The following is a 112,300-nucleotide window of genomic DNA, read 5'->3' as shown; positions in this document are numbered from 1 at the left end:
AGACAGTACAGATAGTCTTCGGCGGCGCGCTCGATCGGCGTGTCGGCGTTCTTGCCGATGTTCAGCCCGAGCGTGCCGCGATAGCGCGCGGCCTGGACGTTCTTCACGAACTGGTCGACGCCCGCGTTGTTAAACCCCATCCGGTTGATGATGCCGCCCGCCTCCGGCAGACGGAACATGCGCGGACGCGGGTTGCCCGGCTGCGCGCGCGGCGTAACGGTGCCGACTTCGATAAAGCCGAAGCCGAGCGCAGCCAGCCCGTCGATGCAGGCGCCGTCCTTATCGAGGCCCGCGGCGAGCCCGACCGGATTGCGGAACGTCAGCCCCATCACGGTACGCGGCGAATCCGGCACGCGCGGCGCGAACGCGCCTGCGAGGCCGGTACGGCCGGCGGCGCCGAGCATACGCAAGGTGAGGTGATGAGCGTCTTCCGCGTCCATGCGAAAGAGTTGGGCGCGTACGAGCGGGTAGAGGGAACTGAACACGGGACGAAGCCGGGCGGCCGAAAAATGGGAACCCGCCATTTTACCGGCTTTGGCGCGGTAATGAGACAGAGTGGATCGGAGGGGTGGATTTGGCGGGGGCGGTGGAGGCGGGCTGGCTGTCCGGAGCGACGAAAAGGGGCAGCTAGAACCTCGAGTAAGACGCTTTCTACCGGCAGCGACCGGAAACCATCGCTGCCCGAACCTACCGCCCCTAAGGCTTAAGCGGCCCCCGCCGTCCATGAATCGCCAGATCGACCGGAGGCAACTCCACTCCAGCCGGGTCCAGCACCTGCCAGTCGCCGTCGATCAAGCCCTCCAGCGGCCGGAAATTCGCCTTATAGGCCATCTTCGGACTCTCGCGAATCCAGTAGCCGAGATAGACGTACGGCAATTTCAGGCTGCGCGCCTGCTCGATCTGCCAGTAGATGTTGTAAGTGCCGAAGCTGGTATGGGCCAATCCAGGCTCGAAGAACGTGTACACCGACGACAAGCCGTCGCCGAGAATATCGATCATGCTGATCATGCGCAGAATGCCCGGCACATCCGGCCGGTCAGGCAGCGGCTCGCGGAATTCGACCAGCCGCGAATTGATCCGGCTTTGCAGCAGGAACTGCTCGTACTGATCGCGGCTGTCGCGGTCCATGCCGCCCCCCGCGTGCCGCGCCGACTGATAGCGCATATACAGCGCGTAATGTTCCTCGTCGTAATGAAGCGGCGCGACCGTGGCGATCATCTCGCCATGCTTTTTCCAGACCCGGCGCTGTGTACGGTTCGGCTCGAACTGGTCGACCGGCACGCGCACCGGCACGCACGCGCGACAGCCGTCGCAATACGGGCGGTACGTGAAGACACCCGAGCGCCGGAAGCCGGCCTTGACGAGATCGGTATAGACGTCGGAGTTGATCAGGTGACTGGGTGTGGCGACCTGAGAGCGCGCGATACGCCCGTCCAGATAACTGCAGGGATAAGGCGCCGTTGCATAAAATTGCAGCGCTGAAAGCGGGGAAAGAGGCAGCTCGTTAGGATGAGTCACGTTGGCAGCTCTCGAAGCGTCTCTGGTAATGCAAACCCGGCGCCTTGCGATCTGAAACTCGCGGCTCGTGACCCGCGGCCCGGTAGACGGCGGATCCGGATTCGGCCTGATTCTTCCTACGCCGCCCGCGTGACGACGTCGAGCAACGCGGTCTTGTCGAAGCGCCAGGGAATGGCCGGTGCGCCGACAGACGCGCGAACATGCGCGACGAACGTCTTGCGCGCTATCTCGCGACCGCCTAGCGACGCCAGATGCGACGTGTTCTGCTGGCAGTCTATCATTTCTATTTTGTGACGTCGCAAGTGTCCGACAAGCGCGGCCAGCGCCATTTTCGACGCATCGGTGACCTCCGCGAACATCGATTCGCCGAAGAACATCCGGCCGAACGACACCCCATATAAACCGCCCACGCGCCTGCCTTCGAACCAGGTCTCGATGCTGTGCGCATCGCCCACCCGATGCAGCGACGAATACGCTTCGATCACGTCGGCGGTGATCCACGTACCGCGCTGGCCACGACGCGGCGCCTGTGCGCACGCGAGCATCACGCCGGCAAAGTCGTGGTCGACGCGGATTTCCCATGCGTCGTCGCGCAGCACGCGCTTGAGCGTTTTGCGCAGGGACGGCGACAGTTTGAAGTCGTCGGGGCGCAGGATCATGCGCGGATCGGGGCTCCACCACAACACGGGTTGGCCGTCCGAATACCAGGGGAAAATGCCGCGCCGGTAGGCGTCGATCAGGCGTGACGGCAGCAGGTCGGCGCTGGCCGCGAGCAGGCCGGGTGCGCCGCTGGCCGCGCCAAGTGCGCGTTCGACAGGGGGGAACGGATCGTCAGCGCCGAGCCAGGGAACCATGCGCGCCGCTCAACCTTCGCGCAGCGAGCGGAAGATGTCGCCCGTGTGCAGGCCGAAGCTGCCGGCGGAGCGGTCGGCGAAGAAGAAACGCAGGGTCTGGCCGACCGTTGGGAACGCGATTTCGTCCCACGGAATTTCGTGTTCCTCGAAAAGCTTCACTTCGAGGCTTTCCTCGCCGGCGGCAATGTCGAGATCGAGCAGTCGCGCCATATAAAACAGATGCACCTGATGCACGTGCGGCACGTTCAGCAGCGAAAACAGGCTCTGTACCTCGACGCGCGCGCCGGCTTCCTCCAGCGTTTCGCGCGAGGCTGCCTCAGCGGTCGTTTCACCCATTTCCATGAAGCCTGCGGGGAGCGTCCAGTAGCCATAGCGCGGTTCGATCGCGCGACGGCACAGCAGCACCTTGTCGTCCCACACCGGGACGGTACCGACCACGTTGCGCGGATTCTGGTAATGCACGGTGCCGCAACTGCCGCAGACGAAGCGCTCGCGGTTGTCGCCCGGTGGAATGCTCAGACTGACTCCGTGACCGCAGACAGAACAGAATTTCATAGGAGGGGGACTGGAAAGAGTGTTAGGAGTTTATCACCGGGCTGAGCTTTTTCTGAGCTTGGGTGCAAGATCCTGCGGGACATGCGGATTGGGAGTGCGCGGGTGCGAAAGTGCTTGGATAGAAGGGTTTTCTATTCGTAGTCCGGATATTTTGCGTGCATGCGGATGACGCGAAAGGCCGCGCGAGTTGATTCGAAAGCTCGAGTCCGACGATGCGCGTGGCCGCGCGAACGAGGTGGTTTTGCGATTGCGGAGGAGGGGGGCGAGAGGCGCATGAAGAACGGAACTGACTCGCGCATGGCAAATGCATTTAGCCATCATCGACTGACGACGGCGCAAACAAAAAAGGCCTGCCGAATTGGCAAGCCTTGAATGTTTTTTCGACGTCTCGAACCAGTGAGTGTTACTTGGTTGCGGGGGTAGGATTTGAACCTACGACCTTCGGGTTATGAGCCCGACGAGCTGCCAGACTGCTCCACCCCGCGTCCGTCGAAGAAAAGAGTATAGCGTACCGCGTATGCCAACGCAATAGCTATTTAAGAAATGGCTTCAATCGACTCGCCGGCCGACTGCCGCGCGGCGATTGCGTAGCGTCACGATGTGACTCCGGAGAAGCCGCCGCTCCTATTAGCACGTGTCGAGAGCGCACAGGGCCGTGCCATACGCTGCGCTAGAATCCAGATTCCCTTCGCGGCTCGCCACGCATGCAGGCATTCATGCTCACAGGCATGACGGCGAGCGCCTGAACTCCTACCTTGCTCTGAATTCCATGGATATCGCACACGATCTGCAGGTTATTGCCGCTCAGGAACGCACCCTGGTGTTCCCTCAATTCGACGCCGACCGCGCGTGGCAAATCGGCGCTTATCTGCACGAAGTCGCCAAGGCGCGCGGCATCGCGGCGGCCATCGACGTGCGTACCTTCGGGCAGCCGCTGTTTTTCAGTTCGCTCGACGGCGCGACGCCCGACAACGTCGACTGGGCTCGCCGTAAAAGCAACACGGTTGCGCATTTCCGCCGCAGTTCGTACGCGATCGGTTTGAAGATGCAGCAAGCTGGCAGCACGCTCGCCGACAAGCATGGCCTGGCCGCTACGGAATACGCATCGCATGGCGGCGCGTTTCCGTTGACGGTCGCAAACGCGGGCGTGATCGGTTCGATCACCGTGTCGGGTCTGCCGCAACGCGCCGATCACGAACTGGTGGTCGAGGCGCTATGCGCGCATCTCGGCCACGACTACAGCAAGCTCGCGCTCGCGAAGGCCTGACGCGATGCGGGTGCCTCCTTATGCATTGCTCGGGATCGCCATCGTCGCCGAAGTGATCGCGACATCCGCGATGCGCGCCTCCGACGGGTTTTCGCGGCTGTGGCCGTCGACGGTCGTGGTGATCGGCTACGGCATCGCGTTTTACTGCCTGTCGCTGACGCTCAGAAGTATTCCGGTCGGCATCGTGTATGCGGTGTGGTCCGGTGCGGGCATCGTGCTGATCACGCTGGTCGCGTTACTGCTGTACCGGCAGGTGCCGGACTTGCCCGCGATCATCGGGCTCGGGCTCATCATTGCGGGCGTCGCCGTGCTGAACATCTTTTCGAAGATGCAGGCGCATTGACGCCTTCGAACAGGCGCAAGCTCACGGCTTGCGCTCGCCTTGCGCTTATTTGCAACGCACGATCATCGAGCGGTTTTTGACGTTGGCCGACACGACGTTGGTGATGCTGCCGCCCGTCACGCCGCTTTCGTCGTCTTTCGACACGATGTCGTAGCCGGTCGCGCCGCACACCTTGCCGGCCTGCACGTAACAGGACGCCCAGCTGGAATTGGCGTCTGCGCCGCTGCAATTCACCGCGAAACCGGTCTGGCCGTTCGGCAGATTGATCAGAGAAGTCGTGTTCGACGACGCACAGCCCGCCAAGCCCGCGCCCATCAGAATGACGGCGGGCAGTGCGGCCGACAGCGATGCACGACGAACGAGAGCAAGCGCGACGCCTGGCTGGATACGACGGAATAGGCCGGTGCGGCGCGGTTGCGTCATGAATTGCATTGTGATGTTCCTTTCAGATTGAAATTCGGGCTTGCCGCTTCTGCTCAGGACGTGAGCCCCGAGTCACGGCGTTTCGATCGTGATGCCCGCTGCGCTGACCAGCCGGCGGCTTTCAGCGCCGTCTTCGGAGGCCGCGTCTTCCCAGATGCTGATGGCTTTCGGAATGTCGATGCCGTGGCTTTCGGCGTACGCAAACCATTTGTTTGCCGCATCGGGCTCGGGCAATTCGCGGTTCTGCAGAAAATATTTTCCCATATTGCGCTCGCTAGTCTCGAAAAGGCGGGTTGCACTCAGCACGGATCGTGCCGCCGACCATTCGACCCGCGCGGGCGCAACAAGTGCGATCCGATGGCCAGCGCTTGCCGGTTGCACCGAACTTATTGGTCGTCGGCGCGCCTTACTTATCGATATTTGTCGTTACTGGCTCATTGAGAGAAGAGGCGCGCGGGTGTGGCGTGCGCTTTGCAGGTTCGGATGCGGATGCCGTGTTGTCTGAGCGTAGGGCGAGAGTCGCACGCACTGCCGGGCGATGACCGACGCGGCATCCGTCCATCAATTGCAACGAGGAGAACGAATATGGCTGAACGGGTAAGTGGTCCCTATCGCGGCTATTACATCAGCGCCGCCGCGCGTCTCGTGCCGGCGGTCGGAACGCCGGCGGCGGGTGACAGCGCGAAAGCCGGCACGTATGTCGGATCGGTGAGCCTTGCCGAACAGGGCCCGGACGATCCGCACCGGATGGAGACGTTGCTCGAGCTTGGCGACGAGCAACGATTCGGCTGCGAAGAGGAAGCGCTGGTTTTCGTCGAGCAGGCGGCGCGCGATTATGTCGACCGTCTGTTGGGAGGCGCTTGATGGCGGTACGCAATTCAGAGCAGGGTGGTGCTGGAAACGAAATTCACGACGTATTCGACGAAGGATCCGGTAGCGCAGTTCAGGAAACCGATGCCCGCGTGCGCGGGAACGTCCACGAGAATTCCCGCGTGAAGATGGTTCTTTCCGTCGAAAAACGTGCTCTTCAAAACGCTGACAAAAGCCCGTCGGCAGGCTGGACCGCCGTCCGGGGCCGCGAGTACCATAGCGGGGTCGGCGGCGGCCGGCGGTTTGTCGCGGGCGCCGCTCTCCTGCCGGAACCTTCTGATGAGGCGACCATGGAAATTCGGTTTCCCGCGGACGCGCCTGCTTACCGCGGCGCCAATCTGACCGTTGTCTTTCCCGCGCTGGTGGACGGCGAACCGGTGCCGTGCGCGATCTCGGTCGAAGCACTCGAAGATCACTTCGGCGCCTATTCCGAAGACCTCGAAGGCTGGATGCGCGCCTTCGACGCCGGCCGTCCCCGCATCGAGGCGGTGGCGCGCGAACATCTTCAGATCAGCAACGGCACTCCGGTTCTGCTCAAGAGCGGCCACTTTCCGCCTGGAAACGTGGCGGATTAGCCCGGCGCACTCTCGCGAATTCATACGTCGGCGGTGGTTTGCAGCGGTTATCGAACGATTCCTGACAGGCGGCCTGCCAATGTGTCCTGATCGTTCATCGCACGTCCCGGCACAGCTTAACGAAGCGTTCCGCTACGCCGCGTGGCCCGCCGACGCGGCGGCGCGGGCGGCATCGAACGAACGCCGGATTCCCTCCTCGTACGAAGTCTTCGCGATCGGGCCGATCAGGCTCGTCAACGCCGAATCGTCCAGCACGAGCGGTTCGGTCATCAGATAGTTCATCTCCACCAGTTCACGCATGAGCGGATTGAAGAGGCCGAGCACGCGCAGCATGGTCTTGCCCGCGACCGTCAGCCTGGTTTCGCGGCCCGCCAGCGCGTACGCCTGCCGCGCGACTTCGCGCTGCGTAATCGTGCCCGTGCCCGCCAGATGCCACCAGCGCCCATAAGCCCCGGGCGTGCGCGTGAGCGTTTCGACCACCGGTCCGATATCCGGCAGATAGATGAACTCGTGCGGCATATCCACCGGGCCGAGCACCTGCGCGCGCTTGCCGGTCGCGGCGCCGTCGAACACGCCGTTCAGCAGGCTGCGCTCGATACCTGGGCCGTAGAAATCCGGCAGACGCAACACCAGAGTCGACAGCCCGTTCTGCCCGTGCGCGGCCAGCACCAGGTTCTCCTGCGCGAGCCGCATCTGCCCTTTGAACGTATGCGGTTCCCGTGGATGCCCCTCGCTCACCGGATTGGCGCGGGCCCGGCCATACGGATACACGGTGCCGATCAGAATGAAGCGTTCGACGCCCGCCGCCTTGACGCCGGCCAGCGTTCTCTCCATTAGCGGCGGATGTTTGGCGAACTGGTCGTACGGTACGCCGACGAGATAGATCACGGTCTGCAAACCGGCTGCGGCGGCGCGGATCGAAGCGGGGTCGTCGGGATTCCACGTGACGATCTCCGCGTGCGGGTCGTGGCCGAAGGCCGAGTCGAGTGGCTCCCGCGAGCGGCCGACCACGCGGTAGTCGCGTCCCGCCGCACTCAGCGCCGCCGCGATGCTTTGTCCCGCCGCGCCCGCTGCGCCGAATAAACCGATCTTTCCCGTGACTTGCATGACAACTCCTCAAGAAGGCGCCGTATCGCGCGCAGATGCATTCGACTGTCGATTGAAAAGTTACTGAACACCGTTCAATAAACGGTGTTCAGTTTAATTTGACTTTTCAGTTTGTCAAATCGAAAATGGCTGCCATGGGAATCGCTGAAAGAAAAAATCGCCAGAAACAGGCACTGCGCGAACGCATCCTCGACGCCGCGCGGCGCATCGTCATGCGCGAGGGCTTTGCCGCGCTGTCCATGCGCAAGATTGCCGACGCCATCGAATATTCGCCCGCCACGCTGTATCTGCATTTCGCGAGCCGCGACGAGATCGCCCACGCGTTGTGCGAAGAGGGCTTTGCACAATTGCTGAAGACGTTTGAGCCGCTCGCGGCCATCGTCGATCCGGCGGAGCGGCTCAAGGCGTTCGGGCGGGCTTATGTCGCGTTCGGAGTCGCGCATCCCGAAACGTACCGGCTGATCTTCATGGAGGATCCGAGCTATACGGGCGCGGCATTTGGTGGCGCGGCGAAGGCGAGGGCGGTTGACGTGTCCGGGAGCGGAGCGGGAGGCGTGCCGTCGGCGCAAACGGCTGACGGTGATTTACAGGATCAGACCGCCGACGCGTCGCACGCAAATAGTGATGACCCCGGCGCTGAAGCGCTTCACATCATGATCGCCGCGCTCGAAGAACTCAAAGCGACCGGGCGGCTGCCGGCATCGACGGATGCCGCCGTGTGGGCCGAGGCGTTCTGGGCGACCATGCACGGGATCGTCGCGCTGAACCTCACGTGTCCGGTGTTTCCGGGCGCGCCGCTCGAGACGGTGGTGGACGTGGCACTGAACGCCTGGTTGGGAGCCGCACACAAGACGCCGCAGCCTGCGCTTCCTGTCACGGGATAACCGCGAGAAAAGCCAGCAGAAAACCCTCGAAAATTGCGCAGCCTCGCGGAAATAACCTCTCCGCCCGGCCCCAACCGCAAATCCGCCCCCGCGTGATAACGTTCAGTTCCACCTTATTTCGCGCCGTCGCGCCTAGCTCTCCATGTCCATTTCCGCCTCGCCCGCTGTCAGCGACGAAGTCGTGACGCACGTAGCCAACCGTATCGGTTTCATCGAACTGGAGAGGCCCAAGGCGCTCAACGCGCTGTCGACCGGCATGATCCGCGCGATTCACGCGGCGCTCGACGAGTGGCGCGAGAATCCCGACGTGCAGGCGGTCGTGATCCGCAGCCAGCACCCGCGCGCGTTCTGCGCAGGCGGCGATATCCGCTTTCTGTACGAGTCGGCGCAACGTGGCGAACATGACGCGCGCGATACGTTTTTCACCGAGGAATATCGCCTCAATCACGCGATCTTCACGTATCCGAAGCCGTATATCGCGCTGATGAACGGCGTGGTGATGGGCGGCGGCATGGGGATTTCGCAGGGCGCGCATCGAACCGGCGGCCTGCGCGTCGTGACACAGTCGACGAAAATGGCGATGCCCGAAACGCGTATCGGCCTGTTTCCCGACGTCGGCGCGAGCTGGTTTCTGGCTCGGACGCCTGGCGCGATCGGCCGCTATCTGGCGGTGACCGGCGAGACGATCGGCGCGGCGGATGCGCTCTACGCCGGTCTCGCCGACGTCTATATCGATGAAGACGCGTTGCCTGCGCTAATCGAAACCTTGCGCAGCGAACCGTTCGAGCGGGGCGCGGACGTGGTGGCCTGTGTCGAGCGCGAGGCGCTCGCGTATCAGGTAACGCCGAGTCCCGAAACTTCGCCGCTCGCGAATGCGCGTGCGTTGATCGACCGGCATTTCTCGCTGCCGGATGTCGCGCGAATTCTTGCGTCGCTCGAAAAGGAGCGCGCCCGCGACGGCGATGCCGCCGGATGGGCCGAGCAGACCATCGGCGTGTTGCGCGAACGTTCGCCGCTGTCGATGGCGGTGTCGCTGGAAGTGGTGACGCGTGCCGAAGGCTCGATGGCCGAGGTGCTGCGCGGCGATCTCGATCTGACGCGTTCCAGTTTTCTCGCGGGCGATTCGGTCGAAGGCATTCGCGCGCGGATCATCGACAAGGACAATGCGCCGCGCTGGCGTTTCGCGCGCATCGAAGACGTGAGCGCCACCGATGTCGAGAAGATGTTCGAAAGCCCGTGGCCGGCCGCCGAACATCCGCTGCGCGATCTGCGGGGTTAAAAAAAAGCGGGCGGCAATTGAATTGCCGCCCGCTTTTACCTTGTCATCTGTCAGCCGCAGAACCGTCCGCCGCAACATCGTTCTGAGGCGAATCATGGCACGGCGTTATTCCTCGTCCTCGCTCGCCATGAACGCGCGCATGAACACCAGCGCGCCCCAGCCCCACATCGCGTTCGCCGCGAAACCTACCGCGAGGCGCGGCAGCATATTGCCGCTCGGCCAGATACCGCGCAACGGATCGACCACGAACACGCTCGCCGCCGTCAGCACGATCCCGCCGAACACGAAGGCCGGCACCCACGGCGCACGATGATGCGGCGCGACGCGCAGCAGCCACGCCATCAGCACCGCCCAGAACGCGCTCCAGATAGCGTTGGCAATGAACTCGGGCAAGCCGAGCGGCAAAAACGGCGCAGTGGAAAATCCGGTTGGGTCGATCAGGCCGGCTGCGTGCATCAGCGCCAGCGTCGATTCATGGAAGAACAGCGAAGCCAGAAAACCGGCAACAAAAGGCAGAATGAGTTTTTGCATGCATTGCACCGCCAGGGCACAGGCGGCGTGGTTCGCGGCCTGTACCGGGTTATTGGAAAACGAGCGCCATTATATATAGGGGTCCCTTGTTTTCCGCGTGCTTAAAGCGCAACACCCGTATGCTTTAGCGTCGGGCTAATCACGAAAGTGGAAAACCTAAGCTAAAAAAAATCGTTCAAAAGCCGCGGCACGATCCATAGACTGCTTCTTCATACAGACGGCAATTGTTGCCGTCGTTCGTTGAGTCGAGCGCGTGACGCGCACGTTTGGTCGAGGGAAGCCGTTGTGATGTCCTGCCTGATGCCGATCTTCATCCGCCATACCTGCCTCATTGGCCGTAGCGGCCGCACGCGTTGTACCCCGCGTACGGAACGTGAGTGCCGCGGCTCGCACAGTCGCCGGTAAGCCGGTTCCACACCGCTCAGATTCTTGTCCTTTTTTGCGCAGCATCGCCCGGCCAGGGCTTGAAGCAGGCCGGCTGGATGCGCGCGGCCGGCGTGTGCGAGAGGCGCTTCGCGCACCGTCTCCATTCAATCCAGTTTCGAATCAGCAGGAGCAGCAAATGAATGTGTTCTGGTTCATTCCGACTCACGGCGACAGCCGCTATCTCGGCACGTCCCGCGGCGCACGCGCAGCCGATAGCGACTACTTCAACCAGATCGCCGTCGCCGCCGACACGCTCGGCTACGACGGTGTTCTGCTGCCCACCGGCCGTTCGTGCGAAGACGCATGGGTGGTCGCGTCGAGTCTGATTGCCGCGACCAAACGTCTGAAGTTCCTGGTGGCGGTTCGGCCGGGTCTGTCGTCGCCGGGGCTGGCCGCGCGGATGGCGTCGACCTTCGACCGTCTGTCGAACGGACGTCTGCTGATCAACGTGGTGACGGGCGGCGATACGGTCGAACTGGAAGGCGACGGTCTGTTCGTCGATCACGACACGCGCTACGAAATCACCGACGAATTCCTGCACATCTGGCGCAAGCTGCTGACGGCATCGCACAAGAAGGAGTCGATCGACTTCGAAGGCAAGCATCTGGTGTCGAAGGGCGGCAAGGTGCTGTATCCGCCGGTGCAGGATCCGCATCCGCCGCTGTGGTTCGGCGGGTCGTCGCCGGCTGCGCACGACCTGGCGGGCGAGCATATCGACACATATCTGACGTGGGGCGAGCCGCCCGAAGCGGTCGCGGCGAAGATCGCCGACGTTCGCGCCCGCGCGGCCGCCCATGGCCGCGAGATCAAGTTCGGCATCCGCTTTCACGTGATCGTCCGCGAAACGGAAGAAGAAGCGTGGGCTGCGGCCGACAAGCTGATCAGCCGTCTCACCGACGAAACCGTCGCGCGGGCGCAAACCTCGTTCTCGAAGATGGACTCCGAAGGACAGCGCCGCATGGCCGCGCTGCACGGCGGCAAGATCGGCAGCCGCGAGGAACTCGAGGTCTATCCGAACGTGTGGGCGGGCGTGGGTCTCGTGCGCGGCGGCGCGGGCACGGCGCTGGTCGGCAGCCCCGAGCAGGTCGTGGAGCGGATGAACGAATACGCGGCGCTCGGCGTGGATACCTTCATTCTGTCCGGCTACCCGCATCTCGAAGAGTCGTATCGCTTCGCCGAACTCGTGTTCCCGTTGCTCGACCGCAAGGTCAAAGTGTCGAACGGACCGCTGTCGGGGCCGTTCGGCGAAATCATCGGCAATCACCATGTGCCGGAAGCGGTCAGCGCGAGCTGAACGCATGGCGCTGAAAATCTCCGCGAGTCCGAACGGACTCCGCTGATTGTCGGCAAGCAATGAGGAACGCAATCATGGCTTCATCGAGTGTGACCGCGCAGCGGGTTTCGGGCGCCAGTGCGCTGCGCCGTTTCGGCGCACATCTGGCGCCGTGGCTCGCGCCGCTCGCCATTCTGCTGGCGTGGGAATTCGCCGCGCGCAGCGGCGTGCTGTCCACCCGCGTGCTGCCCGAACCGCTCGCGGTCGTGAAGGCCGCATGGTCGCTGATCCAGTCCGGCGAGATGTGGGCGGACGTGAAGGTCAGCACGTGGCGCGCGGTGTCGGGCTTCGTGATCGGCGGCGGGATTGGGCTCGTGCTCGGACTCGCGACGGGCCTGTTCAAGCCGATCGAAATCGCGCTCGACTCGACCGTGCAGATGGTCCGCAACATCCCCGCGCTGGCGATGATTCCCCTCGTGATCCTGTGGTTCGGCATAGAGGAAGAAGCGAAGGTGCTGCTCGTCGCGCTGGGCGTGTTTTTCCCGATCTACGTGAACACGTTTCACGGAATCCGTTCGGTCGACGCCAACCTGATCGAGATGGCGCGCAGTTACGGCGTGAAGGGTTTCGCGCTGTACCGGCATGTGATTCTGCCCGGCGCGTTGCCGTCGATTCTGGTCGGCGTGCGTTTCGCGTTCGGACTGATGTGGGTCACGCTGATCGTCGCCGAGACTATTTCCGCGCAATCGGGCATCGGCTACATGACGATGAACGCGCGCGAATTCCTGCAAACCGATGTGGTGGTGGTCGGCATTCTGCTGTACGCGGCGCTCGGCAAACTCGCCGACGTGCTCGCGAAGGGGCTGGAGCGCGTGTCGCTGCGCTGGCATCCGGCTTATCAAACAGGAGCGAAATGATGAGCGCGACAACATGGTCGACGTCGTTCGGCGGGATCGCGGGCCGCGACCTCGAAGCCGAGTTGGCGCAGCCCCGCATCGCCGGTCATGAAGCGGCTCAGGCGGCCGATCGCAAGTACGCCGATCAGACGCATGCACAAACGCTTTCGCAGACGGAGGAGCGCCCGCAGGCTGGGGCGAGTCAACCGGCCGGTGCACTGACCCGTGAAGACGCGCGTAACGACGCCCGCAGCCCCGCCGACTACGCGGTCCAACTGCGCGGAGTCGGCAAGCGCTACGGCGAGCGCTCGGTGTTGGAGGATTTCGATCTGTCGATCGAGCGGGGCAGTTTCGTGGCGATCGTGGGCCGCAGCGGTTGCGGCAAATCGACGTTGCTGCGACTGGTGGCGGAGCTTGAAAAGAGCACGTCCGGTGTACTCGAAAAGCGCGCCGCCGATGGTGGTCCGCTCGACACCCGCATCATGTTTCAGGACGCGCGTCTGCTGCCGTGGAAGAGCGTGCTGCAGAACGTGATGCTCGGCCTCGGCCGCGGTGCGCGCGAAGATGCGCGCGCCGTACTCGCCGAAGTCGGCCTGCTCGAACGCGCGAACGACTGGCCTGCGCAGTTGTCCGGCGGGCAGCGTCAACGGGTCGCGCTGGCGCGGGCGCTGGTGCATCGTCCGCAGTTGCTGTTGCTCGACGAGCCGCTCGGCGCGCTCGACGCGTTGACGCGGATCGAAATGCACGCGCTGATAGAACGCCTGTGGCGTACTCACCAGTTCACCGCCTTGCTGGTCACGCACGACGTGCATGAAGCCGTCGCGCTCGGCGACCGGATTCTTCTGATCGAAGAAGGGCGTATCGCGCTCGATCAGCCGGTGGCGCTGGCGCGTCCGCGCGCACGGGCGTCGGCGGGATTTGCCGCGCTCGAAGAACACGTGCTGCAACGTGTGCTGAAAACCGCGCCGAACGACGATGCGTTGTCACAACGCATCTACGACGCGCGTGACGAAGGCCGCTCCATCAAGCCAACCGACGTCCGCTGGGCCGTCTGACTTTCGCTGTCATTAATCGCTTTACTGGAGCCACTCGCTATGAGCATTTCCGCTATCAACGTACGTAATCAGTTCAAAGGCAAGATCAAGGAAATCATCCGGGGATCGGTGGTGTCCGAGGTCGATGTGGAAACGCCGTTCGGCATCGTCACGTCGGTGATCACTACGCGCTCGGTCGACGAACTCGAACTGAAGGTCGGTTCGGAAGTCGTCGCGCTGGTGAAGTCGACCGAGGTGTCGATCGCGCGGCTTTGACTGGCAGACGACGGCGCATCGGTGCGCATTGGTGCCCGTCGGGCCGCCGCGCCGTAAAGCCCGTGTTATTTCGCATTCGCGCCGCTCGCGGGCGGCGGACGGCTCATCTTGTCGTTGGTCGGCTTGTCCGGGCGCTTGATCGGCATGTTGTCGGGGTTGGTGGCGCTGGGCGCGCTATCGGCGCCATTCTGGCCATTGACGCCGGCCGCCGCGTCGGGCGGTTTGACCATCGGCGACTGGGTGCCACGCGGCGCGGGCGGGGGATTGGACTGGGCGATTTTGTCGACCTGAATTTTATCCACCTGAGCCGCTTGGGCGGCGCGTACGACGTCGATCGTCTGTGCAAGCGCCGGCGCACTGACGGTGCCGATCCAGGTTAGCGCGACGCCTGCGCTCAGCAGGGTCCATTTGCTTCGCTTCATTTCGCCCTCCGTTCGCGATGCGGCACGCCGGGTATTGAGCATGGCGGGATCGCGTTTTCCGATGGACATCTGGCAGCGGCCGCACGTTGCACGTGTCGTGCTCGTGTCGCGCTTGTGTCACTTTACGCCGATGCAATCGCGCATCTGCGATTCGTCGCCTCAAGCCAGGTTTCCTCTCGCTACGACGCAATGCGCGTGCCTCGACGCGCCCGTGCGCACGCGCATGCAACGCGCATATACAACCGTCCCCGAAACTTGCTAGGATAAATTGATCATTCCGACGGAGACGGCCATGTCGAAGTCATTGAGTCCCGAAGCGGTCGAAGCCTTGCGGCGTCTGAACGACATTGGCGTCGGCCTGCGGGCGCCGGAACTGGCGCCGTCCGTGAAAGCGGAGTTGCTGGCGAGCGGCCTCGCGGCCGAAGCGGGTAGCGGCGAGATCGAGATAACCTGCAACGGCCGGCAATATCTTTCCGGCGATTGCGATTGACCGGCGAGATTGATCGGCGGAACCACGGAGGCGAACATGAAGCCGAAAGGTATCGACATGGGCGACTACGAAGAGCGCTATCAGGACTACGACATCGAAGTCGCGGTCGAACAGGTGCTGACCGGCGTCAACGCGCATTTTCGGGTGCTGCGCGACGGCGCCCCGGTGGTCGACTGGCGGCTGGTGCACATCGACAGCCTGTGGCCCACCGAGCATACGGCGGCCGAGGCGGCGCTACGGGCCGCGCGCGAATTGATCGACGCGGGCTTGCCGACGTAACCGCGATTCCACGCTGATTCTTTTTCTGATTTCCCCATTTCCAACTGGCTGGAGACCTTTGTGCATCTTGCACGCGCGATCCCGATCATCCGTATTTTTTCCGAAGACAAAGCGCAGGAGTTTTACGTCGACTTTCTAGGCTTTACCGTCGAATGGGAGCACCGTTTCGAGGACAATTTCCCGCTCTACATGCAGGTGCGGCGCTCCGATCTGATCCTGCACCTGAGCGAGCATCACGGCGACGCAACGCCGGGATCGGCGATTTTGGTACCGATGCAGGACATCGACGCGTTCCACGACGAGCTGCATACGAAAGACTACAAATATGGAAAGCCCGGCATCGACGTATTGCCGTGGGGCAAGGTGCTGGAGACGACCGATCCGTTCGGCAACCGGATCCGCTTCTGCGAGCCGCCGAAAGAGGAATAACGCTGAGGCAGCAAGTGACCAGACTGCTCACGCGGGCTGTTGTGAAGCCGCGTAAACGCAACTGGGCGCCGGCATCAATACTGCATGCGCGGCGCCCAGTTGATCCACCGCCCTGAACTGACAGGCGGCGGGATCGGCTACGAGTGCTTAGTGGCCGAAGAAAACCGATTGCGGGCCCGAAGCCGGAGCACGCGTACCCGATTGCGACGACACGTTGTTCACGCCGCCGTATGCATTCGATTCAGCGTTAGCGCGTTCAGCAGCAACGGTTTGCGAATTCTGGCCTTGTTGCGAAGCCGGTGCGCCAACCGCAGGACGGTAGAACGGTGCCGGGCCGTAGCCGCTAGCGAATGCGGGAGCAGCGATCGAGGCGGAAACAGCAACCAGCAGGGCGGCGATGAACTTGGTCTTCATGGTAAGACTCCGATAACGTTTCGACTTCATGTGTCAGGAAGGCGTCGCAGGGCCTGGAAGGTTTTGTCTGCAACGTCGATGGAAGGCAGTGTATACCCCTACTATCGAAACTTTGTGCCGATAATACGAATTTACTGTTCTCCATCCTGAAATAATCCGTCAGACGTAGAGACGACAAGGCTGAGCCGTGGTCCGACCCCGTAGACCAAGCGTTTTTGACGGGAAAGACCTGACTGCCGGAGAGGGTATCGGAGCGCTGGAAGTGGCGAAATCGACTGCTGGGAGCCACTGCGGGCGATGATTCCAACCGCTTGGCCAAAACAAAAACGGCGTTGTGATTTCTCACAACGCCGTTTGCAAAACTCTTTACTGCTCGAATTCTTTGGGGTGGCTGATGGGGCTCGAACCCACGACAACAGGAATCACAATCCTGGACTCTACCAACTGAGCTACAGCCACCACTGACATCTGCCAACCTTCAGCAGCCGGGCATTGTACACAATGCGGTAAAATCTGTGTTTTGAATTTTGCAGTCCGCCCTCCATGTCTTCATCGCACACTCCCAGCCCGCGCCGCGTCTCCGTTGCGCCCATGATGGACTGGACCGATCGTCACTGCCGTTCGCTGCATCGCGTTATCTCTCGCCATACCTGGCTTTACACGGAAATGGTGACGACTGGCGCGCTGCTGCATGGCGACGTCCCGCGTCATCTCGCGTTTACGCCCGACGAAGCGCCGGTCGCGTTGCAACTCGGCGGCAGCGAACCGGCCGATCTCGCGCGATCGGCGAAACTTGGCGAGCAGTGGGGCTATGACGAGATCAATCTCAACTGTGGTTGTCCGTCGGAGCGCGTGCAGCGCGGCGCATTCGGCGCGTGTCTGATGAACGAGCCGCAGCTCGTCGCCGATTGCGTCAAGGCGATGCGCGATGTTGTCTCGGTGCCGGTCACCGTCAAGCACCGTATCGGCGTCGACGCGGTTGAAGAATACGGCTTCGTGCGCGATTTCGTCGGCACGGTCGCGGATGCTGGCTGCAACGTGTTCATCGTCCACGCGCGCAATGCAATTCTCAAGGGTTTGAGCCCGAAGGAGAATCGCGAGATTCCGCCGCTGAAATACGAATACGCGTATCAGTTGAAGCGCGAATTTCCGGAGTTGGAGATCATCATCAATGGCGGCATCAAGACGCTCGATGAAGTTGAAACCCATCTTCAACATGTCGACGGTGTGATGCTCGGGCGTGAGGCTTATCACAATCCCTATGTGCTGGCCGACGTCGACGCGCGCTTTTACGGTTCGACGGAAACGCCGCTGACCCGCGAGCAGGTCGAAGCGAAGCTGATCGAATATTGCGCGGCAGAAATGGCGCGCGGCACGTATCTTGGTGCCATCACGCGTCACGCGCTGGGTTTGTATCGCGGGGAAGCGGGTGCTCGTGGATGGCGTCGCGTGTTGTCCGATAGCAAGCGCCTTGCTGCGCGCGATCTGACCATTTTCGACGAAGCAAGACAGCATCTGCGCGAGCCGGTCGAAATTTTTGAATAAAGGGCTAGGCAAACGGATTTCTAGTTGGCATAATCTCGTTTCTTCACTGACTTGCAGAGTTTCTTGGCAACGAGAGGCAAGCAAGTTAAGCAGATGTCAGTGGTGGCTGTAGCTCAGTTGGTAGAGTCCAGGATTGTGATTCCTGTTGTCGTGGGTTCGAGCCCCATCAGCCACCCCAAAGAATTCGAGCAGTAAAGAGTTTTGCAAACGGCGTTGTGAGAAATCACAACGCCGTTTTTGTTTTGGCGCGGGTTCTTTGTGCGATTTCAATGAGCTTCAATGCGCACCTGCAATTCGTCAGCTAATCAGGTTCGTGCACCTCACGCGCACTCTTCGCCGCCGACGAATCAATGTCCATGGCCGCCGCCATGACTGCCACCGCTGCTCCACGAACTGCCGCCGTGCGAGCCGCCATATCCTCCGTATCCGCCGCCGTGCCATCCACCGTGCCATCCACCGTGGCCGCCGCCCCGGCCATGCCAGTAACCATGGCCGCCATGGTAGTAACAGCAGCCGCCACCCCAGCCGCCGTAAATACCCACCGCGCCATACACCGGCCCATACGGATAGCCGTAGCCATAACCGGGGTAATAAGGATACGGCTGCCCGTACGCATAGTCATAACCTGGTGCGACCGCGCATCCGGTGAGTACGGCCGCCGCCGTCAACAACGCGATTGATGCAATGAGCCTGCTCACGATTTTCTCCTTCACGTAAGAGTCAGAAAAATCGCCTGCGATGGAGTTCAGCGGCATTTGTGTCCGCGCACTACTACTGGTACGCGCCAATCCACGTCGCGGATTCATCCGCGCGAATCGAGCGCCATGACAGCGAGGCATCGCGCCAGTCTTCCGGTCTCTTACCAAATCAGCCTGCTGTAACAGTTAGTTAAATATTCGAAAAGGAACTGTAGGGCGGCGCTGCTAACTTCCGGTCAGACAATTGGCTTTGAATCCGGCTCGATACGCGTGTTGTACGTCGCGAAGAATATCGGTGCCCCTTATGTTGCACCCAGGTGCATTCAGGCGCGCTGAGGCCGGACGAAAAGATCGCCCCCGCCACATTCAGGACCGCTTCACGCGACGCCTGCAAACCACCAGCCGTCAATGACGAAAGATCCACAGCCGGCTACCGCATCCGAATGGCGCAGCGAAGGTGACGCACACGTTGCACGCAATGAACTCGATGCCGCGCTGCACTGTTTCGACACAGCCCGCACGCTCGATCCCGCCGATGCAGTCCACTACGAGCGGCTCGCCACCACACTCACCGCGCTAAGCCGCCATGCCGAAGCGGCCGACCAGTATCGCGAGGCGATCGCGCGCAATCCAGACAACGCGGATCTGCATCACGGGCTCGGTTGGGCGCTCGAACTCACGCATCGACTTGAAGAAGCAATCGACGCATATCGCGAGGCGGTGCGTCACAATCCGCGCGCGGACGGTTCGAGCAACAACATGGGCAACTGCCTGCAAGCGCTCGGCCGTTTCGACGAAGCGCACGAAGCGTATCGCCGCGCGATAACCGGCGCGCCACGGGTGCCGCTGTATTACCGCAATTTCGTGCAGACCAAGCGTCTCACGGTCGACGATCCCGTGTTCGAGTCGCTGCGGCAACTGATTGCCGATAGCGCCTCGCTGAGCGTCGCCGATCAGGCCGAAGCTCACTTCGCCTATGGCCAGGCGCTCGCGGACGTGGGCCGCAATGACGATTCGTTCGATCATCAACTGAAAGGCAACGCACTGCATCGCGCCGGCGTGCGCTATAACGAAGCGGATTCGCTAGGCCTGTTCGCCCATATGCCGGCCATGATGAACGCGGACGTGCTCGCCGCCGCGCGCGGTCTGGGCGATTCGTCGGCCGCGCCGGTTTTTATCATCGGCATGCCGCGCTCCGGTTCGACGCTGATCGAGCAGATTCTGGCGAGCCACCCGCAGGTGTTCGGCGCGGGCGAGCGTACCGAATTCGGCGAGGCGCTGGTGAAGAGCATCTGTCGTCCGGTTGACGATCCGTTGAGGATCGGCATCGAGTCGATGCAGGGAGTCGGCGCCGCGCAATTGCGTACGCTAGGCGGCGACTATCTGCGTCTCATGCAGCGGGCGCTGCCCGACATGCAACGCGAAAGCAGCGGCGATACACCTCGCTACACGCGCTTCACCGACAAATATCCGTTCAATTTCATCAACGTCGGGCTGATTCACCTGGCGCTGCCGAACGCGCGCTTTATCCATAGCAGCAGGTCGCCGTTGCAAACCTGTCTGTCGATTTTTTCGCGGATCTTCCACGACGTGCCGTTCGGTTATGACCTCGGCGAACTCGGCCGCTACTATCGTGCGTATGATAGGTTGATGTCGTACTGGCACAGCGTGCTGCCCGAGGGCGTGATGATCGAAGTGAAATACGAAAATCTGGTCGAGGATTTTGAAGGCAATGTGCGGCGGATGCTCGCGCATTGCGGACTCGACTGGGATGAGCGCTGCCTCGCGTTCCATCAGACAACCAGGCAGGTGAATACCGCCAGCTCGGCTCAGGTGCGTCAGCCGATCTACAAGACTTCGGTGCGGCGCTGGCAGCCGCGGGCCGAGTTGCTTGAGCCGCTGTTCGACGGCTTGGGTGCGGAGCTGGCGTCGGCTGACGACATTGTCCGAAGGGATTCTGCCGTCACGGATCGGCAGGCGGCCGTAAGCGCGGGGCAAACATCATGAGCGGGCCGCGTGGTGCTGTTATCTGGATGACGGGCTTGTCCGGCGCGGGCAAGTCGACGCTGGCCGACGCGCTGCACCGGCGTCTCACGGAACGGGGATGCGCGTCGATCGTGCTCGACGGCGACGTACTGCGACGCGGGCTGAACGCCGACCTCGGTTTTTCCACCGAAGATCGCAGCGAGAACCTGCGCCGCGTCGCGCACGTCGCGGCGCTTTTCATGCAGCAGGGTTTCGTTGCGATTGCCGCGGTGATTTCGCCGGAGCATCTGCATCGACGCACGGCACGTGAAATCGTCGGTAACGGTTTCGTCGAGGTGTTCGTGAATGCGCCTCTGCAAGTGTGCGAAGCGCGCGATGTCAAAGGGCTTTACGCACGCGCGAGGCGCGGCGAGATTCCGCTTTTCACCGGTATTTCAGGAGTGTTCGATGTGCCAGTCGCGCCGGATGTCGTGATCGACACCGCTCATGTGTCGGTCGACCAGGCGGTGGACCGGTTGCTTGACCAATTGATGCGGATGGAGCGTTTGCAATGACTTCCGGGCGCGCGAGCGGCATAACGCGAAACGTCGCCGATCAATGCATCAACACAGCCGAATGATGCAACGCAGGGTACACGCCGACGATAAACGCCGCATAAATCGCGGCCATCGTCACACCGGCGGCAGTGCCCCAGATATCGCGCGACGCTGCACCCTGGCGGAAATGCACGGGTAGCCCCACAACCAGATAACCGATCAGGAAAAACGCGATGACCGCGCGCACGGGCGACAGGTCGTGACCGATAAATTCGAGCAGGGCGGGCAGGTTAAAAGCGGGCATGGACCAGCGGCAAGATGACTGACGAACGGTTGCGCGGTGAGTGTTTCGTTGCGCAACGGCCTATGCCGATTTAAGTCCACTCACGCGTGTCGCGCAAGAAAAAGTCTGTATGAATTTGTACAAGCCTACATTGCTTGCACGTGGCCTTCGCTGCAACTTTCAAGTGGCTTCGTTGCGCTTCGGCAGGCTTTCATTTTGCGGTATTTTATTCGCGTTTCAGTAAGATCAACGCTTGCGCAAAGGTTCGAGCAGCGGCTTCAAACCGTTGTGATCGATCTCCTGCATCAACGCGAGTAGCCGGCCAATTTCGCCGGGCGGAAAGCCCTGGCTCGCGAACCAGTTCAGATAGTGGCCGGGCAGGTCCGCAATCACGCGACCCTTGTATTTGCCGTAGGGCATTTCGCGTGTGACCAGCAGTTCGAGATGTTCGGGATTCATGGCAGGTGAGGGCGAGAAGGGCGACGCAAAGCAGTTGAGCGCGACATAGCGGGCGAGGTTTCGATACAAGGCTGAACCGTGGTCCGATGGAAAGCGAGCCGAAGCGAACTTCATCGTTCCGGCATTCTAGCGTCGCTGCAGGCATGGCGCGGGCGTGGTAACTTCAGCGTTTCCAGTTCACACATTCAACAGGACGATTAGATGGAATACCGCAGACTTGGCGACTCCGATGTGCAGGTTAGCCTGATCGGTCTCGGCACCATGACTTGGGGCGAGCAGAACAGCGAACAGGAAGCGCACGCGCAGATCGATTACGCGCTCGATCACGGTGTCAACCTGATCGATACCGCAGAAATGTACCCGGTGCCCCCGCGCGCCGAGACGCAGGGTTCGACCGAGCGTTACATCGGCACGTGGCTCGCGCAGCATCGCAGCGCGCGCGAAAAAATCGTGCTTGCCACCAAGATCGCGGGCCCGGCGCGTCAGCCGCACAATCCGCGCCATATTCGCGGCGAAGGCAACCAGTTCGACCGCAAGAATCTCGAAGAGGCGCTCAACGACAGCCTCAAGCGTCTGCAAACGGATTACGTCGATCTGTATCAACTGCACTGGCCGGATCGCAGCACGATGACGTTCGGCCGTCCGTCGTATCCGTGGGTCGACGACGCTTATACGGTGCCGATCGAAGAAACGTTGTCGGTGCTCGCCGAGTTCGTCAAGGCGGGCAAGGTGCGTCACATCGGGGTGTCGAACGAAACGCCGTGGGGCGTCGCGCAGTTTCTGCGCGCAGCCGAAAAGCTGGGCTTGCCGCGTATCGTCAGCATTCAGAACCCGTATAGCCTGCTGAACCGCACGTACGAAGTGGGTCTGTCCGAGTACGCGCATCGTGACAATATCGGTTTGCTCGCGTATTCGCCGCTGGCGTTCGGCTGGCTGTCGGGCAAGTACGAAGGCGGCGCGCGGCCGGCCGGTGCGCGCATCTCGCTGTTCGAGCGCTTTGCCCGTTACAGCAAGCCGCAAGCCATCGAGGCGACTACCCGTTACGTGGAACTGGCGAAGCGTCACGGCATGTCGCCCGCGCAATTCGCGCTCGCGTTCGTCAATAGCCGTCCGTTCGTGACGAGCAATCTGATCGGCGCGACATCGCTCGACCAGCTGAAGGAAAACATTGTCAGCGCGGACGTGAAGCTGTCGGCGGACGTGCTCGCGGAAATCGACAAGCTGCACGAGTTGCAGCCGAATCCGGCACCTTGATGCGTTAGTGTTCTGGATTGCCGCCCCGGCGTGGTGCCGGGGCGGGTTGCTTTCGATGTTGCTGTTTCAGTCTTGCTTTCTCTTCGGGTTCTCGACCTTTTTTCGGCGCGCACAACACGCGCGGGCTGATCGCCCAGCAGCCGAACATCAAATAAATGTAGAGGCGCAAGCCTGCTCCCATCGCGCTCGATGTATCGCCGCGCACCAGTCTCGCACGCCGCCAACACGCAATCAGCCACGACACCCTCGTGCCGATGCCGTCACTCCGCACGGCGCAAATGTCCCTGCTGGAACGCGAATCACGACCTACACTGTGGTGGACGGTCGGCCTGGCGAGGCGGCCTGAGCGGCTGGCCATGCTGCAACGCACACCAGTGGTAGGATTCAGCCCGAAAAATGGAGCGCGGCGCAGTCTACGCCGCGTGACGTGCACAACAGAGCGATAGGACTCAGGACATCGAATGGCGCAACAAAAAACAAACCCAAAACTTGAGCAGGCGCTGACGCGCGGGGATCTTGCAATCCGTCAGGCGAACTCGGCACGCGCCACCGCGCTGCTGCGCGCGTTGGGCAAGATGATCGTGGATGCGTCGGCGACCATCGGCGTGGAAGCCTTCACGCTGATTCCCGATGGCGACAAGATTTACGATCCCGCCGATGGCCTGTGGCCGCAAGAATTGCAGATTTCGCTCGACGGTCCTGTCGAAGATTCCGATCCGGACGAGGTTCGCACGGTACGCCTGATTTCCGACGATCCAGGCACGGTGTTCCGGGTTGAATGGCAGCGCGCCGACGGCAAGATCGGTCGTCAGGACGGCGGCCCGTTCGCGACGGTCGCATTTATTTCCGACGTCGATATTCCGTGGACGGACGACGAGGACTGATCCCGTTCGATCATCGTGAACCTGCCGCAGGCGACGCATTTCGATGCCTGCGGCTCGCGGCGATTCAAGCCTATTTCATCATCCTGCGACGGAACAGAATCGCGGAAACGATGAACCCGCCGACAGCATAAGCGGCCAGCACGGCCAGATGCAAAACCGCGTTGTCGACCGGCCGCCCGAGCATCGCGGGCCGGATCAGATCGACCGCGTGCGCCAGCGGCAACACGCTGGTCGCGATCTGCGCGGCGGCGGGCAACTGTGAAGACGGAAAGATCACGCCGGAAAGCAACAGCATCGGCGTCAATACCAGCGTCTGATAAAACATAAAGAAGTCGTAGGACGGCGCGAGTGCCGTCACCACCATCGCGACCGACGCAAACGCGAGACCGGTCAACACGATAACCGGCAAAGCCAGCAGCATCGACGGAAAATTCGCGTAGCCGAGCGAGCCTGCGACCAGCATGATCGCCGCGCCGGACAGCATCGACTTGCTGCCCGCCCACACGACCTCGCCGAGCACGATGTCGCCGAGCGTGAGGGGCGTATGCATGATCGCCTCCCACGTGCGCTGCACGTGCATCCGCGAAAAGCCCGAATACATCGACTCGAAACTCGCCGACATCATCACGCTCGACGCCACCGTGCCCGCCGCCAGGAACGAGATGTACGACACGCCGTCGACGTGCCCGACCATCAGGCCAAGCCCGAAACCGAGGCCGAACAGATAGATCATCGGGTCTGCGAGGTTGCCGAACATCGACGCAAGCGCGAGCTTTTTCCACACAAGATAGTTGCGGCGCCATACCGCGATCCAGTTCACTGCATTGGCAGGGAAGGCCGCGAAGGATTCCTGTTTCGACGGCGTATCGCCCGGTGGTTCGTAGATGCGTGCGTCCATTGCTCGGTGTCTCGTGCTGTGTCGTTATAGCTTTAGCGGATCGCGGCCGATGTGGGTTCCAAGTCGCGATTGGTGCATCTCAATCCTGCATTTCGCGCCCCGTAAGCCGCAAAAACACGTCTTCCAGATTGGCTGGCCGATGCAGATAGCGTAGGTCAGCGCGCTGCTTGAGCCGCGCATGCACCGGCTGAGCATCGTTCACGTAACAGAACAGCGTTTCTCCGCTGATCTCGGTGCGCTCGACCAGCGGCGCGAGTTCGTCGCGCAATGCAAGCGGATCGGGACCGAAAATCTCGATCACATCACAGCCGATCTCGTTGGCAATCAATTCACGCGGCGCACCTTCGGCGATCTTGCGGCCTTCTTCGATCACGCATAGCCGATGACACAGGCGCTCGGCTTCTTCCATGAAGTGGGTGGTGAGCAGAATGGTCTTGCCGCGCGCCAGCAACGAGCGCAGCCGTTCCCAGATCAGATGCCGAGCCTGCGGATCGAGACCGGTGGTCGGCTCGTCCATGATCAACACGTCGGGATCGTTGACGAGCGCCCGCGCCAGCGTAAGCCGCCGTTTCATGCCGCCCGACAGTTCACTCACGCGTGCGTCCGCCTTGCTTTCGAGCCGCGCGAATTCGAGTAGCGACGGTACGACCGCGCGGCATTGCGCGGCGCTCAGGCCGAAGTAGCGGCCGAACACCAGCAGGTTCTCACGCACCGTGAAATCGGGGTCGAGATTGTCGAACTGCGGCACCACGCCGACGCGCGCCCGCGCCACTCGCGCGCGGCCGGGAATCGGCTCGCCGCACAGATGGATCGCGCCCGAGTCGGGTGACGCGATGCCGAGCAGCATGCGCAACGTGGTGGTCTTGCCCGCACCGTTGGGGCCGAGCAGGCCGAAACATTCGCCCGCGTTGACGTGGAACGACAGACCGTCGACGACGGTTTTTTCGCCGTAGCTTTTCTTGACCTGGTGAAACTCGATGGCGGCTTCAGACATAAATCGGTCGATGCTCCGGGAAGAACGCGAATGGCCGGGGAAGCCGCTTATTCTAGGGCATCGGCGGACGGAAGTTCGGCGTAGACAATGGGTCTGATACTGCGGATTGCGGTGCCGCAATTGCGCCGCGAATCCCCGTGATGGTGCGCCAACCTGCCTCCCGCAGACCTTTAGGCGGAATTGACCGCTAGTTAGCGTTTTCCATCCCTTGCAACCTGAATTGCGGCGCACCATGATTCATTCACACCGTGCGTTCCGCGCGAGGGGAGAAAATCATGGCGAGCTACCAGAAAATCCTGTTGTGCTACGACGGCTCGCGAGAAGGCCGCAAGGCACTGCGCTGCGGCGCCGATCTGGCGTTGGATCTGAAGGCGGAAACGCATTTGCTGTCGGTCGTGGATATGCGATCGAGCATTGCGCAGAGCGCCGGCCTGCTCACCGACGTGGCCTGCGGCAGTTTCGAAAAGACCGCTCGCGATATTCTTCAGGAAGGGGTGAACTGGCTCACGGAGCGCGGCGTCAGCGCGCAGGGGCATTTCGCGTTCGGCCATCCCATTGACGAAATCGCGAATCTCGCCAATGAGTTGAATGTCGACCTTGTGGTGGTGGGGCACCGCTGCCGGACGGGCTTGTCCAGATGGTGGATGGGCGCAGGTAATACGCCGCTGCTCGACCGGGTTTCGTGCAGCATTCTGGTGGCCTGCTCGTCCGCGCAGGAGCAGCAGCAAGCCGCTGCGGCTTGATGTCTGGGAAAGGGGCGGCGTGACGGTTTCGCTTTGATAAAAGGCGAAACCGTCTGATGCGGCTGCGATGTTCCGTGCAACGTTGAAGCATGTCGACGCGGTTGATGGCGTCGACATGCGCTAACCGCGCACGTCCCTGACAATAAAACGGAGGCTGGCGTGAGTTTCAGGCCAGCGGATCACTCGTTCAGATTGATCGCCGTGAGCTTCCAGGTGAACAAACCTTCGCGCTGAAAAATTGCCGAATAATTTGCGTCACCTTCGCCACGTCGGTAAGTCACGACAAACTCGTTGATGCCGCGATAACCTGCCGTAGTCTCCCGCGCTGGCGGTTGCGTAGCGCTGGCTGTGTCTCCAGTCGGAGCGGAGGTTGCCGCATCTGCTGCGGGTGCATTGCTGGCATCAGGCGGCGCGGGTGGCCGCTCGCCCGGATTGCCACGCGGCGGCATGCCATTCAGCAATGCCGCGACGCCGTCCGGTGTCGCATAGGAATCCACCAGCGGTCCGATCAACGTGACGCCGATCATTGCGCCGATGGTGGCCATTTTGCTGTCGGCATCGGCGTCCAGCCGACGTGTCAGCATGCCCGTTATCTGCTGCTTCAGGCTGTCGCGTAGAGCGGGAAAATCGACGTATTGATTGACGGTTTGCGCGTCACGCGCATCGGCTGCACGTTTGAGGTTTCTCAGCGCGATATACGGTGATGCGTAGGCGAATCCCAGCGCGGCGATCACCACGATCACGATCAACGTGATGATCAGCGGGCGGGTTGCGCTACCCTCGCTGCCCTTCATGCGTGTGGGAACTGTCATCGAATGGAACTCCGATCAGGTTGGATGTCAATGTGGACCACTGCCCCGCAAGAACAATCCCATTCTATGCAAATATCTGAGTGGCAGCCCCGAAAAGCACATGCAGCAATTGGCTGGTTATGTGCGATGTGCGGTGTGATCGCGTGGCGCAATCACATGCATAACTGCGTAAGACAGCCGTCTTACAAAGCCGCTTGCTAACTCAAGGCTGGTTCACGGTTCGCACGGAAAACCCGCACGCGCTCCGCTTACCCCTCGAACACCACACCATGAACATTCGCTTCTTCTGCAATGCAGTGATCGATCATCCGGCATACCGCGTCGACCGTGCCGACCATGATGAGCCGCGACGGCCCGTGATAAACACGCACCGGCGCGCGCCGTGCAGGCTCCGTCATATTCAGGCTTGAATTCAACGACACGCGAGCAAAAGCCGGCAACGACGAGGGCAAGCTGGATGCGCTTTCCGATGAGTCGAACAGCGATGGAGTGCTCGCCACCGGCGCCTCAAATGACGAACTTGAGCAAGGCACAAGCTTGCGCAGATGGCGCAGACGACCGAACTGGCGAAAAGGCAGCAGGCGGGCAAGGCGTTCCATGAGTCTCTCCAGGCGATGCAGCAATGATGCAGCGTTGGTTAGGCGAACCGGCGCAAGCGAAACAACGGTGACGCGTGCACGAACTAAGCGCGGGCGCTTAGAACTCGCCAGGACGAATCAACCCAACGGCGATTCCTTCCAGCGCGAATTCCGCACTGCCGGTCTCGACGAAGATGTTTTCGTAATCGGGGTTTTCCGCGATCAGCTCGAGGCCGTTCGGTCGGCGCTTCAGGCGCTTGACCGTAACGTCGTCGCCGAGTCGCGCGATGATGATCTGGCCGTCTTTGGCCTCGCTCTTCTTTTGCACCGCAAGCAGGTCGCCGTCGAAGATGCCTGCGTCGCGCATGGACAGCCCGCGCACCTTCAGCAGGTAGTCGGGCTTGCTCGAGAACAGCGCCGGGTCGCATGCGAAATGCTGCGAAATATGTTCCTGCGCGAGGATCGGACTACCGGCAGCCACGCGGCCGATGAGCGGCAGCGACAGCTGCATGATGCTCGGATGCGGCAGGGTGAACTGATGCGGTGCGTCGTCCGGACCGGGCAACAGGCGGATGCCGCGCGATGCGCCGGCCGCGAGTTCGATCACGCCCTTGCGAGCAAGCGCGCGCAGATGCTCTTCTGCCGAATTGGCTGAGCTGAAGCCCAGCTCGGCGGCGATTTCCGCGCGGGTGGGCGGAAAACCGGAGCGTTCGATCGCCCGGCGGATCAGATCGAAAACCTGCTGCTGTCGTGCGGTGAGTTTTGTCATGGCCACTGTATGTATGAACAGGTAGCTGTATTTTTATACAGTATTCGGCGCATTTCAAGCTTTACTTTAAGTTCGTCACGAACGGGGCCGCTCCAGCGTCGACATAGGACGCTGAAACACCCGTTTTCGTGCCGCAACGCCTTATCCCGCTGTCGTTACCACTTTTACGTATTAAAGAATGAATAAACATTATTTTTAATGATGAAAGCCCTTCGATAGACTGGCCTCCGAGTTGGCGCTCATGTGCACGTGACCGCGACGCAAAACAACATCACACGCTGTTTTCAGCGGACCACACGCGGAGAAAGTTGGCATGAACCATCGGAACACGGGACTGGCGGGTAAAACGAAGCAACTGATCGCGGCGCTTGCGTTCGGCGCGGCGAGCGTCGTCGGCGGAATCACGCAGGCGCATGCCGACACGACGCTGCTGAACGTTTCCTACGATCCGACGCGCGAGCTGTATCAGGACGTCAATCAGGCATTCGGCAAGGAATGGAAGGCGAAGACCGGCGAGACCATCACCTTCAAGCAGTCGCACGGCGGCTCGGGTGCGCAGGCTCGCTCGGTGCTCGACGGCCTGCAGGCCGACGTCGTCACGCTTGCGCTGGCTTATGACATCGATGCGCTCGCCAACAAGGGCATCGTCGACAAGGGCTGGCAGAAGCGCCTGCCGGACAACGCGTCGCCGTACACGTCGACCATCGTGTTCCTGGTGCGTAAGGGCAACCCGAAGCACATCAAGGACTGGGACGATCTGATCAAGCCGGGTGTGTCGATCGTCACGCCGAATCCGAAGACCTCGGGCGGCGCGCGCTGGAACTACCTCGCAGCATGGGCGTATGCCGAACATCAGCCGGGCGGCAACGACCAGAAGGCGAAGGAATTCGTCGGCAAGCTCTACAAGAATGCCGGCGTGCTGGATTCGGGCGCGCGTGGCGCGACCACCAGCTTCGTGCAGCGCGGTATCGGCGACGTGCTGATCGCGTGGGAAAACGAAGCGTTCCTGTCGTTGAAGGAATTCGGTCCGGACAAGTTTGAAATCGTCGTGCCGTCGGTCAGTATTCTGGCCGAGCCGCCGGTGGCAGTGGTGGACAAGGTGGTCGACAGGCACGGCACGCGCAAGCTCGCCGAGGCTTATCTGAACTTCCTGTATAGCGAGGAAGGTCAGGAGATCGCGGCGAAGAACTTCTACCGTCCTCGTTCGAACAAGGTGCCGGCCGAGCTGACCGCCAAGTTTCCGAAGCTGAAGCTGTACACGGTGGACGATTCGTTCGGCGGCTGGACCAATGCGCAGAAAACGCACTTTGCCGATGGCGGCGTGTTCGATTCGATCTACCAGCCTCAGTAATTCCGCCGATGCCTGTCGAGGCAGAGGCAAAAAGCGGCGCGGCAACGCGCCACTTCCGAGCGCGCCCAGTGGGCGCGCTTTTGGCTAACCGGCGTACGGTGGCCGCAAGCGTCGAGCGAAGCCAGTGTTCGAAAACACAAGCATCAACCTGAAAGAGTATCCAGCATGACGACGTTCACCTTCCGGAAGCCGAGCGCGTTGCCCGGCTTTGGCCTGACTCTCGGCATCACGGTGGCTTATCTGAGCCTCGTGGTGCTGATTCCGCTTGCGGCGACCTTCCTGAAAACCGCCACGCTCGACTGGAGCCAGTTCGTGCGCGCGGTTACTTCGCCACGCGTGCTCGCGTCGTACCGGCTGACGTTTTTTTCCGCGCTCGGCGGCGCGCTGATCAACGCCGTGTTCGGCTTTCTGGTCGCGTGGGTGCTGGTGCGTTACACCTTCCCGTTCAAGCGCATTGTCGATGCCGTGGTCGATCTGCCGTTCGCGCTGCCTACTTCCGTGGCCGGTATTTCGCTGGCGGCGGTCTATTCGGGCAACGGCTGGATCGGGCAGTTTCTCGAACCGCTCGGCATCAAGATTGCGTTTACGCCCGCGGGCGTGCTGGTTGCGCTGACCTTCATCGGCTTGCCGTTCGTCGTTCGTACGGTGCAGCCGGTGCTCGAAGAGTTCGAGCGCGAACAGGAAGAGGCCGCCGCGTGCCTGGGCGCGACGCGCTGGCTGACGTTTCGCCGGGTGGTGTTGCCCGCCGTTTTCCCGGCTTTGTTGACGGGTTTCGCGCTCGCGTTCGCGCGTGCGCTCGGCGAATACGGCTCGGTAATTTTCATTGCCGGCAATGTGCCGATGAAGTCGGAAATCACATCGCTGCTGATCATCACGAAGCTCGAGCAGTACGACTACGCGGGCGCGACCGCGCTGGCCGTGGTGATGCTGGTGGTGTCGTTCCTGATGCTGTTGCTGATCAACACGTTGCAATGGTTTTTGCAGCGTCGGACGAAGCGCGGTAGCGCGGGGCCGGCGCCGGGTTCGAGCGTGCCGAGTGTCGCGGCAATCGGCGGAGGTGTGCAATGAGCCGCCGTTCCGTGAATGAAGCGCAGGGCGCGCATGACGCAAGCGCAGCCGCCGTAGCGCCGCGTGCGCCGCTGAACGTCGCGCGCCGGCCCGATCCCGTCACCGAGCGTCCTGTCGTGCGCTGGATTCTGATTGGCATCGCGCTGCTGTTCCTCGCGCTGTTCCTCGTCGTGCCGCTGGTTTCCGTGTTCTATCAGGCGTTCAGCAAAGGCATCGGCTTCTATTTCGAATCGCTCGCCGATCCGGACGCGCTGTCCGCGATCAAGCTGACCGTGATCACCGCCGCGATTGCGGTGCCGCTGAACCTCGTGTTCGGTCTGGTGGCGTCGTGGTGTATCGCCAAGTTCGAGTTCCGCGGCAAGGCGCTGCTCACGACGCTGATCGATCTGCCGTTCTCGGTGTCGCCGGTTATCTCGGGCTTGATCTACGTGTTGATGTTCGGCGCGCAAGGCTGGTTCGGCCCGTGGCTCGAAGACCACAACGTGCAGATCATCTTCGCGGTGCCGGGCATCGTGCTCGCGACGATCTTCGTCACGTTCCCGTTCGTCGCACGCGAACTGATTCCGCTGATGCAGGCGCAAGGCAACGACGAAGAAGAAGCCGCGCATGTGCTCGGCGCGTCGGGCTGGCAGATTTTCCGCCGCGTCACGCTGCCCAATATCAAATGGGGCCTGCTGTACGGCGTGATTCTGTGTAACGCGCGCGCAATGGGCGAGTTCGGCGCGGTCTCGGTGGTGTCCGGCCACATTCGCGGACAGACCGACACGATGCCGCTGCACGTCGAAATTCTCTACAACGAATACAACTTCTCGGCGGCGTTCGCCGTGGCGTCGGTGCTGGCTCTGCTCGCACTCGTGACGCTCGGCCTGAAGCTGCTGGCCGAGCGTCATATGTCGGCGGAACTGTCGGACGCGCGCGACGTGCCCGCGTACGCAGGTCCGATCGCGCAGGCCGCGCAAACGTCGCCGCGCGCTTCCGCCTCTATCAACACCACGCATGCACCGCAGCAACACCCGCTTAAGCAAGGAGAGCTGTAATGGGTATCACCGTTCGTAACCTGCAAAAGCGCTTCGGCGATTTCGTCGCGCTCGATAATGTCTCACTCGACTTTCCGCCGGGTGAACTGGTTGCGCTGCTCGGGCCGTCGGGTTGTGGCAAGACCACGTTGTTGCGCGTGATCGCCGGTCTCGAATACGCGGACGGCGGCCAGGTCGTGCTGCAAGGGCAGGACGTCGCGACGGTCGGCGCGCGTGAGCGTGAAGTGGGCTTCGTGTTCCAGCATTACGCGCTGTTCCGTCATATGACGGTGTTCGAGAACGTCGCGTTCGGACTGCGTGTGAAGCCGCGCAAGGAGCGTCCGTCGGAAGCGGTGATTCGAGAGAAGGTGCATGAACTGCTGAAGCTCGTGCAACTCGACTGGCTGGCACAGCGCTATCCGTCGGAATTGTCGGGCGGTCAGCGGCAACGGATTGCGCTGGCGCGCGCGCTGGCGGTCGAGCCGAAGGTACTGCTGCTCGACGAACCGTTCGGCGCGCTCGATGCAAAGGTGCGCAAGGAATTGCGTAGCTGGCTGCGTCGTCTGCATGACGATCTGCATATCTCGACGATTTTCGTCACGCACGATCAGGAAGAAGCGCTCGAAGTGGCCGACCGTATCGTCGTGCTGAATCGCGGGCATGTGGAGCAGGTGGGTAGTCCGCAGGACGTGTACGACCATCCGCAAACCTCGTTCGTCTACGAGTTTCTCGGCGCGGCGAACCGTCTGCACGGCAACGTCGATGCAAGCGGTTTCGTCGTCGACGGCGCGGCGCTGCCGGTGTCGGTCACGGCCGGCTTCAGCGGCCCGGCATTCGCGTATGTGCGGCCGCACGACCTGCAGTTGTATCCGCAGGCAGCGGGGCACCGCGAAGGCATCGTCGTCGATGTGCGGCGCGTGGTCACGCTCGGCGGCTCGGTGCGGGTTGAACTCGCGGGCCGCGAAGGCAATCTGCTCGAAGCCGAACTCGACCGCGAATCGTGGCGCGAACTGCAACTGTCGGTTGGCGACGGCGTGACGGCAGTGCCGCGTGCGCTGCGCGTTTTTCCTGCGCAGTGAGCGTGACGATCGCGCAAGCACAAAGACGGTAATGCAACAGAAACTGGCGTTTTAGCCGAATCCAAGAACTCAAATAACTTAACTCTGGCTGAACCGGAGAGACAACGATGAATTTCCAGCAATTGCGCTTCGTGCGCGAAGCCGTGCGTCAGAACATGAATCTGACCGAAGTGGCGAACGTGTTGTACACGTCGCAGTCGGGCGTGTCGAAACAGATCAAGGATCTGGAGGACGAACTCGGCGTCGACATTTTCATTCGACGCGGCAAACGTCTGACGGGCCTGACCGAGCCGGGCAAGGCGGTGCATCAACTGATCGAGCGGATGCTGCTCGACGCGGAAAATCTGCGCCGCGTCGCGCGTCAGTTCGCCGATCAGGATAGCGGTCACCTCGTCGTGGCGACCACCCACACGCAGGCGCGTTACGCGCTGCCGAAGGTGATCCGCCAGTTCACCGAGGTGTTCCCGAAGGTGCATCTGGCGCTGCGCCAGGGCAGCCCGCAACAGATCGCGCAGATGATCATCAACGGTGAAGCGGATATCGGCATCTCGACTGAAGCGCTCGACCGTTTCCCGGACATCGTCACGTTCGCGTGCTATTCGTGGCATCACATCGTGGTCGTGCCGAAGGGACACCCGCTGGTGGGCCGCGAAAACCTGACGCTCGACGAGATCGCCGAATTCCCGATCGTCACGTACGACCAGGACTTCACGGGCCGCTCGCACATCGACCAGGCGTTCGCCAAAGCGGGCGCGTTGCCCGACGTCGTGCTGACCGCGATCGATGCCGACGTGATCAAGACGTACGTCGAACTCGGCATGGGGATCGGTGTGGTCGCGGCCATGGCCTACGATCCGAAGCGCGACACCGAACTCGTCGCGCTCGACACGCAGCATCTGTTCGAAGCGAGCACCACGCGGATCGGCCTGCGCAAAGGCGCGTTCCTGCGCGCGTACGCGTACCGGCTGATCGAGATGTTTGCGCCGCAGTTGAAAGAGGCGGAGATCGCCGCGCAATTGCGCGAAGCGGTTTAACGCACGATTACGCACGATAGCGCGCGTGCCAGGCGTTCGACGTCTGGCACGCATGTCGAGCCGCTCCGAATCGAACGGCCATCCGTTTTTTCTCGCGGGGCGGCGGGCGGCGCATCGCTTACAATCGCCGCCATGAATACTTTGACCTCTTCTTCCGCGACGCCTTCGGGCGACGGCGCGACCTCAGCGTTGCCGCGCATCGCCGTGCTGGCAACCGGCGGCACGATTGCCGGGGCGGCCGCGGACGCCACCAACACGTCCGGCTATCAGGCCGGTGTGGTCGGCGTCGATCAGTTGCTGGCGGTGGTGCCGGCGTTGTCCACGGTGGCGCGAATCGCGCCCGAGCAGATTGCCAGCGTCGACAGTAAAGACATGGCGATGCCGCTGTGGACCACGCTCGCGCAACGCATCAACACACTGCTGGCTTCTGACGATATCGATGGCGTGGTCGTCACGCATGGCACCGACACGCTCGAAGAAACCGCCTACCTGCTGCATCTGACGATCAAATCGGCCAAGCCGGTCGTGCTGACGGCGGCAATGCGTCCGGCGTCGGCGCTGTCCGCCGATGGTCCGCTGAATCTGCTGAACGCGGTGACGGTGGCGGCGCACGCGGGTTCGCGCGGGCAGGGCGTGCTGGTTGCGTTCAACAACAAGATTCACAGCGCACGCGACGTGGTCAAGACGAGCACGTATGCGGTGGATGCATTCCAGTCGCCGGAAATCGGTGCACTCGGTTGGGTGCAGGACGGCCGGGTCGAATTCCAGCGCAGCGTGGTTCGGCCGCATACGCTCGCGACCGAATTCGTGATCGGCACGACCTGGCCGCACGTGGAAGTCGTGGCGAGCTACGCGGGCGTGTCGCGCATCGCCGTGGATGCACTGGTTGCCGCGGGCGTGCGCGGTATCGTCGTCGCGGGTACGGGCAACGGCTCGATTCACGTATCGATGCAGCAGGCGCTCGCCGATGCCGCGTCGCAAGGCGTGGCGGTAGTGCGCGCGTCGCGGGTGGGTTCGGGGCATGTGATGCGCAATGGCGCAGCCGCTGACGACGCGCTCGGCTTCATCAGTGCGGGATCGCTGAATCCGTTCAAGGCGCGCGTGCTGTTGATGCTGGCGCTGGCCGCAGGCGGCACGGGACCGGTTGCGTTGCAGAAGGCATTCGACACGTATTGATCGGCATTGACGATTAGCGTTTCAACAAGTTCGCTCAATGAAAAAACGCGGCTTCGGGATGATCAGTCCCGAAGCCGCGTTGTTGTTTCTCCCTGCACTTTAATGCTTGCTGCAAGACATTAAACTGTCAAACCTCACACCGGCGGAATAACCAGCACCTGACCCGGATAAATCTTGTCCGGGCTTTTCAGCATCGGCGTATTCGCCTGAAAAATCACGTCGTTCTTTGCGCCGCTGCCATAGTATTTTTCCGCGATCTTCCACAGATTGTCACCGGCCACGACTGTGTGAAACTGCGTCGGCGCGGCGGCGGGCGTGGTGACGGTAAGTTGATCGTCGACCTTGTCGACGTTCTGCACGTTGCCGGCAGCGACCAGGATCTTGTCTTTGGTCGGCTGATCGGCAGCTTCGCCCGATACTGTGACTGCATGGCTCGTGCCGTCGTACGCGACTTGCAGATTGGTGGCGTCCAGACCCTGGCTGCGGATATAGGTAGCGATGGCGTCGCCAGCGGTTTTATTGAGCGCGGCAAGGTCGGGCGCGGTGGGAGCGGCTGCGGCTTGAGCGGGCGCGGAACCGGCGCTGAACAGTTTTTCGCCGGCTTCCTTGATAAAACTGAGAATACCCATCGATCACACTCCTGACATTGGGGGCGCAAAAACAGATTGCGCACGTGGTTGGGGCACTGATTGCCATGCAAACGGATGACGTGGAAAACGCGTTGCAGTACGCGCGATGCGAGGTGCTGGAAATACGCGAATGATGTGCACATGAGCGCAACACCTGGCGCAAATAACGTCTTGCAAACGCAGGCAACCAGACTCAACGAGTGTAGGAGAAAAGCGCGGGACGATGTGTCAAAAAAAGTGAGCCGCCAGGCGCGGAGTTGCAAGCAAATGCAAACGCGCGTGCACGCCGGCGGCGTGCATGCTTGCATCGTGTTGCGAGAGATTGGCGGATAAAGCAGAACGATGAATCCGACAGCCGGACACCCGACGACGACGTCTGACCGACCAAGGCTTCCCCGGCGTCGCCGGGTGCCGCTGCGGACCCCACTTGCCGCTCTCAGCCCAGAGCGGCACGATTTGCCCGTTCCACCGCGCAAGCTGCACGCGATGAACGGACGCCCCACCTGCGATTGCGATGACGTTCAATAACGTCTGACGGTCAGCGCAATCTGTATGACTGTGTGATGTATTTTTTATGTCTCGTGAAACAGGCTCGCCGCGCGCTGCCTGCTTATCTGAGTGCACGCGCTGTCGAGCGTTTCTCGCATTCAACTACGTTCGGTGAGGCTGCCGCGCGCGGTGCGCGAGTTTCATGCGCGTCATAAATATCGCGCGGCAGCATCTACAACGGCCCTCTCAATCGATTTTTTTTAAGCTGCCTTCGCTTCGCTATCCGGTGCTTGTGCGACTTCGTGGTTCGCCATGATTTCCAGCGCGCGCACCATCGCCGAGTGGTCCCATGCCTTGCCGCCATTCGCCGCGCACACGCTGAACAGTTGCTGCGCACTAGCCGTATGCGGCAGGGCGATGCCCAGCTTGCGCGCGCCATCGAGTGCGAGGTTCAGGTCCTTCTGATGCAGTTCGATACGGAAGCCCGGATTGAACGTACGCTTCGTCATGCGCTCGCCATGCACTTCGAGAATCCGCGACGACGCGAAGCCGCCCATCAATGCCTTGCGCACGCGCTCGGGATCGGCGCCGGAGCGCGAAGCGAACAGCAGCGCTTCTGCCACGGCTTCAATATTCAGCGCAACGATGATCTGGTTCGCGACCTTGCACGTTTGACCCGCGCCGTTGTCGCCGATCAGCGAGATGTTCTTGCCCATCAACTCGAACAGCGGCTTCGCCTGCGCGAAGGCTTTTTCCGGACCGCCGACCATGATCGTCAGCGATGCTTCACGCGCACCGACTTCGCCGCCGGACACCGGTGCATCGAGATAGTCGACGCCGAGCGCGTTGATCTTTTTCGCGAACGCCTGGGTGTCGAGCGGGGAGATCGAGCTCATGTCGATCACCAGCTTGCCCTTTGTGAGACCGGCGGCGACGCCGTCGTCGGCGAACAGGACGTTGGCGACGTCAGGCGTATCCGGCACCATGATGATGACGATATCGGCGGCCTGCGCGACGGCGGTCGAACTGGCGACCACGCTGGTGGTTTTCGCGAGGTCTTCCGGTACCGGGTACGCGCCGTTCACGAACAGCGAGTGACCGCCCTTGATGAGGTTGCGCGCCATATGCGCGCCCATGATGCCGAGGCCGATGAAACCGATCTTTGCCATGTGTCTGAATCTCCAGTGTTGTTTGATGCGTCCCGCGTGCGGATCGACTTCGGGACGTAATGCGTTTGGGTGGATCGCTCAGGCCGCCGCGTGCGCCGCGCCGCGCGTTTGTCCTGCGACGCTCTGGACCCAGCCGAGGCCTGCGGCCGTAGTCGTACGCGGTTTGTATTCGCAACCGACATAGCCGTCGTAACCGAGCGAGTCGAGCAGCGAGAACAGATACGGATAGTTGATTTCGCCCGTGCCCGGTTCGTTGCGGCCGGGGTTGTCGGCGAGTTGAATGTGCGCGATCTGCGGCAGATTCTTTTTGATCGTTGCCGCGAGTTCGCCCTCCATCCGCTGCATGTGATAGATGTCGTATTGCAGGAACAGGTTGTCCGAACCGACCGCGCGAATCACATCGAGACCTTCGCCCGAACGGTTCAGCGCGAAGCCGGGGATGTCGTACGAATTGCACGGTTCGACCAGTAGTTTTATGCCGGCCTTTTTCAATTCGCCCGCTGCAAAACGCAGGTTGTCGACGATGGTCGAGCGTGCCTTGTCAGCATCGACGTCCGCTGTCGGAATGCCGACGAGGCAGTTCAATTGCGGCACTTTCAGTGCGCGTGCATATTCGATCGCACGGCCCACACCTTCCTGGAATTCGCCTACGCGGTCGGGCAGGCACGCGATGCCGCGTTCACCTGCTTCCCAGTTGCCCGCAGGCAGGTTGTGCAGCACGAGCTTCAACCGGTTTTGCTGCAGACGCTCGCTCAGTTCCGCGATCTGGTACGGATACGGAAACAGGAATTCGACGGCGTGAAAGCCCGCGTCCGCTGCAGCTGAAAAGCGCTCGAGAAAAGGGACTTCGTTGAACAGCATGGTGAGATTCGCTGCGAATTTCGGCATGGTGCGTGTGTCTCTCTGGTCGGTCAGTGGAATGATTTTGTGAAGACGACGCGCGGCTTGCAGACGCTACGTTGCGCGTCGCCTTCACATGAGTGATGCAGTTCAGTCGAGCATGCTGATCGCGGTCGGCGCGTCTTCACGCTTCGCGGCCAGTTCCTCGAACTCGTTGATCGCGTCGATCTCGGTGCCCATCGAAATGTTCGTCACGCGTTCGAGAATCACTTCGACGATCACCGGCACGTTGAACTCGGCGAGCATCGACTGCGCTTTTTGCAGAGCGGGCTTCAACTCCTCGGGCTTGAATACGCGGATCGCCTTGCATCCCAAACCTTCAGCGACGGCCACGTGATCCACGCCGTAACCGTTCATCTCCGGCGCGTTGATGTTCTCGAAACCGAGCTGCACGCAGAAGTCCATATCGAACGCGCGCTGTGCCTGACGGATCAAGCCGAGGTACGAGTTGTTCACGACCACATGCACGTACGGCAGCTTGAATTGCGCACCGGCCGCGAGTTCTTCGATCATGAACTGGAAGTCGTAGTCGCCGGAGAGCGCGACGATCGGACGTTGCGGGTCGGCTGCGCGCACGCCGAGCGCAGCCGGAATGGTCCAGCCGAGCGGGCCGGCCTGACCGCAGTTGATCCAGTTGCGCGCCTTGTACACGTGCAGGAACTGCGCACCCGCAATCTGCGACAGACCGATCGTGCTCACGTAGCAGGTATCGCGGCCGAACACCTGGTTCATCTCTTCGTACACGCGCTGCGGCTTCATCGGCACGTTGTCGAAGTGCGTCTTGCGCTGCAGGGTCTGCTTGCGCTGCTGGCAATCGGCGACCCAGGCGCTGCGGTCCTTCAGCTTGCCCGCCGCCTTCCATTCCTTCGCGACTTCGACGAACAGTTCGAGCGCCGCCTTCGCGTCCGACACGATGCCGAGGTCGGGACCGAACACGCGGCCGATCTGGGTCGGTTCGATGTCGACGTGAACGAACTTGCGGCCCTTCGTATAGACCTCGACGCTGCCCGTGTGACGGTTCGCCCAGCGATTGCCGATGCCGAGCACGAAGTCGGATGCGAGCATCGTCGCGTTGCCGTAGCGGTGCGAGGTTTGCAGGCCGACCATGCCGGCCATCAGCGGATGGTCATCGGGAATCGCGCCCCACGACATCAGCGTCGGGATGACCGGCACGCCGACGGTTTCGGCGAACTCCACGAGCAGGTCTTCAGCGGCTGCGTTCAGCACGCCGCCGCCCGACACGATCAGCGGCCTGTCGGCGTCGTTCAGCAGATTCAGCGCAGCCTCGATCTGCTTGCGGGTCGCTTTCGGCTTGTAGACCGGCAGCGGTTCGTACGTGTCGATATCGAACTCGATCTCGGCGAGTTGCACGTCGATCGGCAGGTCGACCAGCACCGGACCCGGACGGCCCGAGCGCATCAGGTGAAAAGCCTGCTGGAACACGCGCGGCACCAGCGCCGGTTCGCGCACGGTCACGGCCCACTTGGTGACGGGTTTGGCGATCGATTCGATGTCGACGGCCTGGAAGTCTTCCTTGTACAGACGCGCGCGGGGTGCCTGTCCTGTGATAGCCAGAATAGGAATCGAGTCGGCCTGAGCGGAGTACAAACCGGTGATCATGTCGGTGCCGGCGGGGCCCGACGTGCCGATGCACACGCCGATATTGCCCGGCTGCGCCCGCGTATAGCCTTCGGCCATGTGCGATGCGCCCTCGACGTGACGCGCCAGCACATGGCTGATGTTGCCGGCCTTGCGCATCGCCGAATAGAACGGGTTGATCGCGGCGCCCGGCACGCCGAACGCGGTATCGATGCCTTCTTTTTCGAGCACCAGAACGGCTGCGTCGACGGCTCTCATCTTGGCCATGAATGTCTCCTGAATGTCTTTGAAATCGGGCGAATCAAGGGGGTTGAGAGCACTTTAGGGCTGACCCAAAGGTTTGATAAGATCAGTTGGGGTCGCTTATTTCGAAACAAAAAGTATGGAATGGCGCGAGGCTGGACTTCCGGCCCGGCCCGAGCCGACCCTAAGCCGACGTGATGCGGCCCGCAGGAGACAACAATGGATCGCTTCAAACAGATCGAAACTTTCGTACGCGTCGCGGACGCGGGCAGCCTCGCGTCCGCCGCGCTGGAAGAGGGCGTGTCGCCGGTGATTCTCGGCCGGCGCATCGACGCGCTGGAAAAGCGCCTCGGCGTGAAACTCATGTATCGCTCGACCCGGCGGCTGGTGGTGAGCGAAGAGGGCGCCGCGTTTCTGGAGCGCTGTCGGGGTTTGCTGACCGACTGGGATCAGGCGGAAAACGAACTGAGCGCCGGGCGGCGCGCGGTGAACGGTCACCTGATCGTGTCGGCGCCCGCTGCGTTCGGGCGCAAGCACGTTGCGCCGCTCGCCCCCGCTTTCCTCGTCGACAAGCCCGAATTGCAACTGTCGTTCAACCTGACCGACCGGGTGGTCGACCTGGTGCGCGAAGGGTACGACCTGTCGATCAGGATCGGCGGCGCAGTCGATCCGAACTTTGTCGCGGTGAAACTGGCGACCAACCGGCGCGTGGTGTGCGGCACGCCCGATTATTTCCGTCGGCACGGCAAGCCGAAAACGCTCGAAGATCTGCCACAGCACAACTGTCTCGCGTTCAATCTGCAGGGTGGCCAAAACCGTGGCTGGTATTTCCGCCGCAATGGCAAGCTGGCGACCGTGCGGGTGGGCGGCTCGCTCGATTGCAACGACGGCGAGCTGCTGCATCGGTGGGTATCGGAGGGATTGGGGCTGGGCTGGCGTTCCACGTGGGAAATCCAGCAGCAACTGGCGCGCGGCGAGCTGGAAACCGTGCTCGACGAATTTGCGTTGCCCGACTACGACATCCTCGCCGTGTATCCGCAGCAGCGCTATGTGCCGGCGAGGGTGCGGTATTTCATCGATTATCTGAAAGAGGTGTATGCGAGCGACGGGTATTGGAATCGGCCGGGGTATTGATGAGCGGTGTTGGGAACGGGCGGAGGGGGGAATTGGCCGGCTGCCGCCACTCTTTTTCGCCAATCCTCCACGCCAGCGGGAATAAACTCGGCAGACGACCGGTTATGCAATGAAAGGCAGTCACGACGAGCCGCACCGCATAGCCGCAATGCCCTGGAGGGCCGAGGTGGTCCAGACCGAAACAGACGCCCGCGAGCGAGGCGATACCGAAGCAGCGAGGAGCCGCCGTTTCCAGCAGCTCGCGCTGCCGCATCTCGACGCCGCGTACAACCTCGCGCGCTGGTTATGCGGCAACGCGAACGATGCCGACGACGTTGTCCAGGAAGCGTTCATGCGCGCTTTCCGCTTCTTCGACACGTTTCGCGGCGACACTGCGCGGCCGTGGCTGCTGGCGATCGTGCGTCGTACCTGGTACACGGAGTGGCGTCGGCGCGGGCCGTCGCACGACATGCTCGAATTCGACGACACGATGGACGATGCGACGTTCGACGGATGGAGCGCGGGCGGCGACGATCCTCAGACGCTGCTGATCCGCGACGAAGATACGAAGCTCATACACGAAGCGCTCGCGCAGTTGCCGGTGGAGTACAGGGAGGTGCTGATCCTGCGCGAACTGGAAGAGATGGGGTATCGGGAGATCGCCGTGGTGGCGGATTTGCCGATCGGCACGGTGATGTCGAGGCTTGCGCGAGGGCGCCGGAAGCTGGCGGCAGTGCTGATGGAGAAACAGGGCTCGAAGCCTCCGCGCACGGGGGCTTCGGGCTGCAACACGCGGATGCCGGCAGACGGAACGTCGACCCAGCCAGGGCGCCAGCAGGGTTCCGGCTCGCAGGAGGCGGCGAAGCGTTCGGCTGCTCGTGCGGAACACACAACGCCTTCGCCGGATTCGTCCGCCAGTGCTCGTACAGATGCCGGTAACCGGCCGACGCCGGATGGTAATGAAGGGTATCCCCCGGAAGCGCATCCCCCGGAAACGCCCGCCGCCGGCAAGTTTGGCACGGCAACAGTTACACCGCTCCGGGCGTCCGCAAACGGCCGGCCACTCAACCCACCCGGCGCAGGCGCGCCGGGCTCCGCTCAGGAGACGCCAGATGGACTGTAAAGAAGCCCGGCCGCTCCTCGATGCGAACGCCGATCATGAGTTGCCCGCACCGGAAGCCCGGCGCATCCAGCAACATATCGAGAGTTGCGACGCGTGCCGTCGCGAGAGCGACAACTTGCGGACATTGAGTGGTGCGCTGCGGACGACGCCTTATCATCGCGCGCCGCAGTCGCTGAGGGCGCGGATCATCGCCGGTTTGCCGGCGATTGAAGAAGGGCTGGCTGCGACAGCGGCGGATATCCGTTCTGACACTGACGCTTATGCAACCGGAGAATCCGCGACGAATAACGGGCGGAGCGGCGTCAATCAACCGGGCGGCGCGCAAGGTACACCCGGCGACGCAGCACCGAAGTCGCGCCCGCGTCAGCGGCGCCGGTCCTTCCTGGCTGGATTACTCGATGGCTTGCGCGGTCAGTCAGGCGGCTTTGGCGGGCCGGTCGCCACGGGTGGCGCAAACCGGCTGTTTGCTTCGGGGTGGCTCGCCGCGCTGGTTATCGCGCTGGGCGCTGGGGCGGCGGGTGTGGCGTTGACCCTGCACCGTTCCGCAGATATTTCCCCATTCGCCGACGAACTGGTTGAGAGCCACGTGAGGGCGCAGGTGTCGGGCCGCGACATCGACGTGATTTCGACCGACCGGCACACGGTCAAGCCCTGGTTCAACGGCCGGCTGGACTATTCGCCGCCGGTCGAGGATCTTGCCGCCAGCGGTTTCCCGTTGCAGGGTGGACGGCTCGACTACCTCGCGCATCAGCGGGTGGGGGTGCTGGTGTACCGGTACGGCAAGCACGTAATCGACGTGTACGTCTTTCCGCAGGCGGCATCGGGCGGCGCAGGCCGGAACGTGGGGAGCGCCGCGCCGTCGATAGTGGGGCGGGAGGGCTACTCGATCGCCCACTGGAATGCTGAAGGCATGACCTGGTGGGCGATTTCGGACGCCGCGCCCGATGCGCTGACAGGGCTGGAGGCCGCGCTGAAGGCGCGTCTGCAAAGCGGCAGCGAGCGTACCGAAGGCGGCTCCTAGCTTCAAAGTCTTGCTTATGCGGCAAGGCTCTGAGCGGGCTGAGGCCGCGTTGCCTTGATGATCTGCAGGCAAATAGCGGCCGGCAGCATTCATGTTTCTACAGCGTCCTCGGCGGCCGTAAAGCGACGCCCAGACTGCGCGAGCGACCCCGGGGAGTGGTCGCGGAAATTGACCAGAGCTTGCCGTTCCGATATGTCTGCGCCCAAAACGTCTCGCGGCGATCGGGCCAGCCTGTCCCTAAACCTTTGAAAACACTCCCGATTCACGCGTTGAATCGACGGGATATCTTGCAACCCGGCCCTATTCGGGTTACACTCTTTGGCTTCTCACTTGCCACACCGGTTCCGACGCCCGGGTGGCTTTTATCCATAAGTCAGCACAAGGAGTGAATATGCGTCATTACGAAATCGTATTTATCGTGCACCCGGATCAAAGCGAGCAAGTGCCCGCAATGATCGAGCGTTACAAGTCCACGATCACCTCGCACGGTGGCCAGATCCACCGTATCGAAGACTGGGGCCGTCGCCAACTGGCCTACATGATCGAGAAACTCGCCAAGGCTCACTACGTCTGCATGAACATCGAATGCGACCAAACCACGCTCGACGAGCTGGAACACGCATTCAAGTTCAACGACGCTGTTCTGCGTCACCTCATCGTCAAGCTGAAGAAGGCCGAAACGGCCCCGTCGCCGATGATGAAGGAAGTGCAGCGCGAAGAAGCCAAGAAGTCGGCTGCTACGCAACCGTCCGAAGCGCAGGCTTAAGACACACTATTTAAGCTACCAGAACAGGCGTTGTTCTCGCCCAAGGCTACATGAACCGGTTGCAACTTACGGCCAGCGTCGTCGAACGCGAACCGGTGCGGTACACCCCCGCCGGCGTTCCGATTGCAGGTTGCACGTTGCACCACCGCACGGAAGTCGTCGAAGCCGGCATTGCCCGGCAAGTCGAACTGACCATGCAGGCGGTAGCGGCAGGCGAGGCGAGCGGTAGGCTGGAAAGCTGTCCGATGGGCGTGGAAACGCTCTTCACAGGCTTCCTGGCAAAAAAGCACCGCAACGCACGAACTCTGGTATTTCACATCACAGAATTGCAGGACATTGGAAAGGACTGAACATGCCCCGCCCGACTGGTAAGAAATTCGACAAGCGTCGTCAGCAACAAAATCCGCTCTTCAAGCGCAAGAAGTTCTGCCGTTTCACGGCCGCTGGCGTCGATCACATCGACTACAAGGACCTCGAAACGCTGAAGGACTTCATCGGCGAAAACGGCAAGATCACGCCGGCGCGTCTCACGGGTACGAAGTCGCACTATCAACGCCAGCTGGATACGGCAATCAAGCGCGCACGTTTCCTCGCGCTGGTGCCGTACACCGACCAGCACAAGGCCTAACCCGACGACGCGATAAGGAGCATCTGAATGCAAATCATTCTTCTGGAAAAAGTCGTCAATCTGGGCAACCTGGGCGATATCGTTAAGGTCAAGGACGGTTACGCACGTAACTTCCTGATCCCGAACAAGCAAGCTCGCCGTGCAACGAAGGACGCTTTGGCTGAATTCGAAGTCCGCCGTGCAGAACTCGAAAAGATCGCAGCTGAAAAGCTGGCAGCCGCTACGGCCCAAGGCGAAAAGCTGGCAGGCTCGACGGTTCAGATCGGTCAGAAAGCTGGCGTCGACGGCCGTCTGTTCGGCTCGGTGACCAACGCTGACATCGCTGAAGCGATCACGAAGCAAGGCTTCGCAGTGGAAAAGGCGCAAGTGCGTCTGCCGGAAGGCCCGCTGAAGATCGTCGGCGATCACGCTGTTCAAGTGTCGCTGCACACCGACGTCGTCGTCGAAGTGACGGTGGCTGTGATCGGCGAACACGTCTAAGCATCACGTAGTATTTGCCAGGATTTAGCTGGCGAAAGGCAGGGGCCGGGTAACCGGCCCCTGCTTTTTTTATGCCTGTTTTTTTAGTTTTTGCGCTCGCCGCCGCCGCCCGATTACCCGATAATTCTTCCCCATGAACGCACCGTCCAAAGATCCCCAACTCGAGTCGCTGAAAGTCCCGCCGCATTCGATCGAGGCCGAGCAATCGGTGCTGGGCGGCTTGCTGCTCGACAACGCGGCCTGGGACCGCATCGCCGACTTCCTGTCGCAGAGCGATTTTTACCGCTACGACCACCGCATCATCTTCGAACACATCGGCAAGCTGATCGCGGCCACGCGTCCGGCCGACGTGATTACCGTGTACGAGGCGCTCGGCACCTCGGGCAAGGCGGAAGAGGTCGGCGGTCTCGCGTATCTGAATGCGCTTGCGCAGAACACGCCGAGCGCAGCCAATATTCGTCGTTATGCGGAAATCGTGCGCGATCGCGCGGTGCTGCGTCGTCTGGTTTCAGTGGCCGACGAAATTTCGGCTGACGCGTTCAATCCGCAAGGCAAGGAAGTCAGGCAGTTGCTGGACGAAGCGGAATCGAAAGTGTTCTCGATCGCGGAAGACGGCGCGCGCGGCACTCAAGGCTTCCTGGAAATCGGGCCATTGCTGACTCAGGTCGTCGAGCGGATCGACACGCTGTACCACACCGCCAATCCGAGTGACGTGACGGGCACGCCAACCGGTTTTGTCGACCTGGACCGCATGACCTCGGGCATGCACGGCGGCGAATTGATCATCGTCGCGGGACGTCCGTCGATGGGTAAAACGGCGTTTTCGATGAATATCGGCGAATACGTGGCGGTCGAGTACGGGTTGCCGGTGGCCGTGTTCTCGATGGAAATGCCGGGTTCGCAACTCACCATGCGTATGCTTGGCTCCGTTGGCCGACTCGATCAGCACCGTATGCGTACCGGCCGCCTGACCGACGAAGACTGGCCGAAGCTCACGCACGCAGTGCAGAAAATGAGCGAGGCGCAGATTTTCATCGACGAAACCGGCGGTTTGAACCCGATGGAACTGCGTTCGCGGGCACGACGCCTATCGCGCCAGTGCGGCAAGCTCGGACTGATCATCATCGATTATTTGCAGCTGATGAGCGGTTCGTCATCGGGCGAAAACCGTGCGACTGAAATTTCCGAAATTTCTCGCTCGCTAAAGAGTTTGGCGAAAGAACTCGACGTGCCGGTGATCGCGCTGTCGCAGCTTAACCGTGGCCTCGAACAACGCCCCAACAAGCGGCCGATCATGTCGGATCTGCGTGAATCGGGTGCTATCGAGCAGGATGCCGACGTGATCCTGTTCATTTACCGTGACGAAGTCTACAACCCGGACAGCCCGGATAAAGGCACGGCGGAGATCATCATCGGCAAGCAGCGGAATGGTCCGATCGGACCTGTTCGGCTCACGTTCCATGGGCAATTCACGAAGTTCGACAATTTTGCCGGCGCGCAGAATTTCTACAGCGACTAAGTGGATAAGTGAAGCGATAACTGGGGCGCCGTTGTAACGGCGCTTTCGAAAGTGCGATATCTATCTCGCAACGGTACAATGTGGCGGTTTTATGTCAGCCATAATGTGACCAATTTTCGGGATCCCAATGTTCGGTCGTTTCATGCCCACCGAGGGCAAGTTTTTTGAAATTTTCAATGCACACGCCACGTGCATCGTCTCGGCGAGCCGCGAACTCGAGCTGCTGATCGACAATCTGCAAGACGCGGAAACCCACAAGCAAAACGTGCAAAAGGCCGAGAAGGCCGCTGACAAGCTCACGCACGAAACCATCGACCTGCTGCACAAGACGTTCATCACGCCGCTCGACCGTGATGAAATCCACAAGCTGATCACGACGATGGACGACATCCTCGACCTGATGGAAGACGTCGCCACCGCCATTTCGCTGTACGACGTGCAGGCCGTGACGTCGGAAGCGAGCCAGCTCGCGCACATTTGCACGGCGACCTCCGAGCGCGTGCAGTTCGCTGTGAGCCTGCTGTCGGACATGAAGCAGGCCGGCCAGATCCTGAAGGCCTGCGAGGAAATCGACCGTCTGGAGTCAGAAGCCGACCGCGTGCTGCGTTCGGCCATGTCGAAGCTGTTCCGCGAAGAAGACAACGTCAAGACCCTGATCAAGCTGAAGGCAATTTACGAATTGCTCGAAACGATCACGGACAAGTGTGAGGATGTAGCGAACATCATCGAAGGCATCGTGCTGGAAAACGCATAATGCAATCGATACAACTCGCTATCTGGGTCGTCGCCGGCCTGGTCGCCGTCGCGCTGATTTTCGACTTCATGAACGGCTTTCACGACGCGGCGAACTCCATCGCCACCGTCGTTTCCACGGGCGTTCTGAAGCCGCAGCAGGCGGTGGCCTTTGCGGCGGCGTTCAACGTCATCGCGTATTTCGTGTTTCACCTGAAGGTCGCGGCGACGGTCGGCAAGGGCACGATCGACCCTGACATCGTTGACCATTACGTGATTTTTGGCGCGCTGGTCGGCGCGATCGGCTGGAACATCATCACCTGGCACTACGGTATTCCGTCCAGCTCGTCGCACGCGCTGATCGGCGGCCTGGTCGGCGCGGCGCTCGCCAAGTCGGGCTGGGGCTCGCTGAACATGGACGGCCTGCTGAAAACGGTCGCCTTCATCTTTATTTCGCCGCTGCTCGGCTTCGTGCTCGGTTCGTTCTTCATGCTCGCGGTGTCGTGGATCTACTTCCGTACGCCGCCCAGCAAGGTCGACCGGCGGTTCCGGCGGTTGCAGCTGGTTTCGGCGGGGCTGTATAGCCTTGGGCACGGCGGTAATGACGCGCAGAAAACCATCGGCATTATCTGGATGCTGCTGATCGCGACCGGCTATGCGTCGTCGTTCGCCGATGCGCCGCCGCTGTGGGTGATCGGCGGCTGCTATCTGTCAATGGGATTGGGTACCTTGTTCGGCGGCTGGCGCATCGTCCGAACGATGGGGCAGAAGATTACCAAGCTGAAACCGGTTGGCGGTTTTTGCGCGGAGTCGGGCGGGGCGATTACGTTGTTCACCGCTTCGGCGCTCGGCATTCCGGTGTCCACCACGCACACGATTACCGGCGCGATCGTCGGTGTCGGCGCAACGCAAAAGCTGAGTGCGGTGCGTTGGGGAGTGGCCGGCAATATCGTCTGGGCGTGGATTTTGACGATTCCTGCGTCGGCCGTGCTGTCGGCGGCGGGCTGGTGGTTTGGCCATCGCTTTTTGTGAGCGCGACGGTCGCGTGCTTTGGCACAGGGCGGCACGGTAAATCGGCAATTTCACGCTGAATACACGTGCCGCTGACCAGAAGGGTTTATTGCCGTAGCAGTTTCAGTTTCGAATAAGCCCGCGCGCGGAAGATTCTTAAATCAACGGGTCGTCGCGCAGGCGCCTTCCGCAGGACTTTGGGCTTTCTTCCTATAGCGTCATGGCGCCTGACATCAGTCCCCAGATAACTACCAGCAATTGCGCCGTTTAGATCAACGGCGCACTGCCTCCATCCATCGGGACAATCGCTCCCGTCACATAACTCGCGCGGCGGCTCGCCAGAAATAGCGCGACGTCAGCGATTTCCTCCGGCTTTGCATAGCGTCCGAGCGGCACTTTCGCCTGTCCGCGCGCCAATGCGTCCGCGCTCTCGATTCCTTGCTGCGCCGCTTCCAGCTTGACCGCCTCCTCGACGCGCTCCGTCAACGTCGAGCCGGGATTGATGGCGTTGATGCGAATGCCATAGCGCGCGTAATAGTGGGCGAGGCCAACGGTGGCGAGCATCAGCGCGGCATTGGCGGCGCCCCCGGCGATGTGGATGTCGCTGGCGACCTTGCCACCCATTCCGATGATATTGACGATCGTGCCGGGCGCGGCCCCGTTGCCGGCTTTCGCCCGGTCAGCCATGCGCCGCAACACTTCCTGCTGCGGATAGATGTAGGGGAAATATTTCGCTTCCATCGTTGCCCGGAATGCGTCGGCGTCGAGCGTTTCCGGATCGTAGCGGCGGGCCGCACCTGCGCTGTTGATCAAAACATCGATCGGACCGACGGCGGTGCTGACCTCTTCGACGATATCGGCGGCGCTGTGCGGTTCATGCAGATCGGCGCGCGTCCGGTGCACATGCAGACCTTCCTGTTTCAGCTGCTCGTAAGCGCGCGCGAGATTGGCGGGGTCGCGCGAAACGATCGCGACTTTCGCGCCTTCGAGTGCAAACGCCCGTGCACAGGCGAGCCCGATTCCTTTGCTGCCACCGGTGATCAGTACCACCTTGTCTTTCAGCCCGAGATCCATTGTCACCACCCGCTGTCGGAAGAATATCGATGACGATAGCAGATCGTCGGCGTCGCCGGGATGAGCGACCTTTGACGCGGCACGGGAAGCGGAGTGGTTAGGCGGTGTTCTGGAACCGCGCGCAGGAAGCGCTGCCGGAGAATAGGGCCGATGACGAATGTTTTGTCACGGCTGAGGGCGTTTACGTGTCAGGCAGAAGGCTTGCCGTGGTCTGCGGAGGGCAGCACGCGGTTATCGTTAGCGAAATTCTGATGACGCTGTGCAGCGTTACGGCCGCTTTGCGCGACACGACCTGGAAGTGATCGCAGAGCAACGTTCGACTGCTAAAACGTTCAGTTTCCTTCGACCTTTCCGGCTTTTACCCGCAGCGGAAAATCAAAAGTTGCCGTTGGCAAAGCGCGCAATCGGATCGTCGTTGGTTTGTGTCGGCGCGGGCATGCTGCGTGAGCCCGTCGACGCGCGCATGATCTGCACACTGCCGTTTTCTTCAACTTGCTGAGCCTGCTGTGCCTGCCGGACGGCCACCGAAGCGGGGGGCGGCGGTTCAAAGGCATCGGCGGCGGCATCGATTGCGTCCGGTTCGCGACCCGCCGAAGCTTGTGGGACGGAACGTGCGGTTATCGCTGGTTGTGTAGAAGAAGCGCCGTTAGCGGCGTCATACGCGCGAGCTTGAGCTGTCGAAGCCGTTGCGGGAGATACCGCACCTGCGGCGCGCGCCTGCATTTGCGCGGCGCTCAAGCCCGGCGGCGGGGGCTCGAACTGATCCGCCGGAGCCGCCCGAGCTGTAGTCGCCGTCTGATCGGGAGCCGCAACTAAAGGCGCATGAGCCTCAGTGACGCGAGCTTGTTGGATCTGTCGATTCTGTGACGACTGTGGCTCCGCAACATAAACCGGTGATTGCGCCGCAGCCCTTGTCACCGGTGGTGCGACATTACCTGCCGTCCCCGCCGCGGCGCCCGCTCCTGCAACCTGTGCATCACGCTCCGACTGCGGCGCGGCGGCCTGATAACTCGGCGTATCAAACGGCGCTGGCGTCGCAGCCGGCCCAGCCACGCGCCTGATCCCATCGAAACGCTTGGCCCAGTACGGATTGGTCAGGTAGTCGAGCCGCACGGTGCCACCGGTCGACGGCGCGTTGACGAAGCGCAGCTTGCCGACATAAATCCCGACGTGCGAATGCGCGCGCCCGGTCGTGTTGAAGAAAATCAGATCCCCAGGCGCGACCTGGTCGGGTTCGATGGATTCACCGCGTCCGCTCATATCGGCGGTCGTTCGCGGCAGATTCACCGACGCCGCGCGCAATACGACATAGCGAACCAGGCCGCTGCAATCGAAGCCGCTGTCGGGCGTATTGCCGCCCCAACGGTACGGAACGCCGACGAGACTCATCGCCTGAATCGAGATTTCTTCGCGGCCGATGCTGTGATCGACGAAATTCGGGAAGCCCGGCGGCGGCGCGTGATAAGCGCCGTTTGCCACGATCACGGAACTGCCGGACCCGCGCGACGTTTTCTGCGGCGCGCCGGCACACGCGGCGAGCAACAGGACGGTCAGCAGGGAAAACGCGAGTCGGCGCATGAAAACAGGGGAGCGTTAAGCGCTCGTTTACTGACGGACGATTTCGGGATGGTAGCCCGCAGAACGCGGGTGCGGCAAGAATTCTTGATAAATTACTTGAAGTTTGTGCGCTAAGTGTTGCCCGAATGACGTTTTCAGTTCCATGAAGGCGATAAAAAAGCCGCGTCTGGAGCAACTCCAGACGCGGCTTTGTAAAAGTCTAACTAGTTGAAACTTAAAGGATTTCCGATGCGTAGTCCGCCAGGCGCGAACGCTCGCCGCGCGCCAGCGTCACGTGCCCGCTGTGCGCCCAACCCTTGAAGCGGTCGACCACATACGTCAGCCCCGAACTGCCTTCGGTCAGGTATGGCGTATCGATCTGCGCGATATTGCCCAGACAGATGATCTTCGTGCCCGGACCCGCGCGCGTGACCAGCGTTTTCATCTGTTTCGGCGTCAGGTTCTGCGCTTCGTCGATGATCAGGTATTTGTCGACGAACGTGCGGCCACGCATGAAGTTCATGCTCTTGACCTTCAGACGCGAGCGGATCAACTCCTGAGTCGCAGCGCGGCCCCATTCACCGGCGGCGTCGTCGGTTTTCTGCAGGACTTCGAGGTTGTCGTCGAATGCACCCATCCACGGCTGCATTTTTTCCTCTTCGGTACCCGGCAGGAAGCCGATGTCTTCGCCGACCGGCACGGTGGCCCGCGTGACGATGATCTCGTTGTAGCGCTTGTCGTCGAGCACCTGCGCGAGGCCGGCCGCGAGCGCGACCAGCGTCTTGCCCGTACCTGCCTGACCCAGCAGCGTGACGAAGTCGATCTCCGGGTTCATCAGCAGATTCAGCGCGAAGTTCTGCTCGCGATTGCGCGCCGTGATGCCCCACACGTTGTTCTTGTGGTGGCCGTAGTCGCGCAGCGTCTGCAACAACGCCGTCTTGCCGTTCAACTCGCGCACCAGCGCATGAAATGCCGGCTCGCCGTTTTGCGGCTCGAGATAGACGAACTCGTTGACCAGCATCGACGGACACAGCGGACCGGTCACACGGTAATACGTAGTGCCGGTTTTGGTGTCCTGCCAGCTCTCCATGCCCTTCGCGTGCTTGGTCCAGAAGTCCTGCGGCAGCGCGCGGATGCCGGAGTACAGCAGATCGCTGTCTTCGAGCACCTGGTCATTGAAGTAGTCTTCGGCGGGCAGGCCGAGCGCATGCGCCTTGATGCGCATGTTGATGTCTTTCGACACCAGCACGACCTGGCGGTCCGCCCGGTCACGCTGCAATGCGCGTACGACGCCGAGAATCTGGTTGTCGGCCTTGCCTTCCGGCAGACCTTCGACCGGTTCGATTGCGGTCAGCTTGGTCTGGAAGTACAGACGCCCGGACGCCTCGCGGCTGCCCAGACGCGCCAGCGAAATGCCGTCTGACATGTTGCCGGCGTTCGCGACCAGCGCGTCGAGCGTGCGGCTCACCTGGCGAGCGTTACGCGCGACTTCCGACATGCCTTTCTTGTGGTTGTCGAGTTCTTCCAACGTCATCATCGGCAGATAGACGTCGTGTTCCTCGAAACGGAACAGGCAGCTCGGATCGTGCATCAGCACGTTCGTGTCGAGCACGAACAGCTTCTGCATTTCGACCGGTTCAGTGGCTGCGCCGCGTTTCTTGCTGGTGCCGCGTGTAGCCGGCGCGGCAGCCGCGGGCGTGCTCGCCGCAGGCTGTTTCGCGCTTGGCGTGCGGGCGACGACCGGTTGCGGCTCAGCTACCGGCGCAGCGGGTTCGGCTTGCGGACGTGCAGCCGGAACCGGTTGCAACAACGCAGCGGTCTGCTTCGATTTGCGGCCGGACGCGGTGCTGCGCGCCGGGGCGGTTTGCCCAGCGGATTCGGCCGTAGCGGAAGATGCCGACGACGCCGGCACAGTGCGCAGCGTGGTCGCTGCATTGGCGGCGTGCGCCATCGGCGTGGCGACGTTCGCGCGGCCGTAGTCGGCCGATTCAGTGGACTCCCCAACGCCAGCCTGTTTCTTCGCGGCGGAGCGCGCCGGGGTGGCGGCTTTGGCCTTGTATTCGTCAGGCGGCAGGAGATTGCCGAGCTTGCTGGGGGGGGTAGGCAAAGGCATGGTTTCCCTCGAATTTATCGGGTCACATATCGTGCGCCGCCTGTCGCATTCTGCCGGTGCCAGTGGATGCGCACGCAGTTTGCGCCCGGAGGCGCGCATTCGGTCTAGAGATGCCGGTTCGCCTGGTCTTCGATCGGCTCCTTAACGGAAGCACGCGACCGTGTGAACGAACGGCGGCGCGCAATTAAAAAAGCCGCCGCCCCAGCGTGTGGAGCAAGCGGCTCGCCTACAGTGCTCGCGTTGCACCTCACGACTCCGACGGTACCGGCATTAGCAACAAAACCGGTAAAACGACCGTCGAGTCTGGCGCAGCTGCGGGAAATTTGGGATGGACAGGCACTCATTGGAACCCAATATATCGCGCCTCAAAGCGCTTGTACAGCCTCCAGAATATCGTCGACGTGGCCTGGTACTTTTACGCCACGCCACTCCTGGCGCAGTACTCCTTCGGCGTCGATGAGGAACGTGGAGCGCTCAATTCCCCGTACTTCTTTGCCATACATTTTCTTCATTTTGATGACGCTGAAGAGCGCGCACAAATTTTCTTCCGGGTCGGAAATCAGCGGGAAGGGCAATTCGAGCTTCGCCTTGAAATTGTCATGCGAACGCAGGCTGTCGCGCGACACGCCGAGAATTTCCGCGCCGGCCTTCTTGAACTTCGGATACAGGTCGCGGAATTGCAGACCTTCGGTCGTGCAGCCCGGCGTGTTGTCCTTCGGGTAGAAATACAGCACCACCTTCTTGCCCCGCAGTTTGGACAGCGTGATCTCGCCGCCGGTAGCGGGGGCGGTGAAGTCGGGGATGGGTTGGTCGACTGCGATGGACACGAGGTTCTCCGGTTGTTATGGCCGGCGCCGCCCGGTGTTGCTGCGGTGGCGTCGGCCTGGCATCGAGGCTTGGGGGAGGTCGGCCTGGCGCGGCATACTCTCGCGCGAGACCGGGTCGTCAGGGTGTGCGGCGGGTTGGCCCGTCAGGGCTGGACAATCAGTTCGCCGGAGCGCCCTGGAATTTCGCCCCACGTAACAGGGTACGATGGCAGCGAGCTGCGGTCTAGCGTGGCGTAGTAATCGCCCATGGTCGCGAACGTGTGACCTTGCGCGCGCCAGCCTTCAAGCAGCTGTTCGAAAATGGGCGCGAGCTTTTGCCCTTCGAGTTCCGCGTGCAGCGTGAACACCTGGTCGTGCGGGTTGTTCTCGGTACGCTTCAACATCCAGTCGGCGACGTTGTGCAGATCGACACCGTCCACGCCGAGCACTTCGTCGAGCGTGGGCAGCGTGGTCGGCATTTGCACATGCGCGAGCGTCTTGCCGTCTACAACCGGAAGATACGGCGAATGGCCCCGGCCGTCGGACGCATAGTGCATGCCCCACGCGTCGATCTGCTCGAACGCATAGCCGTTCATCTGCCAGCCGGCCGCCCCGTGCGTCACCGGCGGGCCGCCGAAAATGTCGGCGAAACGGTCGTGGCTTTTCTGCATTTGCGCAGCCGTCCACGCACGATCTTTCGAGCGCACGTTGTCCTGCCAGTACACGTGATCCCACGTATGAATGCCGCATTCGAAGCCGGCTTCATGAATCGCGCGCATTTCCGCCGATGTCTTCGCGCCGATGTCCGGCCCCGGCAGCAGCACGCCGTACATCAACTGCTTGATGCCGTAGTGTTCGACCACCGAAGTACGCGACACCTTTTTCAGAAACCCCGGCCGTAAAACGCGGCGCATCGCCCAACCGGTGTGGTCGGGCCCAAGGCTGAAGAGGAAAGTGGCGCGCGCCTTGAAACGGTCGAAGATGCGCGCGAGATTCGGCACGCCTTCGCGGGTGCCGCGCAGCGTGTCGACGTCGATCTTCAGGACGATACGGGCCAAGGATCAGCCCTTATTGCTGTTCGACGAGCGCGCGCGCTTCGCCGACATGGCCGCGATACGCTTCGAAAATCTTGCGCAGCGCTTCGTCGAAGGTCGACTTCGGCGCCCAGCCGAGTTCCTGCATCGTGTTGTCGATCTTCGGCACGCGGTTCTGCACGTCCTGGTAGCCCGAGCCGTAGTACGCGCCCGACGACGTTTCGACCAGCTGAACCTGCTTGGCCATGTCCGCGTATTCGGGGAATTCGGCGGCCAGCGTCAGCATCTTGTGCGCGAGTTCACGCACCGAGAAATTGTTGGTCGGGTTGCCGATGTTGTAGATCTTGCCCGTCGCGACGCCGTCCTTGTTCTCGATGATCTTCATCAGCGCGCCGATGCCGTCGTCGATATCCGTGAACGCACGCTTTTGCGCGCCGCCGTCGACGAGGCTGATGTTTTCGCCGCGCACGATGTGGCCGAGGAACTGCGTGACCACACGCGAGCTGCCTTCCTTCGGCGTGTAGATCGAATCGAGGCCCGGGCCGATCCAGTTGAACGGACGGAACAGCGTGAAGTTCAGGCCTTCCATGCCGTAGCCCCAGATCACGCGGTCCATCAACTGCTTCGAGCACGCGTAGATCCAGCGCGGCTTGTTGATCGGGCCGTACGACAGTTGCGATTCTTCCGGATCGAACTGCTCGTCGGTGCACATGCCGTAGACCTCGGAGGTCGACGGAAACACGAGGTGCTTGCCGTACTTGACGGCCGAGCGGACGATCGGCAGGTTCGCCTCGAAGTCGAGTTCGAACACGCGCAACGGCTGCTTGACGTACGTGGCGGGCGTCGCGATCGCGACGAGCGGCAGGATCACGTCGCACTTCTTGACGTGATATTCGACCCACTCCTTATTGATCGTGATGTCGCCTTCGAAGAAGTGCATCCGCTCATGATTGATGAGGTCGCCCAGACGTTCAGTCTGCATGTCCATCCCGAAGACTTCCCAATCGGTCGTTTCGAGAATGCGTTTGGACAGGTGATGGCCGATGAAGCCGTTCACACCCAGAATCAGGACTTTTTTCATGAGTAACGGGGACTTTGGAGGGGAGTTCGAATGAGCTGGGCGAATTCGGCCGGGGTGACGACAGTTTCGCTGCCGTCGCGCTGGTGCCGCAATTCGTGGATGGCAATCGTGCGACCGTCGCCGCAAATCGCGAAAACGGCATTATCGCTTACGTGCAGGCCGGGCGGCAAATCTGAACGAAGCGCGCCAGGCGCGGCCAGGCGTGCACGTGCGACGATAAATCGCTGATCGCCGATGTCGGTGAAAGCGCCGGGATAGGGTGGAGCGACCGCGCGGATCAGGTTGTACACCTGCTGCGCGGGTTGGCTCCAGTCGATCCGGCCGTCTTCGGGCTTGCGGCCGCCGTAGTAGCTGCCGTGCGTGAGATCGTTCGGCAGATGCGGCGCTTCGCCCGCGAGCAAGGCGGGCAGCACGCGCCACAGCGTCTGTTCGGCGGCGACCGTTACCTTGTCGAACACTTGCGCGGCGGTGTCGTCGGGCAGAATCGGCACCGGCGTCTGCGCGATGATCGCGCCCGCGTCGGGCTTCGCGGCCATTTCGTGCAGCGTCGCGCCGGTTTCGGTTTCGCCGTAAATCACTGCCCAGTTGGTCGGCACGCGGCCGCGGTATTTCGGCAGCAGCGAGCCGTGCATGTTGTAAGCGCCCCGTGCAGCGAGAGCCAGCAGGTCGACCGGCAACATGTGGCGGTAGTAGAACGAGAAGATGAAGTCCGGGCGCGCGGCGCTGATGGCGGCGCGCAATTCCGGGCTCTTCGGATCGGCGGGCGTGACGACCGGAATACCGTGTTCAGCCGCGACCGACGCGACGCTGCCGAACCAGATGTTCTCGCTGGGGTTGTCTTCATGCGTGACGACCAGCGCCACGTCGACGCCGCGCGCGAGCAGCACCTGCAGGCAGCGCACGCCGACGTTGTGATAAGCGAATACGACTGCGCGCGGCTTCATGGATTCGGGCCCTGATCGACGAGCGGAGCGGCCTGCACAGCCTGCACCACGGCTTGACGCGGCGTTTCGGTCACGGTCGTGCCGTCGCGCTGTTCAAGAATGGTCTGTACCAGATAACGCGGACGCGCGCGCACCTGCTGATAGATCCGGCCGATATATTCGCCGAGCAGCCCGAGCGCGAAGATGATCACGCCGAGCAGGAAGAACATCACGGCGAACAGCGTGAATACACCTTGCACTTCCGCGCCGATGATGAAGCGTCGAATCAGCAGAAGCACGAACAGTGCGGCGGACCCGAGCGACAGGATCACGCCGATGAACGACAGCCATTGCAGCGGCACCACCGAAAAACCGGTGACGAGGTCGAAATTCAGCCGGATCAGCGAATACAGCGAGTACTTCGATTCGCCGGCAAAACGCTCTTCGTGAGCGACTTCGATCTCGACCGGATTCTGCGCGAACGTGTACGCGAGCGCCGGAATGAACGTGTTGATTTCGCCGCAACGATTGATCGTGTCGATGATGTGCCGGCTGTACGCGCGCAGCATGCAGCCCTGGTCGGTCATCTTGATGCGCGTGATGCGCTCGCGCAGCCGGTTCATCGCGCGCGAGGCCTTGCGGCGCCACAGGCTGTCCTGGCGCTGCAGGCGGATCGTGCCCACGTAGTCGTAGCCTTCGCGCATTTTCGACACGAGCTTGCCGATCTCTTCCGGCGGATTCTGCAGGTCGGCGTCGAGCGTGATGACGATCTCGCCGCGCGACTGCTCGAAGCCCGCCAGAATCGCCATGTGCTGGCCGTAGTTGCCGTTCAGCAGGATCACGCGAGACGTGTCGGGCCGCGCGCGGAACTGCTCGGCGAGCAGAGCGGCGGATTTGTCGCGGCTGCCGTCGTTGATGAAGATCACTTCATAACCGGTGCCGAGCGCGTCGAGCGCCGGATAAAGGCGCGCGAACAGCGCGGCCAGCCCGGCTTCCTCGTTGTACACCGGAATGATGATCGACACTTCCGGTGCGACGGCGCGATGTTCCGAATAAGTCATTTCCGCTTTACTTTCCGTATTGTTCGCAAATTTCATTGACCGCGCGGCAGACCCGCTCCACGTCGCCTTCGTTCATCAGCGTGAACAGCGGCAGCGTGACGGTGGTTTCGCCGAAGCGCTCCGCGTGCGGGAACATGCCTTCCTTGAAACCACGCTCGCGGTACAGCGTGAACAGGTGCAGCGCCGGGTAATGCACGCCCGAGCCGATGCCGCGCTCTTTCAGTTGACCCATGAAACCGGCGCGGTCGATCGACAGTTTCTCGAGCGGCAGCGTGATCTGGAACATGTGCCAGTTGCTGTTGTCGAGGTCGGCGAACGGCAGGCCGACGCCTAGTTCCGCCGCCGGGCCTTTGCCCAGGCCGGCGAAATAGAGGCGCACCAGCTTCTTGCGCTGCTCGATGAACCGCGCCATGTGCGGCAGTTGACCGAGCCCGACGCGCGCGGCGACGTCCGTCAGATTGTATTTGCCGCCGAGCACGTCGCAGTCCATGCCGTCGAAGCCCGTGCGGGTAATGCCTTGCAGCCGGTACTTCTGGGCCAGCAACGCTTCTTCCTCGTTGTTCAGCACCAGCGCGCCGCCTTCGATCGAAGTCAGATTCTTGTTCGCGTGGAAGCTGAACGACACGATGTCGCCGAGCTTGCCGATGCGCTCGCCGTTCCACGTCGAGCCGAACGCCTGCGCGGCGTCTTCGATCACGCGCAGCTTGTGCTCGCGGGCGATCGCGTACAGGCGGTCCATATCGACCGGCAGGCCCGACAGATAAACCGGCAGCAGCGCCTTGGTGCGCGGCGTGATGGCCTTTTCCAGCAGATTCAGGTCGATGTTGCGGGTGACCGGGTCGATGTCGACGAACACCGGCGTCGCGCCGACCTGCAGGATTACGTTGCAGGTGGACACCCAGGTGGCCGGGGTGGTGATGACTTCGTCACCGGGACCGACGCCCGCGATGCGCAGGCCGATTTCCATCGTCGCCGTGCCGGAATTGAACGTGCGCACCGGACGTCCGCCGCAGAACTCGGACAGCGCCGCTTCGAACTTCTGGTTCTGCGGACCGGTGGTGATCCAGCCGGAGCGCAGCACGTCGGCGACGCCCTGGATCGTTTCTTCATCGATCTCGGGTTTGACGAACGGCAAAAACGGCAAAACTGGAACTGTTGACTGGCTCATGAATGCTTCGCTCGATTGAGAGGGGCGCTACCCGAAGGGCGCGAAGTAAACCACAAACTACGCGCAAACCCAAGGCCGCGGCAAAAAAGGCGAAACCGTAAAGCTTACCGTGGCGGACCTTAAGTGTCGCTTAGCCAAAGGGGCGGGTCTGCTTACGGTATCTTGTACCGACTGCGCCGGGCTAGCCGGCTTCGACAATAATCGGTAATAAATCGTTTCAGGCTGCGGGTTTCGGGCCGCGCGTGAACATCCGTTTCAAACCGCGCAGGTCGGGCTGACCAACCGTCTGGCCGCCACCATGCTCCTAGCTGCGCGCCAGCACCACCACGCCGATCAGGATGATGCCGATCCCGACCAGCTTCTGCACCGACATCACCTCGCCGAACAGATACCAGGCCGCAAACGCGTTGACGACGTAGCCGAGCGACAGCATCGGATACGCGATCGACACGTCGACCCGCGACAGTCCGACGATCCACACGACCACGCTGATCACGTAGCATGCCAGGCCGCCGATCACCGGCGCCTGGGTCGCAAGCCGCCAGCCGATGGGCAGGATGTTCGCACGGGTGAATTCGAAGTGTCCAACGGCATTGGTGCCGGCTTTCAGCAGCAACTGCGCGCCGGCGTTCAGCGTCACGCCCGCGAGGATGCAAATGAGGGAAATCGGGTTCATCGAACGGTCAGATCCTGAGATGGGGTCATTGTTGTGGTTTTTCCACCGGCGCTGGCGCGGACGCAGCGGGCTGCGGCTCTACCGGCTTCATCACCACCACGCGACGCGAATCGCGCGCGATCACCTGCATCGGCAGACCTTGCGCGACGAAACGGTCGTAAGTCGACGGCGGGATCAGCGCGAGCGCGTAGCGGTCGGCCTTCCAGCGCTCGATCCACTGGTCGATCGACGGCACCCACTTCTGCGGTTCGACGGTCACGCCGAAGGTCAGTTCGTCGGCATGTTCGACCATGATCGTCGTATGGCCGACGTAGAACGGCAGTGTGTGATCGAGCACGCCGACCGAGTAGAACGGCGTATCGGGCGGCAGCTTCGCGAGTTCGGCCTTGATCGCGGGCGCGAGCAGGGCGCCGGAACTCTGGCGTCCGAACACGTCGTGACCCGTGCCGGCGATCGTGCCGAGCAGCAGCCACGCCGCCCCGAAACTGGCGACCGCGCCGAGAATCCCCGCCTTGCTGCTGCGGTTCAGCCACAGCGCGGCCAGCGTCAGCACGAAAGCGACGCCGAGCGCAGCGAGCACCCAGCTCCGGTATTCGATGTACAGCTCGGCCGGATTGCGTCCGCTGCCGAGGCGCCCGAGGAACAGCGCCGCGAACGCCGCCACCACGAAGAACAGCGCATAGCCCGCCAGATGACGGCGCAGCTGGTCGCGCGTGACGAGCGGCAGGTACATGCCGATCAGCATCGCGATGGGCGGCGCGATCGGCAGCGTGTAGGACAACAGCTTCGAGTGCGACGCGCTGAAGAACAGGAAGATGAAGACGGTCCACGTCATCATCAGCGTGACGGGGGCGAAGCCGTTCGGCTGACGCGGCTGGCGCCATGCGTGGCGCATGCTCTGCACCGTGATCGACAGCCACGGCAGGAAGCCCACCAGCAGCACCGGCACGAAGTAATAGAACGCGCCCGGACGGTTCTGCTCGGGCGTCAGATAGCGCTTGAACTGCTGGACGATGAAGAAGAAGTTCAGGAATTCGGGGTTGCGTTGCTGCACCAGCACGAACCACGGCGTGACGATCGCGAAGAACACGATCAGGCCGCCGATCAGATGCAGACGCTTCCACAGCGCCCAGTCACGCGCGATCAGCGTGTACAGCACCAGCACCGCGCCCGGCAGGATCACGCCGACCAGACCCTTCGACAGCACCGCGAGCGCCATCGACGCCCAGCAGATCCACATCCAGCCGCGCACGCAGCCGGTCGACAGGTTGGGGCGCTGTGCGAGCATCAGCGAGCACAGCGTCAACGCCATCCAGAACGACAGGCCCATGTCGAGCGTGTTGAAATGGCCCATCAGGTTCCAGTACGGCGAACAGGCCAGCACGATCGCCGCGAATACGCCGGTCGCCGCGTTGAACACGCGCGCGCCGGTGAAGCCGATCAGCAGCACGCCGGCAAAGCCGGTCAGCGCAGTGTAAAGCCGCGCCTGCCATTCGCCGATGCCGAACCACGCGAAGGTCAGCGCGTTTGCCCACGTTTGCAGAGGCGGTTTTTCGAAATACTTGTAGCCGTTGTAGCGCGGCGTGATCCAGTCGCCGGTGACGAACATCTCGCGCGCCATTTCGGCGTAGCGGCCTTCGTCACTCGGCAGAAGGTGGCGCCAGCCGAGCGGCACGAACCAGATCACGGCGAGGGCCAGCACCAGCAGCAGGATCGTGGTGCGATTGAGCGGTAGCCTCGACGGCGTATCGTTCATGGATTTCAACCTGTTGGGCGACGCCGCGTACGCAGCGAAGCGATGTTGTCTGGAATCGGCAGCCGGCGATGCCAGGCGGCCTTCGGCGGGCGTCTGGGCATGAGGGCCACTGTACTGCTCGCCGTATGCTTTTCGGATTGCCGCCAGTTATCGACCGCCGGCCGCCGGCTACAGTCGCCTGGCCCAGACCCAAAGGCGCCCGAAGCCCGGCGACCAGCGCGAAGTGAGATCGATTCCGATGAATCGTCAGCGCACCGATGGCGCGCAGTGTACGTTATCGGCCTGGTCGCGGCGAGGGTGTGTGGGTCATCGCTGCGGCGGGCAGGCTGATCGTTCGATACGCAATGCATGGAGCGCGGACTTCCGTCCTGCCGGTCTACGCGCTTTCGGGCCGGGCCAGCAACGTAGGGAAGGCCATCAGGGGCTCAGCGAATCCACCCGGCAGGCTCTAAATGGCCTGCTAGCCGCCGAAGACCATGGCGAGGCCGCCCCCAACGTCCGCCGCACTATGCTTCGATCAGCAACGCGGCAGCGACCTTGCGGCCCTCGGCCATCAGAATGTTGTACGTGCGGCAGGCGGCCTTGAAATCCATCGTTTCGACGCCGATGCGCTTCGCGGTGAGCGCGGCGGTGAGTCGCGGATGCGGAAAGCGCAGCTTGTCGCCGCTGCCGAACACGACCACTTCCGGCGCGGAATCGACGAGCATTGCGAAATGCTCGGCGCTCAGTTGTTCGAACGACGCGACGGGCCACGGGACGACCGGTGCCTGCGGCAGTACGAGAATGCTGCCCGAATGGCGCACCAGATTGATTTCGACATAGTCGGCGCCGTAGCCGGTGACGGTGTTCAGGGCGGCGCTGGAATCCTGATGTAATTTCAAATTGATTTTCCGAAGTCGTCGAGAGACGTCGTGCGCGCCGGCGGCCCTGACCGGATGGAACGAAAGCAGGGCGGCGCGACGCGCGAGGAATACGAAAGGGCCGAAAAGGCTTGCCGTTGCGGGTGGTGCATTGCGGAAGTCGGCCAAAATCCGCTAAATTATAACTTTTTAGCCGCCTTGCGGCGCCCCTCGCCCAATCGCCGCCACAAGCCGCGCTGGGTGCATCGGCGCGGCCCACCGGCTACCTGCGCTGGTTTTGTACGCTTTCGGCCGCTTTTCGTCTGTTTTTTGTCCGCTGTTTTGCCCGTTTGTTTGTATCCCGGAAGGTCTTCTGGTCTCGCTCCCAGGTTTTGTCTCGGGTGATGGCTGGATCGGGTTAGCCGCCATCCGCCCGCATCGCGAGCCGAGAGGTTTCGATGCTGACGGACCGCCAGGCGGGTCCACCGAGCCGCCCAGTAAGCGGCGGGAAGATCGAAAAACGGCGATTCGCGCGGCAACTGAAGCGCGGCTAATCAACCCGCCGCTGCCTGACAATGCCGGAAACAGCGTCGAAAAGGGAAGTCGAAAGCGGCGGTCCGAGGGCAGTCCCAATCGCGTCTGGCGGCCGTCGCCGGCCTGCCGCGCGCCCGAATTCACGACTCGACGAACTTGCCCGTCCCGGCGTCCAGTGTCGTTACCCCGGCCGGCCGGTTCGCTCAAGCCGTCAAGCTATCAAGTCATTAACCAGGATGAAGTGCCCGCCGTGAAACCGATTCTCAAATCCAACAAGTTGTTGAATGTCTGCTATGACATTCGCGGGCCCGTCCTCGAACATGCGAAACGGCTCGAAGAAGAAGGCCACCGCATCATCAAGCTGAACATCGGCAATCTCGCGCCGTTCGGCTTCGATGCGCCCGACGAAATCATTCAGGACATGATCCTGAATCTGCCGGGATCGTCCGGCTATTCCGACTCCAAGGGTGTGTTCGCCGCGCGCAAGGCGATCATGCATTACACGCAGCAAAAGGGCGTGCACGGCGTCGAACTGGACGACATCTACATCGGCAACGGCGCGTCCGAGCTGATCGTGATGGCGCTGCAGGGCCTGCTGAACGACGGCGACGAAGTGCTGCTGCCCGCGCCCGATTACCCGCTGTGGACCGCCGGCGTGAGCCTGTCGGGCGGCACGCCGGTGCACTACATCTGCGACGAATCGAATCGCTGGATGCCCGATCTGGACGACATTCGCGCGAAAATCACGCCGAATACGCGCGCGCTCGTCGTGATCAACCCGAACAACCCGACCGGCGCGCTGTATTCCGACGAACTGCTGCTCGGCCTGATCGAAATCGCGCGTCAGCACGGCCTCGTGATCTTCGCCGACGAGGTCTACGACAAGATCGTCTACGACGGCAAGAAGCACACGGCGATGGCCGCGCTGTCCGACGACGTGCTCACCGTCACGTTCAACAGCCTGTCGAAGAGCTACCGTGCGTGCGGCTATCGCGCGGGCTGGATGTTCATTTCGGGCCTGACCGGCGAGAACCGCCGCAACGGTAAGGACTATTTCGAAGGCCTCGGCATTCTGGCGTCGATGCGCCTGTGCCCGAACGTGCCGGGCCAGTATGCGATCCAGACGGCGCTGGGCGGCTACCAGAGCATCAACGATCTGATCGTGCCGAGCGGCCGCCTGTACAAACAGCGCGAACTCGCGTATGACATGCTGACGGCGATCCCCGGCGTGAGCTGCGTGAAGCCGGAAGCGGCGCTGTACATGTTCCCGCGCCTCGACCCGAAAATTTATCCGATCAAGGACGACCAGCAGTTCATCCTCGATCTTCTGCTCGAAGAGCGCGTGCTGCTCGTGCAAGGCTCCGGTTTCAACTGGAAAACGCCGGATCACTTCCGCGTCGTGTTCCTGCCGAACGTCGACGATCTCGCCGATTCGATCAACCGGATCGCGCGTTTCCTCGACGGTTACCGCAAGCGTCACACGGCCTGACGCACAATGTGGCGCATGGCGCGCCACCTGATACCCGTTTCCTCGTGAGAAAACGCCGGGCCGCCTGAAGCGGCCGCCCAGGTTTTCTCATCCCCCTCGGGGGACTGGCGCAAAACGCCAGAGTTGGGGGCACTTTTTAATCACCTACTCGAAAACACACGCTGCATGGAACCGATCAAAGTTGGACTGCTGGGCTTCGGCACGGTAGGCAGCGGCACCTTCACGGTACTGCGTCGCAATCAGGAAGAAATCAAACGTCGCGCGGGCCGCGGCATCGAGGTTGCGCGCATCGCCGTGCGCAATCCCGCCAAGGCCACAGCAGCGCTCGGCACGGAAGCCGGCAGCGTCGCGCTGACCGATGACTTCAACGCGGTGGTCGACGATCCGTCGATCGACATCGTGGCCGAAATGATCGGCGGCACGGGCCTCGCTCGCGACCTCGTGCTGCGCGCGATCAAGAATCGCAAGCATGTCGTGACGGCCAACAAGGCGCTGCTCGCAGTGCACGGCACCGAAATTTTCGAGGCGGCGCGCGCCAATGGCGTGATGGTGTCATTCGAAGCGGCGGTGGCTGGCGGCATTCCGATCATCAAGGCGCTGCGCGAAGGGCTGACGGCCAATCGCATCCAGTACATCGCGGGCATCATCAACGGCACGACGAATTACATCCTGTCGGAAATGCGTGACCGTGGGCTAGACTTCGCGACCGCGCTGAAGGCCGCGCAGGAACTGGGCTATGCCGAAGCCGATCCGACTTTCGATATCGAAGGCGTGGACGCCGCGCACAAGGCGACGATCATGAGCGCGATCGCGTTCGGCGTGCCGGTGCAGTTCGACAAGGCGTACGTCGAAGGCATCAGCAAGCTCGCCGCAATCGACATCAAATACGCGGAAGAACTCGGCTACCGCATCAAGCTGCTGGGCATTGCGCGCCGCGCTGAAAAGGGCATCGAGTTGCGCGTGCATCCGACGCTGATCCCGGAAAAGCGTCTGCTGGCGAACGTGGAAGGCGCGATGAACGCGGTCGTCGTACATGGCGACGCAGTGGGCACCACGCTGTACTACGGCAAGGGCGCGGGCGCCGAGCCGACGGCTTCCGCCGTGGTCGCCGATCTGGTCGATGTGACGCGTCTGCATACGGCTGACCCGGAGCATCGCGTGCCGCATCTGGCGTTCCAGCCGGACAGCCTGTCGAACACGCCGATCCTGCCGATCGACGAAGTGACGAGCGGCTACTACCTGCGTCTACGGGTGGCCGATGTGACCGGCGTGCTCGCCGACATCACGCGCATTCTCGCCGACACCGGTATCTCGATCGACGCGCTGTTGCAGAAGGAATCGGAGCAGGTCGACGCGAACGGCAAGGGCGAAACCGACATCATCCTGATTACGCACGAAACGGTTGAAAAGCACGTCAACGCGGCGATCAAGACGATCGAAGCGCTGAAGACCGTTGTCTCGCAAGTCACGAAGCTGCGCATGGAAGCGCTGAACTAGGCCGAACTATGAACTATCTCTCCACGCGCGGCGCCGGAGCCGGCGAGCATCACACCTTCTCGGACATCCTGCTGGGCGGTCTCGCGAAAGACGGCGGCCTGTATCTGCCCGCTGTCTACCCGCGCGTCACGCCGGACGAACTCGCGCGCTGGCGCACGTTGCCGTACGCGGACCTCGCGTTCGAAGTGCTGTCGAAATTCGTCGACGATATCCCCGCCGACGACCTGCGCGCACTCACGCGCAAGACCTACACGGCCGAGACCTACTGCAACGTGCGCGACGACGAAAGCGCCGCGCAGATCACGCCGCTGAAAACGCTGGGCGTCGAGAACGGCGCGACGCTGTCGCTGCTGGAACTGTCGAACGGTCCGACGCTCGCGTTCAAGGACATGGCGATGCAGTTGATCGGCAACCTGTTCGAATACGCGCTGGCGAAGCACGGTGAAACGCTGAACATTCTCGGCGCAACCTCGGGCGACACCGGCAGCGCCGCCGAGTACGCGATGCGCGGCAAGAAGGGCATCCGCGTGTTCATGCTGTCGCCGCACAAGAAGATGAGCGCGTTCCAGACCGCGCAGATGTACAGCCTGCAAGACCCGAACATCTTCAACCTCGCGGTCGAAGGCGTGTTCGACGACGCGCAGGACATCGTCAAGGCGGTGTCGAACGATCACGCGTTCAAGGCGAAGTACAAGATCGGCACGGTCAACTCGATCAACTGGGCGCGGGTCGTCGCGCAGGTCGTCTACTACTTCAAGGGCTACTTCGCCGCCACGAAGAGCAACGACGAGCGCGTGTCGTTCACGGTGCCGTCGGGCAATTTTGGCAACGTCTGCGCGGGTCACATCGCGCGCATGATGGGTCTGCCGATCGAGAAGCTGGTCGTCGCCACGAACGAAAACGACGTGCTCGACGAGTTCTTTCGCACTGGTATTTATCGCGTGCGCAAGGCGGCTGAGACGTATCACACGACCAGCCCGAGCATGGACATTTCGAAGGCGTCGAACTTCGAGCGTTTCGTGTTCGATCTGCTCGATCGCGATCCGGCGCGTGTGTTGCAACTGTTCCGCGACGTCGAGGAAAAGGGCGGTTTCGATCTCGCGGCGAGCGGCGATTTTGCCCGCGTGAAAGAGTTCGGTTTCGTGTCGGGTCGCAGCAGCCACGACACGCGCGTGGAGACGATCCGCGATGTGTTCGAGCGTTACGACACGATGATCGACACGCACACCGCCGACGGTCTGAAGGTGGCGCGCGAGCATCTGCAAGCGGGCATTCCGATGATCGTGCTGGAGACTGCACAGCCGATCAAGTTCGGCGAGACGATCCGCGAGGCGCTGTTGCGCGAACCGGAGCGGCCCGCTGCGTTTTCGGGCCTGGAGTCGCTGCCGCAGCGCTTTGAAGTGTTGCCGGCCGACGCACAGCGCGTGAAGGACTTTATCGTCGCGAATACAGGCGAATAAGCGGGCGAGTAAAAGTAGGACTACGAGTAGGACCAGGATTGGGCAGGCCTTGCAGCCTGCCCAGCCTTGATTGCAGCATGAAATAGGCAGATACCGCTTGCCATGCATTTCCCCAGGCAAGCGTTCCCGAACAGAAATTCCTCCATAACGCCGTGCTGCCCAGGCTGACGGCATCGACCGCTACAATGTTCTTTTAACCAGCGGCTTCGAAATCCCCGATGTCCACACCGACGCCCCGCGCCCCGATGCTCGCCACTGCCGACGCGTTGGCGACCTTGCTCAGCGCCGCCAGCCCGATCGCCGGCACCGAATCGATTCCCACGTTGCAGGCGCTAAACCGCGTGCTTTCCGCGGATGTCATCTCGCCGCTAGACGTCCCGCCGATGAACACCAGCGCGATGGACGGCTATGCGATCCGCACGGCCGACCTCACGCAACCGGGCAGCACCCGTTTGCCCGTCTCGCAGCGCATCCCGGCAGGTCACGCACCCACGCCGCTCGCGCCCGGCAGCGCGGCGCGCATCTTCACCGGCGCGACGGTGCCGCCCGGCGCGGACGCGATCGTGATGCAGGAGCAAGCCGAATCCACGAGCGATGAAGTCACGATTCTGCATACCCCGCAAGCCGGGGAATGGATCACGGCTCAAGGCGCGGATATCCGCAGCGGCTCGGTCATTCTGCCTGTTGGCACACGGCTGACGCCGCAGGCGCTTGGATTGGCGGCGTCAGTGGGCTGCGCGCAGCTGGAGGTGCGCCGCCGCGTCAAGGTCGCCGTTTTCTTTACCGGCGACGAACTGACCATGCCCGGCGAGCCGCTGAAGCCCGGCGCAATCTACAACTCGAATCGCTTTACGTTGCGCGCGCTGCTCGACAGGCTCGGCTGCGAAGTCACCGACTACGGCATCGTCGCCGATAAGCTCGATGCGACCCGCGCCACGTTGCGCGAAGCCGCTCAGGCGCACGATCTGATTCTGACCTGTGGCGGCGTGTCGGTCGGCGAGGAAGATCATGTGAAACCGGCGGTGGAGGCCGAAGGGCGCCTGGCAATGTGGCAGATTGCAATGAAGCCCGGCAAGCCGCTCGCCTTCGGTGCGGTGCGCCGTGATGACGCGTCGGGAGCGGCACCGGCGTCTGCGGAAACCTTTTTTATCGGCTTGCCGGGCAATCCGGTTTCCAGTTTCGCGACCTTCCTGCTGTTCGTGCGGCCGTTCCTGCTGCGCCTCGCAGGCGTCGAGGCCGTCGCGCCTCGCGCGCTGTCGCTGCGCGCCGACTTCACCCAGAAAAAAGCCGATCGACGCAATGAGTTCCTGCGTGCGCGCATCAACGCCGAGGGTGGGCTCGATCTGTTCGCCAATCAGAGTTCCGCCGTGCTGACGTCGACGGTTTGGGGCGACGGCCTGATCGACAATCCACCGAATCACGCGATCAGCGCGGGCGAAACCGTGCGCTTCATTCCATTTTCCGAATTGCTGAACTGAAAGCCGTCCCGATGAAGATTCAACTTCGATATTTTGCAAGCGTGCGCGAAGCGCTCGATCTGGCCAACGAGTCGGTCGAACTGCCTGACGGCATCGCGACCGTCGGCGATGTGCGCGCGTGGCTGCGCGTGCGCGGCGGAGTCTGGGCCGACACCCTGGCCGAAGGCCGCGCGTTGCGCATGGCCTGCAATCACGTAATGACCGACCCCGGCACGCGTGTGACCGAAGGTTGCGAAGTCGCGTTCTTTCCCCCCGTCACGGGCGGTTGAGCGGCGCTGCTTCGACCGGATCCAACCTCAAACCACGCCCAATCGCCCAGGAGTTCTCCATGCCCGTTCGCGTCCAGACGGAAGATTTCGACCTCACCGCCGAGGTCGCCGCGTTGCGCGCGCGTAATCCGAAGATCGGAGCGGTCGCGTGCTTCGTCGGCACCGTGCGCGATCTGAACGACGGCAGCACCGTCGAGACGATGGAACTTGAACACTATCCGGGTATGACGGAGAAGTCGCTCGAAGCGATCGTCACGAGTGCTCGCGAGCGTTGGCCGGGCATCGACGTTTTGATCGTGCACCGGGTCGGCAAGCTTTATCCGCTCGACCAGATCGTGCTGGTGGCGACGACGGCCGCGCATCGCGGGGAGGCGTTTGCGTCGTGTGAATTTGTGATGGACTATCTGAAAACCGAGGCGCCGTTCTGGAAGAAGGAGAAAACCGAAGCCGGCGAGCGCTGGGTCGACGCCCGTGTAACCGATGATGCTGCGCTGGCGCGCTGGGGTGTCGAATCGGGAAATCGGTAAGGCGCGGCGTAAGCCAGCGCCTGCATTTGCCCAATCACAACGACGCGTGGCTTAAAAAACGCACGCTGCCCGCGCGCGGCCGAACCCGTCTCAGTCATCCCGCCCGCGCCCGACGATCCGCGTTGGAAACGGCTCTCCAGCCGGGCGCTTTGTGTGATGCGCGTCGTCATCGTCACGCGGACGGCGTGGTGCAATCCGCTCCAGCAATTCCTGCTGCTCCACCGGAATCTTGTAGTCCCAACCGAACTTGCTCAACTGCAAGCTCTGCGCGATCCGCAGCGCCGGCTCCATGAACCTGACCGCCGCCGCAGGCTGGTAGCGCGACTCGACCGTATCCAGAAACAGATACAGCCAGCGGCTGAAATGCTGCGGCTCCACGCCCTCGATCGGCTGATGCGCCTGCTGTACGTTGCCGCGATACTGCTTTGCCCCAAGCACGAGGCTGCCCCAGAACGTACACATTTTCGGCAGATGATCGTCCCAGCGCCCAGCCAGCGTGGCGTCGAAAACAGGGCCGAGCAACGGATCGGCGCGCACCCGGTCGTAGAAGCCGTACACGAGGTCGCGAATATTCGCCTCGGTCGGCTCGGCGGCGCGTTCGACCACCGGCGCGGCGGGAAAAGAGGGGTTCATGCGAATTCCAGAAAAAAACGGCTTCCAATGGCGCAGGCGCGGCTCGCAACGCTGGTTCGCGAGTACCTGGAAGGGTTCGCGCCAGGTTCCGGCAAATATTGCCAGAGGTCGTCGGATGCGGCGTCGACCCATGCGTTAACGAAATGAGAAGGGCAGCGATTACCCCGCTTTTCGCACGAATGGTTTATGCGGGAAACGCTACCATTAGTCACGAGAGAACAAGAAAGAACCCCGTCTGACGTAGCGCAGAAAAATCAAACATGCGTAACGCCTGCATCTTAGGGCGAAGCAGCGGCCCCCGGCAACCCTTGCATCGACGCGGTTATCTTCGAATCGCGGCCTGCGCGCATCGTGATATCTGCCCTATGAGACTCACCGACTATACGGATTACTCACTACGCGTCCTGCTATATCTCGCCGTGCGAGGTGCAGGATTGTCGACCATTCAGGATATTTCGAATGCGTACGGAATTTCCAAGAATCATCTGATGAAAGTCGTGCAGCAACTCGGCGAACGCGGTTGGGTCGAGACGGTGCGCGGCCGCAATGGCGGCCTCCGTATTGCGGAGCGAACCCGCCTGCTGACCGTGGGCGAGGTCGTCCGCGCGACGGAAAGCGACTTCGCGGTGGTCGCGTGTCTGCCCGATCAGCAGGGGGTGCAGCGCTCTTCCTGCGTAATCACGTCGCAGTGCCGGCTACGCGGCGCGCTTCAGGCCGCGAGCAATGCGTTCCTCGCCGAACTCGATCGCTACACGATCGACGAGGTCGCGCAGCCGCAGGCACCGCTGGCCGCGCTGCTCGGCTTGAGCAGCGTCATCCCCATCGTGCCGCTCGCGCCGGTCGCGGGTAGCCCCGCACCGGCTCCCTGATCCGGGGCAGGTGGTTCCTTCGCGTCAAATGTTAAATAGTTGCCTTTGAGCGCAAAAAAGCGCTTGAAACCTGAAGAAAACGCCTCAATTTGGTGGTAATCGAAAATTGGAGGTCTCTTGATGAGAATCGACAAGCTCACCACTAAGTTCCAGGAAGCGCTCTCGGATGCGCAGAGTCTGGCCGTCGGCCATGACAATCAATATATCGAACCGGTTCACGTGTTGTCGGCGCTGGTCGCCCAGCAGGATGGCTCGGCTCGCTCGCTGCTCTCGCGTGCCGGCGTGCACGTGCAGGCGCTGCAAACCGCACTGAACGACGCGATGACGCGTCTGCCGCAAGTTCAGGGCACGGACGGCAATGTCCAGATCGGCCGCGAATTGACCGGCCTGCTGAACCAGGCAGACAAGGAAGCGCAAAAGCTCAACGACACGTTCATCGCGAGCGAAATGTTCCTGCTCGCAGTCGCGGACGACAAAGGCGAAGCCGGCCGCGTCGCGCGTCAGCACGGCTTGTCGCGGAAGTCGCTCGAAAGCGCGATTGCGGCGGTGCGCGGCGGCTCGCAGGTGCATAGCCAGGACGCCGAAAGCCAGCGCGAAGCGCTGAAGAAATACACCGTCGACCTGACCGAGCGCGCGCGGGCCGGCAAGCTCGACCCGGTGATCGGCCGCGACGACGAAATCCGTCGCTCGATCCAGATCCTGCAACGCCGTACCAAGAACAATCCGGTCCTGATCGGCGAACCGGGCGTGGGTAAGACCGCGATCGTCGAAGGACTGGCGCAACGGATCGTCAACGGTGAAGTGCCGGAAACGCTGAAGGGCAAGCGCGTGTTGTCGCTCGACATGGCCGCGCTGCTGGCCGGCGCGAAATATCGCGGCGAGTTCGAAGAACGGCTGAAGGCCGTGCTCAGCGACATCGCCAAGGACGAAGGTCAAACCATCGTCTTCATCGACGAAATTCATACGATGGTCGGTGCAGGCAAGGCCGAAGGCGCGATGGACGCGGGCAACATGCTGAAGCCGGCGCTTTCGCGCGGCGAGCTGCATTGCGTCGGCGCGACCACGCTTGACGAGTACCGCAAGTACATCGAGAAGGATGCGGCGCTCGAACGCCGGTTCCAGAAGGTGCTGGTCGACGAGCCGTCAGTGGAAGCGACCATCGCGATCCTGCGCGGCTTGCAGGAAAAGTACGAACTGCATCACGGCGTGGACATCACCGACCCGGCGATCGTCGCGGCGGCGGAACTGTCGCATCGCTACATCACCGATCGTTTCCTGCCGGACAAGGCAATCGATCTGATCGACGAAGCCGCGTCGAAGATCAAGATGGAAATCGACTCGAAGCCTGAAGAGATGGACCGGCTCGACCGTCGTCTGATCCAGTTGAAGATCGAGCGCGAAGCCGTCAAGAAGGAAAAAGACGAAGCGTCGCAAAAGCGTCTGCAACTGATCGAAGAAGAAATCGAGCGTTTGAATCGCGAATATTCGGACCTCGAAGAAATCTGGACCGCGGAAAAGGCGGCGGTGCAGGGCAGCGCGCAACTGAAGGAAGACATCGAGAAAACACGCGCGGAAATCACGCGTTTGCAGCGTGAGGGCAAGCTCGAAAAGGTGGCGGAGTTGCAGTACGGCAAGTTGCCGGAGCTTGAGGCGCAGTTGAAGGCGGTGACCCAGGCCGAGGCTGTCGAGCAGACCAATCCGCAGCGGCCGCGTCTGTTGCGCACGCGGGTCGGCGCGGAGGAAATCGCGGAAGTCGTGTCGCGTTCCACCGGTATTCCGGTGTCGCGGATGATGCAGGGCGAGCGCGAAAAGCTGTTGCAGATCGAAGAAAAACTGCACAACCGCGTGGTCGGTCAAGACGAGGCGATCAGCGCCGTGGCCGATGCAATCCGCCGCTCGCGCGCGGGTCTGTCGGATCCGAACCGTCCGTATGGTTCGTTCCTGTTCCTCGGGCCGACCGGGGTGGGCAAGACCGAGTTGTGCAAGGCGCTGGCGTCGTTCCTGTTCGATTCGGAAGATCATCTGATCCGCATCGACATGAGCGAATTCATGGAGAAGCACAGCGTCGCGCGCCTGATCGGTGCGCCGCCGGGATACGTCGGCTATGAAGAGGGCGGTTACCTGACCGAAGCCGTGCGCCGCAAGCCGTATAGCGTGATCCTGCTCGACGAAATCGAGAAGGCGCATCCGGACGTGTTCAACGTGCTGCTGCAGGTGCTCGACGACGGCCGCATGACCGATGGACAAGGCCGTACCGTGGACTTCAAGAACACGGTGATCGTGATGACGTCGAACCTTGGTTCGCAGGTGATCCAGGCGATGGTCGGCGAGCCGCAGGAAGCGGTCAAGGACGCGGTCTGGGAAGAAGTGAAGCTGCACTTCCGGCCCGAGTTCCTGAACCGGATCGACGATGTCGTGGTGTTCCATGCGCTTGACCGCTCGAACATCCAGTCGATCGCGCGGATCCAGTTGCAGCGTCTGCACGAACGGCTCGCGAAGCTCGACATGCAGCTGCTGGTGTCGGACGAGGCGTTGGAGCACATCGGCAAGGTCGGCTACGATCCGCTGTTCGGCGCGCGGCCATTGAAGCGCGCAATCCAGCAGGAGATCGAGAATCCGGTCGCCAAGCTGATTCTGGCCGGCAAGTTCGGTCCGAAAGATGTGATCCCGGTCGAAGTCGACGAGGGCAAACTGGTGTTCGAACGCGTCGTGCATTAAGCGCGGCCCGTGCGTGGAGCGGTGTTTGATCGAGCCGCTCCGCGCATGTCAAAAAGCGGCAACGAAGTTTTCTTCGTTGCCGCTTTTTTTTCGCCAATGTGTTGCGTACGCCCCGCTGATCATGCCAGCGAAAAGCGGAACAACGCCTGCTCATTCAGGCGTTGTTCTTGCCGCCAAACAGCGCCGACAACCCGCCGAGCGCGCCCAGCACGGTCGTCGCGTTCAGCTTGCCTTCAGCCGGCACTTCGCCTTCGGGCGTCGCTGCGTTGACCACGTGCGGCAGGATTTGCGACAGCAGGCCCGTGACCTGATCCGGCTGTACGCCGGCCTTCGCCGCGAGGTTCGTGACGGTGTCGGAGCCGAGCACGCTGTGCAGCGCATCCGGCGCGATCGGCTGGTTTTCGCCGTTGCTGACCCACGACGACACCACGTCGCCGAGACCTTTTTCCTTGAAACGTTCGATCAGCCCATTCAGGCCGCCCGGCTGGTTATTGACGAATTCGAGTGCGGCTGAAACCAGTTGTTGCTGGCCACCGCCTTCAGGGGACTTCCCAATCAGGGAACCGATAGTGTCGAGTAGGCTCATGACGGTCTCTCTTGAGTGCCGACGCGTGATTGACGAGTCAGCGGGTGAAAACGCCGCGCGGTTGCGCGGCGCGGTGGGACGGTGGACGGCAGCGGGGCGGTGTCGAGGTTTGCATCACCTGTATCGTGGATCATGTGCCGCTCCTCTCTCGGCCCGCCGCCAGCCCTTATCTCTTTGCGAAGGCCGTTACGCTCAGCTCGAAGCCGCCGCAGCCGATGCAGCCTTGCTCTTCCTGGCCTTCTTTTTCGATGCCTTGGTGCCCGATGCATCGGCGGGGGCTGCCGCAGCCGGTGCTGCCGGTGCGGACGCCGCTGCTGCCTCGGATGCCGCGGCCTTGCTCTTCTTCTTCTTCGATTTTTTGCTGCTGGACGCCGGTTCCGCTGGCGCTGCCGGTGTCGTAGCCGCCGTCGTGGTGGCGGGCGCGGCAGTGGTCGCGGCCGGTGCCGCCTTGCTGCTTGCCGTGCTGCTGGACTTTGGCGCGGCCTTGACGCCCGCCGGCGGCGCCGACGAACCGTTGATCGTCAAGCCGGCCGCCTCGAGGTTGGTGACGGATTTGGTGCCGATACCCTTGACGCGAGTGGCGAGGTCGTCGGCGTCTTTGAACGGGCCATTCTTCGTGCGTTCGTCGATGATCGCCTTTGCGTGGACCGGGCCGATACCCTTGACCGATTCGAGCGCCGCCTGATCGGCGGAATTGACTTCAACCGCCGCCGCGAATCCGGCCGACAGCGACAAAGCCAAAGCAACGCAAAGCATTAAAAGCTTCTTCAGCATGGCAAGCACTCCATTGAGGGCAAAAAGTAGTTAGCCGGGAACGGACGACGCATTCTGTCAGCGGGCGCTGCGCTTAAGCATAGGACAAATCGCAGGCCCTTATTCGCGAACGCGGACGATTTATACCGATCGATTCATGACAAGTAAATCAGGCCAGACAATATTTAAACCTTTTGCCTAGCATTAGGCTGGTCTGGGTTTATCGCCGAGTTTATCGATTAATGCCGTCAGTCATAAAAAATGACAATGCAGACAAATGACATCGACGAAGACATTCACAGGCGCTTGACTTAGAGTGCACTCGAAGTCCTAACCTGAGTCTGTCATGTCGAAAATCTCCACCGCACTCACCATCGGGCAGGTCGCCGAAACGATTGGCGTGTCCACGCATACGCTGCGCTATTACGAGCAGGCCGGGCTGATCCGGCCGGTCGGGCGCACGCAGGCGGGGCATCGGCTGTATTCGCCCGCCGACCTCGACTGGTTGCGTTTCGTGATGCGTCTGAAAGCGACCGGCATGCCGATCGCCGGAATGCAGGCTTTCGCGGCATTGCGCACGCAGGGGCAGCCGACGCTGCCCGCGCGTCGCGACCTGCTGGTGGCGCATCGGGATGCGGTTTTGGCGCGGATTGCCGAACTGCAACTGAACCTCGACGCGATCGTCGACAAGATCGCGTATTACGAGGACGAGGTGGCCGCACAGCAGGCCGCAAACGGTGATGCGGCCCGGCAGATTGACGACAATCCATCGATCTCACATTCGGAAAAGGACTCACCATGGACCACCAGCACAACGACCGCTACGCCCGAGGCTGGGACAAGCTGAAGGAAATCGACGGCTCGACCGGCGAGCAGGTGATTGCGGCACTCGCGCCGATTGCGCCGGACTTCGGCCGTCTGCTGATCGAATTCGGTTTCGGCGATATCTACAGCCGCCCGCAACTCGATTTGCGATCGCGTGAAATCGCGACGATTGCGTCGCTGGCGACGTTGGGTTGCGCGCAACCGCAGTTGAAGGTGCATATCGAGGCGGCGTTGAACGTCGGCTGCACGCGTGACGAGATTGTCGAGGTGTTTATGCAGATGGCGTTGTACGCGGGTTTTCCGGCGGCGTTGAATGCGTTGTTTGCGGCGAGGGAGGTTTTCGAGCGTCATGACGCGAGGGGCGGAGAGGCTGCGAACACGGCGACCGTAGAGGTGGTGTGATGTCGAGGTAGGCGGCAGAGAGCGGCTGCGTTTTTGACGAGAGCCGCTTTTTGTTAGGTCATAAACGCAACTAACCGTCAATTTTAGAGTAATACTGCCAAGTGGAGGTAGGGGTGATATCCAGGACGCCTGTTTATCAGCAGGGCGGCATGTTTTGATGCCGGGGTAGTGGAGGCTCGTGTAACTAACGCAGACAACCTCCCAGATTACCCAATGCGCGAAACGCGAGCTGCCAAACCTTCAAGCCACCGAATCTGCTGCCCGCGCTGCATCAACCCGCAAATACCGTTTGCTCACCACTCGCCAGTAAGCCAGCAGACCTACTCCAGCAATTGCCAGGCTGGCCGTATTCGCAACCCAGAAGCCCCGCGCGCCGGTCAGCCACTCGGGTATGACGCCGCCGACATCGAACCCCAGCAGATACCCGCCGCCCAATCCAACGCCCCACAACGCGATCGCATAGATCACCGTTGGCACGACCGCCACCTTGTAGGCACGCAGCACGAACGCCGTGGTGATCTGCAATGCATCGAACAGGTGATAGCAGACGACGATCAGCACGAGCGGCATGGCGGCTGCCATAACCTGCACGTCCGGCGTATAGCCTTTGATGATGTAAGGCCGCAGCACCAGCACGATCGCCCCATAACAGCACGCGATCGCCACCGCCATCGCGATGCCGTGCCGCGACAGCGTGCGCGCCGCTTCCGGCCGTCCTGCGCCGAGCGCCTGAGCGACCAGCGTCGACGCAGCGATGCCGATCGACAGCGGCGTCATGTAAAGCACCGCGCCGATGTTGCCGGCGATCTGGTGGCCCGCAAGCGTCGTCGTCCCGAAGCGCGCGATGAACAGCGCCATGAAGGTGTACGACGTCACCTCGATCAGATACGACAGACCCATCGGAATGCCCAGCCGCAACTGGGCGGCTTGCCGTCGCCAGACCGGCCAGCAGAAGTGCGAAAAGATCGCGAATGGTTTGAACACATCGACCCGCGTCAGCAGCACCATGCCGACGCTCGCCAGCGCCCAGTTGATTGCCGTGCTGGCGAGTGCGCAACCCGGTCCCCCGAGCGGCGGCACGCCCCATCCGCCGAAGATAAACCACGTGTTGAGCGGAAACTTCAGCAGGAGCGCGCCGACTTGCAGAATCATCACGAGCCGCGGCTTGCCCACGGCATTGCTGATCGAACTGTAGATCCGGAAAATCAGCCCGGCCGGCAAGCCGAACGCCAGAATCCGCAGATACGAGAGCGTGCGATCGTGCAGCGCTTCGGGCACGCGGGCCAGGTGAAGGATCGGTTCGGGAAAAAACAGGATCAGGAAGCCGATCACATTCAGCGCGAGCGCCAGCCACAGCGACTGGCGAACTTCCTCGCCGATTTCGGCCTCGCGGCGCGCGCCGTAAAGTTGCGCGGTGATCGGCTGAAGCGCGGTCAGAATGCCGGTCAGGCCGATGTAGACGGAAATATAGATCGATGAACCGAGGCCGAGCGCGGCCAGATCGACCGCGGAGTAACGGCTGACCATGGCCGTATCGATCACGCCGAACGCGATGATCGCCAACTGGCCGATCAGCACCGGCCAGGCAAGCGCGGCGATTTTTCGCGCATCGGCGAGCATGGTCAGCTGGCCGGCTTGTGGTAAGTGCGGCGCTTGACAGCCGGCGGCTTCGGCCGGTCGATGCGCACGTACAGCCGGAAACGTTCGTCGCGGTCGGCCACGCGACGGCCTTCCCATACCAGCTTCCAGATGTAGTCGGGCATGGCGCTCGGATCGCCGTATTCGGTCGCGTCCTGACGCAGGATCACGTCGCAATCCTGGTCGAACGAGAAGTGCATGTCGCCGAAATACGCGAAGGTCGCGAGTTGCGCGTTACCGAGCCGCACGGGCGAAATGCACGTGTAGTCTTCCGGCAGATGGCTGGCTATCTGCTCGGCGACATCCTTATAAGTCCGGCTGTAGTTGACGACGGGCAGCCAGAGCGTCATCAGCAGCACCCACATCAGTGTCGTGCCGGCGCTCGAGAGCACCACGCTGCGCCACAAGACTTTCGGATGACGCGCGAGACGCCAGCGCACCAGCACGAACCAGCACACCGTCACGGCAACCGCGCACACGAACGACAGAATCTTGAACTGCGGCGCGAATCCCGGCGCGAGACGCGCGAGGTTGCGCGCGAGCGGATGCGGAAAACCGGTCAGCCCTGCCACGTAGACCAGCCACACGAAGCTGCCGAGAATCGTGAAGCTCAGCAGCGCGAACCAGTCGATCGCGTTAATCGCGCCGCGCTTGAGCGTGGGCAGCGCGAACGTGGCGAGCACCGCTAGCGGCGGCAGCAACAGCATGTAAAGCCGGTTCGACTGATGGCTTTGCAGGATCACCAGCACCAGCAGCGGCCCGATCACCGACAGCGGAATCGCCACGTGCGGCGCGCGTCGCAGGCCCTTCCAGCTAAACCACGCCCACACGGCCAACGGCCATGCCGGCCACGTGAACAGCGGCAGATTTTTCAGCGCGTACGCCGCGACCGATCCGGGCGGTCCTGCGAATGAACTCAGGCTGACGTGCAGCCACTGGTTCAGATACCAGACGGCGTCGTCGGGATAAGCGGAGAGGGCGGCGATCGGCCAGGCGACGGACACCACGAGCGCAACCGGCAAGCCGGCCAGCAGCAGCCAGCGGGAGCGCCCTTCGCGCACGATCAGGCTCATCGCCAAGGTGCCGAGCAGCAGCGCGCCCACCAGCACCGGGCTGCTCGCCAGCGTGACGAGCCCGAGCGCGAGGCCCCAGATCGCCGCGCCTTGCACCGGCTTGTCGATCATCCGCACCAGGCCGTACACGAGCATTGCAATGCCGACGAACTGTGCGAGTTGCGGAGTGGTTTCGTGGCCGCGCTCGGCCAGGCCGAAGCAGGCGAGCAGGATCAGCAGCGCGCCGTCGGCGAGCGTGCGGCCGTAGTCGCGCGGTTCCGGCTCTCCGCCGAACGCGTATTTGAACGGTTGCACCTCGGCGCGGCGGCCGAGCAGGTAGGCGGCATACCAGACGAACGCACAGCCCGCGCAGAACAGCAGGCCGGTGAACACGCGCGACGCGTTACTCGCATCGACCCACGGCGCGAGCGCGCGGATCGCACTGGCGCCGAGCCAGTAGCCGAGCGGGCCGTCTTCGGTCATGTACTTGCCGAGCAGATTCGGCAGTAGCCAGTCGTGCGCGTTGCCGTTCGCCATGGTCCACATGACACCGAAACCGGCTGCGTCCTCGTTTTTCCAGGGATCGCGCCCGAATAGCCCGAACGCCGCGTAGACGATACAGATGGTCAGCAGCAGCCAGCGGGGGAGCGCACTGGTCGCGGAGGCAGTCAGACGAACGACAGGTCTCATGCGGTATGTTGAAATTGGGTAAGCGATGCTGCCGGGACCGGACGCATGTCCGGCTGGAATGGCCCCTCTGGAGCATCCGGCATTGTAGTCGGGCGATGCAATGCACGTCACGGCTGGTAACGGCCCGCAACGTGGTTGTGAAAGCTGTTACACGGTGCCGGACGTTTCAGGCAACGGTGATTGCCTTCGCCGTTGCTGAGCCGCGAGGCCGCGCAGCGATAGGCAACCTGCTAAACGGGTTGGGTGCGCGGCATGAATAAGCGGCCGGATACGCGAGGCCAGGCGACAAAAAAGGGCAGCTCGCGCTGCCCTTTTTTGCTGCTTCGTTGCCGGCATAAACCGGCGACGAGCCGGGTCTTACTTCGCTGCTGCCTTGCCGGTAGCGCGCGAACCGAACTTCTTGTTGAACTTCTCGACGCGGCCTGCCGTGTCCATGATCTTTTGCTGGCCGGTGTAGAACGGATGCGATTCCGACGACACTTCGATCTTGGCGAGCGGGTAGGTCTTGCCGTTGAATTCGGCGGTTTCACGCGTCAGGATGGTCGAGCGCGTGACAAACTTGAAGTCGATCGACATGTCGACGAACAGGACTTCGCGGTAATCCGGGTGAATGCCTTCTTTCATGGTCTTTCCTTTAATCTGGCGGTAGCCAACCCGCGAGCAGCCGCGTTTGAGCGGACAGCATCTAGGCGCGAGCCACTTGCCTGTGGTCGAAAAGCGGCGATTATGCCAGAAAATCAGTCCCTTGGCGACTTTTGTGCCAGCTGTTCGCGAGCAGTTCGGGGTGTTTCGACTTTTGTGGAGCGTGATTCGAGGCTGCCGGCGCAGCGCGGGGCGGAATCCTTGTGCAGCGGGCGTTTGGCCGCTGCGTAGCAGCCTTTCGCGGAACTAGCCGTGGGTGAATGTGACCCCCACCCGTGCCGGATCCTGCCGGTAATAGCGCGCCAACAAGCGGTAAAGCTCCGGATATTCCGCCTCGAACGCCTGCGGCTTCACGAACAGCGCCTCGCTGCAAACGGCAAAAAATTCCGATGGATGATCGGCCGCGTACGGATCGATCAGCGATTCACGCTCGAAACGCGCCCAGCGACGCTCCGGCACCGCATCGACTTTCGCGCAAAAATGATCGTACGCGTGGTCGAACACGTCGCTCCACGCCTGGGAATCGAGCGGCGCGTGCCAGCGGCGCATCAACGGCGGGTGGCCGTCCGCTTCGCCATTCAGCATGTCGATCTTGTGCGCGAATTCGTGAATCACGACGTTGTACGCCTCCGCGCCGTCCGTCATTTGCGCGTCTTCCCACGACAGGACCACCGGGCCGCCTTCCCACGCTTCGCCGCTCGCATCCTGTTCGACTTCGTGCACGACGCCGTCTTCGTCCTCGACGGTCTTGCGGATCACGAACTCGCCCGGATAGACGATCACGCCGACCCAGCCGCGGTACAGGTCAAGATCCAGATTCAGCACCGGCAGGCACGCCTGCGCGGCAATCGCCACGGTCATCGCGTCGGTCAACTCGAGTTCGTGCGCAGTCGAAAATTCCTTTCGCGCGATGAACAGGCTCGCCAGTTCTCGCAGACGCGCGAGATCCGGCGCGTCGAGATAGGCGAGGAACGGCAGGCCGTCGAGTGTCGCTTGCCATAACGTGTCGTCGATGGCGTAGTCGCGCAGCGCGCGGTCGCGGCGGCGCGTGCCCAGCCATTGAGTGAGTTTCGAGAGCATGGTCCGATGAAACTCCTAGTCGATCTGTTTCTGCCACGCGGCAAAAATACCGCCGGCAATCGCGACGCCAATCAGAAAATAGAAGCCGTCGAGCGAGGTCAGAAAGCTGGCTTGCTGCGTGACCATCCGGCTGATTTCGACGATCGCCAGCGAGTGCGCCTGCGACGCCGGATGACCGCTGGCGGCAAAGCCGTTTGTCAGCGTGGCAAGCGTGTTCTGGAACAACGGATTGTACGGATTCGCGAACTCCGCGAGGCGCGTTTGATGCAATGCCTGCCGATGCTGTTCGACGATGATCACCGAGGCCGTCGCGAACGAGATCGTCAATTGCCGCACGATATTTTTCAGCCGGTAACCGTGCGTGAATTCTTCGATCGCGAAGATTCTGAACGTCAGATTCGCGACCGGCAACACGATGAACAGCAACAGCAGTCCGCGCAGCAGCAGCGGTACGATCAACGCTTGTTCGCCGACACCCGGCGACATGCGCGTCATCCACGCCGCGGCGAAGGCGGCGACCGCGAAGCCCGGCACGATGATCCACTTTTTGCGCGGCAACAGCTTCGCATAACGCAGATAGACGAACAGCGCGCTCGCGGAAATCAGCGACGTCACGCCGACCAGTTGCCCCGCATTCTCGACCGGATAGCCGAGGCCGCTTTCGAGAAAGCGTGAGATCTGGTAACTGAACACCGTCGAGATGTAGTAATAGAACATGTACAGCACGAGGCCAACCTGGAAGACTTTTTCGCGCAGCGCGTGCAACCGCATCAGCGGCGATGGATGGTGCCACTGCTGATACACGAACCAGGCGAGCGCGCCGATGCCGGCCACCGTCAGCAGGATCAGTCCCGGCGAAGCGCTGAACAACTGGAAGCGCACCTGCTGCATGACAATCTGCAGCGCGCCTTGCGCGAATGCGAAGATCAGATACGGCCAGAAATGCGCGGTTCCGCGTTCTTCCGGCAGACGGTTGCCGGAATCGGGCAACGCGAGCAAAGCCAGCACCGCGAACAGCACGCCAACGGGCGCCGTGCAAGCGAACAGCGCGCGCCAGTCGAAATGCGCGACCAGTTGACCGCCGATCAGCGGCGCGAGCGCGCTGCACAGAACGATCAGCAGCAGAAACGCGCGCGTGGCGGCGGGCCGCTGCTGCGGCGTGAAACTCATCTGGATCAGGATGCGGCAGGTGCCCATCATCGGGCCGATAAAGTAGCCCTGAAAGCCGCGTGCGAGCGCCAGTTCAATCGACGATTCGCAGAGTGCGGCGGCGACCGCGCCGGCGGAATAGAGCAGCATGCAGCCGGCGACGTAGCGCCGGTAACCGAAACGGTCCACCCACCATTGCTGCTGAAGGATGCCGAGCACTGCCGCGACCGCGTAGGAACTCGAGGCCCACACCAGTTCATCGGGCGATGCATTGATGCCGCCGGCGATGTAGCTGGTGAAAAACGAAAAGATCGAGTTGTCGAAATAGTCGAGGCCGGTGACAACTGCCAGCACCCACGGGAAGAAATCGCCGCGTAGTTTTTCGACGCTGAATAGCGCCACGCGGGATGACGCCGTGGTCATGACGATTCGCCCGGTATAGATGCGTCCGGCGTGATGTCGTCCGGTTCGGATTTGCGGGTGTTTTTGGCGCGTTTTGGGGACGGTGCGCTAGCCGCTTTGGCCGATTTCGCGCTGTTGGATGCTTTCGTGGCCTTTGCTACTTTCGCCGCCGCGTTGCGCCGCTGTTCAAGCAGCGTGTCCGCATTTTCACCGGCGAGGCGTCGTTCGAGATAGTCGAGGTCGGGACTCAGTTCGGCGCGCAATTTTTGCGCTTCCTTCAACTCGCGACGCATCGTTTCGATACGCACGTCGAGTGCGTCGACCTGCTCGGCGATGGCGTCGCGAATCTGCTGCAACGACTCGGTGGAAAAGCGATGCCCGCCGTCGACAGGTTCCAGCGGACGTTTGAGCATTTCAGTTACGCCGTGCAGCGAAAAGCCCAGCGACCGCAAACGCAGAATGCGACCAAAGCGCTTCAGGTCCTCCTCGTCGTACAGTCGGTAACGACCTTCGCTGCGGGTGGGCGATACGAGGCCGCGTTCCTCGTAGTACTTCAGCGTACGCGGCGTCACACCGAGGCGTTCAGCGGCGTCGCGTACGGTGAGCAGGGCGGACGAGTCCTTCGACATAGGGAATTGCAGGCGTGGCGGATTGGTCGCATTGTACTCCAACGTGTACGTTCACGTTCAGGTTGTGCGGCAGGGGCCGGGTTGGTCGGGCGTGCTTCGTAAGACCGGAAGCAACAAAGCAAGCAGACGTAAAAAAGCCGCTCGTTTGCAGCGAGCGGCTTTCTATGCGATGAGACTAATTCAGCTACTTCGACAGGGTTAAGGTCTACTTAGCTGCCGCCACCACGGCGCATCATGTCGAAGAACTCGGAATTGCTCTTCGTTTGACGAATCTTGTCGAGCAGGAATTCCATCGATTCGACTTCGTCCATGTCGTGAATGAACTTGCGCAGCACCCAGATCTTTTGCAGCACTTCGGGTTTGATCAGCAGTTCTTCGCGGCGCGTGCCGGACTTGTTCAGGTTGATCGACGGATAGACGCGCTTTTCAGCCAGGCGACGTTCCAGGTGCACTTCCATGTTGCCGGTGCCCTTGAACTCTTCGTAGATCACGTCGTCCATGCGGCTGCCGGTTTCGATCAGCGCCGTACCGATGATGGTCAGCGAACCGCCTTCCTCGATATTGCGCGCCGCGCCGAAGAAGCGCTTCGGACGTTGCAGCGCGTTGGCGTCGACACCACCCGTCAGCACCTTGCCCGAGGCCGGCACAACGGTGTTGTAAGCGCGTGCGAGACGCGTGATCGAGTCGAGCAGAATGACCACGTCGTTCTTCATTTCGACGAGGCGCTTGGCTTTTTCGATCACCATTTCGGCGACCTGCACGTGACGCGCAGCCGGTTCGTCGAACGTGGAGGCGATCACTTCGCCGGCCACCGAACGCTGCATTTCGGTCACTTCTTCAGGGCGTTCGTCGATCAGCAGCACGAACAGCACGACGTCGGGATGGTTCTGTTTGATCGCATGCGCGATGTGCTGAAGCATCACGGTCTTGCCGGACTTCGGCGATGCCACCAGCAGACCACGCTGGCCTTTGCCGATCGGCGCGATCATGTCGATGATGCGGCCCGTGACGTTTTCTTCGCCACGCATTTCACGTTCGAGCAGCAGCACCTTGTTCGGGTGCAGCGGCGTCAGGTTTTCGAACATGATCTTGTGCTTCGAGGCTTCCGGCGGCTGGCCGTTGACCTTGTCCACCTTGACCAGCGCGAAATAGCGCTCGCCGTCTTTCGGCGTACGCACTTCACCTTCGATCGTGTCACCCGTATGCAGGTTGAAACGGCGGATTTGCGACGGGCTGATATAAATATCGTCCGTGCTGGCGAGGTACGAGGTTTCCGGCGAGCGCAGGAAACCGAAACCGTCCGGCAGCACTTCGAGCGTGCCGTCGCCGAATATCGTGTCGCCCGTTTTGGCTCGTTTTTTTAGAATGGCGAACATCAGTTCCTGCTTGCGCAGGCGGTTCGCACTTTCGATCTCGAGGCCATTGGCCATCTCGATCAATTCGGACACGTGCAGAGTCTTAAGCTCGGATAAATGCATACGGAGAACCCGCAGGAGAAGGTGCGACGAAATGAAATCTGGGAGGAGAGTGAGCGGAACCGCTCAAGGACTTACACGTCTTTTCGACGTTTTGCGGATTCTAGCATAGCACACGCCAATTTCCGCCAGTACGACGGCATGGCATCTTTCTTGTCAGGCGTGTTGCCGGTTGACAACACGCCCCGAATCAGTGCGCTCGCGGGTCTCGAGAGACGCCGGGCGCGCCGATGCACACCGTTTTACAGATTGCCGTCGAGGAACGCAGTGAGTTGCGACTTCGACAACGCGCCGACCTTCTGCGCGGCGACTGCGCCGTTCTTGAAAAGGATCAGCGTGGGGATGCCGCGCACGCCGAACTTGACCGGCGTCGATTGATGTTCGTCGACGTTGATCTTGGCGATTTGCAGACGATCGGCATAATCCTTCGCGACTTCGTCGAGGATCGGCGCGATCATCTTGCACGGACCGCACCATTCAGCCCAGAAATCGAGCAGCACGGGTTTATCGGATTTAACGACGTCCTGTTCGAACGATGCGTCGCTAATATGCTTGATTTGTTCGCTCATTGTATGAATACCTCTATCGGTTCGAGGCCCGCCTGAATTGCTCGCCACGATACGTCAAAACCTAAGGAAACTTCCGTTCGCTTTGCCGCAAACTGGAGCATTGCCTGCCCATGCATGACCCGTTGAAAATGGCTCACGATGTGCGGGAAGCTCGCGCTTGCGGGTCATCCGTACGGCAGTTTAGCTTAATTCGCTATGCGTTGCCGGGGGCGATAGTACTCATCAGGGGCAGTGGGGCCAACGGCTGCCGGTGAAGTGACATCTTGTTTCTATACCCGCCACGCAGCTTATCTGGAGGCGGGTAAGGCGAACTCAAGTGGCTTCGGTGCGCGCGTCGTCGATAGCGACTATAAGAAGGGGAAAGCCTGATTCGACGCGTCGATGTCGGTTTGCTCGTATTAACAGTCGCACGATCGGCCAAGCGGTGATAGAATGTTTCGTGACGGGCCTCCTCGCATGGAGGGATGGTCAACCTGGTCAGGTCGGGAACGAAGCAGCCACAGCCGTTTTCCACCAGTGCCGAGGGTCAGGCTCGTCACCTTTCCTTTTTCAGTTTTTCCGTTGCGGTGTTCTTCCGCAATCTCTTTCTTCCCCCGGTATTACCCTTGGCGTCGCCATGCCCCGTGCATGCATTCGCGTTGCATTGCGTATTCTTCATGTCTGATCCACATTTCATCTATTTTTTTCTATTGGTCCGTTAGCCTGTTTCAATGAAGCGGCGACGCGCGTTCCTATGCCTTCTGGTTTCGGTTTTGAGCGGCATTGTTACTGATACAATTTCTCGATGACCTATCAAGTTCTCGCACGCAAATGGCGGCCTAAGGATTTCGCGTCGCTCGTCGGACAGGAGCACGTGGTGCGCGCGCTCACGCACGCGCTCGACGGCGGCCGGCTGCATCACGCCTATTTGTTTACCGGCACACGCGGCGTCGGTAAAACCACGCTGTCGCGCATCTTCGCCAAGGCGCTGAATTGCGAAACCGGCGTGACTTCCACGCCGTGCGGCGTATGCCGCGCGTGTCGTGAGATCGACGAAGGTCGCTTTGTCGATTACGTGGAAATGGATGCGGCGAGTAATCGCGGCGTCGACGAGATGGCGGCGCTGCTCGAACGCGCGGTGTATGCGCCGGTCGACGCGCGCTTCAAGGTCTACATGATCGACGAAGTGCACATGCTGACCAACCACGCTTTCAACGCGATGTTGAAGACGCTGGAAGAGCCGCCGCCGCACGTCAAGTTCATTCTCGCCACGACCGATCCGCAGAAAATTCCAGTTACTGTTCTGTCGCGGTGTCTGCAGTTCAATCTGAAGCAGATGCCCGCCGGGCATATCGTGTCGCATCTCGAGCACGTTCTTGGTGAAGAGAAGGTGCCGTATGACGTGCAGGCGTTGCGGCTGCTCGCGCGCGCGGCTGACGGCTCGATGCGCGACGCGTTGTCGCTGACCGATCAGGCCATTGCCTACTCGGCCAATCAGGTCAATGAAGAAGCGGTGCGCGGCATGCTCGGCGCGCTCGATCAAAGCTATCTGATTCGTCTGCTCGATGCGCTTGCCGACGGTGATGGCGCTGCGGTACTTGCCGTAGCCGACGAGATGGCATTGCGCAGTCTGTCGTTCTCGACGGCGTTGCAGGATCTGGCGAGCTTGCTGCATCGAATCGCCTGGGCACAGTTCGCACCTTCCTCCGTGCTCGATGAATGGCCGGAGGCGGGCGATCTGCGGCGCTTTGCCGAAGCGCTGAGCGCCGAGCGCGTGCAGTTGTTCTATCAGATCGCAACGATTGGTCGAAGCGAGCTGGGCCTCGCGCCGGATGAATACGCCGGCTTCACGATGACATTGCTGCGCATGCTGGCGTTCGAGCCGGCGCCTACGGGCGGTGGTGGTGCGATTGGCGGCGGCGCGCGTTCGGCTGGGCCAGCGGGAGCTGTCGGCGGAGCGGGTGCAAAGCGTGCGGGTTCGGCGACTGTTGCTGCATCGGCGGCGAGCGCTGCTGTGCCGGTTCGCGACACGCAAGTCGTCGGCAATGCGCCTGCCGTCAATGTAGTGAGCAGGAGCGTTGTATCTGGCGAATCCGCTGGCGGTGCGCGAACCGCCACAGCGCTTTCTGGGCCAGACTCGATAGCGTCACATTCTTCGAGTGACGCAGCGCACGCACCAGTTGCCGATGCGGGCAGTGCGCCGAGCGCGGCGGCTGTCGATGCACCGTCCGTGGCTTCGACCGAACACGCTTTGGCTCCGTGGGACGATGAGCCCGCCGACTCCATTAAGAACGCGGCTTCGAACAGTCCAGCGATAAACGATACCTCCGCAGCGTCTGTCGCCAACCACACGTCGCCGGCCTCTTCGTTGACCGCGCCTGCCGCTGCGGCGCTCACGCGCACAGCGCAGGCCGCGTCGGTCGCAGTGGAACAGGAGCCGCCATCGGCAACCGTCAACGCGCCACGTCGCGCGGGCGGCGCAAGCGCCGCACTCGACGTGTTGCGCAGCGCAGGTCTGAAAGTATCGTCGGACCGTGGCCGTGCGAGCGCCGCTGTCTCCGCCGCAAAACCCGCCGCCCCGGTTGCGCCTGCTGTGCCGAAGCCCACCGCGCCGCGCGTGGCCGTCGCCGTGCCGACACCCGGCGCCGAGCGCCGCGCGCCGCAGCAGGACGCCGCACCGGCAGCGCGCGCGCCGTCGTCGCCGGTTCAGCGCAACAGCAATGGCAATGCAGAGCAGAACGGCTCGTCGGTTCCTCCGTGGGACGACATTCCGCTTGACGACTACGTGCCGCTTTCGGCGTCGGACGATGGCTATTTCGGTCCGCCCGACGACAACTACGTGCCGGTGTTCGACCGCGGTCCCGACGACGTTCGAGTGAACGCAGCGCCTGCGTCCTCGCCCGCGCCGGTGGTGGACTCGCGTCCGCTGCCCGCTGCCGTGCCGCTCGATCCGCTGGGTTTTAATGGCGACTGGCCGGCGCTTGCCGTCGATCTGCCGCTCAAGGGCATTTCGTATCAGCTCGCGTTCAACAGCGAACTGATGGCGCTCGAAGGCAACACGCTGAAGCTCAACGTGCCGGTTCCGCAGTACGCGGAGGCATCGCAGGTCGCCAAGCTGAAAGTCGCGCTCGCCGAAAGACTCGGCCGGACCGTCGAGGTGCTGGTCGAAGTCGGTGCCGCCCGTCGGACCGCCTCCGCACACGACGCCGCGACGCGCGCACAGCGTCAGCGGGAAGCGGAGCGCGAGATTGGCGCCGATCCGTTCGTGCAGTCGCTGATTCGCGAATTCGGCGCCAGCATCGTGCCTGGTTCGATTCGCCCCATTTCCCCGGACGCCGCCTCGAACGGTGCGTCGCCGGTCCATTGATTCACCGCGCCGCTATTGACCTTAGCGCGCCCGATTTGCAGATCCCAAGCTATCAAGAAGGAGCATGTCCATGATGAAAGGCCAACTCGCCGGGCTGATGAAACAAGCCCAGCAAATGCAGGAAAACATGAAGAAGATGCAGGACCAACTCGCATTGATCGAAGTCGAGGGGCAGTCGGGTGCCGGTCTCGTGAAGGTGACGATGACCTGCAAGAACGACGTGCGCCGCGTGTCGATTGATCCGAGCCTGCTTGCCGACGACAAGGACATGCTGGAAGACCTCGTCGCCGCTGCGTTCAATGACGCCGTGCGCAAGGCCGAAGCCACCGCCGCAGAAAAAATGGGTGGCATGACTTCGGGCTTGCCGCTGCCGCCGGGCTTCAAGATGCCGTTCTGATTCTGAGCGACGCCGCGGCAAACTTTGCCGCGGCGTGAATCGCTAATGTGGGGCATAGGCCTGCTACACACGCGAGCGCAACGCGAATAGCGTGCGTCACTTGCAGAATTGAACGTAATCGCGGGCGTCTGATTGAAAAGCTCGATCCGGCGCCCGAACGGAATGCAGTAGTTGACGTATACCGGTCGACGCGCGAGCGAGGTGCTCGACAACACCGGGTTTGCAAGTTTCACCTCGTTTCAAACTGATCGAATAGTTTCAAACCGCGTCGGCATTTCTGATGCAGCCCATCAATCAGGGGTTCTCCATCTGATGGTTGATGATCCGCAGTCAGCCTGCCGGGCGCTAACTGAACCAACGCGAACCATCCATCGCCTCGCGACCCGCATCCACGGGCACTACCCACTTCGACGCCGATCCCGCATGAAACAACCTTCCGCCTTGTCGGCGCTCGTCGAAGCGCTGCGTGTATTGCCAGGAGTCGGGCCGAAGTCCGCGCAACGCATGGCCTATCACCTGATGCAGCACGATCGCGACGGCGCCGAAAAACTCGGCCGTTCGTTGCTGTTCGCGACCGAGCATCTGCAGCACTGTGAAAAGTGCAATACCTTTACCGAAGCGCAGATCTGCGAGGTCTGCCTCGACGAGGAACGTGACCCGGCGTTGCTGTGCGTCGTCGAAACGCCGGCCGATCAGATCATGCTCGAACAGACCATGACCTATCACGGCCTGTACTTCGTGCTGATGGGGCGGCTGAGTCCGCTCGACGGCATCGGTCCGAAAGAGATTCATTTCGACCGGCTGGTCAAACGTGCGTCGGATGGCGTGGTCAAGGAAGTCGTGCTCGCCACTAATTTCACCAATGAAGGCGAGGCCACTGCGCATTACCTGGGGCAGACGCTCAAGGCGCGCGGCCTTGCTGTCACGCGTTTGGCGCGCGGTGTGCCGGTGGGCGGCGAACTTGAATATGTCGACGCCGGCACGATTGCGCGCGCGATGCTCGATCGCCGTTCGATGTAGCCGTCTCCACGATGACGCCCGGAGGATCGCGAGCGAGCGGTTCCGGTAAATGTCGCGTGTTGAAGCAGGCCGTGCGGTGTGTTGGAGGGGCGGCTTGAACCATGCACTCACTAAAACCGCGCGCACACGCCGTGCGCGTCAGCAGCCATCTCAAGAACGTCAAGATCGTCAAATACGTCAGGACCAGAACAAAGGAGACACATGAGCGCCACCTCTGAATCAGACGCGAGCGCCGCGCCTCAACCCGCTCAAGGCCCGCTCGCCGGCGTCAAGGTGCTGGAACTCGGCACGCTGATCGCCGGCCCGTTCGCCGCGCGCTTTCTCGGCGAGTTCGGTGCCGACGTCATCAAGATCGAAGATCCCAAAGGCGGTGACCCGCTGCGCAAATGGCGCAAGCTCTACCCGGAAGTCGGCGGCACGTCGCTTTGGTGGGCGGTGCAGGCGCGCAACAAGAAATCGGTCACGATCAATCTGAAGGCCGAAGAGGGCAAGGAGATCGTGCGGCGTCTCGCGAAAGAAGCGGATATCGTCGTCGAGAATTTCCGGCCGGGTTTGCTGGAGAAACTCGGACTCGGCTATGACGTGCTGTCCGCCGAAAACCCCGGGCTCGTGATGGTGCGTCTGTCCGGCTACGGCCAGACCGGGCCGTATCGCGACCGGCCCGGATTCGGGGCGATCGCCGAATCGATGGGCGGCTTGCGCCATATCACCGGCTATCCGGATTTGCCGCCGCCGCGCATCGGGATTTCGATCGGCGATTCGATCGCTGCGCTGCACGGCGTGATCGGCGCGTTGATGGCGCTGCATCACAAGCAGGTGAACGGTGGCAAGGGGCAGGTCGTCGATGTGGCGCTGTACGAGGCCGTTTTCAACATGATGGAAAGCGTCGTGCCCGAATACGGCGTGTACGGGATGGTGCGCGAGCGCACTGGCGCGTCGCTGCCGGGTATCGTGCCGTCGAACACCTATCCGTGCCGCGACGGCAGCATCGTGATCGGCGGCAATAGCGATCCGATTTTCAAGCGGCTGATGGTGGCGATCGAACGTGAAGACCTCGCGAACGATCCGGCGCTGGAACATAACGACGGCCGCGTGCCGCGTACCCAGGAAATCGACGGCGCGATTGCCGGGTGGCTCTCCACGCGGACGATCGAAGAAGCGCTCGCGGTGCTGAATGCAGCCGATGTGCCGGTTGGCCGCATCTTCAGCGTCGCGGATATGTTCACCGATCCGCAGTTCATGGCGCGGCAGATGATTCAGCGTTTCAAGTGGCAGGACGGTCAGGAAATCACATTGCCGGCGGTCACGCCGAAGCTCTCCGCGACGCCTGGCGAGACGCGCTGGCTCGGCCCCGAACTGGGTGAACATACCGATGAAGTCCTGCAATCGCTAGGTTATGATGCAGACGACATTGCAAGGTTGCACGCGCAACAGATCGTGTGAAGCGAAGCGCGGCATCCTCGGGTGCCTCGAGTAAAACATGAGACAGCGACCGGATCGCCGCCTCAGAAAGGCTGGCACTCGTTCGAAAGAAACACGCCGGAGCAGCACCCAGAAAAGTTGCCGGTAAAGAGCGACGCAAAGCGGCAAAAAAAGCCGCACGACAAAAGTTTGGAGACGACATCATGCAACGCAGAACCCTCCTCGCCGGAAGCGCCGCGCTCGCCGGCGCCACGCTTGCCGCCACGCCGCTTTCGTTTGCCCAGGGCAAACCTGAAACCAGTAAAGTCGCGATTGCCGTCGGCGGAAAAAATCTGTTCTATTACCTGCCGCTCACGATTGCCGAGCGTCGCAATTACTTCAAGGACGAAGGGCTCGACGTCGAGATATCCGATTTCGCGGGCGGCTCGCAAGCGTTGAAGGCGGCTGTCGGCGGCAGCGCGGATGTCGTCTCCGGCGCGTTCGAACACACGTTGCTGTTGCAGGCGCAAAAGCAGTATTTCCGCGAATTCGTATTGCAGGGGCGCGCGCCGCAGATCGTGCTCGCGGTGTCGAAGAAAGCGATGCCAAACTACAAGTCGATCGCCGATCTCAAAGGCAAGAAAATCGGCGTGACCGCGCCGGGTTCGTCGACATCGATCATGGCGAGTTTCGTGCTGGCAAAAGCCGGGTTGAGCGCGAAAGACGTGTCGTTCATCGGCGTGGGTGCGGGTGCCGGGGCTATTGCCGCGCTGCAGTCGGGGCAGATCGATGCCATCGCGAATCTCGACCCGGTGATGACCCGGCTCGAACGTACCGGCGATATCCGCGTCGTGTCGGACACGCGCACGCTGGCCGACACGCGAACCGTGTTTGGCGGCGACATGCCGGCGGGATGCCTGTATGCATCGCAGAGTTTCATCACGAAGAATCCGAATACGACGCAGGCGTTGACCAACGCGATGGTGCGCGCGCTCAAATGGCTGCAGACGGCAACCGGCAGCGAATTGATCAGCACGGTGCCGGAAGGCTATCTGCTCGGCGATCGCGCGGTGTATCTGGATGCGTGGCAGCACGTGAAGGAAGCGATGTCGCCCGATGGTCTGATGCCTGCCGACGGTCCCGCGACTTCACTGAAAACTTTGCAGGCATTCGATCCGAACGTGCAGGGCAAGCCGATCGATCTGTCGAAGGCGTGGACCAACGACTTCGTGAAGAAGGCGTTGACGACGGTCAAGGCGTAAAGCGCCAGGGTGCAAGGACGGAGACGAGGGCGATGAATGCCGCGCGTTCGCGGCGCCCATCTCCGTATAAAAGCGACCACTTCCAGAACCCAACCCCGATCCCGAAGAAGCGAGCCAAACGATGACCGTCGCCGCCCTGTCGCTCGACAACATCACCTGCACGTTCGCCGCGCGCGATAAGCGCACGCAGCGCTATACCGCCGTCAAGGATACGACGCTGCGCATTGCGCCTGGCGAATTCGTGTCGGTGGTCGGTCCGACCGGGTGCGGCAAGTCCACGCTGCTAAACATCGGTGCAGGTTTGCTGGCGCCGTCGTCGGGGACCGTCAGCGTGTTCGGCGAGCCGCTCACCGGGATCAACCGGCGCGCGGGCTACATGTTCCAGGCGGATGCGCTGATGCCGTGGCGCGCGGCAATCGACAACGTGATGGCCGGTCTTTCGTTTCGTGGCGTGCCGGCCGCCGAAGCGCGCGCGAAGGCCGACGAATGGCTAAAGCGCGTGGGTCTCGGCGGTTTCGGCGATCGTTATCCGCATCAGTTGTCGGGCGGTATGCGCAAGCGCGTCGCGATGGCGCAGACGCTGATTCTCGATCCCGACATCATCCTGATGGACGAGCCGTTTTCCGCGCTCGATATCCAGACGCGTCAGTTGATGGAAAACGAATTGCTCGATCTGTGGGCCGCGAAACGCAAGGCGGTGCTGTTCATCACACACGATCTCGACGAAGCGATCGCGATGTCCGACCGCGTGGTGGTGCTGTCGGCGGGACCGGGCACGCATCCGATCGGCGAATTCACGATTGATCTGCCGCGTCCGCGAGACGTGGCCGAGATTCGTGCGCACCCGCGTTTTGTCGAACTTCACGCGCAGATCTGGAGCGTGTTGCGCGATGAGGTTCTCAAGGGTTATCAGCAGCAATTGACCGCCGTCTAGCGAACCAGCGAACTCGCAGACTAACGAACCCACCCACGCTTGTCTCAACCGTCCAAGGCAAATCGAGTCATGTGGAAGACGTTGCGCCCGAGCCGGGCGAATCTGGTGATCTGGCAATGGTTGCTGCTGGTGCTGTGCTTCGTGCTCTGGTACGTGCTGACCAGCCCGACGCTGCTGCCGCCGTTCTATTTCGACGATCCGAACAAAGCCGCGTTTTTCTTCGGCGAGCCGCAGAAGGTTCTGCAACGGATCTGGGAATGGTTCGCGGGCGGCGAGATTTATCTGCATCTATGGATCACGCTGGTCGAGACCGTGCTTGCATTTGTGCTGGGCACCGCGCTCGGACTCGGCGTCGGTTTGTGGCTCGCGCTCGCGCCGATTGCGAGTGCGTTGTTCGATCCGTATGTGAAAGCCGCCAACTCGATGCCGCGTGTGATCCTCGCGCCGATCTTCGGCGTGTGGTTCGGTTTGGGGATCTGGTCGAAGGTCGCGTTGGGCGTCACGCTGGTATTTTTTATCGTGTTCTTCAACGTCTATCAGGGTGTGAAGGAAGTCAGCCCGGTCGTGCTCGCGAACGCGCGGATGCTCGGCGCGAATCGCAAGCAATTGCTGCGCAACGTCTATTTGCCTAGCGCGATGAGTTGGGTGTTTTCGAGCCTGCATACGTCGGTCGGGCTGGCTTTTGTCGGCTCGGTGGTGGGCGAGTACCTTGGCTCGGCGCGCGGCGTCGGCTATCTGATTCTGCAGGCCGAAGGCACGTTCGATATCAACACCGTATTCGCCGGGATTCTGGTGTTAACCGCGTTCGCGCTGATTCTCGATGCGATAGTCGGGATCGGCGAGCGTCGCTTGATGAAGTGGCAGCCTAAGACCGGGGATGCAGAGAAGTTATGACGATGCAGGCTTCGAGTTAAATAAAAACGGCGGCAGGTTTTTAACCAGCCGCCGTTTCAGTTTCATGATCAACCTCGTGCTGTCGAGGCAGCGTCGACTAAAGCCCAGGACTACGGCGTAATCACCACCTTGCCGATCACGCGACGTTCGGCCATATCGCGCAATGCGTGCCCGGTATCGTCGAGCGAATAGCGTGCGGATACGTAGGGATTGAGCTTGCCTTCGGCGATCCAGCCGGTCATCTGCTGGAATGCGGCCTGGTTGTGTTTCGGCTCACGTTTGGCGAAATCGCCCCAGAACACGCCGACCAGACTCGCACCTTTGAGCAGTGTCAGATTGAGCGGCAGCTTCGGAATCTCCCCGTTTGCAAAGCCGACCACCAGATAACGCCCGCGCCAGCCGATACTACGAAACGCCGGCTCCGCATAAATGCCGCCGACCGGATCGTAGATGACGTCCGGACCTTTGCCGTCGGTGAGCGCCTTGATGCGCTCGCGCAGATCTTCGGTGCTGTAATTGATGGTCGCGTCCGCACCATGCTTGACGCAGGTCGCCAGTTTTTCATCGCTCGATGCCGCCGCGATCACGCGCGCGCCGAGCGCCTTGCCGATCTCCACCGCCGCGAGCCCGACGCCGCCTGCCGCGCCGAGCACCAGCATCGTCTCGCCGGGCTGCAACTGGCCGCGATCGACCACCGCGTGATGCGACGTGCCATACGCAAGCGTGAAGGCCGCCGCTACGTCGAAGTCGACGCCGTCGGCGAGCGGCACGCATGCTGCGGCGGGGGCGATCGCCTGCTCGGCAAAGCCGCCCGATCCGGTGAACGCGACCACGCGCGAGCCCGGTTTGAACTGCGTGACATCGGCGCCGACCGCGCGCACGACGCCCGCGACTTCCGAACCCGGCGTGAAGGGCAGAGGCGGTTTGAACTGGTATTTGTTTTCGATGATCAGCACGTCGGGGAAGTTGACGGCTGCCGCCTTGACGTCGATTACGACGTGGCCGGGAGGTGCTTCGAGATCAGGCAGATTTTCGACGACCAGGCTCTCAGGTGGCCCATATTGATTACAGCGAATCGCGCGCATCGTGTCTCCATGTCGATAGGGGGTCCGCAATCATTCTGAGTGTAAAGCAATGCGTACGATCGTGCTTTTTATTTGCGCTGCGTACGTGAGATGCGACGCTTGCAAATCACATGCACCTGGCTTGCGGCAAGCAAAGACGCAGGCGCGTTGCGCGGTATACGCATGGGCCGCCGTGTCGCTCGCGCGCCATCTTTCCTCGGTTACAATCGCCGCATGCGAATCCTACTCAGCAATGACGACGGTTATCTGGCGCCGGGCCTTGCCGCGCTTTACGAAGCGCTCAAGCCGATCGCGGACGTCACCGTGATGGCCCCCGAACAGAATTGCAGCGGCGCGTCGAATTCACTCACGCTATCGCGGCCGCTGTCGGTTCTGCGCTCGGCCAACGGCTTCTATTACGTGAACGGCACGCCCACCGACTCGGTGCATATCGCGCTGACGGGCATGCTCGACCACACGCCGGATCTGGTCGTATCGGGCATCAACAACGGTCAGAACATGGGCGAGGACACGCTGTACTCGGGCACGGTCGCGGCCGCGACCGAGGGCATCATGTTCGGCGTGCCGGCCATCGCGTTCTCGCTGGTCGACAAAGACTGGGTGCATCTCGAAGACGCAGCCCGTGTCGCCGCCGAGATCGTCGCGCATTATCTCGAGCAGCCGCTGCCTGGGCATCCGCTGCTGAACGTGAATATTCCGAACCTGCCGTACGAGCAACTCGACGGCTGGCATATCACGCGTCTTGGCAAGCGGCATCCGTCGCAACCGGTGATCCGGCAGACCAATCCGCGGGGCGAACCGATCTACTGGATCGGGCCGTCCGGCAGTGCGCGCGACGCGAGCGAAGGCACCGACTTTCATGCGGTTGCGAATGGCCGCGTGTCGATCACGCCGCTTCAGCTCGACCTGACCCACACGCAAATGCTGCCCGCAGCGCGCGACTGGGCGCGCGCCGGCAGCGGCGCTTCATGACAAACGAGCGCGCAAAGCGCTTTCCGCTCGGCCTCGAGGATCTGGTGCGCGAACCGCGCCGTCCCGAAGGGCGTCCAGGCGAAGTGCGCGCGGCGGCCCTGGCCGCGAGCGCCGCGCTGAACGCACGACAGCAGCCAGCGAGGAATTCGCCGGCGGGCGCGGCGGTCAAGTCAAAGCCTCAAAGTCAGGCGCATGCCCGGTCGCAAGCTGCGGCAGTCCAGGCGCGGCCACAAGCGAAACCCCAAACCGCGCCGCAATCCATCGCGCCACCCAAACCGCAGGCCGCCCCGTCGGTTAAATCGCAGGCGAAGCCGGTCGTCCATGTTCAGGGCGTGACCGCGCGCACGGCGTCTTCGTCCCCGTCCGCTAAACCCGCTGCCCGATCCGGCGAGCGCACCGCCGCGCCCAATGTCGCGCTGAACGGCGCACTTGCATTGACTTCGGAACGGGTTCGCGAACGGATGGTCGAACGCCTGCGTGCGAACGGCGTGACCGACCAGCGCGTGTTGAACGCGATGGCGGTGGTGCCGCGCCACATGTTCGTCGACCCGGGCCTTGCCGCCCAGGCTTACGAAGATGCGGCGTTGCCCATCGGTCATCACCAGACGATCTCCAAGCCCTCGGTAGTCGCGCGGATGATCGAGCTGGCGGCGGCCGGACGCGCGCTCGACACCGTGCTCGAAATCGGCACCGGCTGTGGTTATCAGGCGGCGGTGCTGAGCCAGGTGGCCCGCGAGGTTTATTCGATCGAACGCATCAAGCCATTGTCCGAACGCGCGAAGACGAATCTGCGTCCGCTGCGCATTCCGAACATCCGGCTGCATTACGGCGACGGCCGCCTCGGACTGCCGTCCACCGCGCCGTTCGACGCGATCGTGATCGCGGCTGCGGGGCTCGATGTACCGCAAGCCTTACTTGAACAACTCGCGATCGGCGGCCGTCTGGTCGCGCCGGTCGGCTCGCAGGACGGCCAGAACCAGGTGCTGACGCTGGTCGAGCGTCTCGGGCCGGCGCAGTGGCGCGAGTCGCGCCTTGATCGCGTTTTCTTTGTACCCTTAAAATCCGGAGTGATTTGACACCGATGAGTATGTTGCGCGCGATGCAAAGAACCAGCCTGAATGTCCCCATGACCGTAACCCAGCGTAGCGTGTGCGTGCTCGCCTTGTCCCTGTTGATGACGGCCTGTGCTTCCCGGCTCGATCAGGCGCCGGTCGTCGACCGCTCCGGCGGTGCGCCGCTCAGTACGCAGGCAGCGCCGCCGCCCGTGCCGCTCGGGCCGCCGCCGCCGGGCTACTACCGCGTGAAACCGGGCGATACGCTGTATCGGATCGCACTGGAGAACGGCCAGAACTATCGCGACATTTCGGCGTGGAATAATTTGACCAACCCGAACCAGATCGAAGTCGATCAGTTGCTGCGTGTCGTGCCGCCGGGCGCGAATACCGCCGCGATGACGCCGGGTGTGGCGACCGCGCCGATCATCGGCGGTGCTGCGGTGCAGAGCGCGCCGCTCGGCAGCGTGCCGCCGGCTGCGAACGGCGTCGCTGCGCCGCCGCTGTATGGTTCGGCCGCGAACAACGCGTCGATGGCGCCGCAGGCTGCGCCGGGCGCTGCCAGCGACTCGAGCCCCGCTGCATCGGGCAATGTCGCGTTTGCGTGGCCGGTGCGTGGCCCACTGCTCGGCACGTTTAACGATTCGACCAACAAGGGCGTCAATATTGGCGGCGCCTCGGGCGATCCGGTCAAAGCCTCCGCCGATGGCCGCGTCGTGTACGCCGGAAATGGGCTGCGTGGCTACGGCAACCTCATTATCATCAAACATGACGCAACTTATCTCACCGCGTATGCACACAACCGCGCTTTGATGGTAAAAGAGGGGGACGCGGTAACGAAGGGGCAGAAGATCGCTGAGATGGGCAATAGCGATTCCGACCGTGTTATGTTGCATTTCGAAGTTCGCCGGCAGGGTAAACCTGTCGACCCACTGAAGTATTTGCCGCCGCAATAAGCGATACGACCATGCCGAAACCGAAGCGCCGCCAGCCGCAAGCCGAATCTGAAACGATCAGCCAAGCTACGTCCGCTTCGGTGGACGACAGCGGTGCTTCGGAAGCCGAAGAAGAGATCGCAGAAGAACGCGATCTCGACGAGTCGTCCAGTGGCGCAGAAGAGGGTCGCGAGCCGCGCGAAGCCGCGCCGGACGCAGACGACTTTCGCGCGTTGCTGCAAGCCGAGCTGACGGCCGACACAATCCAGCATTATCTGAACCGCATTAGCGTCAAGCCGCTTCTCACCGTCGAAGAAGAGCAGAAATATTCGCGTCTTGCCAAGGCGGGCGAGTTCGAAGCGCGGCAGGTGATGATCGAGCGCAATCTGCGGCTTGTGGTCAGCATTGCGAAGGGTTATCTGAATCGCGGCGTGCCGTTGCTCGATCTGATCGAAGAGGGCAACCTCGGCCTGATGCACGCCATCGAGAAATTCGATCCGACACGCGGCTTCCGGTTTTCGACCTACGCCACCTGGTGGATTCGCCAGAGCATCGAGCGCGCGATCATGAACCAGGCGCGCACCGTGCGTTTGCCGGTGCACGTGATTCGCGAGTTGAACCAGGTGTTGCGTGCCAAGCGTCATCTGGAAAAAAATTCGATGAATTCCGGCGAGGCTGCCGAGCGGCGTGACGCCAGCATCGACGACATTGCCTATCTGACCGGCAAGACCACTGACGAAGTCACCGACATTCTCGCGCTGAACGAGCACACAGCGTCGCTCGACGCGCCGCTCGATCTCGATCCGGCGAGCAGCCTGCTCGATCTGCTGTCCGACGACCAGAGCCAGTCGCCGGACGCCGAAGTGCAGCATCGCGAACTGGAAACGCTGACGCGGGCCTGGCTCGCGCGCTTGTCTGACAAGCATCGTCATGTGATTGAGCGCCGCTTTGGGCTTAATCACATCGAACCCGCCACGCTCGAAGAGCTGGCTGACGAAATGGGCCTCACGCGCGAGCGTGTGCGCCAGATCCAACAGGAAGCGCTTGTCCGACTGAAGCGCTTCTTTGCCTCCAACGGTGTTCGGAAGGACGCCGTTTTATAAGCTGATGACACCGATTCTTGTATTCGACATCGAGACGATTCCCGATGTCGCCGGCATTCGCCGCCTCGACGATTTGCCTTCCACGATGAGCGACGCCGAAGTCGCCGAACACGCGTTCGCCGCGCGGCGCGAAAAAACCGGTAGCGATTTCCTGCCGCATCACCTGCAACGGATCGCCGCGATTTCCTGCGTGTTCCGCGACGACCACGGTTTCCGCGTACGCTCGCTCGGCACGCTCGAAGACGGCGAGGCCGCGCTCGTGCAGTCGTTTTATCGGGTGATCGAGAAGTACACGCCGCAACTCGTGTCGTGGAACGGCGGCGGCTTCGACCTGCCGGTGCTGAACTACCGGGCGCTGGTCAACGGCATTCCCGCCAGCCGCTTCTGGGATCTCGGCGAGGACGACCGCGACTTCAAGTGGAACAACTACATCAGCCGATACCACGCGCGTCACACTGATCTGATGGACGTGCTCGCGATGTACTCGGGCCGCGCCAACGCGCCGCTCGACGCGCTCGCCAAGATGTGCGGTTTCCCCGGCAAGATGGGGATGGACGGCAGTCAGGTCTGGAACGCGTTTCAGGCAGGGCAACTTGACGAAATCCGCAATTATTGCGAGACCGACGTCGTCAATACGTATCTGCTGTATTGCCGTTTTCAGTTGATTCGCGGCGGCTTTTCGGCAGAGGAGTACTCCGACGAAATCAATCTGGTCAAGAGGGCGCTCGCGAAGGAAGCGGCGCCGCAATGGGCTGAGTATCTGGCCGCGTTTGATCAGTGATCTGGCGCGAGCTTATTGTGGTGGCGAGGCAGTGCAATAAGCCTTTCGCCAGGATGCACGCCGGGCAGTCGGCGGCAGTAAGGTTGCGCGACAACCCCGGCGTGCAAAGAAACCTGTCGCACAGGAAAGCCGTAGCAAGGTAGTCGAGCCGCTTTTGAATGATTGCCGACAGGCCCGGCAGATGGATAGCTCCCTTCTGCCCGGCGACTTGCGCTGCAATAACTGATGTGTAGGCCGGCGGTGGGACGATGTCCAAACGCGAGCGCAAACAACCCATAGGTCCGCGCTCACACCCCGACCCGCCGCCTCAACTCGTGGGCAACATCCCCGCTTCGTCTACAATCTCGCCTTTCCCCAAGTTGTCAGGAAGTCGCAGGTGTCCCGAACTGCCCCCCATCGTCGCTCGCCGAAGCGCCATAAGACGCCGCCGCCCGCGCCCGCGCTCGTTATCACCGGCAATGAGCCGGTCATCGAAATCACTTCGCTCGATATGGAAGCGCGCGGCGTCGGCCGCACCGAAACCGAAGACGGCACGCCCGGCAAGGTGATCTTCGTCGAGGGTGCGCTGCCGGGCGAGCGCGTCAGTTATTCGACGCATCGCAGCAAGGCGAAATTCGAGCAGGCTGAAGTCGTTCAGGTATTCCGCGAAAGCGTGATCCGCACGAAGCCGAAGTGCAATTATTTCGATGTTTGCGGCGGCTGTTCGATGCAGCATCTGGATGTTCGCGCGCAGGTCGCCGTCAAACAGCGCGTGCTCGAAGACAACCTGCAGCATCTGGCGAAGCTACGCCCCGAAACGGTGTTCCGGCCGATCCACGGGCCGGCCTGGGGTTATCGCTATCGCGCGCGGCTGGCTGTTCGGTATCTGCCGGAAAAAGGCGGTATGCGGATCGGCTTCCACGAAAAGAAAAGCGGCAACATCGCCGATATGAAAACCTGCGAAGTATTGCCGCCGCATGTGTCGGCGATGCTGATGCCTTTGCGTTTCATGGTGCGTAAGTTGTCGATCCACGATCGTATTCCGCAATTGGAACTGGCAGTGGGTTCGTCGGTGACGGCGCTGGTGGTGCGCAATCTGGCGCCGCTGACCGAAGCGGACGAGCAGGTTCTGCGCGATTTCGCCGATCAGCACAAGCTGCAGTTCTGGCTGCAGCCGGCCGGCCCGGAAACGGTTGCGCCGTTTTATCCACTCGAGCCGGAACTCGACTACACGCTGCCGGAATATGACATCCGGATGCCGTTCAAGCCGACCGACTTCACCCAGGTGAATCACGCGATCAACCGTGTGCTGGTGAGCCGCGCGTTGCGCCTGCTGGCGCCGGCGCGCACGGATCGTGTGCTCGATCTGTTTTGCGGAATTGGCAACTTCACGCTGCCGCTCGCGCGGATTTCGAAGGAAGTGGTCGGGATCGAGGGCAGCGAAGTGCTGACCTCGCGCGCGTTGGCCAACGCGGAGCTGAGCGGCGTGGCGGGGCATACGTCGTTCGCGTGCCGCAATCTGTTCGAAGTCACCGCCGACGACATGCGCGCGCTCGGTCACTTCGACAAATTCCTGATCGACCCGCCGCGCGAAGGCGCACAGGCCGTTGCCAAAGCGCTGGCAGAGATCGCGCAAAGCGGCGACGGGCCGCTGCCGAAGCGGATCGTCTATGTGTCGTGCAACCCGGCGACGCTGGCTCGCGATTCGGGGCTGCTGGTGCACGAGGCCGGCTACCGGCTGGTGGGCGCGGGCGTCGTGAACATGTTCCCGCATACGTCGCACGTGGAGTCGATCGCGTTGTTCGAACGGGATTGACTGTCGCCGACGCAGTGAAAGGCGGCGGTTAGCCGCCTTCGCATAGCGTCAAAGCCGCTGCGCTTCGCGCAAATAAAAAAGCCACGACCGAAGTCGTGGCTTTTTTTTCAGATGTGCGGCTTAACCCGCTGCGCGGCTTAGAACTGCCACCACGACTTCACCGTACCCGGGCGAGCATGGCCCGTGATGTACGGGCTGTCCGGGAACGTACCGGCCAGCACGCGTTTGGTGTCGTCGGCCAGTTGCGGCTGGTTCAGCTTCTGATACGACAGCATCATGATGTGCAGTGCGTCTTCGATAGCCGGTGCGTTCTTGTATTCACGCAACGCCAGTTGAGCGCGGTTGATCGCAGCCACATAAGCGCCACGGCGGTAGTAGTAGTCGGCCGCGTGGACTTCGTGCGATGCCAGCGCGTTCACGATGTAGCGCATGCGTTGCGCCGCGTCCGGTGCGAACTTGCTGTTCGGGTATTTGTCGACCACGACCTTGAACGCGTCATACGACTCGCGCAGCGACTTCGGATCGCGCTCGCTCATGTCCTGGCCGGAGAAGCGGCCGAACAGACCGAGGTCGTCGTTGAAGTGGATCATGCCCTTCAGGTAGTACGCGTAAGCGATGTCCGGATGATCCGGGTGCAGCTGGATGAAGCGGTCGACGGCCTGGTCGGCGGCGGCGTTTTCGCTGTCTTTCCAGTTGCAGTAAGCGACGTTGATCTGCGCCTGCTGGGCGAAGTGGCCGAACGGGTCGCGGCCTTCAAGCATTTCGAAGTACTTTGCGCACTTGCCGAAATCACCGCCGGTCAGAGCGTCGTTCGCCTCCGTATATAATTTGTTGTTGTTCCACGTTGCCGTTTCGTCGGTTTTTTCCGGCAGGCCGTGGCAAGCCGCAATAACAGTGACGGCAGCGGCACACGCAATGTATCCGGCCACTTTACGGGCCGCCTTCTTGATGGCCGCCAAATTGATCGCCGCTTTAGTGATGGTGTTCAAGGCTCGCATTTTCCAGTCTAGCTTTACGTCCAGGTGACCCAGACTCAATGACCCGCTCAAATACTCCAGGCGCCGCAACCGGTGCCGGGAATAGCAACAAAGATTATAGCGTAAGCGCTGACCCCTCCGACGCGTTGGGCGTCGATTCCCTCGACGACGATCTCGGCAGCGACGCGCTCACAGCCCCGCCAGCCATGGTTCCGACCGTGGCGAGTCCGGTCGCCGACGAGAGCCCGCGCAGCGTCGTCGTGCCCGACGAACTGGCCGGGGAGCGCCTCGACAAGGTGCTCGCGCGCGTTTTCCCCGAGTTCTCGCGCAACCGTCTGCAGAGCTGGATCGAGGCCGAACGCGTGCGGATCGACGGTAAGGCGGCGAAAGTTCGTCAGCCGGTGCCGCTCGGCGCGACCATCGAACTGGTGCCCGATCTGCTGCCCGAACAGCTTGCGTTCACGCCCGAACCGGTGCCGCTCGAGATCGTCTACGAAGACGATACGCTGGTGGTCATCAACAAACCGGCCGGCATGGTCGTGCATCCGGCAGCCGGCAACTGGAGCGGCACCGTGCTGAACGGCCTGCTGTATCGCTATGGCGACGCCGCGGCGGGCCTGCCGCGTGCGGGCATCGTGCATCGACTGGACAAGGAAACTTCCGGGCTGATGGTGGTCGCGCGCACCCTCGAAGCGCAGACTGATCTCGTGCGCCAGTTGCAGGCACGTACGGTGAAGCGTCGCTATCTCGCGCTGGTGTGGGGCAACATGCCCGAGGAGGGCACGATCGATGCGCCGATCGGCCGCGACCCGCGCGAGCGCACGCGTATGGCGGTGGTGACGAGCGCGTCGGGCAAGGCCGCACGCACGCACTTCCGGCGCGTCGATTCGGCGATCTGGCAGCGTCAGCCGGTCACCGCGATTCATTGCGATCTGGAAACCGGGCGGACTCACCAGATTCGCGTGCATTGCGCGCACATCGGCCATCCGCTGCTCGGCGACCCGGTGTATGGGCGTGCACGCGGCAAGCGCTCGGTGACGCCGCTGCCCGACGGCTTCGCGCGCCAGGCGTTGCACGCGTGGCGGCTCGGGCTGATTCATCCGAAAACCGGTCGCACGATGCAATGGCGTGCCGATGCGCCGGAAGATATGGAAGTGCTGTCGGCGGCGCTCGGTCTTGGGCGAGACGACGCGGGCGAGTTCGACGAGACGTATTACGAAGAAGACGGCTACGACGAGTCGCTCGACGATGACATCGAAGACGGCGATCCCGAAGATCACGACGCCGAAGAACATGACGACGACCACGACGAGGACGATCGCGCATGACTCTCCCCGAGCTGGGTTTTGCCGATGTGGTGCAGCCGGCGTGGAACGTATCGCCGCGCGTGCGCGCGCTCGTCACTACGCGAAACGGCGGTGTCAGCGAGCCGCCGTTCGGGCGCTGGCAGAATGGCGCGGATCAGCCCGGCGGCCTGAATCTGGGAATGAAAGCCGGTGACGATCCGACGGCGGTCGCCATCAACCGCGAGCGGCTGTTGTCACTTGCGGGCGTCACCGACGTCGCGTGGCTCGAGCAGATTCACGGCGCGGGCATCGTGCGCGCCGAAGACGCTCTTGCGCAAACGCGCGCGGGCAGCGGCCCGACGCAAGCCGATGCGAGCGTCACCGATCGTCCCGGCACCGTATGCGTCGTGATGGTCGCCGATTGCATGCCGGTGCTGCTGTGCGACGAAGCCGGCCGCGCGGTCGGTGCTGCCCATGCGGGCTGGCGCGGACTGGCGGCGGGCATCGTCGAGCAGACCGCGCAGCGCGTCGCGGAACTCGCGGGCGTCGACCCGGGGGCGCTGCAAGCGTATCTCGGGCCGTCGATCGGTCCCGACGCGTTCGAAGTCGGCCCTGACGTGCGTGACGCCTTCATGAAGGGCGTCGGCGGCGCACAACGCGATGCGACGGCGAATGCGTTCATCGCGCATCCGCACAATCCTGGCAAATATCTCGCCGATCTTCCGGCGCTGGCGCGCTTGCGTTTGCAGGCGCTCGGCGTGACCAGAATCGCCGGCGGCGATCTTTGCACGGTCGCGCAACGCGAGCGTTTCTATTCCTATCGGCGCGACCGCGAAACCGGCCGCATGGCTGCGCTGATCTGGCTCGACGATCACGCGCAAGCACTCGCCGATTGAAGCAGACGAGGGCGTCGCTCGCTGCATCGATTGCAGTCGGGCGATGTCGCAACGTGGTCTTCGCGTTGTCGCGTCTTTCAGCTTTTTCGCCCGGCTTCACACTCAAGCAATCTCACGCCCGCATGATGACGCGACAGCTCGCTGCTTCATCATGCGGGCGTGGTCGTTTTCGAGACAGTTTCCGGCGACAAGGCGCGATTTACCAGGCATCCGTACGAACCCCTGTATGAGGGTTAATTCGGAGGTGTCGAGCGAATTTTGCTGCACTGCCAGAATTCTTTCCACTGACGTAAAACCGCCGCGAAAAATGTCTGATCGCGAACGGATAAATCCACATAAGCCTATGCAAGATGGGAGCTTTTTCGTCCGCGATCATCCTTTTTCAAAGAGGTCTCAAAAGCGCTATCTGCTACACAGGGAAAACGATAATTAAAAAACTATCGCACTGCGGCAAAATCGGGAACAAGCATTGACATGCCTTGCGATGGGGAGCAAGAATGTTCCTCACGAGCTCCTCGTACATGGGACAGGGCGTGACGAGGTCGCGAGCAGTCGCTCACGTGCGCACGAACCTGCCTCTCCAACCCGTCCGCAAGGACTTACCGGTCAAAAGCAGGTATGGCAGCATCACATTCCTCAGCTTCTCCCAGCACGGACTCCTCCACGGAGCATACGCAGCAGGCCGGTACGAGCAGTGCCGCGCCGGCCGCAGGCATGCAGCAATTACTCGACGTATGGATGAACGCGTGGCGTTCGCTCGGCACTCCGCCGGGCGCGGGCGGCTTGCCGTTCGCGATGCCGCAGATGCCCCAGGTTCCGGGTATGCCGGCGGGTTTTCCGCAGGGTTTCCCCCAGATGCCCACCGCGTTTCCCGGCATGCCCGACTTCAGCAAATTGATGGCGGGCTCGATGCCTTCCATGCCGTCGTTCGCGAACCTGAACATTCCAAGCGCCGCGATTCCCGCGGAGCGTCTGCAGAAACTCCAGTCCGATTATTCGCGTGAGGCGCTGGAACTGATCCAGCAGGCTACCGCGTCGGCCAGCAAAGCACCTGAACTGAAGGACCGCCGCTTCAGCTCGGAAGCGTGGAGCGCTACGCCCGCTTATGCGTTCACTGCCGCGTGGTATTTGCTGAACGCGCGTTATCTGCAGGAAATGGTCGACGCACTCGACACTGATCCGAAGGTGCGTGAGCGCATCCGTTTCGCAGTTCAGCAGTGGACTGCGGCGGCGTCGCCGAGCAACTTCTTCGCGTTGAATCCGGAAGCGCAAAAAACCCTGCTCGACAGCAAGGGCGAAAGCTTGCGTCAGGGCGTGATGAATCTTCTCGGCGACATGCAGCGCGGCAAGATTTCTCAAACCGACGAATCGCGTTTCGTGGTCGGCGAGAATCTCGCGAACACCGAAGGCTCGGTGGTATTCGAAAACGATCTGCTGCAGCTGATTCAGTACAAACCGCGCACGGCAACCGTGCGTGAACGGCCTTTGCTGATCGTGCCGCCGTGCATCAACAAGTTCTACATTCTCGATCTGCAACCGGAGAATTCGCTGGTCGCTCACGGTCTCGATTCGGGACACCAGGTGTTCCTGATTTCGTGGCGCAATGCGGATCAATCCATCGCGCATAAAACGTGGGACGACTACATCGGCGAAGGCGTGCTCACCGCGATCGATACTGTCAGCAAGATCAGCGGCCGTGAGCAGATCAACACGCTCGGGTTCTGCGTCGGCGGCACGATGCTCGCCACGGCGCTCGCGGTGGCCGCGGCACGCGGCCAACATCCGGCGGCGTCGATGACGCTGCTTACCGCCATGCTCGACTTCTCCGATACGGGCGTGCTCGACGTGTTCGTCGACGAAGCGCATGTGCAGATGCGTGAGCAGACCATCGGCGGCAAGAAGGGCGCGCCGGCGGGGCTGATGCGCGGCCTCGAATTCGCGAACACGTTCTCGTTCCTGCGGCCGAACGATCTGGTGTGGAACTACGTCGTCGACAACTACCTCAAAGGACGCACTCCGGTGCCGTTCGACCTGTTGTACTGGAATAGCGACTCGACAAGTCTGCCGGGACCGATGTACGTCTGGTATCTGCGCAACACGTATCTCGAGAACAAGCTGCGTGAACCCGGTGCACTGACCACGTGCGGCGAGCCGGTCGACCTGTCGAAGATCGACGTGCCGACCTTCATCTACGGTTCACGCGAAGACCATATCGTGCCGTGGCAAACCGCGTATGCATCGGTGCCGTTGCTGAGCGGCCCGCTGAAATTCGTGCTCGGTGCGTCGGGGCATATCGCCGGTGTGATCAATCCGCCCGCGAAGAAAAAGCGCAATTTCTGGACGCTTGAAGGCGACGTCAAGACGCTGCCGGAAAGCGCGGACGACTGGCTCGGCGCAGCCACCGAAGTGCCAGGCAGCTGGTGGCCCGAATGGACCACGTGGCTCGATCAGTACGGCGGCAAGAAAGTGAAGCCGCGTGCCACGGCCGGCTCGGCGGAATACCCGGTGATCGAGCCCGCGCCGGGACGTTATGTGCGGCAACGCGAGTAAGGTTTCGTTTTATGACGCGCTTCACGCGTGCGATGTTTGGATGTGAATGATGCGATGTGAATGAGCGTCTGATTCAGTAAGGGCGTAAGAGCAACAAGATTTTTAACTTGACGGGCAGCGGCGCTTTCGGCCGGCATGCCCGGAGGATATGGAAATGACTGATGTTGTGATCGTATCGGCCGCCCGTACGGCAGTAGGCAAATTCGGTGGTTCGCTGGCGAAGACTGCCGCGCCTGATCTCGGCGCCGTGGTGATTCGCGCCGTGCTCGAACGGGCCGGTCTGAAACCCGAACAGGTAAGCGAAGTCATTCTCGGCCAGGTGCTGACGGCAGGCTCGGGGCAGAACCCGGCGCGTCAGGCGGTCATCAAGGCGGGCTTGCCCAACGCAGTGCCCGGCATGACGATCAACGTGGTGTGCGGCTCCGGTCTGAAGGCCGTGATGCTCGCGGCCAACGCCATCATCGCGGGTGACGCGGACATCGTGGTGGCCGGCGGCCAGGAAAACATGAGCGCCGCGCCGCACGTGCTGCCGGGTTCGCGCGACGGTTTCCGCATGGGCGACGCGAAGCTGGTCGACTCGATGATCGTCGACGGCCTGTGGGACGTGTACAACCAGTACCACATGGGCGTGACGGCGGAAAACGTCGCGAAGGAATACGGCATCACGCGCGAGCAGCAGGACGCGTTCGCGGCGCTGTCGCAGAACAAGGCGGAAGCCGCGCAAAAGGCCGGCCGTTTCGACGACGAAATCGTCCCGGTCGAGATTCCGCAGCGCAAGGGCGAACCGCTGCGTTTCGCTACTGACGAATTCGTCCGTCATGGCGTGACGGCGGAATCGCTGGCAGGTCTGAAGCCGGCTTTCTCGAAAGAAGGCTCGGTTACGGCGGCTAACGCGTCGGGTCTGAACGACGGCGCGGCGGCCGTGCTGGTGATGTCGGCGAAGAAGGCTGAGGCGCTCGGCCTCAAGCCGCTCGCGCGCATCAAGGCTTACGCGACCTCGGGTCTCGATCCGAAGGTGATGGGTATGGGCCCGGTGCCCGCTTCGCGCCGCTGCCTCGAGCGTGCAGGCTGGACGCCGGCCGATCTGGACCTGATGGAAATCAACGAAGCGTTTGCCGCGCAGGCTTGCGCAGTGAATCAGCAAATGGGCTGGGACACGTCGAAGATCAACGTGAACGGCGGCGCGATTGCAATCGGCCATCCGATCGGCGCGTCCGGTTGCCGGATTCTCGTCACGCTGCTGCACGAAATGCAGAAGCGCGATGCGAAGAAGGGGTTGGCGTCGCTGTGTATCGGCGGCGGCATGGGTGTGGCGCTGGCGGTCGAGCGCGCTTAAGGTCGAGGCGCCGGGCGCTGATAGTCAGCCAGATATCAGACGCCGGTAAGAATCGGCATCAGGCAGGCAATAACCCGGTATGAGCCGTGCCTGGTAGCATCACTGTGTTATCAGGCGGTTTCACGCAACCTCAGGCCGGGTTGCCGCGCGCCGCACGCGAAGCAGGTGGCGCGCATTCAGCAGTGGCCTCGTCAGCGCCGGTCGCCCGGCGGCAGCGGAGATGAAGCATCAAGGCGAGGGAAGAGGCAGCCGGTCGGCGCCTCGAAAACGATAACGGAGTGTAGTTTATGACACAGCGAATTGCGTATGTAACGGGCGGGATGGGTGGCATCGGCACGAGCATTTGCCAGCGGCTGCACAAAGAGGGCTTCAAGGTGATCGCAGGTTGCGGCCCGAATTCGCCGCGTCGCGTGAAGTGGCTCGAAGAGCAGAAGGCGCTTGGCTTCGATTTCATCGCATCCGAAGGCAACGTCGGCGATTGGGAATCGACCAAGTCCGCGTTCGACAAGGTCAAGGCCGAAGTCGGCGAGATCGACGTGCTGGTGAACAATGCCGGCATCACGCGTGACGTCGTGTTCCGCAAGATGACGCACGAAGACTGGACGGCGGTGATCGATACCAACCTGACCAGCCTCTTCAACGTCACCAAGCAGGTGATCGACGGTATGGTGGAGCGCGGCTTCGGTCGTGTGATCAACATCTCGTCGGTGAACGGTCAGAAAGGCCAGTTCGGCCAGACCAATTACTCGACGGCGAAGGCCGGCATTCACGGCTTCACGATGTCGCTTGCGCAGGAAGTGGCCACCAAGGGCGTGACGGTCAACACCGTGTCGCCGGGCTACATCGGCACCGACATGGTCAAGTCGATCCGTCCGGACGTGCTGGAAAAAATCGTGGCAACGATCCCGGTGCGCCGCCTGGGTCAACCGGACGAAATCGGTTCGATCGTCGCGTGGCTCGCGTCGGACGAATCGGGCTTCTCCACGGGTGCTGATTTTTCGCTTAACGGCGGTTTGCATATGGGCTGAGTCACCGGCGCGCCGCTCACAAGGCGGCGTGCTTCGGCTCAGATGGTTACGGCGGCGTCCCTGCTACGCAATGGCAACCATTGCGTAGCAGGTAGACGCCGTTCCGCGCTCAACTCGCGCTCAAAGGCGTTACATGACCACTACTACAAAGAAAACAGCCGAACGACTGATCAAGAAATATCCGAATCGTCGGCTCTACGATACCGAGACAAGCACGTACATCACGTTGACGGATGTGAAGCAGCTCGTGCTCGATCAGGAGGATTTCAAGGTCATCGATGCGAAGAGCAACGAGGACCTGACGCGCGCCATCCTGTTGCAGATCATTCTCGAAGAAGAGAGCGGCGGCTTGCCGATGTTCTCGTCGTCGATGCTGTCGCAGATCATCCGTTTTTACGGTCATGCGATGCAGGGCATGATGGGCACGTACCTGGAAAAGAACATTCAGGCTTTCATCGACATTCAGGCAAAACTCGCCGACCAGTCGAAGAATCTGTACGAAGGCAAGGCGATGAACCCGGAGGTCTGGTCGCAATTCATGAACATGCAGGCGCCGATGATGCAGGGCATGATGACCAGCTACATCGAGCAGTCGAAGAACATGTTCGTGCAGATGCAGGAGCAGATGCAGACCCAGGCGAAATCGATGTTCGCCACGTTCCCGTTCACGCCGGGCGGTGCGGTGAATGCGGCCGGTGCCGGCAGTGTGCCGGGCACGCCGCAGACGAATCCGGAGCCGGAGAAGAAGTAGGGCGGTTTGAAGGAGGCTGGTGGCGCGCGGTTACCTGGACGGGAAGCCGCGGCCGCGACGTGGTCCCGCCACCCTTGAACAACTGGCACAACTGGCGAGCCGAAACGTTCCGGCGAAATTGTCAGTGGGTCCAGCCACAGCGCATCTCCCTGCGCAACGCGCAAGTCAGGGGTAGCCGGCACGGTACAATTGTGGATTAAACGTACGGGGCGCCGTCGCCACGGGACCCGGGTCTCAATGCCCCGCCGCATCGTTCCCTCAATTGTCTCTATCCGCCACCCGCTGGACTCCCTTGCACGTCTCAAATCCCTTTTG

111 protein-coding genes, 3 tRNA genes and 1 other RNA gene (1 of these 115 running past the window's edge) are annotated in these 112,300 nt (G+C 62.0%); 66 read left to right on the top strand and 49 right to left on the bottom strand.

Annotation, left to right across the window (positions count from 1 at the left end):
• The 5 genes from ABH945_RS07715 to ABH945_RS07695 form a co-directional block, all read right to left on the bottom strand.
• Positions 1–485, bottom strand: partial view of a quinone-dependent dihydroorotate dehydrogenase gene (locus tag ABH945_RS07715; RefSeq protein WP_429250184.1) — the 5' portion only. Its footprint begins 538 nt before the window's first position; 485 of the gene's 1,023 nt are visible here — the first part of the coding sequence; the start codon lies at positions 483–485; its stop codon lies off the left edge, out of view.
• A 211-nt stretch (positions 486–696) separates the two neighbouring features.
• On the bottom strand, positions 697–1,518 hold the full coding sequence (locus ABH945_RS07710) for an arginyltransferase (protein ID WP_074763804.1): 822 nt from the start codon (positions 1,516–1,518) through the stop codon (positions 697–699).
• 116 nt (positions 1,519–1,634) lie between these two features.
• Positions 1,635–2,372 (bottom strand): leucyl/phenylalanyl-tRNA--protein transferase, encoded by a 738-nt coding sequence (gene aat, locus ABH945_RS07705; protein WP_429250183.1) that lies wholly within the window; start codon positions 2,370–2,372, stop codon positions 1,635–1,637.
• Positions 2,373–2,381: 9 nt separating this feature from the next.
• A complete protein-coding gene (locus tag ABH945_RS07700; protein WP_074763806.1) occupies positions 2,382–2,927 on the bottom strand; it encodes an NUDIX hydrolase in 546 nt (181 codons plus the stop codon).
• A gap of 408 nt (positions 2,928–3,335) precedes the next feature.
• A tRNA-Met gene (locus ABH945_RS07695) sits at positions 3,336–3,412 on the bottom strand.
• 284 nt (positions 3,413–3,696) lie between these two features.
• Here ABH945_RS07695 and ABH945_RS07690 point away from each other — a divergent pair.
• On the top strand, positions 3,697–4,194 hold the full coding sequence (locus tag ABH945_RS07690) for a heme-degrading domain-containing protein (RefSeq protein ID WP_429250182.1): 498 nt from the start codon (positions 3,697–3,699) through the stop codon (positions 4,192–4,194).
• Between the two features lie 4 nt (positions 4,195–4,198).
• On the top strand, positions 4,199–4,537 hold the full coding sequence (locus tag ABH945_RS07685; RefSeq protein WP_074763808.1) for a DMT family transporter: 339 nt from the start codon (positions 4,199–4,201) through the stop codon (positions 4,535–4,537).
• 45 nt (positions 4,538–4,582) lie between these two features.
• Here ABH945_RS07685 and ABH945_RS07680 read toward each other — a convergent pair whose 3' ends face one another.
• Together ABH945_RS07680 and ABH945_RS07675 are read right to left on the bottom strand one after the other, a co-directional pair.
• Positions 4,583–4,969 carry a hypothetical protein gene (locus ABH945_RS07680; protein WP_074763809.1) on the bottom strand — a complete coding sequence of 129 codons (387 nt, stop codon included), beginning with the start codon at positions 4,967–4,969 and terminating at the stop codon, positions 4,583–4,585.
• 63 nt (positions 4,970–5,032) lie between these two features.
• Complete coding sequence (locus ABH945_RS07675) at positions 5,033–5,224, bottom strand: hypothetical protein (RefSeq protein WP_074763810.1); 192 nt, start codon at positions 5,222–5,224, stop codon at positions 5,033–5,035.
• 321 nt (positions 5,225–5,545) lie between these two features.
• Between ABH945_RS07675 and ABH945_RS07670 the strand changes: the two genes are divergently transcribed.
• Positions 5,546–5,824: a hypothetical protein gene (locus ABH945_RS07670; protein WP_429250181.1), complete on the top strand. Its 279-nt coding sequence runs from the start codon at positions 5,546–5,548 to the stop codon at positions 5,822–5,824.
• Positions 5,825–5,958: 134 nt separating this feature from the next.
• Positions 5,959–6,405: a DUF1488 domain-containing protein gene (locus ABH945_RS07665; RefSeq protein WP_429250379.1), complete on the top strand. Its 447-nt coding sequence runs from the start codon at positions 5,959–5,961 to the stop codon at positions 6,403–6,405.
• A 132-nt stretch (positions 6,406–6,537) separates the two neighbouring features.
• On the opposite strand, the gene ABH945_RS07660 is transcribed toward ABH945_RS07665, so the two are convergent.
• Positions 6,538–7,512, bottom strand: a complete 975-nt coding sequence (locus ABH945_RS07660; RefSeq protein ID WP_429250180.1) for an NAD-dependent epimerase/dehydratase family protein — start codon at positions 7,510–7,512, stop codon at positions 6,538–6,540.
• 134 nt (positions 7,513–7,646) lie between these two features.
• Between ABH945_RS07660 and ABH945_RS07655 the strand changes: the two genes are divergently transcribed.
• Positions 7,647–8,396, top strand: coding sequence for a TetR/AcrR family transcriptional regulator (locus ABH945_RS07655; RefSeq protein WP_083379943.1), 750 nt, complete (start codon positions 7,647–7,649; stop codon positions 8,394–8,396).
• Between the two features lie 142 nt (positions 8,397–8,538).
• Positions 8,539–9,675 (top strand): enoyl-CoA hydratase/isomerase family protein, encoded by a 1,137-nt coding sequence (locus tag ABH945_RS07650; protein WP_429250179.1) that lies wholly within the window; start codon positions 8,539–8,541, stop codon positions 9,673–9,675.
• A 105-nt stretch (positions 9,676–9,780) separates the two neighbouring features.
• Here ABH945_RS07650 and ABH945_RS07645 read toward each other — a convergent pair whose 3' ends face one another.
• Positions 9,781–10,206, bottom strand: coding sequence for a hypothetical protein (locus tag ABH945_RS07645; RefSeq protein WP_074763814.1), 426 nt, complete (start codon positions 10,204–10,206; stop codon positions 9,781–9,783).
• Between the two features lie 562 nt (positions 10,207–10,768).
• Here ABH945_RS07645 and ssuD point away from each other — a divergent pair.
• From ssuD to ABH945_RS07625, 4 genes are all read left to right on the top strand, one after another.
• Positions 10,769–11,926: an FMNH2-dependent alkanesulfonate monooxygenase gene (gene ssuD, locus ABH945_RS07640; RefSeq protein ID WP_429250178.1), complete on the top strand. Its 1,158-nt coding sequence runs from the start codon at positions 10,769–10,771 to the stop codon at positions 11,924–11,926.
• 74 nt (positions 11,927–12,000) lie between these two features.
• The gene (ssuC, locus tag ABH945_RS07635; RefSeq protein WP_074763816.1) at positions 12,001–12,822 is read left to right on the top strand and encodes an aliphatic sulfonate ABC transporter permease SsuC; all 822 of its coding nucleotides are present in this window, start codon (positions 12,001–12,003) and stop codon (positions 12,820–12,822) included.
• Complete coding sequence (locus ABH945_RS07630) at positions 12,822–13,856, top strand: ATP-binding cassette domain-containing protein (protein ID WP_429250177.1); 1,035 nt, start codon at positions 12,822–12,824, stop codon at positions 13,854–13,856. Before ssuC ends, ABH945_RS07630 begins: the two co-directional genes overlap by 1 nt.
• Positions 13,857–13,895: 39 nt before the next feature.
• Positions 13,896–14,111 (top strand): TOBE domain-containing protein, encoded by a 216-nt coding sequence (locus tag ABH945_RS07625; RefSeq protein WP_074763818.1) that lies wholly within the window; start codon positions 13,896–13,898, stop codon positions 14,109–14,111.
• Positions 14,112–14,176: 65 nt separating this feature from the next.
• Here the strand turns inward: ABH945_RS07625 and ABH945_RS07620 are convergent, their stop codons facing one another.
• Positions 14,177–14,533, bottom strand: a complete 357-nt coding sequence (locus ABH945_RS07620) for a hypothetical protein (protein ID WP_429250176.1) — start codon at positions 14,531–14,533, stop codon at positions 14,177–14,179.
• Between the two features lie 292 nt (positions 14,534–14,825).
• Here ABH945_RS07620 and ABH945_RS07615 point away from each other — a divergent pair, with 292 nt between their 5' ends.
• The 3 genes from ABH945_RS07615 to ABH945_RS07605 are packed head-to-tail and all read left to right on the top strand — an operon-like array spanning position 14,826 to position 15,731.
• Positions 14,826–15,023 (top strand): hypothetical protein, encoded by a 198-nt coding sequence (locus ABH945_RS07615; RefSeq protein ID WP_074763819.1) that lies wholly within the window; start codon positions 14,826–14,828, stop codon positions 15,021–15,023.
• Between the two features lie 36 nt (positions 15,024–15,059).
• A complete protein-coding gene (locus ABH945_RS07610) occupies positions 15,060–15,302 on the top strand; it encodes a DUF6566 family protein (RefSeq protein ID WP_429250175.1) in 243 nt (80 codons plus the stop codon).
• Between the two features lie 60 nt (positions 15,303–15,362).
• The gene (locus ABH945_RS07605; RefSeq protein ID WP_429250174.1) at positions 15,363–15,731 is read left to right on the top strand and encodes a glyoxalase superfamily protein; all 369 of its coding nucleotides are present in this window, start codon (positions 15,363–15,365) and stop codon (positions 15,729–15,731) included.
• 147 nt (positions 15,732–15,878) lie between these two features.
• On the opposite strand, the gene ABH945_RS07600 is transcribed toward ABH945_RS07605, so the two are convergent.
• The gene (locus ABH945_RS07600) at positions 15,879–16,145 is read right to left on the bottom strand and encodes a hypothetical protein (protein ID WP_074763821.1); all 267 of its coding nucleotides are present in this window, start codon (positions 16,143–16,145) and stop codon (positions 15,879–15,881) included.
• A gap of 383 nt (positions 16,146–16,528) precedes the next feature.
• Positions 16,529–16,604: transfer RNA gene (locus tag ABH945_RS07595), tRNA-His, on the bottom strand.
• 84 nt (positions 16,605–16,688) lie between these two features.
• Here ABH945_RS07595 and dusA point away from each other — a divergent pair.
• Positions 16,689–17,690, top strand: coding sequence for a tRNA dihydrouridine(20/20a) synthase DusA (gene dusA, locus ABH945_RS07590; protein WP_074763822.1), 1,002 nt, complete (start codon positions 16,689–16,691; stop codon positions 17,688–17,690).
• Between the two features lie 102 nt (positions 17,691–17,792).
• Positions 17,793–17,868: transfer RNA gene (locus ABH945_RS07585), tRNA-His, on the top strand.
• A gap of 169 nt (positions 17,869–18,037) precedes the next feature.
• Here ABH945_RS07585 and ABH945_RS07580 read toward each other — a convergent pair.
• Positions 18,038–18,388 (bottom strand): hypothetical protein, encoded by a 351-nt coding sequence (locus tag ABH945_RS07580; RefSeq protein ID WP_429250173.1) that lies wholly within the window; start codon positions 18,386–18,388, stop codon positions 18,038–18,040.
• A 408-nt stretch (positions 18,389–18,796) separates the two neighbouring features.
• Here ABH945_RS07580 and ABH945_RS07575 point away from each other — a divergent pair, with 408 nt between their 5' ends.
• Positions 18,797–20,395, top strand: coding sequence for a sulfotransferase (locus ABH945_RS07575; protein WP_429250172.1), 1,599 nt, complete (start codon positions 18,797–18,799; stop codon positions 20,393–20,395).
• Entirely contained in the window at positions 20,392–20,928 is a 537-nt protein-coding gene (gene cysC, locus ABH945_RS07570) for an adenylyl-sulfate kinase (RefSeq protein WP_429250171.1), read from the top strand. The genes ABH945_RS07575 and cysC overlap by 4 nt, the downstream gene beginning before the upstream one ends.
• Positions 20,929–20,968: 40 nt before the next feature.
• Here the strand turns inward: cysC and ABH945_RS07565 are convergent, their stop codons facing one another.
• Both ABH945_RS07565 and ABH945_RS07560 read right to left on the bottom strand, forming a co-directional pair.
• Positions 20,969–21,214 carry a hypothetical protein gene (locus tag ABH945_RS07565; protein WP_074763825.1) on the bottom strand — a complete coding sequence of 82 codons (246 nt, stop codon included), beginning with the start codon at positions 21,212–21,214 and terminating at the stop codon, positions 20,969–20,971.
• A 225-nt stretch (positions 21,215–21,439) separates the two neighbouring features.
• Positions 21,440–21,652, bottom strand: coding sequence for a DUF3820 family protein (locus tag ABH945_RS07560; RefSeq protein WP_074763826.1), 213 nt, complete (start codon positions 21,650–21,652; stop codon positions 21,440–21,442).
• Positions 21,653–21,853: 201 nt separating this feature from the next.
• Between ABH945_RS07560 and ABH945_RS07555 the strand changes: the two genes are divergently transcribed.
• Positions 21,854–22,906, top strand: coding sequence for an NADP(H)-dependent aldo-keto reductase (locus tag ABH945_RS07555; RefSeq protein ID WP_429250170.1), 1,053 nt, complete (start codon positions 21,854–21,856; stop codon positions 22,904–22,906).
• A 461-nt stretch (positions 22,907–23,367) separates the two neighbouring features.
• Positions 23,368–23,790: a hypothetical protein gene (locus ABH945_RS07550; protein ID WP_074763828.1), complete on the top strand. Its 423-nt coding sequence runs from the start codon at positions 23,368–23,370 to the stop codon at positions 23,788–23,790.
• 70 nt (positions 23,791–23,860) lie between these two features.
• Here the strand turns inward: ABH945_RS07550 and ABH945_RS07545 are convergent, their stop codons facing one another.
• Positions 23,861–24,688, bottom strand: coding sequence for an ABC transporter permease (locus ABH945_RS07545; protein WP_429250169.1), 828 nt, complete (start codon positions 24,686–24,688; stop codon positions 23,861–23,863).
• A gap of 79 nt (positions 24,689–24,767) precedes the next feature.
• A complete protein-coding gene (gene nodI / locus ABH945_RS07540) occupies positions 24,768–25,682 on the bottom strand; it encodes a nodulation factor ABC transporter ATP-binding protein NodI (protein ID WP_429250168.1) in 915 nt (304 codons plus the stop codon).
• 275 nt (positions 25,683–25,957) lie between these two features.
• On the opposite strand from nodI, the gene ABH945_RS07535 reads away from it, so the two are divergent.
• The gene (locus ABH945_RS07535) at positions 25,958–26,425 is read left to right on the top strand and encodes a universal stress protein (RefSeq protein ID WP_074763831.1); all 468 of its coding nucleotides are present in this window, start codon (positions 25,958–25,960) and stop codon (positions 26,423–26,425) included.
• A gap of 179 nt (positions 26,426–26,604) precedes the next feature.
• Here ABH945_RS07535 and ABH945_RS07530 read toward each other — a convergent pair whose 3' ends face one another.
• The 3 genes from ABH945_RS07530 to lexA form a co-directional block, all read right to left on the bottom strand.
• The gene (locus ABH945_RS07530; RefSeq protein ID WP_429250167.1) at positions 26,605–27,237 is read right to left on the bottom strand and encodes a DUF2939 domain-containing protein; all 633 of its coding nucleotides are present in this window, start codon (positions 27,235–27,237) and stop codon (positions 26,605–26,607) included.
• Between the two features lie 248 nt (positions 27,238–27,485).
• Positions 27,486–27,836 carry a hypothetical protein gene (locus ABH945_RS07525; protein ID WP_429250378.1) on the bottom strand — a complete coding sequence of 117 codons (351 nt, stop codon included), beginning with the start codon at positions 27,834–27,836 and terminating at the stop codon, positions 27,486–27,488.
• Between the two features lie 97 nt (positions 27,837–27,933).
• A complete protein-coding gene (lexA, locus tag ABH945_RS07520) occupies positions 27,934–28,584 on the bottom strand; it encodes a transcriptional repressor LexA (protein ID WP_074763834.1) in 651 nt (216 codons plus the stop codon).
• Positions 28,585–28,897: 313 nt separating this feature from the next.
• On the opposite strand from lexA, the gene ABH945_RS07515 reads away from it, so the two are divergent.
• The 6 genes from ABH945_RS07515 to ABH945_RS07490 all read left to right on the top strand — a co-directional run bounded on the left by ABH945_RS07515 (position 28,898) and on the right by ABH945_RS07490 (position 35,308).
• Positions 28,898–29,935 (top strand): sulfate ABC transporter substrate-binding protein, encoded by a 1,038-nt coding sequence (locus tag ABH945_RS07515; protein ID WP_074763835.1) that lies wholly within the window; start codon positions 28,898–28,900, stop codon positions 29,933–29,935.
• Positions 29,936–30,100: 165 nt separating this feature from the next.
• The gene (gene cysT, locus ABH945_RS07510; RefSeq protein WP_074763836.1) at positions 30,101–31,003 is read left to right on the top strand and encodes a sulfate ABC transporter permease subunit CysT; all 903 of its coding nucleotides are present in this window, start codon (positions 30,101–30,103) and stop codon (positions 31,001–31,003) included.
• The gene (gene cysW / locus ABH945_RS07505) at positions 31,000–32,040 is read left to right on the top strand and encodes a sulfate ABC transporter permease subunit CysW (protein WP_429250166.1); all 1,041 of its coding nucleotides are present in this window, start codon (positions 31,000–31,002) and stop codon (positions 32,038–32,040) included. The genes cysT and cysW overlap by 4 nt, the downstream gene beginning before the upstream one ends.
• The gene (locus ABH945_RS07500; protein WP_074763837.1) at positions 32,040–33,098 is read left to right on the top strand and encodes a sulfate/molybdate ABC transporter ATP-binding protein; all 1,059 of its coding nucleotides are present in this window, start codon (positions 32,040–32,042) and stop codon (positions 33,096–33,098) included. Before cysW ends, ABH945_RS07500 begins: the two co-directional genes overlap by 1 nt.
• A 107-nt stretch (positions 33,099–33,205) precedes the next feature.
• Positions 33,206–34,132, top strand: a complete 927-nt coding sequence (locus ABH945_RS07495; protein ID WP_074763838.1) for a CysB family HTH-type transcriptional regulator — start codon at positions 33,206–33,208, stop codon at positions 34,130–34,132.
• A 132-nt stretch (positions 34,133–34,264) separates the two neighbouring features.
• Complete coding sequence (locus ABH945_RS07490) at positions 34,265–35,308, top strand: asparaginase (protein WP_429250165.1); 1,044 nt, start codon at positions 34,265–34,267, stop codon at positions 35,306–35,308.
• A 134-nt stretch (positions 35,309–35,442) separates the two neighbouring features.
• On the opposite strand, the gene lysM is transcribed toward ABH945_RS07490, so the two are convergent.
• The 4 genes from lysM to gcl form a co-directional block, all read right to left on the bottom strand.
• The gene (gene lysM, locus ABH945_RS07485) at positions 35,443–35,937 is read right to left on the bottom strand and encodes a peptidoglycan-binding protein LysM (RefSeq protein ID WP_429250164.1); all 495 of its coding nucleotides are present in this window, start codon (positions 35,935–35,937) and stop codon (positions 35,443–35,445) included.
• 749 nt (positions 35,938–36,686) lie between these two features.
• Complete coding sequence (locus ABH945_RS07480) at positions 36,687–37,595, bottom strand: 2-hydroxy-3-oxopropionate reductase (RefSeq protein ID WP_429250163.1); 909 nt, start codon at positions 37,593–37,595, stop codon at positions 36,687–36,689.
• A 78-nt stretch (positions 37,596–37,673) separates the two neighbouring features.
• Entirely contained in the window at positions 37,674–38,483 is an 810-nt protein-coding gene (gene hyi / locus ABH945_RS07475; protein ID WP_429250162.1) for a hydroxypyruvate isomerase, read from the bottom strand.
• A gap of 102 nt (positions 38,484–38,585) precedes the next feature.
• On the bottom strand, positions 38,586–40,361 hold the full coding sequence (gene gcl, locus ABH945_RS07470; protein WP_429250161.1) for a glyoxylate carboligase: 1,776 nt from the start codon (positions 40,359–40,361) through the stop codon (positions 38,586–38,588).
• Between the two features lie 195 nt (positions 40,362–40,556).
• Between gcl and ABH945_RS07465 the strand changes: the two genes are divergently transcribed.
• The 10 genes from ABH945_RS07465 (at position 40,557) to ABH945_RS07420 (ending at position 48,751) form a co-directional block, all read left to right on the top strand.
• Positions 40,557–41,471: a LysR family transcriptional regulator gene (locus tag ABH945_RS07465; protein WP_429250160.1), complete on the top strand. Its 915-nt coding sequence runs from the start codon at positions 40,557–40,559 to the stop codon at positions 41,469–41,471.
• 166 nt (positions 41,472–41,637) lie between these two features.
• Positions 41,638–42,573: an RNA polymerase sigma factor gene (locus tag ABH945_RS07460; protein ID WP_429250159.1), complete on the top strand. Its 936-nt coding sequence runs from the start codon at positions 41,638–41,640 to the stop codon at positions 42,571–42,573.
• The gene (locus ABH945_RS07455; RefSeq protein ID WP_429250158.1) at positions 42,563–43,594 is read left to right on the top strand and encodes an anti-sigma factor family protein; all 1,032 of its coding nucleotides are present in this window, start codon (positions 42,563–42,565) and stop codon (positions 43,592–43,594) included. The genes ABH945_RS07460 and ABH945_RS07455 overlap by 11 nt, the downstream gene beginning before the upstream one ends.
• A gap of 391 nt (positions 43,595–43,985) precedes the next feature.
• Positions 43,986–44,360 (top strand): 30S ribosomal protein S6, encoded by a 375-nt coding sequence (gene rpsF / locus ABH945_RS07450; RefSeq protein WP_074763847.1) that lies wholly within the window; start codon positions 43,986–43,988, stop codon positions 44,358–44,360.
• Positions 44,361–44,410: 50 nt separating this feature from the next.
• Entirely contained in the window at positions 44,411–44,710 is a 300-nt protein-coding gene (gene priB, locus ABH945_RS07445) for a primosomal replication protein N (protein ID WP_074763848.1), read from the top strand.
• A 2-nt stretch (positions 44,711–44,712) separates the two neighbouring features.
• Positions 44,713–44,988: a 30S ribosomal protein S18 gene (gene rpsR, locus ABH945_RS07440; protein WP_007182109.1), complete on the top strand. Its 276-nt coding sequence runs from the start codon at positions 44,713–44,715 to the stop codon at positions 44,986–44,988.
• 27 nt (positions 44,989–45,015) lie between these two features.
• A complete protein-coding gene (gene rplI / locus ABH945_RS07435) occupies positions 45,016–45,468 on the top strand; it encodes a 50S ribosomal protein L9 (RefSeq protein ID WP_074763849.1) in 453 nt (150 codons plus the stop codon).
• Between the two features lie 133 nt (positions 45,469–45,601).
• On the top strand, positions 45,602–46,987 hold the full coding sequence (locus ABH945_RS07430) for a replicative DNA helicase (protein ID WP_074763850.1): 1,386 nt from the start codon (positions 45,602–45,604) through the stop codon (positions 46,985–46,987).
• Positions 46,988–47,114: 127 nt separating this feature from the next.
• Entirely contained in the window at positions 47,115–47,741 is a 627-nt protein-coding gene (locus tag ABH945_RS07425; protein WP_074763851.1) for a DUF47 domain-containing protein, read from the top strand.
• The gene (locus tag ABH945_RS07420) at positions 47,741–48,751 is read left to right on the top strand and encodes an inorganic phosphate transporter (protein WP_074763852.1); all 1,011 of its coding nucleotides are present in this window, start codon (positions 47,741–47,743) and stop codon (positions 48,749–48,751) included. The genes ABH945_RS07425 and ABH945_RS07420 overlap by 1 nt, the downstream gene beginning before the upstream one ends.
• Before the next feature lie 246 nt (positions 48,752–48,997).
• On the opposite strand, the gene ABH945_RS07415 is transcribed toward ABH945_RS07420, so the two are convergent.
• The 12 genes from ABH945_RS07415 to ABH945_RS07360 form a co-directional block, all read right to left on the bottom strand.
• Positions 48,998–49,804: an SDR family oxidoreductase gene (locus ABH945_RS07415; protein ID WP_429250377.1), complete on the bottom strand. Its 807-nt coding sequence runs from the start codon at positions 49,802–49,804 to the stop codon at positions 48,998–49,000.
• 375 nt (positions 49,805–50,179) lie between these two features.
• A complete protein-coding gene (locus ABH945_RS07410; protein WP_429250157.1) occupies positions 50,180–51,382 on the bottom strand; it encodes an NlpC/P60 family protein in 1,203 nt (400 codons plus the stop codon).
• A 214-nt stretch (positions 51,383–51,596) separates the two neighbouring features.
• Positions 51,597–53,474, bottom strand: a complete 1,878-nt coding sequence (locus ABH945_RS07405) for a PhoH family protein (RefSeq protein WP_429250156.1) — start codon at positions 53,472–53,474, stop codon at positions 51,597–51,599.
• Between the two features lie 365 nt (positions 53,475–53,839).
• Entirely contained in the window at positions 53,840–54,301 is a 462-nt protein-coding gene (locus tag ABH945_RS07400; protein WP_074763857.1) for a peroxiredoxin, read from the bottom strand.
• A 143-nt stretch (positions 54,302–54,444) separates the two neighbouring features.
• Positions 54,445–55,338, bottom strand: coding sequence for a polysaccharide deacetylase family protein (locus tag ABH945_RS07395; protein WP_074763858.1), 894 nt, complete (start codon positions 55,336–55,338; stop codon positions 54,445–54,447).
• A 10-nt stretch (positions 55,339–55,348) separates the two neighbouring features.
• Complete coding sequence (locus tag ABH945_RS07390; protein ID WP_074763859.1) at positions 55,349–56,395, bottom strand: bifunctional UDP-4-keto-pentose/UDP-xylose synthase; 1,047 nt, start codon at positions 56,393–56,395, stop codon at positions 55,349–55,351.
• Positions 56,392–57,339 (bottom strand): formyltransferase, encoded by a 948-nt coding sequence (locus ABH945_RS07385; protein WP_429250155.1) that lies wholly within the window; start codon positions 57,337–57,339, stop codon positions 56,392–56,394. The genes ABH945_RS07390 and ABH945_RS07385 overlap by 4 nt, the downstream gene beginning before the upstream one ends.
• Positions 57,336–58,379 carry a glycosyltransferase gene (locus ABH945_RS07380; RefSeq protein WP_074763861.1) on the bottom strand — a complete coding sequence of 348 codons (1,044 nt, stop codon included), beginning with the start codon at positions 58,377–58,379 and terminating at the stop codon, positions 57,336–57,338. Before ABH945_RS07380 ends, ABH945_RS07385 begins: the two co-directional genes overlap by 4 nt.
• A 7-nt stretch (positions 58,380–58,386) precedes the next feature.
• Complete coding sequence (locus ABH945_RS07375; protein ID WP_429250154.1) at positions 58,387–59,547, bottom strand: DegT/DnrJ/EryC1/StrS family aminotransferase; 1,161 nt, start codon at positions 59,545–59,547, stop codon at positions 58,387–58,389.
• A 304-nt stretch (positions 59,548–59,851) separates the two neighbouring features.
• Positions 59,852–60,223 carry an SMR family transporter gene (locus tag ABH945_RS07370; protein WP_074763863.1) on the bottom strand — a complete coding sequence of 124 codons (372 nt, stop codon included), beginning with the start codon at positions 60,221–60,223 and terminating at the stop codon, positions 59,852–59,854.
• Between the two features lie 25 nt (positions 60,224–60,248).
• Positions 60,249–61,979, bottom strand: coding sequence for a glycosyltransferase family 39 protein (locus ABH945_RS07365; protein ID WP_429250153.1), 1,731 nt, complete (start codon positions 61,977–61,979; stop codon positions 60,249–60,251).
• A 506-nt stretch (positions 61,980–62,485) separates the two neighbouring features.
• Positions 62,486–62,860, bottom strand: coding sequence for an Mth938-like domain-containing protein (locus ABH945_RS07360; RefSeq protein WP_074763865.1), 375 nt, complete (start codon positions 62,858–62,860; stop codon positions 62,486–62,488).
• Positions 62,861–63,593: 733 nt separating this feature from the next.
• Between ABH945_RS07360 and ABH945_RS07355 the strand changes: the two genes are divergently transcribed.
• The 6 genes from ABH945_RS07355 (at position 63,594) to moaE (ending at position 70,072) form a co-directional block, all read left to right on the top strand.
• Positions 63,594–64,841: a pyridoxal phosphate-dependent aminotransferase gene (locus ABH945_RS07355; RefSeq protein WP_074766382.1), complete on the top strand. Its 1,248-nt coding sequence runs from the start codon at positions 63,594–63,596 to the stop codon at positions 64,839–64,841.
• A gap of 165 nt (positions 64,842–65,006) precedes the next feature.
• On the top strand, positions 65,007–66,338 hold the full coding sequence (locus tag ABH945_RS07350; protein ID WP_074763866.1) for a homoserine dehydrogenase: 1,332 nt from the start codon (positions 65,007–65,009) through the stop codon (positions 66,336–66,338).
• Between the two features lie 8 nt (positions 66,339–66,346).
• Positions 66,347–67,798 carry a threonine synthase gene (thrC, locus tag ABH945_RS07345; RefSeq protein WP_429250152.1) on the top strand — a complete coding sequence of 484 codons (1,452 nt, stop codon included), beginning with the start codon at positions 66,347–66,349 and terminating at the stop codon, positions 67,796–67,798.
• A 245-nt stretch (positions 67,799–68,043) separates the two neighbouring features.
• Positions 68,044–69,276 carry a molybdopterin molybdotransferase MoeA gene (locus ABH945_RS07340; protein ID WP_429250376.1) on the top strand — a complete coding sequence of 411 codons (1,233 nt, stop codon included), beginning with the start codon at positions 68,044–68,046 and terminating at the stop codon, positions 69,274–69,276.
• 11 nt (positions 69,277–69,287) lie between these two features.
• Positions 69,288–69,545 (top strand): molybdopterin converting factor subunit 1, encoded by a 258-nt coding sequence (gene moaD / locus ABH945_RS07335; protein WP_074763869.1) that lies wholly within the window; start codon positions 69,288–69,290, stop codon positions 69,543–69,545.
• 59 nt (positions 69,546–69,604) lie between these two features.
• A complete protein-coding gene (moaE, locus tag ABH945_RS07330; protein WP_429250151.1) occupies positions 69,605–70,072 on the top strand; it encodes a molybdopterin synthase catalytic subunit MoaE in 468 nt (155 codons plus the stop codon).
• Between the two features lie 90 nt (positions 70,073–70,162).
• Here the strand turns inward: moaE and ABH945_RS07325 are convergent, their stop codons facing one another.
• The gene (locus tag ABH945_RS07325; protein WP_429250150.1) at positions 70,163–70,705 is read right to left on the bottom strand and encodes a group III truncated hemoglobin; all 543 of its coding nucleotides are present in this window, start codon (positions 70,703–70,705) and stop codon (positions 70,163–70,165) included.
• Positions 70,706–71,070: 365 nt separating this feature from the next.
• Between ABH945_RS07325 and ABH945_RS07320 the strand changes: the two genes are divergently transcribed.
• Both ABH945_RS07320 and clpB read left to right on the top strand, forming a co-directional pair.
• Complete coding sequence (locus tag ABH945_RS07320) at positions 71,071–71,574, top strand: Rrf2 family transcriptional regulator (protein WP_429250149.1); 504 nt, start codon at positions 71,071–71,073, stop codon at positions 71,572–71,574.
• Positions 71,575–71,694: 120 nt separating this feature from the next.
• Positions 71,695–74,292, top strand: coding sequence for an ATP-dependent chaperone ClpB (clpB, locus tag ABH945_RS07315; RefSeq protein ID WP_429250148.1), 2,598 nt, complete (start codon positions 71,695–71,697; stop codon positions 74,290–74,292).
• Between the two features lie 154 nt (positions 74,293–74,446).
• Here clpB and ABH945_RS07310 read toward each other — a convergent pair whose 3' ends face one another.
• Entirely contained in the window at positions 74,447–74,878 is a 432-nt protein-coding gene (locus ABH945_RS07310) for a YidB family protein (RefSeq protein ID WP_429250147.1), read from the bottom strand.
• A gap of 192 nt (positions 74,879–75,070) precedes the next feature.
• Positions 75,071–75,652 (bottom strand): ComEA family DNA-binding protein, encoded by a 582-nt coding sequence (locus tag ABH945_RS07305; RefSeq protein WP_429250146.1) that lies wholly within the window; start codon positions 75,650–75,652, stop codon positions 75,071–75,073.
• A 325-nt stretch (positions 75,653–75,977) separates the two neighbouring features.
• Here ABH945_RS07305 and ABH945_RS07300 point away from each other — a divergent pair, with 325 nt between their 5' ends.
• Both ABH945_RS07300 and ABH945_RS07295 read left to right on the top strand, forming a co-directional pair.
• Positions 75,978–76,478, top strand: coding sequence for a MerR family transcriptional regulator (locus tag ABH945_RS07300; protein ID WP_074763876.1), 501 nt, complete (start codon positions 75,978–75,980; stop codon positions 76,476–76,478).
• A complete protein-coding gene (locus tag ABH945_RS07295) occupies positions 76,430–76,858 on the top strand; it encodes a carboxymuconolactone decarboxylase family protein (RefSeq protein ID WP_429250145.1) in 429 nt (142 codons plus the stop codon). Before ABH945_RS07300 ends, ABH945_RS07295 begins: the two co-directional genes overlap by 49 nt.
• Positions 76,859–77,098: 240 nt before the next feature.
• On the opposite strand, the gene ABH945_RS07290 is transcribed toward ABH945_RS07295, so the two are convergent.
• The 8 genes from ABH945_RS07290 to trxA form a co-directional block, all read right to left on the bottom strand.
• A complete protein-coding gene (locus tag ABH945_RS07290; RefSeq protein WP_429250144.1) occupies positions 77,099–78,478 on the bottom strand; it encodes an MATE family efflux transporter in 1,380 nt (459 codons plus the stop codon).
• 2 nt (positions 78,479–78,480) lie between these two features.
• Complete coding sequence (locus ABH945_RS07285) at positions 78,481–80,238, bottom strand: ArnT family glycosyltransferase (protein WP_429250143.1); 1,758 nt, start codon at positions 80,236–80,238, stop codon at positions 78,481–78,483.
• Between the two features lie 357 nt (positions 80,239–80,595).
• Entirely contained in the window at positions 80,596–80,862 is a 267-nt protein-coding gene (locus ABH945_RS07280) for a type B 50S ribosomal protein L31 (protein WP_074763880.1), read from the bottom strand.
• Positions 80,863–81,126: 264 nt separating this feature from the next.
• A complete protein-coding gene (locus tag ABH945_RS07275) occupies positions 81,127–81,960 on the bottom strand; it encodes a zinc-dependent peptidase (RefSeq protein ID WP_429250142.1) in 834 nt (277 codons plus the stop codon).
• Positions 81,961–81,975: 15 nt separating this feature from the next.
• Positions 81,976–83,532 carry an MFS transporter gene (locus tag ABH945_RS07270; RefSeq protein WP_429250141.1) on the bottom strand — a complete coding sequence of 519 codons (1,557 nt, stop codon included), beginning with the start codon at positions 83,530–83,532 and terminating at the stop codon, positions 81,976–81,978.
• The gene (locus tag ABH945_RS07265; protein ID WP_429250140.1) at positions 83,529–84,140 is read right to left on the bottom strand and encodes a MerR family transcriptional regulator; all 612 of its coding nucleotides are present in this window, start codon (positions 84,138–84,140) and stop codon (positions 83,529–83,531) included. The genes ABH945_RS07270 and ABH945_RS07265 overlap by 4 nt, the downstream gene beginning before the upstream one ends.
• A 209-nt stretch (positions 84,141–84,349) precedes the next feature.
• Positions 84,350–85,618, bottom strand: coding sequence for a transcription termination factor Rho (rho, locus tag ABH945_RS07260; protein ID WP_006048863.1), 1,269 nt, complete (start codon positions 85,616–85,618; stop codon positions 84,350–84,352).
• A 239-nt stretch (positions 85,619–85,857) separates the two neighbouring features.
• Positions 85,858–86,184 carry a thioredoxin TrxA gene (gene trxA, locus ABH945_RS07255; RefSeq protein ID WP_006048864.1) on the bottom strand — a complete coding sequence of 109 codons (327 nt, stop codon included), beginning with the start codon at positions 86,182–86,184 and terminating at the stop codon, positions 85,858–85,860.
• Between the two features lie 441 nt (positions 86,185–86,625).
• On the opposite strand from trxA, the gene ffs reads away from it, so the two are divergent.
• The 8 genes from ffs (at position 86,626) to ABH945_RS07215 (ending at position 95,438) form a co-directional block, all read left to right on the top strand.
• An RNA gene (gene ffs, locus ABH945_RS07250) (signal recognition particle sRNA small type) lies at positions 86,626–86,724 on the top strand.
• A 244-nt stretch (positions 86,725–86,968) separates the two neighbouring features.
• Positions 86,969–89,530 carry a DNA polymerase III subunit gamma/tau gene (locus ABH945_RS07245; protein ID WP_429250139.1) on the top strand — a complete coding sequence of 854 codons (2,562 nt, stop codon included), beginning with the start codon at positions 86,969–86,971 and terminating at the stop codon, positions 89,528–89,530.
• Positions 89,531–89,600: 70 nt separating this feature from the next.
• Positions 89,601–89,927 (top strand): YbaB/EbfC family nucleoid-associated protein, encoded by a 327-nt coding sequence (locus ABH945_RS07240; protein WP_074763885.1) that lies wholly within the window; start codon positions 89,601–89,603, stop codon positions 89,925–89,927.
• 423 nt (positions 89,928–90,350) lie between these two features.
• Positions 90,351–90,947, top strand: coding sequence for a recombination mediator RecR (gene recR, locus ABH945_RS07235; RefSeq protein WP_074763886.1), 597 nt, complete (start codon positions 90,351–90,353; stop codon positions 90,945–90,947).
• 201 nt (positions 90,948–91,148) lie between these two features.
• Positions 91,149–92,390, top strand: a complete 1,242-nt coding sequence (locus tag ABH945_RS07230; RefSeq protein ID WP_074763887.1) for a CaiB/BaiF CoA transferase family protein — start codon at positions 91,149–91,151, stop codon at positions 92,388–92,390.
• A 182-nt stretch (positions 92,391–92,572) separates the two neighbouring features.
• Positions 92,573–93,610: an ABC transporter substrate-binding protein gene (locus ABH945_RS07225; protein WP_429250138.1), complete on the top strand. Its 1,038-nt coding sequence runs from the start codon at positions 92,573–92,575 to the stop codon at positions 93,608–93,610.
• 121 nt (positions 93,611–93,731) lie between these two features.
• The gene (locus ABH945_RS07220; protein ID WP_429250137.1) at positions 93,732–94,544 is read left to right on the top strand and encodes an ABC transporter ATP-binding protein; all 813 of its coding nucleotides are present in this window, start codon (positions 93,732–93,734) and stop codon (positions 94,542–94,544) included.
• A gap of 69 nt (positions 94,545–94,613) precedes the next feature.
• Positions 94,614–95,438, top strand: a complete 825-nt coding sequence (locus ABH945_RS07215; RefSeq protein ID WP_429250136.1) for an ABC transporter permease — start codon at positions 94,614–94,616, stop codon at positions 95,436–95,438.
• Between the two features lie 110 nt (positions 95,439–95,548).
• Here ABH945_RS07215 and ABH945_RS07210 read toward each other — a convergent pair whose 3' ends face one another.
• The gene (locus ABH945_RS07210) at positions 95,549–96,523 is read right to left on the bottom strand and encodes an NADPH:quinone oxidoreductase family protein (RefSeq protein WP_074763891.1); all 975 of its coding nucleotides are present in this window, start codon (positions 96,521–96,523) and stop codon (positions 95,549–95,551) included.
• A gap of 213 nt (positions 96,524–96,736) precedes the next feature.
• Here ABH945_RS07210 and surE point away from each other — a divergent pair, with 213 nt between their 5' ends.
• The 6 genes from surE to rlmD all read left to right on the top strand — a co-directional run bounded on the left by surE (position 96,737) and on the right by rlmD (position 103,161).
• Complete coding sequence (gene surE / locus ABH945_RS07205; protein ID WP_074766384.1) at positions 96,737–97,495, top strand: 5'/3'-nucleotidase SurE; 759 nt, start codon at positions 96,737–96,739, stop codon at positions 97,493–97,495.
• Positions 97,492–98,571, top strand: coding sequence for a protein-L-isoaspartate(D-aspartate) O-methyltransferase (locus ABH945_RS07200; RefSeq protein ID WP_429250135.1), 1,080 nt, complete (start codon positions 97,492–97,494; stop codon positions 98,569–98,571). Before surE ends, ABH945_RS07200 begins: the two co-directional genes overlap by 4 nt.
• Positions 98,572–98,576: 5 nt before the next feature.
• A complete protein-coding gene (locus ABH945_RS07195) occupies positions 98,577–99,503 on the top strand; it encodes a peptidoglycan DD-metalloendopeptidase family protein (RefSeq protein WP_429250134.1) in 927 nt (308 codons plus the stop codon).
• An 11-nt stretch (positions 99,504–99,514) separates the two neighbouring features.
• A complete protein-coding gene (gene rpoS, locus ABH945_RS07190; RefSeq protein ID WP_429250133.1) occupies positions 99,515–100,585 on the top strand; it encodes an RNA polymerase sigma factor RpoS in 1,071 nt (356 codons plus the stop codon).
• Between the two features lie 4 nt (positions 100,586–100,589).
• Positions 100,590–101,366, top strand: coding sequence for a 3'-5' exonuclease (locus tag ABH945_RS07185; protein WP_429250132.1), 777 nt, complete (start codon positions 100,590–100,592; stop codon positions 101,364–101,366).
• 376 nt (positions 101,367–101,742) lie between these two features.
• A complete protein-coding gene (gene rlmD, locus ABH945_RS07180) occupies positions 101,743–103,161 on the top strand; it encodes a 23S rRNA (uracil(1939)-C(5))-methyltransferase RlmD (RefSeq protein WP_429250131.1) in 1,419 nt (472 codons plus the stop codon).
• Positions 103,162–103,298: 137 nt separating this feature from the next.
• Here rlmD and ABH945_RS07175 read toward each other — a convergent pair whose 3' ends face one another.
• Positions 103,299–104,159, bottom strand: coding sequence for an outer membrane protein assembly factor BamD (locus tag ABH945_RS07175; protein ID WP_074763898.1), 861 nt, complete (start codon positions 104,157–104,159; stop codon positions 103,299–103,301).
• A gap of 38 nt (positions 104,160–104,197) precedes the next feature.
• Here ABH945_RS07175 and ABH945_RS07170 point away from each other — a divergent pair, with 38 nt between their 5' ends.
• The 6 genes from ABH945_RS07170 (at position 104,198) to phaR (ending at position 111,985) form a co-directional block, all read left to right on the top strand.
• Positions 104,198–105,466 carry an RluA family pseudouridine synthase gene (locus tag ABH945_RS07170; protein WP_429250130.1) on the top strand — a complete coding sequence of 423 codons (1,269 nt, stop codon included), beginning with the start codon at positions 104,198–104,200 and terminating at the stop codon, positions 105,464–105,466.
• Positions 105,463–106,320, top strand: coding sequence for a peptidoglycan editing factor PgeF (pgeF, locus tag ABH945_RS07165; RefSeq protein ID WP_429250129.1), 858 nt, complete (start codon positions 105,463–105,465; stop codon positions 106,318–106,320). The genes ABH945_RS07170 and pgeF overlap by 4 nt, the downstream gene beginning before the upstream one ends.
• A 714-nt stretch (positions 106,321–107,034) precedes the next feature.
• Positions 107,035–108,870: a class I poly(R)-hydroxyalkanoic acid synthase gene (gene phaC / locus ABH945_RS07160; protein ID WP_074763901.1), complete on the top strand. Its 1,836-nt coding sequence runs from the start codon at positions 107,035–107,037 to the stop codon at positions 108,868–108,870.
• A gap of 154 nt (positions 108,871–109,024) precedes the next feature.
• A complete protein-coding gene (locus ABH945_RS07155) occupies positions 109,025–110,206 on the top strand; it encodes an acetyl-CoA C-acetyltransferase (protein WP_074766386.1) in 1,182 nt (393 codons plus the stop codon).
• Positions 110,207–110,493: 287 nt separating this feature from the next.
• Positions 110,494–111,234 (top strand): 3-ketoacyl-ACP reductase, encoded by a 741-nt coding sequence (locus ABH945_RS07150; protein WP_074763902.1) that lies wholly within the window; start codon positions 110,494–110,496, stop codon positions 111,232–111,234.
• Between the two features lie 133 nt (positions 111,235–111,367).
• The gene (gene phaR / locus ABH945_RS07145) at positions 111,368–111,985 is read left to right on the top strand and encodes a polyhydroxyalkanoate synthesis repressor PhaR (protein WP_074763903.1); all 618 of its coding nucleotides are present in this window, start codon (positions 111,368–111,370) and stop codon (positions 111,983–111,985) included.
• The last annotated feature ends 315 nt before the right edge of the window (positions 111,986–112,300 follow it).

The organism is Paraburkholderia sp. GAS333 (genome assembly GCF_050435665.1).
Taxonomy (GTDB): domain Bacteria; phylum Pseudomonadota; class Gammaproteobacteria; order Burkholderiales; family Burkholderiaceae; genus Paraburkholderia; species Paraburkholderia fungorum_A.
The sequence above is the reverse complement of the archived record's forward strand: the minus strand, read 5'-3'. Positions and strand labels throughout refer to the sequence as shown.

What these genes read in the sequence shown, in the direction of transcription:
- aat (WP_429250183.1), bottom strand. Translation starts at nt 2,372, where the DNA reads ATGGTTCCCTGGCTCGGCGCTGACGATCCGTTCCCCCCTGTCGAACGC.
- ABH945_RS07700 (WP_074763806.1), bottom strand. Translation starts at nt 2,927, where the DNA reads ATGAAATTCTGTTCTGTCTGCGGTCACGGAGTCAGTCTGAGCATTCCA.
- ABH945_RS07690 (WP_429250182.1), top strand. Translation starts at nt 3,697, where the DNA reads ATGGATATCGCACACGATCTGCAGGTTATTGCCGCTCAGGAACGCACC.
- ABH945_RS07685 (WP_074763808.1), top strand. Translation starts at nt 4,199, where the DNA reads ATGCGGGTGCCTCCTTATGCATTGCTCGGGATCGCCATCGTCGCCGAA.
- ABH945_RS07680 (WP_074763809.1), bottom strand. Translation starts at nt 4,969, where the DNA reads ATGCAATTCATGACGCAACCGCGCCGCACCGGCCTATTCCGTCGTATC.
- ABH945_RS07675 (WP_074763810.1), bottom strand. Translation starts at nt 5,224, where the DNA reads ATGGGAAAATATTTTCTGCAGAACCGCGAATTGCCCGAGCCCGATGCG.
- ABH945_RS07670 (WP_429250181.1), top strand. Translation starts at nt 5,546, where the DNA reads ATGGCTGAACGGGTAAGTGGTCCCTATCGCGGCTATTACATCAGCGCC.
- ABH945_RS07665 (WP_429250379.1), top strand. Translation starts at nt 5,959, where the DNA reads ATGGTTCTTTCCGTCGAAAAACGTGCTCTTCAAAACGCTGACAAAAGC.
- ABH945_RS07660 (WP_429250180.1), bottom strand. Translation starts at nt 7,512, where the DNA reads ATGCAAGTCACGGGAAAGATCGGTTTATTCGGCGCAGCGGGCGCGGCG.
- ABH945_RS07655 (WP_083379943.1), top strand. Translation starts at nt 7,647, where the DNA reads ATGGGAATCGCTGAAAGAAAAAATCGCCAGAAACAGGCACTGCGCGAA.
- ABH945_RS07650 (WP_429250179.1), top strand. Translation starts at nt 8,539, where the DNA reads ATGTCCATTTCCGCCTCGCCCGCTGTCAGCGACGAAGTCGTGACGCAC.
- ABH945_RS07645 (WP_074763814.1), bottom strand. Translation starts at nt 10,206, where the DNA reads ATGCAAAAACTCATTCTGCCTTTTGTTGCCGGTTTTCTGGCTTCGCTG.
- ssuD (WP_429250178.1), top strand. Translation starts at nt 10,769, where the DNA reads ATGAATGTGTTCTGGTTCATTCCGACTCACGGCGACAGCCGCTATCTC.
- ssuC (WP_074763816.1), top strand. Translation starts at nt 12,001, where the DNA reads ATGGCTTCATCGAGTGTGACCGCGCAGCGGGTTTCGGGCGCCAGTGCG.
- ABH945_RS07630 (WP_429250177.1), top strand. Translation starts at nt 12,822, where the DNA reads ATGAGCGCGACAACATGGTCGACGTCGTTCGGCGGGATCGCGGGCCGC.
- ABH945_RS07625 (WP_074763818.1), top strand. Translation starts at nt 13,896, where the DNA reads ATGAGCATTTCCGCTATCAACGTACGTAATCAGTTCAAAGGCAAGATC.
- ABH945_RS07620 (WP_429250176.1), bottom strand. Translation starts at nt 14,533, where the DNA reads ATGAAGCGAAGCAAATGGACCCTGCTGAGCGCAGGCGTCGCGCTAACC.
- ABH945_RS07615 (WP_074763819.1), top strand. Translation starts at nt 14,826, where the DNA reads ATGTCGAAGTCATTGAGTCCCGAAGCGGTCGAAGCCTTGCGGCGTCTG.
- ABH945_RS07610 (WP_429250175.1), top strand. Translation starts at nt 15,060, where the DNA reads ATGAAGCCGAAAGGTATCGACATGGGCGACTACGAAGAGCGCTATCAG.
- ABH945_RS07600 (WP_074763821.1), bottom strand. Translation starts at nt 16,145, where the DNA reads ATGAAGACCAAGTTCATCGCCGCCCTGCTGGTTGCTGTTTCCGCCTCG.
- dusA (WP_074763822.1), top strand. Translation starts at nt 16,689, where the DNA reads ATGTCTTCATCGCACACTCCCAGCCCGCGCCGCGTCTCCGTTGCGCCC.
- ABH945_RS07575 (WP_429250172.1), top strand. Translation starts at nt 18,797, where the DNA reads ATGACGAAAGATCCACAGCCGGCTACCGCATCCGAATGGCGCAGCGAA.
- cysC (WP_429250171.1), top strand. Translation starts at nt 20,392, where the DNA reads ATGAGCGGGCCGCGTGGTGCTGTTATCTGGATGACGGGCTTGTCCGGC.
- ABH945_RS07565 (WP_074763825.1), bottom strand. Translation starts at nt 21,214, where the DNA reads ATGCCCGCTTTTAACCTGCCCGCCCTGCTCGAATTTATCGGTCACGAC.
- ABH945_RS07560 (WP_074763826.1), bottom strand. Translation starts at nt 21,652, where the DNA reads ATGAATCCCGAACATCTCGAACTGCTGGTCACACGCGAAATGCCCTAC.
- ABH945_RS07555 (WP_429250170.1), top strand. Translation starts at nt 21,854, where the DNA reads ATGGAATACCGCAGACTTGGCGACTCCGATGTGCAGGTTAGCCTGATC.
- ABH945_RS07550 (WP_074763828.1), top strand. Translation starts at nt 23,368, where the DNA reads ATGGCGCAACAAAAAACAAACCCAAAACTTGAGCAGGCGCTGACGCGC.
- ABH945_RS07545 (WP_429250169.1), bottom strand. Translation starts at nt 24,688, where the DNA reads ATGGACGCACGCATCTACGAACCACCGGGCGATACGCCGTCGAAACAG.
- nodI (WP_429250168.1), bottom strand. Translation starts at nt 25,682, where the DNA reads ATGTCTGAAGCCGCCATCGAGTTTCACCAGGTCAAGAAAAGCTACGGC.
- ABH945_RS07535 (WP_074763831.1), top strand. Translation starts at nt 25,958, where the DNA reads ATGGCGAGCTACCAGAAAATCCTGTTGTGCTACGACGGCTCGCGAGAA.
- ABH945_RS07530 (WP_429250167.1), bottom strand. Translation starts at nt 27,237, where the DNA reads ATGACAGTTCCCACACGCATGAAGGGCAGCGAGGGTAGCGCAACCCGC.
- ABH945_RS07525 (WP_429250378.1), bottom strand. Translation starts at nt 27,836, where the DNA reads ATGGAACGCCTTGCCCGCCTGCTGCCTTTTCGCCAGTTCGGTCGTCTG.
- lexA (WP_074763834.1), bottom strand. Translation starts at nt 28,584, where the DNA reads ATGACAAAACTCACCGCACGACAGCAGCAGGTTTTCGATCTGATCCGC.
- ABH945_RS07515 (WP_074763835.1), top strand. Translation starts at nt 28,898, where the DNA reads ATGAACCATCGGAACACGGGACTGGCGGGTAAAACGAAGCAACTGATC.
- cysT (WP_074763836.1), top strand. Translation starts at nt 30,101, where the DNA reads ATGACGACGTTCACCTTCCGGAAGCCGAGCGCGTTGCCCGGCTTTGGC.
- cysW (WP_429250166.1), top strand. Translation starts at nt 31,000, where the DNA reads ATGAGCCGCCGTTCCGTGAATGAAGCGCAGGGCGCGCATGACGCAAGC.
- ABH945_RS07500 (WP_074763837.1), top strand. Translation starts at nt 32,040, where the DNA reads ATGGGTATCACCGTTCGTAACCTGCAAAAGCGCTTCGGCGATTTCGTC.
- ABH945_RS07495 (WP_074763838.1), top strand. Translation starts at nt 33,206, where the DNA reads ATGAATTTCCAGCAATTGCGCTTCGTGCGCGAAGCCGTGCGTCAGAAC.
- ABH945_RS07490 (WP_429250165.1), top strand. Translation starts at nt 34,265, where the DNA reads ATGAATACTTTGACCTCTTCTTCCGCGACGCCTTCGGGCGACGGCGCG.
- lysM (WP_429250164.1), bottom strand. Translation starts at nt 35,937, where the DNA reads ATGGGTATTCTCAGTTTTATCAAGGAAGCCGGCGAAAAACTGTTCAGC.
- ABH945_RS07480 (WP_429250163.1), bottom strand. Translation starts at nt 37,595, where the DNA reads ATGGCAAAGATCGGTTTCATCGGCCTCGGCATCATGGGCGCGCATATG.
- hyi (WP_429250162.1), bottom strand. Translation starts at nt 38,483, where the DNA reads ATGCCGAAATTCGCAGCGAATCTCACCATGCTGTTCAACGAAGTCCCT.
- gcl (WP_429250161.1), bottom strand. Translation starts at nt 40,361, where the DNA reads ATGGCCAAGATGAGAGCCGTCGACGCAGCCGTTCTGGTGCTCGAAAAA.
- ABH945_RS07465 (WP_429250160.1), top strand. Translation starts at nt 40,557, where the DNA reads ATGGATCGCTTCAAACAGATCGAAACTTTCGTACGCGTCGCGGACGCG.
- ABH945_RS07455 (WP_429250158.1), top strand. Translation starts at nt 42,563, where the DNA reads ATGGACTGTAAAGAAGCCCGGCCGCTCCTCGATGCGAACGCCGATCAT.
- rpsF (WP_074763847.1), top strand. Translation starts at nt 43,986, where the DNA reads ATGCGTCATTACGAAATCGTATTTATCGTGCACCCGGATCAAAGCGAG.
- priB (WP_074763848.1), top strand. Translation starts at nt 44,411, where the DNA reads ATGAACCGGTTGCAACTTACGGCCAGCGTCGTCGAACGCGAACCGGTG.
- rpsR (WP_007182109.1), top strand. Translation starts at nt 44,713, where the DNA reads ATGCCCCGCCCGACTGGTAAGAAATTCGACAAGCGTCGTCAGCAACAA.
- rplI (WP_074763849.1), top strand. Translation starts at nt 45,016, where the DNA reads ATGCAAATCATTCTTCTGGAAAAAGTCGTCAATCTGGGCAACCTGGGC.
- ABH945_RS07430 (WP_074763850.1), top strand. Translation starts at nt 45,602, where the DNA reads ATGAACGCACCGTCCAAAGATCCCCAACTCGAGTCGCTGAAAGTCCCG.
- ABH945_RS07425 (WP_074763851.1), top strand. Translation starts at nt 47,115, where the DNA reads ATGTTCGGTCGTTTCATGCCCACCGAGGGCAAGTTTTTTGAAATTTTC.
- ABH945_RS07420 (WP_074763852.1), top strand. Translation starts at nt 47,741, where the DNA reads ATGCAATCGATACAACTCGCTATCTGGGTCGTCGCCGGCCTGGTCGCC.
- ABH945_RS07415 (WP_429250377.1), bottom strand. Translation starts at nt 49,804, where the DNA reads ATGGATCTCGGGCTGAAAGACAAGGTGGTACTGATCACCGGTGGCAGC.
- ABH945_RS07410 (WP_429250157.1), bottom strand. Translation starts at nt 51,382, where the DNA reads ATGCGCCGACTCGCGTTTTCCCTGCTGACCGTCCTGTTGCTCGCCGCG.
- ABH945_RS07405 (WP_429250156.1), bottom strand. Translation starts at nt 53,474, where the DNA reads ATGCCTTTGCCTACCCCCCCCAGCAAGCTCGGCAATCTCCTGCCGCCT.
- ABH945_RS07390 (WP_074763859.1), bottom strand. Translation starts at nt 56,395, where the DNA reads ATGAAAAAAGTCCTGATTCTGGGTGTGAACGGCTTCATCGGCCATCAC.
- ABH945_RS07385 (WP_429250155.1), bottom strand. Translation starts at nt 57,339, where the DNA reads ATGAAGCCGCGCGCAGTCGTATTCGCTTATCACAACGTCGGCGTGCGC.
- ABH945_RS07380 (WP_074763861.1), bottom strand. Translation starts at nt 58,379, where the DNA reads ATGACTTATTCGGAACATCGCGCCGTCGCACCGGAAGTGTCGATCATC.
- ABH945_RS07375 (WP_429250154.1), bottom strand. Translation starts at nt 59,547, where the DNA reads ATGAGCCAGTCAACAGTTCCAGTTTTGCCGTTTTTGCCGTTCGTCAAA.
- ABH945_RS07370 (WP_074763863.1), bottom strand. Translation starts at nt 60,223, where the DNA reads ATGAACCCGATTTCCCTCATTTGCATCCTCGCGGGCGTGACGCTGAAC.
- ABH945_RS07365 (WP_429250153.1), bottom strand. Translation starts at nt 61,979, where the DNA reads ATGAACGATACGCCGTCGAGGCTACCGCTCAATCGCACCACGATCCTG.
- ABH945_RS07350 (WP_074763866.1), top strand. Translation starts at nt 65,007, where the DNA reads ATGGAACCGATCAAAGTTGGACTGCTGGGCTTCGGCACGGTAGGCAGC.
- thrC (WP_429250152.1), top strand. Translation starts at nt 66,347, where the DNA reads ATGAACTATCTCTCCACGCGCGGCGCCGGAGCCGGCGAGCATCACACC.
- ABH945_RS07340 (WP_429250376.1), top strand. Translation starts at nt 68,044, where the DNA reads ATGCTCGCCACTGCCGACGCGTTGGCGACCTTGCTCAGCGCCGCCAGC.
- moaD (WP_074763869.1), top strand. Translation starts at nt 69,288, where the DNA reads ATGAAGATTCAACTTCGATATTTTGCAAGCGTGCGCGAAGCGCTCGAT.
- moaE (WP_429250151.1), top strand. Translation starts at nt 69,605, where the DNA reads ATGCCCGTTCGCGTCCAGACGGAAGATTTCGACCTCACCGCCGAGGTC.
- ABH945_RS07325 (WP_429250150.1), bottom strand. Translation starts at nt 70,705, where the DNA reads ATGAACCCCTCTTTTCCCGCCGCGCCGGTGGTCGAACGCGCCGCCGAG.
- ABH945_RS07320 (WP_429250149.1), top strand. Translation starts at nt 71,071, where the DNA reads ATGAGACTCACCGACTATACGGATTACTCACTACGCGTCCTGCTATAT.
- clpB (WP_429250148.1), top strand. Translation starts at nt 71,695, where the DNA reads ATGAGAATCGACAAGCTCACCACTAAGTTCCAGGAAGCGCTCTCGGAT.
- ABH945_RS07310 (WP_429250147.1), bottom strand. Translation starts at nt 74,878, where the DNA reads ATGAGCCTACTCGACACTATCGGTTCCCTGATTGGGAAGTCCCCTGAA.
- ABH945_RS07305 (WP_429250146.1), bottom strand. Translation starts at nt 75,652, where the DNA reads ATGCTGAAGAAGCTTTTAATGCTTTGCGTTGCTTTGGCTTTGTCGCTG.
- ABH945_RS07300 (WP_074763876.1), top strand. Translation starts at nt 75,978, where the DNA reads ATGTCGAAAATCTCCACCGCACTCACCATCGGGCAGGTCGCCGAAACG.
- ABH945_RS07295 (WP_429250145.1), top strand. Translation starts at nt 76,430, where the DNA reads ATGGACCACCAGCACAACGACCGCTACGCCCGAGGCTGGGACAAGCTG.
- ABH945_RS07290 (WP_429250144.1), bottom strand. Translation starts at nt 78,478, where the DNA reads ATGCTCGCCGATGCGCGAAAAATCGCCGCGCTTGCCTGGCCGGTGCTG.
- ABH945_RS07285 (WP_429250143.1), bottom strand. Translation starts at nt 80,238, where the DNA reads ATGAGACCTGTCGTTCGTCTGACTGCCTCCGCGACCAGTGCGCTCCCC.
- ABH945_RS07280 (WP_074763880.1), bottom strand. Translation starts at nt 80,862, where the DNA reads ATGAAAGAAGGCATTCACCCGGATTACCGCGAAGTCCTGTTCGTCGAC.
- ABH945_RS07275 (WP_429250142.1), bottom strand. Translation starts at nt 81,960, where the DNA reads ATGCTCTCGAAACTCACTCAATGGCTGGGCACGCGCCGCCGCGACCGC.
- ABH945_RS07270 (WP_429250141.1), bottom strand. Translation starts at nt 83,532, where the DNA reads ATGACCACGGCGTCATCCCGCGTGGCGCTATTCAGCGTCGAAAAACTA.
- ABH945_RS07265 (WP_429250140.1), bottom strand. Translation starts at nt 84,140, where the DNA reads ATGTCGAAGGACTCGTCCGCCCTGCTCACCGTACGCGACGCCGCTGAA.
- rho (WP_006048863.1), bottom strand. Translation starts at nt 85,618, where the DNA reads ATGCATTTATCCGAGCTTAAGACTCTGCACGTGTCCGAATTGATCGAG.
- trxA (WP_006048864.1), bottom strand. Translation starts at nt 86,184, where the DNA reads ATGAGCGAACAAATCAAGCATATTAGCGACGCATCGTTCGAACAGGAC.
- ABH945_RS07245 (WP_429250139.1), top strand. Translation starts at nt 86,969, where the DNA reads ATGACCTATCAAGTTCTCGCACGCAAATGGCGGCCTAAGGATTTCGCG.
- ABH945_RS07240 (WP_074763885.1), top strand. Translation starts at nt 89,601, where the DNA reads ATGATGAAAGGCCAACTCGCCGGGCTGATGAAACAAGCCCAGCAAATG.
- recR (WP_074763886.1), top strand. Translation starts at nt 90,351, where the DNA reads ATGAAACAACCTTCCGCCTTGTCGGCGCTCGTCGAAGCGCTGCGTGTA.
- ABH945_RS07230 (WP_074763887.1), top strand. Translation starts at nt 91,149, where the DNA reads ATGAGCGCCACCTCTGAATCAGACGCGAGCGCCGCGCCTCAACCCGCT.
- ABH945_RS07225 (WP_429250138.1), top strand. Translation starts at nt 92,573, where the DNA reads ATGCAACGCAGAACCCTCCTCGCCGGAAGCGCCGCGCTCGCCGGCGCC.
- ABH945_RS07220 (WP_429250137.1), top strand. Translation starts at nt 93,732, where the DNA reads ATGACCGTCGCCGCCCTGTCGCTCGACAACATCACCTGCACGTTCGCC.
- ABH945_RS07215 (WP_429250136.1), top strand. Translation starts at nt 94,614, where the DNA reads ATGTGGAAGACGTTGCGCCCGAGCCGGGCGAATCTGGTGATCTGGCAA.
- ABH945_RS07210 (WP_074763891.1), bottom strand. Translation starts at nt 96,523, where the DNA reads ATGCGCGCGATTCGCTGTAATCAATATGGGCCACCTGAGAGCCTGGTC.
- surE (WP_074766384.1), top strand. Translation starts at nt 96,737, where the DNA reads ATGCGAATCCTACTCAGCAATGACGACGGTTATCTGGCGCCGGGCCTT.
- ABH945_RS07200 (WP_429250135.1), top strand. Translation starts at nt 97,492, where the DNA reads ATGACAAACGAGCGCGCAAAGCGCTTTCCGCTCGGCCTCGAGGATCTG.
- ABH945_RS07195 (WP_429250134.1), top strand. Translation starts at nt 98,577, where the DNA reads ATGAGTATGTTGCGCGCGATGCAAAGAACCAGCCTGAATGTCCCCATG.
- rpoS (WP_429250133.1), top strand. Translation starts at nt 99,515, where the DNA reads ATGCCGAAACCGAAGCGCCGCCAGCCGCAAGCCGAATCTGAAACGATC.
- ABH945_RS07185 (WP_429250132.1), top strand. Translation starts at nt 100,590, where the DNA reads ATGACACCGATTCTTGTATTCGACATCGAGACGATTCCCGATGTCGCC.
- ABH945_RS07175 (WP_074763898.1), bottom strand. Translation starts at nt 104,159, where the DNA reads ATGCGAGCCTTGAACACCATCACTAAAGCGGCGATCAATTTGGCGGCC.
- ABH945_RS07170 (WP_429250130.1), top strand. Translation starts at nt 104,198, where the DNA reads ATGACCCGCTCAAATACTCCAGGCGCCGCAACCGGTGCCGGGAATAGC.
- pgeF (WP_429250129.1), top strand. Translation starts at nt 105,463, where the DNA reads ATGACTCTCCCCGAGCTGGGTTTTGCCGATGTGGTGCAGCCGGCGTGG.
- phaC (WP_074763901.1), top strand. Translation starts at nt 107,035, where the DNA reads ATGCAGCAATTACTCGACGTATGGATGAACGCGTGGCGTTCGCTCGGC.
- ABH945_RS07155 (WP_074766386.1), top strand. Translation starts at nt 109,025, where the DNA reads ATGACTGATGTTGTGATCGTATCGGCCGCCCGTACGGCAGTAGGCAAA.
- ABH945_RS07150 (WP_074763902.1), top strand. Translation starts at nt 110,494, where the DNA reads ATGACACAGCGAATTGCGTATGTAACGGGCGGGATGGGTGGCATCGGC.
- phaR (WP_074763903.1), top strand. Translation starts at nt 111,368, where the DNA reads ATGACCACTACTACAAAGAAAACAGCCGAACGACTGATCAAGAAATAT.